The organism is Rhizobium sp. Root483D2 (assembly GCF_001426685.1).
In the GTDB taxonomy this organism is placed as follows: Bacteria; Pseudomonadota; Alphaproteobacteria; order Rhizobiales; family Rhizobiaceae; genus Pararhizobium; species Pararhizobium qamdonense.
In genome coordinates, this window is record NZ_LMFB01000019.1 from 344,956 (window position 1) to 454,133 (window position 109,178).

Consider the following 109,178-nt stretch of genomic DNA (forward strand, 5'->3'; position numbering starts at 1 on the left):
TGACGGCCTATGACTGGCCGGGCAATATCCGCCAGCTGGAAAATGCCATCTTCCGGGCGGTCGTTCTGGCAGAGGGGAGCGAACTGACGGTCAAGGACTTCCCGCAGATCGCCACACAGATCCCCGGCTATGTCGTTGCCGAAAAGTCGGGCTTCACCTGGGAGGAGACGGGGCCTGCCAAGGGCACGGTTGCGGACGCCAATTATCTGCCGCCGGTCTATCCGCATTTCAGCGCTGCCGAGAAGGCCGATCCGCGCAGTGCTGCGCCGGATCAGCACTCTGAAAACGCGATTGCCAGCGTCGATGACGGCGGAAATGTGCGAAAGCTTGCCGATGTGGAAGAGGAACTGATTCGGTTTGCGCTGAAATTCTACCGGGGTCAGATGAGCCAGGTGGCGCGCAAGCTTGGCATCGGGCGCTCGACATTGTATCGTAAACTAAAGGATTACGGCATCAACCCGGACGATCCGTTCAGCGAGGCCGCGTAAAACGAGGGATAACAATCCCTAACGTTCCGTCGCATTTGGATGTTGTCGTTTAGACCTTGTTAGTGAACCATTCACTATATTATAAGGATAAGCGATGACTGTGGCATATTTGCCATGCTGTCACCGCAATTGACAGTCATCTGATCAGCCACGGGACGTATTGTCCTTCGGACGGGGATTGAGTTTGCAAAATTTGTTCGGATTCAAGAAGCCTAACGGCTCCGTGATAGCCCGCTTTTGCGCCGCGGTTGCCCGTAAGGTGCCGCGTGTTCTCGCATCGCTTCTGATCACAGCGTCCATGGTCACGCCTGGCTTTGCGCCGCCCGTTGAGGCAGCAGGCCAGACGCGCACGCTCAAGCTCTATTTCATCCACACCCAGGAAAAAGCGTCGATCACCTTCAAGCGCAATGGCCGCTACGATGCCAAGGGCCTGCAGGAGATCAACCGCTTCCTGCGCGACTGGCGCCGCAATGAGCCGACGAAGATGGATCCCCATCTTCTCGACCTCGTCTGGGAAGTCTACCAGAAGAGCGGATCGCGCGATTATATCCACGTCGTCTCCGCCTACCGTTCGCCGGCCACCAACGGCATGCTGCGGTCGCGCTCCAAGGGCGTTGCCAAGAAAAGCCAGCATATGCTCGGCAAGGCGATGGATTTCTACCTGCCCGACGTCAAGCTGAAGACCCTTCGCGAAATCGGCATGAAGTTCCAGGTCGGCGGCGTCGGCTTTTATCCGACATCCGGCTCGCCGTTCGTGCACATGGATGTCGGCGGCGTTCGCGCCTGGCCGCGCATGACCCGCAACGAACTGGTCCGGCTGTTCCCGGACGGCAAGACCCTGCACGTGCCGGCCGACGGCAAGCCGTTGCCGGGCTATGAACTGGCCGTTGCGGACTACAAGCGCCGTGTGGGTGCCAGCGCGTTCGAAGTGGCCGGTGGCGGCACCAAGGGTGCGGGCGACAAGGACACCACCAAGCGCAAAGGCACTCTGTTTGCCATGCTCTTCGGTGCTGGCGGCGACGAGGATGAAGAACCCAATGCAATCGCCAGCGCTGCTGACGCGGAAGGCTCTGACGAGCAGCCGGCTGCCAAGGCGAAGGTCACGCAGGTTGCTGCCGCAGAACAGCCCCTGCCTGGCGTCGATAATTCCGTTGCTGCGGCCGCCGAGCAGCAGCAGAAGATTGCAGCTCCCGTTCCCGGCGTAAGGCCAGCCTTTAGGGATGCCGATGCCGGCATTCAGACGGCGCTGGTTGCGCCCGCCAAGGAAACAGCGCAGGAGGCCTGGGCTGCCGCCCTGCCGGCGCCGGCCGAGACGCCACAAAGCGAATATGCCGACCTGACCACCTACAAGATTCCGGTGCCGCAGATGCTGGGCAAACGTGGATCAAACGGCGACGCCGGAACCGACACGCTGATGGCTTCGACCGATCCGAATGCGGCGGTTCTGCCTGAAGATGTTGCAGCGCTCGGTTTTGTCCCGGTTCCCGGTTCGCGTCCTGCCGGCGAAGAAGCGCTGATGGCCGTGGCTGACGCCAATGTCGCCGTTCCCTCCTTTGCCGAGCGGGTACAGCCGCAGGCCGTTGCTTTGGCGCAAAAGCCCGTGGAAGCCGTAGCCGAGGCGCAGACGCGGGTTGCCCAGACACCGGTTGCCCAAACACCGGTTGTTCAGACACGGGTTGCCTTGGCGACGCCGACGCAGAAGGAACAGCCGGTCGAGATGGCCGCGTTTGTGCCGCAACCGTCTGCTGCCGCGCGCGGCGCCGTGTTTGACAATGCATTCGACCCCAATGCCGAAGCGCCAGCCAAGGGCAAGCGCCCGAAGAAGCAGGAAGCCGACGCTGCGACCCGCTCTTCCGTGCGCACCGAGCCGAAGCTGACCCAGCAGATCATTTCCTCCTGGGCGCTGAGCAATGGCCGCATGGCAACGCTTTCCAAGCCGGTCAAGGCACCGCGCTTTGTCAGCAAGTCGTTGCGCGCATCCCCGACGACGGTCTATTCGGCCGGCTTCTCGAACGAAGCCGTGACGGCTGACACGGCCCGTTTTAGCGGCTCGGCCGTCAACTTCCTGGAAGTGAAGAAGTTCAGCACCAACTGAGATGGTGGTTGAAAACAGAGCGAGCCCGCTGGCGATGGCGGGCTTTTTTGTATTCTGATACGCACCGTATCGACATGCCGCATCACGCAAATGTGCGACTGCGGCGCGGATTGCCGGCTGTTTCCCTGACCTTGAGGCGTGGCAAAAGCGCTTTCGCCTCCCTATATTCCCGTCATCTCTTTCGTTTGCCCGCGCGTTTATTGATCGCTGTTGTTTTCTGCGTTGCGTGCTGCGCATGCGTTGTACGGCTGGAAAGAGATGATCCCGTTTGAAGCGGATAAGGAGTATGCGAATGCCGAACTACAGCAAGACCCCGGAAGCGATTGCGAAATTGACTGCGGAACAGTACCGCGTCACGCAGGAAAACGGCACGGAACGGCCAGGTACGGGGCAATATAACGACAATAAAAAGCCGGGCGTCTATGTCGATATCGTTTCGGGAGAGCCGCTGTTTGCGTCCTCCGACAAGTACGAATCCGGCTGCGGCTGGCCGAGCTTTACCAAGCCGATCGAGCCGGCCCATGTTGCCGAGTTACACGATGCATCGCATGGCATGACCAGGATCGAGGTTCGATCGGCCCATGGCGACAGTCATCTCGGGCACGTCTTCAATGATGGCCCGCGCGATCGCGGTGGTTTGCGCTATTGCATCAATTCGGCTTCGCTGCGTTTTGTCCCGCGCGACAAGATGGAAGCGGAAGGTTATGGTGATTATCTCGCACAGGTGGAGGATATCCGATGACGACCGAACACGCAGTATTGGCTGGTGGCTGCTTCTGGGGCATGCAGGACCTCATCCGCCGTTATGACGGCGTCCTGTCGACGCGGGTCGGTTATACCGGCGGCGACGTCGAAAATGCGACCTATCGCAACCATGGCAACCATGCCGAGGCGATCGAAATTGCCTTCGATCCCGCAAAGATCAGCTATCGCGAGCTCCTGGAATTCTTCTTCCAGATCCATGATCCGTCGACAGCCAACCGCCAAGGCAATGACAGAGGCCCAAGCTACCGCTCAGCCATCTACCATACCAGCGACGCGCAAAAGCAGGTTGCGCTGGAAACCATCGCCGATGTCGATGCCTCCGGTCTCTGGCCGGGAAAGGTGGTGACGGAAGTCGAACCTGCGGGCGCTTTCTGGGAAGCCGAGCCTGAGCATCAGGATTATCTGGAGCGGATTCCCAACGGCTATACCTGCCATTTCATTCGTCCAGGCTGGAAGCTGCCGCGCCGCGGCAAGGGCAGCGAAGCGGCTGCCTGAGGCAGGTCGCATGTCTTGAATTGAAAAAGGCCGGTCTTGTGACCGGCCTTTTTTGATGGCGAACAGATACCGGCCAATTGCTCGCCCGGCCTCATCCGTCATGCAGGGCGTTATTCTGCGTCCGGGGCTTCGATCATGCCGAGGGCTGCGAGATAGGTGTCGAGGATGGCTTCCTGTTCCATGCGCTCGTCCTTGTCCTGCTTGCGGATCGCGATGACCTTTTTCAGAATCTTCGTGTCGAAGCCGGTGCCCTTTGCTTCGCCATACACATCCTTGATGTCGTCGGCGATGGTCTTCTTTTCTTCTTCCAGCCGCTCGATGCGCTCGATGAACGAACGAAGCTGGTCGCGTGCGACGCCGTGGGCATCCGACATGGTGTTCTCCTTGTTGGGGGATATCAATGAGGGTGGGACTGAATTTGTGAGGGTGTGACCTGCCGCGAAGTGCGGTCGAGGTCAAGTGACATTGCGCAACATCGCGCTGATTTTCGGACGGGCCACGCGTACCAGGCGTTACTCCTTGGGCTTGCTGGCCTCAAAGGCGGCCGTCTGTTCGCCGGTCGCTTCCTTCTGGTTCAGCGCCCGCCACGCCTCGTAAGGCATGCCATAGACGATCTCGCGGGAGGCTTCCTTGTCCATCTCGACGCCTGCGGCATTGGCGGCGTCGCGGTACCAGTTGGACAGGCAGTTGCGGCAAAAGCCGGCGAGGTTCATCAGGTCGATATTCTGCACGTCGCCGCGTTCGCGCAGGTGTGACACCAGGCGGCGGAAAGCGGCGGCTTCGAATTCAAGCTGTTGTTGCGGTGTCAGGTCGCTCATGGTCGGTCTCTTTCCACTGTCAGAACGCATAGGGTCCGGTCCGCGACGGATAGCGCCTGATTTCGTGCAATTCGGGGCGGGCATTCAAATTTGCAAGGATTGGTCCGAGCCGGGCATCCCATTCGGCAACGCCGCTATCGTCACCGATCAGGTCCTGGCGCACTTCGATCAGGGCGTGGGCAAGGCCGGTTTCCATGCAATGGCGAAACATCGTATCGCCGCGCAGCGCGCCGTCATAGGGCTCGTTGTCGCCGACAAGGATATCGCCGGAAACCTCCAGCGCCTCGATCAGCGGCGTGACCGCGCGCGGGTCGCTGTCCCAGAGAACGGCTGTATGCCAAGGGCGGGGCACGCCCTTCCAGGCCGGTGTATAGGAATGAAGCGAGATCACCAGCGGCGCCTTGCCGCTGGCTGCGCCGACATCGGCGATGGTTTGCGAGACGGCGCGATGATAGGGGCGGTGGAACCGGTTGAGGCGGGTTTCCCATTCCTGCGCTGTGATCGGGTGGTTTCCGGGAATGATGGCGCCATCGGAAATCTTCATAATCAGCGTCGGATCGTCTTCGCCCCGGTTCGGATCAATCAGCAGCCTTGAAAAACAGCTGAGCACGGCGGGAACGCCAAGCCGCATGGCGAGCCTGCGCACCAGCGGCTCGACGCCGATATCATAGGCGATGTGACGGGCAAAGGCATTTTCAGGAAGTCCGAGCCCGCCATATTCTGCGGGCAGGCGGTTGGTCGCATGATCGGCGAGCAGAACCAGCCCGGCTTGATTGTTTCCTGGAATGACCTCGAAAGACGATGTTTCCGGCATACAGTATCAACTCATTTCACTCTTGACGGAATTTGATGGCATGCTGTGGCAGCAATCGCAAGGTAATGGCTATTTTACGATCTTTCCGACAATAAAAACCCGAATGTAATCGATTAGACCCGCGTTGACATTCGGGCCCCACCGTCGCAAGAAAGTCCCTCGACAAATCGCAACGGAGACCCATTGGAAACCGTGTCCAGATATCCTTTCTCCAGGCTGAATCTGCGGAGCTGGTCTTTAAGCGCTGTTCTCCTCTTCGTTCTGACCGCGTTTTCGCCGGCCCTGATCGCAAGTGAAGCGCACGCCGAATTCCGTGTCTGCAATGGTACCCAGAATCTGGTCGGCGTGGCCATCGGCTATCGCGCCAAGGAGGGCTGGATCACCGAAGGGTGGTGGCAGGTTCCGGCGACGACATGCGCGACCCTGATCGAGGGCGAACTCCAATCACGATATTATTACCTCTATGCTGAAGATGCGGCGCGCGGTGGACGCTGGACCGGTGACGTCAACATGTGCGTCGCCGAAAACGAGTTCAAGGTGACCGGCGTGCAGGACTGTTTCGCACGCGGTTTTCAGCGGATGGGCTTCAAGGAATACGACACGGGGCGTCAGGGAAGCTGGATGGTTCAGTTGTCCGATACCCCAGGGACTCAAGAAAGCCACAACTGATGAAGCGGAATAGAAAAGTCAAAATCCTCGCAACGCTCGGACCGGCATCGGGCGAAGAAGAGATGATCCAGAAGCTGCACGAGGCGGGGGCTGATCTTTTCCGGATCAACATGAGCCATGCCAGCCACGACATGATGCGCACGCTGATCAAGCGCATCCGCAATGTCGAGGCGCGCTGCGGCCGCCCGATCGGCATTCTCGCCGACCTTCAGGGCCCGAAGCTGCGCGTCGGCAAATTCGCCGCCGGCAAGGTCGATCTGGTTCCCGGCCAGACCTTCACCCTCGACAACAAGGACGAGCCCGGCGATGCGACGCGCGTCTTCCTGCCGCACCCGGAAATCCTTGAATCGGTCAAGGCCGGTCACCGCCTGCTGATTGACGACGGCAAGCTGCATCTGCGCGCCGATGCGTCCGATGGCAAGAGCATCGTCTGCACGGTGATCGCCGGCACCAAGATTTCCGACCGCAAGGGCGTAAGCCTTCCCGATACGCTGCTGAGCGTCGGTGCGTTGACCGAAAAGGACCGTGCCGATCTTGATGCGGTTCTCGAAACGGAAGATGTCGATTGGGTCGCGCTGTCGTTCATTCAGCGTCCGGAAGACCTGTCCGAAGTGCGCAAGATCTCGCGCGGCCGTGTCGGCCTGATGTCGAAGATCGAAAAGCCGCAGGCGATCGAGCGTATCGACGAGATCATCGAGCTTTCCGATGCGCTGATGGTTGCCCGTGGCGACCTGGGCGTGGAAATGCCGCTCGAGGCCGTTCCTGGCTTGCAGAAGCAGTTGATCCGCGCCTCCCGCCGCGCCGGCAAGCCGGTCGTGGTCGCCACGCAGATGCTGGAATCGATGATTTCGGCGCCGGTGCCGACCCGCGCCGAAGTGTCCGACGTTGCGACCGCCGTGTTCGAAGGCGCTGACGCGATCATGCTGTCAGCCGAATCCGCTTCGGGTGACTATCCGGTGGAAGCGGTTGCGACGATGGCGTCGATTGCCAGCAAGATCGAAACCGATCCGCATTATCCCGGCATCATCTACGCGCAGCGCACGCCGCCTGAGGCTACCGGTGCCGACGCGATTTCGCTGGCTGCCCACCAGATCGCCGAGACGCTCAAGCTTTCGGCCATCGTCTGTTACACGTCGTCGGGCACCACGGGCCTGCGCACCGCGCGTGAGCGTCCGCAGGTTCCGATCCTGGCGCTTTCCCCGGTCATCCAGACGGCCCGCCGTCTCTCCGTCGTCTGGGGCCTGCATTGCGTGGTCACCTCCGATGCGACCGATCTCGACGACATGGTCAACCGCGCGTGCCGAATCGTTGCTTCCGAAGGCTTCGGCAAACCCGGCGACCGGGTCATCATCTCGGCCGGCGTGCCGCTGGGAACACCGGGCGCCACCAACATGCTGCGGATCGCCTATATCGGCTCGGATGGCCTGAGCGGCGTCTGACGTTTGTCCCGTATTCATGAAAAAAACCGCCGGAGCGATCCGGCGGTTTTTTGTTTCGCGGCCTATCCGGTCAGATGGTGATGCTGATGGGGATCGCGGCCGTGACCCCGGCGGGAGAGCCGCTGCCGAGCGCGCTCTTCACGCCCTGGATTGCCTGGGTCAGGCTTTCGCCGGATGTCTGTGCGTCTGTAATGGTATTCTGGTCGGCATTCTTTTGCGCGCGCAGACGGCGCAGCGCCTCTTCGAGCAGCGCCTTGATCTCCTGCGCCACGGCCTTGAATTCCTCAAGCGTCCTGCGGTCATCGGCGGAGAGGGTCTTTTGATCGGTGCCGTCCGCCATCATGTCCTGATAGGCCTTCTGGGCAAAAGACGTTTCATCTTCGCCGCTGCCGGCCGTATCGGCTATTTGCGCATCGGTTTGCCCGGCAAGCGTTGTTTGCGCCTCTGTGGGGCCGGACGCTGCTGCACCGGTGTTTGATCCGGCGTGCACTGCCGCAGCAAAATCCTTGGCTGCCGCGCCCACTTCGCGGGCCAGGTGGCCAGCCTGCCGGGCCAGCACTTCCGGATCGAAATTCCAGCGGCGCAGATAGTCCAGCCGGGTCTTGGCGTCCTCAAGTCTTTGCTTGGCGCGTGCCTTGATGCTGTCTGCATCCGCTTCGGCGGTGGTTTTCAAGAAGTCGAGTGCGCGGTCCCGCAGGCTTTGTGGATCGCTAGCCACTCCACCCGGCGCAGTTCCCGCCGCTGTCGTGGTGCGGAAGGGATAGGTGGTGGCAATGCTGCCAACTTGCATGAATGGCCTCCGGATTGAGGCCGCAACGTGCAATCGCCAGCTTGCATGGGGCTGGCGGCAAGGTGTTCCATTGCGCTAGTCGACGACGGTGATACGGGCCTGCGCCTTGGCCGCCAGCGCATTGAGGTCACGCTTCTTGCCCGCCAGCGATTCGATGGCTGAAATTGCCAGGTCGGTGACGATGTAATCCGGCTTGTGGCCGAGATTGTGAATACGCAGCAAGGTCGATCCCGTGATGGCCTCGTGCAGTTGGCGCGAGTGGATCTCCGGCAGGACGACGCGGTCGGCATCGCCGGTGATGATCACGGTCGGGGCCTTGATTTCCTTGTAACGCGGCGCGACCCGCTTCACGTATTCCAGCAGATTGGCGATATCGATGGCGTTGTTGCGAAAGGCGGCCGGTCTGATCGCCAGATAGGCGGCGGTGTTTTCGATATAGCTGTCGGGGCGCGGATTGGGCGCAAAGACGTATTTGGTTGCCTTGTCGATCGAGACAAGGCCGATCGGCGGCGCCACCAGAGTGGCAAACAGCCAGCCGAGCACCGGCGTTTTGGTGATGCCGTAATACCATTCGATGCCGCCCGGCCAGGGATGCGTGGCGGGGGATAAAAACAGGAGGCCTGCCACCATGTCCTTGTGGTTCAATGCGAAGGTAGCCGCGATGGCGCCGCCGAAGGAATGGCTGATGATGATGGCTTTCTTGATGCCGCGTTTTTTCATCAGGGCGGCGATCGCATCGGCCTGACCGTCGGGATAGGCATTTTGCGGGCCGCCGCGATCGGAAAAGCCCAATCCGGGACGGTCGAGAAAGAGCATATCGGCGCGGCCTTCGAGCTTGCTCCTGAAGGCGACCATCGGGTCGCGCAGGTTGGCGCTTGCGCCATGGATGAAGACCAGGGTGGGAAGATCGGCGTTCTTCGGGCGGGGCACGTAGACGCTGTTCATCTTGTAGCCGCCGACATCGATCCGCTCGCCGCTATTGGGATTGTCGCGCTCGAAGGCGGATGCCTGGTAGGCGCTGAAACCAAACCCTGTGACGAGGACGGCGAGAAACAGGGATGCAAAGACCAGCATGACTTTCCTGAAAACAAACTTCATCAATCACTCTTCTTCGCGCAGGCCGATCGGCCGGATGGCTCGGTTATCGTCCGATACGAAGATGAGGGCGCTGCGGTTTCGCGTGGAAGGCGGAATTATGTGCGGTTGCCGGCAAGTTTTTCTTCAAGCGTGCCAAGCTGTTCCTGCGCCTTGCGGTCGGCGGGATAGATATCGAGGAACTGTTCCCAGGCGCGCAGCGCCAGTTCATCCTGTCCGGATGATGTGAGGATGGCGGCCATGCCGGCAAGCGCGCCGAAATGGCGAGGCTCGATCGCCAGCACGCGGTTGATGTCGGACATGGACTTGCGGTAGTTGCCCATCTGGTAATGCAGCGTTGCCCGCTGGTTCCAGCCTTCGACATAGCTTGGCGACAGGGCGATGACCTGGTCGAGAATATCGAGCGCTGCGGCCTGCTTGTTTGTTTCGACAGCCTTGGCAGCCCATTGCATCAGGAGATTGGTGGTGGCGCTGCCGGATTCCTGCCACTCCACACGGATCCGGTTGGAAATCTCGCGTGCCTTGTCCTGATCGCGTTCCCGCTTCAGTTCGGTAAAGAGTGTGTCGATCCGCTGCTTGGGCGTCGTCAATTCAGACGTGACCGAGGCCTGAGCCGCGTCAGCGGCGAGGGCGGGCAGGGTGCCGGCGGCAGATGCGGCCAGCAAGCCAGCGAGAATCAAAGATGAAGACATGAGTTTAACCATGGCAGATAAGGTAGCCTGCCATGGCCGAAGATCAAATCAAATTTGAGACATCAAACCGATGAACCGTTTGGGAAGCCTGCTGTGTTGCAAGCAAGCGTCCGCGAGCGCACTCGATCCATGCGTTGCCGTTCCGAAAGCACAGACTTCCGGCGCGCACGATGGATCAGCCCTGACGGGCCTTGAAGCGCGGGTTCAGCTTGTTGATGATGTAGACGCGACCCTTGCGGCGAACCAGACGGTTTTCGCGGTGACGGGCCTTCAGCGACTTAAGCGAATTTTTGATCTTCATTTTTCTGATCCGCAGTTTCGGCGAATTGAATTCGCCGGTCTTTAACAATCAAAAGCGCGCTTGCAGACCGTTAAGGCCGAGCGCGCTCTTAGGGTGGCAGGCAAATAACCCGGCATCGTAAACGTGTCAACCGCAGAGAGCCTGTTTTCGCAGCGTTTGGCGGCTTTTCTGTGGGTTAAACCCTCAGGCAAGCCAGGTGACATGCCCCATTTTGCGCCCCGGCCGCGCTTCCGTCTTGCCATAGAGGTGAACCAGCGTGTTGGGCTTTGCAAGCCATGCCGGCAGGTCGCCGATATCGTCGCCGATCAGGTTCTGCATCACGCAATCGGAATGGCGGGCACCGTCCGACAGGGCCAGTCCAGTGACGGCGCGGATATGCTGCTCGAACTGCGAGACCACGCAGGCCGCCTCCGTCCAGTGGCCGGAATTGTGGACGCGCGGAGCGATCTCGTTGGCGATCAGCGTGCCGTCCGCAAGCACGAAAAACTCGACGCCGATGACGCCGACATAACCAAGCGCCGTCAGCACTGCCGTGGCGGCCAGACGGGCAGCCTCGGCCGTTGCGTCATTGATCCCGGCCGGAACGGTCGAGGTGTGGAGAATGCCCTGGCGATGGATGTTTTCGGCCGGATCGTAGCAGGCGATGGTGCCGTCGGTGCCGCGCGCGGCGATGATGGAGATTTCGCGTTCGAACGGCACGAAGCTTTCGAGAATGGCGGGAACGCCGCCAAGGGCAAGGAATGCACCGGCGGGGTCGTCGGCTGCGCTGCGAAACACGCGCTGGCCCTTGCCGTCATAGCCGAGGCGGCGGGTTTTCAGAACACCCTGGCCCGAGAAGTCGGCGAGTGCCCGTTCCAGATCGTCCTGGCTGCCGATCGGGTGGAAGCGTGCGGTCTCAATGCCGCAGCCGTTGAGAAACTGCTTTTCGCTCACCCGGTCCTGCGACACCTCAAGCGCCCGTGGCGGCGGATAGACGGGGAGGGTTAGCGACAAACGCTCGGCGGCATCGACGGGAACGTTTTCGAACTCGTAGGTGACGACGTCACATTCGCCGGCAAGCCGTTCCAGAGCGGCTGCGTCATCATAGGCGGCGACGATCTGGCTATTGGCGACCTGTGCTGCCGGACAGTCGATCTGCGGCTCCAGAATGACGGTGCGGAAATTCAGCCGGGCTGCCGCCATGGCCAGCATGCGGCCGAGCTGGCCGCCGCCGATGATGCCGATCGTTCTCATGCCTGGTCCACGGGATATTCGGCGACCGCCGCACTTTGCTGTTCGCGCCAGTCGTCCAGCCGGTCGGCAAGGTCGGGGTCACTCAGCGCCAGAACGGCGGCAGCAAGAAGGGCGGCATTGATGGCGCCAGCGCGGCCGATTGCCAATGTGCCGACGGGAATGCCGGCCGGCATCTGGACGATGGAGAGAAGGCTGTCCTGACCGGAAAGGGCCTTGGATTGGACAGGAACGCCGAATACCGGAAGGGCCGTCATCGCAGCCGTCATGCCGGGCAGATGGGCCGCACCGCCTGCACCAGCAATGATCACCTTGAAACCCTCGTCGCGCGCGCCCCTGGCAAAATTGATCAGCCTATCGACCGTGCGATGTGCCGAAACGATACGGGCGTCATAGGCGATATCGAGGGCGTCGAGCGTGTCGGCGGCATTCTTCATGGTTTCCCAGTCGGACTGGCTGCCCATGATGATGGCGACGGGCGGGGTTGCTGCTTTCGTCACGTTGTTCGTTCCGCTTGGTTCAAGGCCGAAGGTCCGGCCGGAGCGTTCTCAGCATGTCCTTATCCGGACACGCACGGGTTCAGGCGATGATATCGGGAATGATCATGTCTTCGATCTTGGTGATCTTGTCCTTGATGACCAGTTTCTTCTTCTTCATCCGCTGGATGCGCAGGGCATCGCAGCCCGTCTGGATCATAGCGTTGATCGCAACATCATAGTCTTCATGTTCCTGCCTCAGCCGCGCTACGCTCAGTCTGAGTTCGGCCTGATCCTGATCTGGCATGCAATGTTCCCCATAAATCGAGCGTCGCTCTAGCACAGAATTGTTGGTAACGGGAAGTTATCCTTCGCCATGAATTCGCCTTCGACAAATGAAAAATAGCATGGCACACTATCTCGGTTAATACGTGGAAACCCGGCATTTACCGATCGGGTGCAAGCAAAAGGAAGGGACTGCCACATGACAATTGAGGCTCATCTTGCAACGCTTGAGAAAAAACATGGTGTTTTGGAGCAGGAGCTCCACTCGGCCCTGACCCAGCCGTCTGTCCAGGATCAGCACATTGCTGACATTAAGCGCCGCAAGCTGCGCTTGAAGGACGAAATCGAGAAGATTCGCTCTTCAACTCACTGATAAGCTAAGACAATCTCATTCATCGGGAGACTTTTGTTCCAGCGCATCTATTGACCACCGGATAGCCAAAGCGAATTTTGAAGGCCGGGTTCAAGGCGTTGTCGATAAGCGGAGTTGGCTGGCGCGGACATGACGTTCGCCAAAACTCCGCAGGTTTTAGTCTCCCGATGTCTGGCCCTCTGAACGTCCTGGGCCTCAAATCCTTCATGACCAAAACTGATCCAGCCAGAGATTGACCCGGTCAAAGCCCGGTTTGTTGATCGCATAAATCCGTTTCGTGCCGCTGGCGGAGACGGAGACCAGATTTGAATCCAGCAAGGCCTTCAGATGCTGCGATACGGCAGGACGGCTGATTGGCAATCCCTCGGCAAGTTCATTGACCGTGCGCGGCGCGCGCCGCAATTCCTCCAGCAGATACCGCCGGTTCGGGTCAGAGATCGCATCGAAAGGATCAGCGTTGGACATGGGCGAAAGCTAGGAGAATTCGCAGCGTCCGGCAAGCGGAATTGTGCAGTGCAGTATGGAATTTTACATCATTTGTGCAATTTTAGCGCGCATTTTTGATCATTTTGAGGAGCGATCCGGCGCCGGATAATCATGATCCTGCAGCCAGCGCGATAATTCCGTCATAGACAAGCTTCGACCCGGCCAGGAACGCCATCGTATACATGAACGGATAAAACACCTGCGGCTGCATGCGCCGGACCACCCAGGCCCCGGCCAGGGTTGCCAGCATTGCAAGCGGAAACAGCGTCAGGGATGTGGTCAGATTGCTGAGATCGAGCTGTCCGAGCGCGAAATAGGGAATGAGCTTGACGGCGTTGAGGATGGCGAAGAACCGCACGATCGTGCCGGTATATTCGCGCGGCGGCAGTTTTAGCGGCAATGTGTAGATCTGGAAGGGCGGGCCGCCGGCATGGGCGACGAAGCTGCCGTAGCCGGCAAGGCCGCCGAAGAATGTTGCCTGAACCGGCCGCTGCGGCTTGGCGGGTGTGACGACGCCCTGGCGCGCACGCCAGAGATTATAGACGTAGCGCAGCACGAAGAGAACGGTGATCGCGCCGATGATCAATCTCAGCGCATCGCGCGGGACGTAAGCCGCCGTGGCCCAGCCGATGGCAATGCCGATGAGGGCGCCGGGCAACAGGATCTTCAGCGTCGTCATGTCGCCATGCTTTCGCCATGTCCAGAGCGCCACCAGATCCATGGCGATCAGGATTGGCAAAAGCAGGGCTGCCGCCTGCACCGGCGAGACCGCGAGCGATAGAAGCGGCACGCCCATCAGAGAAAGCGCTTCGCCCATGCCGCCTTTGGCAAAGCCGACGAGCAGGACCGCCGGAATGGCGATGGCATAGAATTCAAAATCGGGAAGCATGGGTATCGGTTGATCCTTTTGCCGCTAGGGTCTATCGCTTTTGCAGATCGAAATCGAGTAGGTGTGATGCGCGGCCGCGCATTTCACCGGAACAAGAGACATTATGAGCAATACAGACAATCGCTGCCGCCTGGTCCTGATCGTGCCGGATATCGCCGATGTGGACAGCCGCGCGAAAATTCTAAGCGGTGCGCTGCGCGGCGGCGATGTGGCCTCGGTGATCGTGCCGCAATACGGGCTGGACGATCAGACCTTCCAGAAACATGCCGAAATCCTGGTGCCGCTGATCCAGGGCGCGGGGGCTGCGGCCCTGGTTGCGGGCGATACGCGGGTTGCGGGCCGGGCCAAGGCCGATGGCCTGCATGTAACCGGCAACGCGGCCGACCTTTCGGAGGCGATGGAAAAATTTTCCCCCAAGCTGATCGTCGGCGGCGGCAATGCCACCGATCGTCATCATGCGCTGGAGATGGGTGAAATCCGCCCGGATTATGTGTTTTTTGGCAAGGTCGATGGCGATATCAAGCCGGAAGCGCATCCGAAGAACGTGGCGCTGGCCGAGTGGTGGGCCTCGATGATCGAAATTCCCTGCATCGTCATGGGTGGTACCGATCCGGAATCGGTGCTGACCGTTGCCGAGAGCGGAGCCGAGTTCGTCGCCCTGCGTCTCGCGGTGTTTGCGGAGCCGGAACAGGCGCCTGCGATCGTTGCGAGCGTCAATGCGCTTCTGGACGAAAAAGCGCCACGGTTTGAAGCTTAAGACATTTACATGTTGATCCGTCCTTTCCCATCGCTGCGCCGCATTCATCTCCTTTTGCTAGGGGCGGCGTTTCTGGTTGTGCCATCCGGCCTTCATGCCGACGATGCGCTGCCGGGCGTCAGCGATGCCGCACCGGGTGTCAACGGTGGCGCACCGGCTGTCGTCCAGGACGATGAAGGCGTGGTTGAGAAGCGCGGCCGCATCACGCCGTTCAACGGTGCGGCACTTCCGGAGGGCGAAATTCCGGCCTTCCAATCTCCCGAAGCGGCAAAGAAGGCTGATGACGAGGCGAAAAAGGCCGATGCCAAGAAGCTGGAGCCCTCGACTGGCGTCAATGTTCTGGAGCGGATGGGTGCCGAACTGCCGGCCTTGCCGCAGGAAAAGCCGTTTGCAGGCAAGGCCGACGATGCCTATGGAGCGTTTCAGCGCGGCTATTATCTGACGGCGATGGAACTGGCCTTGCCGCGTGCCCAACTTGGGGATGCGGCAGCGCAGACGCTGGTTGCGGAAATCTTCTCGCAGGGGCTCGGGGTCGCCCGCAACAGAAAAGATGCGGCGTTCTGGTATGGCCAGGCCGCCAATTCCGGTGATCCGGCGGCAATGTTCAAATATGCGCTGCTCCTGATGGAAGGCCGCGATGTCGCGCGTGACAAGAAAAGGTCGGAAGAGCTGATGAAGAAGGCTGCCGATCTCGGCAATTCTTCGGCGCAGTTCAACTACGGTCAATTGCTGGTCGCCGACATGCCGGGCGAAAAGGGCCTGAAGGCTGCACTTCCCTATTATGAAAAGTCGGCAGAGCAGGGGATTGCGGATGCGCAATACGCCCTGTCGCAGATCTATCTGAATGTCGATGGCATCGATGACAGCAAGCGGGCGAAGGCGCGCGACTGGCTGCTGAGAGCCGCAACAGCAGGTTATGATACCGCGCAGCTCGATCTTGCTATCTGGATGGTCGATGGCATTGGCGGCGAGCGCAATCTGGAAGAAGGCTTCAAGTGGATGTCGCGGGCTGCCGCCGGCGGCAATGTCGTGGCGCAGAACAAGCTGTCGCATCTCTATATCAATGCGATCGGCACGCGGCCCGATCCGATCGAGGCTGCGAAATGGTATATCCTGTCGCGCCGGGCCGGGCTGAAGGACCCGTCGCTTGAGGATTTCTATCTGGGTATTACGGATGAAGAGCAGAAAGCGGCGATCAGCGCTGCCAACAAATACCGCTCTTCGTAAGCAGAGTTTCTGCGGCAAGACTTGAACTTTCGGGGGTTTTGTGGTCTTGAAGCGCCGGATTGGCTGGCCGTAGGGGCGGCTCTCGGTTCTTTAGGGAATGCTCCCCATGAAAATCAACGGCAACGAAATTCGCCCCGGCAGCGTGGTCGAGCACAATGGCGGTCTATGGGCTGCTGTGAAGTGCAACACCGTCAAGCCCGGCAAGGGTGGGGCTTTCAATCAGGTTGAACTGAAGAACCTGATCGATGGCACCAAGCTCAACGAGCGTTTTCGCTCGTCGGAAACCGTTGAACTGGTCAGCCTGGAACTGAAAGACTTCCAGTTTCTCTATGAACAGGGCGACGCGCTGGTGTTCATGGACAATGAGAGCTATGAACAGCTGGAATTGCAGAAGGATTTCGTCGGCGATCGCGCCACCTTCCTGCAGGACGGCATGATGGTGACGGTCAAGCTCTACGACGAGAAGCCGATCGGGATCTCGCTGCCCGACCAGGTGGTTCTGACGATCGCGGAAGCGGATCCGGTGGTGAAGGGGCAGACGGCTGCGTCCTCCTACAAGCCGGCGATCATGGAAAATGGCGTTCGCGTCATGGTTCCGCCGTTCGTCGAGACTGGAGAGCGCATTCTGGTCGATACCAATGAAATTACCTATCTCCGCCGCGCGGACTGATCCGCAGCGGCATATCTGAATTTCTCCGGCCGTTCCTGCGGCCGGTTTTCTGTTTCGAAGGAAAGCCAAAATGGCACGCTCAGCTCTTCTCAATGTCATGGTTCAGGCCGCATTCAAGGCCGGCAAGTCCCTGGCGCGCGATTTCGGCGAAGTGCAGAACCTGCAGGTTTCGCTGAAGGGACCGGGCGACTATGTTTCGCAGGCCGACCGCAAGGCGGAAAAGGTGCTGCGCGAGGAGCTTTTGAAGGCCCGCCCGACCTATGGCTTCCTTGGCGAGGAAAGCGAAGAGATCGCCGGCACCGATGGTGCGCATCGCTGGATCGTCGATCCCCTCGATGGTACGACCAATTTCCTGCACGGCATTCCGCATTTTGCGATTTCGGTGGCGCTTGAGCGTCAGGGTGAAGTCGTTGCTGCCGTCATTCTCAATCCGGCGACCGATGAGCTCTATACGGCCGAGCGTGGCGGTGGAGCCTTCCTCAACGACCGCCGTCTGCGCGTTGCTGCCCGCAAGAACCTGTCCGATGCCGTCATCGGCACCGGAACACCGCATCTGGGCGTTGCCAATCATGGCACCTACCTGGTCGAACTGCGCCATGTGATGGGCGAAGTCGCCGGTGTCCGGCGCATGGGCGCGGCGTCGCTTGATCTCGCCTATGTGGCTGCCGGCCGGTTTGATGGCTTCTGGGAACGCGGCCTGATGCCGTGGGATCTGGCAGCCGGAATTCTTCTCATTCGTGAAGCCGGCGGCTGGGTCGCCGATATTGACGGCGGCAACAAGCCGATGGACGATGGTTCCATCGTTGCGGGCAACGAATATATCCGCAAGGCGCTGCATGATGTGCTGCATCGCCCCATTCCGGGCAAGTAAGCCCGCGGCGGTGTGAACGGGCGGCTGTTTCATCCTGTTGAAGTTGCCCGTTGTTTCCCCTTCAATTTGGCGCAAAGTTCCTCTAGTCTCCGCCCAGCGTCGCCCTACCTGTTTGGCAGGCACGGCCGCAGCACTGGCAAACCGGAGAGTAGAACCCCATGGCGAAATTGGAACTGTCGGGATGGGATGCCGGCGGAGGTTTGAACGAGGGGTATAATCCCAACAAGCTGTCGAGCCCGATGGTCTTTTTCTGGACCATGGTGATCTTCCTGATCATCGTCGGCTTTGTGGCTGCCATCCTGTTTCGCCAGGCACAGGCGGCATTTCTAAGCAATCCGGGCCTGAACGGGCTGATTTTCGGCGTTCTGCTGATTGGCGTCCTCCTGGTTTTCAACCATGTGTTCAGCCTGCGGCCGGAAGTCCGCTGGTTCAATTCCTTCCGCGCTGCCGGCAGCGCCGAGAAGGTCGGGCGCGATCCGGTGCTGCTGGCGCCGATGCGGGCGCTGATCGGCCAGCGTCATTCCATGTCGATCTCGACGACGGCGCTGCGGTCCATTCTTGATTCGATTGCCACCCGTCTCGACGAATCACGCGACACCTCGCGATACCTGATCGGCCTTCTGGTCTTTCTTGGCCTGCTTGGCACGTTCTGGGGCCTTCTCGGCACGATCGGCTCGATCAATACCGTCATCCAGTCGCTGGATGCCGGAACGGGAAGCACAGAGGATGTCCTTGCCGCTTTGAAGACCGGCCTGTCCGCACCGCTGACGGGCATGGGTACGGCGTTTTCCACATCGCTGTTCGGTCTCTCGGGTTCGCTGATCCTCGGCTTCCTCGACCTGCAGGCCGGCCGCGCGCAGAACCGTTTCTACACCGAACTTGAAAACTGGCTGTCATCGGTGACCGATGTTAGTTCCGATCAGATTGCCGTCACCGGCAAGCCCGGTGCGGCCGCGCCCGAGGAATTGCGTCAGCTGACGGAACAGCTGGCCCGGCTCAACCAGGACGGCGGCATGAACCAGCGCACGACGGCTGCGATGGCAAGCCTCGCGGAAGGCATTCAGGGCCTGGTGAAAAACATGCGCGGCGAGCAGCAGATGCTGCGCGACTGGATCGAGGCCCAGCAGGAAGAGGCAAAGTCGATGCGCAAGACGCTCGACAAGCTTTCGGCACGGATCGGCCAGGACAAGGTCCCGGCACATCCGGACAAAACGCCAGCAAGGCTTGCCCGCGTCGAAGACACCGGAGGGAATGACTGATGGCGCTGGCGCGCAAGGGCCGCAGCCAGAGGACGGTCGATTACTGGCCGGGCTTTGTCGATGCCCTGTCGACATTGTTGCTCTCGATCATGTTCCTGCTCTGCGTCTTCGTGCTCGGGCAGTTTCTGCTCAGCCGCGAAATCAGCGGCAAGGATGATGTGCTCAACCGGCTGAACAGCCAGATCAACGAACTGACCCAGCTTCTGGCGCTGGAAACAGGCGGCAAGCAGGATCTTGAGGATTCGCTGGCCAATCTGCAGGCTTCGCTTGCGACCTCCGAGGGAGAGCGCTCGCGGCTGCAGGCCCTGCTTGAGCAGGGGGCGGGTAGCTCCGACAGCGCCAACCAGCAGATCGGCGACCTCACGGGCAAGCTTGATGCGGAAAGGCAGGTCAGCACGCGGGCCATGAGCCAGATCGATCTGCTCAACCAGCAGATCGCCGCATTGCGCAGCCAGATCGCCGCCATCGAGGGCGCGCTTCAGGCGTCCGAGGCCAAGGACAACGCGTCGCAGACGAAGATTGCCGATCTCGGCCGCCGCCTGAACGTGGCCCTGGCGCAGCGCGTGCAGGAACTCAACCGCTATCGCTCCGACTTTTTCGGCCGTCTGCGTGAAATCCTCTCCGACCGCGAGAATATCCGCATTGTCGGCGACCGTTTCGTGTTCCAGTCGGAAGTGCTGTTTCCGTCCGGTGGCAATGAGCTGAACCCGGCGGGGCAGGAGGAGATGGACAAGCTCGCCTCGGCGGTGCTTGATCTGGCCAAGGAAATTCCCTCCGAGATCAACTGGGTGCTGCGCGTCGATGGCCATACCGACAATGTGCCGCTCTCGGGCACGGGCCGCTATGTCGATAACTGGGAGCTTTCGTCGGCCCGCGCCACGTCGGTGGTGAAATTCCTGATTTCCAGGGGCGTTCCGGCCAACCGTCTGGTTGCCGCCGGCTTTGGCGAGTTTCAGCCGATTGCCGAGGGCGATACGCCGGAGGCGCGCTCGCAGAACCGCCGCATCGAGCTGAAGCTCACCGAGAAATAACGGGCGCCGCCGCCGTTTGGTGCGGCGGCCGCCGCCCTTGCGATTTTCCAGTCCTGCCGCCGTTGCTCTGACGTTTACGTGTGCGTAATATCTGCGCAGGTGGAATTGCGGAGGATGCCGATGGATTGTGATGTTCTGGTGATCGGCGCGGGGCTTGCGGGTCTGGTAACAGCCGTCGAAGCGGCCGATCGCGGCCTGCGGGTCATCGTGCTTGACCAGGAAGGCGAGCAAAATCTTGGGGGCCAGGCCTTCTGGTCGCTTGGCGGTCTTCTGTTCATCGACAGCCCCGAGCAGCGGCGCATGCGGATCCGCGACACGCTTGATCTTGCCCGCCAGGACTGGATGGGTTCTGCGCAGTTCGATCGCCCCGAGGATTTCTGGCCGCGCCGCTGGGCGGAAGCCTATCTCGATTTTGCCGCAGGCGAAAAACGCGCCTGGCTGCACAGCCAGGGCATGCGCTGGTTTCCGGTGGTTGGCTGGGCGGAACGTGGCGGCGGCCTGGCCGACGGTCATGGAAATTCCGTGCCGCGCTTTCATGTAACCTGGGGGACAGGGCCGGGTGTGCTGGCGCCGTTTATCGCCCGGGCGCGGGCGCTGGAGGCCAGGGGCCGCATCCGCTTCCGGTTCCGCCATCAGGTCGATGAATTGATCATGACCAATGGCGCGGTAACCGGTGCACGCGGCTCGGTTCTTAAAAATGACGGCGTGCCGCGCGGTCAGCGCAGTTCGCGCGAGGTGGTCGATGAGTTCTGGTTTGAGGCCGGCGCGGTTGTCGTTTCCTCCGGCGGTATCGGCGGCAATCACGATATGGTGCGCCGCCAATGGCCGGCCGATCGTCTGGGACCACCGCCGAAGTTCATGGTCAGCGGCGTGCCTGATTATGTCGATGGGCGGATGATCGAGATCGCAGAGCATGCGCGCGGCTCGGTGATCAACAAGGACCGCATGTGGCACTATACCGAGGGGTTGAGGAATTTCGATCCGGTCTGGACCAACCATGGTATCCGCATCCTGCCGGGGCCATCCTCGTTCTGGTGCGATGCCGACGGCAACCGCTTTGCGGCACCGGCCATGCCAGGCTTTGATACGCTTGGCACGTTGACGGCGATCCGCAAAAGCGGGGCAGACTATAGCTGGTTCATCCTCACCAAGGCGATCATCAAGAAGGAATTCGCGCTATCCGGCTCCGAACAGAACCCGGATCTGACCAACAAGGATATTCCGCTGCTGCTGAAGCGCCTGGGTAAAAATCCGCCCGGTCCCGTGCAGGCGTTCATGGACAAGGGCGAGGATTTCATCGTGCGCGACCGGCTGGACGATCTGGTCGAGGCGATGAATGCCTTGAGCGGTGAGGGACGCCTGTCGCTGGACCATCTGCGCGGGCAGATCGAGGCGCGCGACCGGGAGATCGGCAATGCCTTTTCCAAGGACGCGCAGGTGACCGCCATCCGGGGTGCGCGCAATTATCTTGGCGACCGGCTGATGCGGACGGCCAAGCCGCACCGGCTGCTCGATCCGAAGGCCGGGCCGCTGATTGCGGTCAGGTTGAATATCCTGACGCGCAAGACGCTGGGCGGCTTGCAGACCGATTTGAACGGCCGGGTGCTGGAATTGTCGGGAGCGCCGGTGCCGGGGCTTTATGCGGCCGGCGAAGTCGCCGGTTTCGGCGGCGGCGGCATGCATGGTTACAATGCGCTGGAAGGCACGTTTCTGGGGGGATGCCTGTTTTCAGGACGGGTTGCCGGGCGCAGCGCCGGAGCGTGAACACAGAGAAAATGCTCCCCGGATTGACCGGGGAGCTGCTTATGATCAATCGAGCTGGACGTTGGCGTCCTTGACGATCGGGCCCCATTTGGCCAGTTCCGCCGTCACATGGGTGCCGAGTTCCTCCGGCGTCGAGGCGACGATGGTGGCGCTGAATTCTTTCATTCGCTCGGCGACAGCCGGGTCGGCAAGCGCCTTCTTGGCTGCAGCATTGAGACGGTCGACAACCTCTTTCGGCGTGCCTGCCGGGGCAAAGAGCGCATTCCAGGTATAGGTCTCATAGCCAGGAATGGTTTCCGCGATGGTCGGCACATCCGGGAAGGATGCCGCGCGCTCCTTGGTGGTCACGCCCAGCGCCCGCAAGGTTCCGGACTTGATATGGCCGGAAGACGAGGGAAGGTTGTCGAACATGATCGGCACCTGATTGCCGATGACATCGTTCAGCGCCGGGCCGGATCCCTTGTAGGGCACGTGCTGCATGCTGACGCCGGCCAGTTTCTTGAAGAGTTCGCCGGAAAGATGCAGCGGCGTGCCGTTGCCGGAAGATGCGTAGGAATATTGATCCGGCGCCGCCTTCAGCAGGGCCACCAGTTCCGCGACATTCTTTGCCGGTAGTTCCGGGTTGACGACGAGCACGTTGGGGACCAGCACCAGCAGCGAAACCGGGGAGAAATCCTTTTCCGGATCATAGGGCTTGGTCTTCAGGATCAAAGGGTTGAGTGCGTGCGTCGCAACTGTTCCCATCAGGATGGTGTAGCCATCCGGATCTGCCCGTGCGACACGGTCGGCGCCGAGATTGCCACCGGCACCGGCGATGTTTTCCACGACGATCTGCTGGCCGAGATCCTCCGACATCTTCTGGCCGATGATACGGGAGACGACGTCGGTCGAGCCACCGGCCGCAAACGGTACCACGAGGGTGATCGTGCGGTCGGGAAATTCCTGCGCCTGGGCTGCCGTGCCCAGCGCAAGCGCCGATGCCGCCACCATCGCAAGAGCCAGGGCAGTGCGCCGTTTCAACAGTGATAATGCCATTCAAATCTCCTCCCAGGGGGCGTTGGTTGTCCAAAACGGCTCACGCCGTTTCTGCCTCCAACCATAACGCGATGCACCAGAAGAGCAACCCTGAGTAAAAGATTAACCGTTAAGCGCGTTAGCCGAGCGTCACGATCTTGCCTGCCTCTGGAGCGTCATAGTCGAACTGCAGCCGGGCGAGTTTGGCATAAAGTCCGCCCTGACGCACGAGGGAAGCGTGCGTGCCTTCCTCGACGATCCGGCCCTGATCCATGACCAGGATGCGGTCGGCCTTAAGCACGGTCGCGAGACGGTGCGCGATGACCAGCGTGGTGCGCTCGCGCATCAGGCCATCCAGCGCCTTCTGCACCAGCGTTTCGCTCTCTGCGTCGAGCGCGGAGGTGGCTTCATCGAGGAGCAGGACAGGTGCGTCCTTGAGGATGGCGCGGGCAATGGCGATGCGTTGCCGCTGGCCGCCGGACAGGGTGATGCCGCGTTCGCCGACCTCTGTATCATAGCCATGATCGAGCCTGGCGATGAATTCATCGGCCTGGGCGGCAATGGCGGCTGCCTTGACCATTTCGCGGGACGCCGATGGCAGGCCGAAGGCGATATTGTCATGGATGGAGGCGGCAAAGATCGTCACGTCCTGCGGGACGATGGCGATGCGGCGGCGCAGCATGTCCGGATCGACAGCGCGGATATCGGCGCCATCGACGCTGATTGCGCCCTTGACCGGATCATAAAAGCGCAAAAGCAGCGAAAAGACCGTGCTCTTGCCGGCACCCGAGGGGCCGACGATCGCAACCGTTTCGCCCGGCTTGACGGCAAAGCTCAGGCCCTTGACGCTCTTGTAGCCCGGCCGTGACGGATAGGCGAAATGCACGTCCTCGAAGGCCACAGCCCCTTCCGCCGGTTCCGGCATTGGAAGCGGATGGGCAGGCGCGGTGATCTCGGGCTGTTCTGCCAGGAGTTCGCTCAGGCGCTCGGCGGCACCTGCGGCCTGGGACAGTTCGCCCCAGACTTCCGAGAGCGCACCGAGGCTGCCTGCGGCAAAGACCGAATAGAGCAGGAACTGGCCGAGCGTGCCGGCCGAAAGCGTGCCCGACAGGACGTCCTGTGCGCCGAACCACAGGACGGCAACGACGCTGCCGAAAATCATGGTGATGGCAAAGGCTGTGAGGATCGAGCGGGCCTTGATGGCGGCGCGGGCGGCTTCATAGGCGCTTTCGACAGCGCGGCCATACCGCGCTTGCGCGGCGGCTTCGCCATTGAAGGCCTGGACCGTGCGGGCGGACGAAATCGCCTCGCCGGCATAGGCCGAGGCGGCGGCCAGCGTATCCTGCGCCTCGCGCGACCGGCGGCGCACCGAGCGGCCGAACCCGACCAGCGGGAAGACGATGACCGGGATGGCCGCGATCACAAGGCTCGACAGTTTGGGGCTGGTATAGACCATCATGCCGATGGCCCCGAGACACAGGATGATGTTGCGCAACGCCACGGACGCCGTTGCACCGACGGCGGACTTGATCTGCGTCGTATCGGCCGTCAGCCGCGAGACGATCTCGCCGGACTGGTTGACGTCGAAGAAGGAGGGGGAAAGCCGGGTAATATGGTCGAACACATCGCGGCGCAAATCCGAGACGATCCGCTCGCCGAGCGTGATGACGAAATAGTAGCGGGCCGCACTGGCCAGCGCCAGAATGACCGCCAGGATCATCAGCATCGAGAAGTAGGTATTGATGAAGCCGGAATCGGAATTGGAGAAGCCGTGGTCGATCATCCGGCGCACCGCCATCGGCAGCGTCAGCGTGGTTACGGCGGCGGCGACCAGCGAAATGCCGGCGCCTATGACGAGATTGCGATAGCGCTGGATATAGGGCAGCAGCTTGACCAGCGGGCGGACGGACTTTCGTCCCGCCGGTTGAACGACCTCATTCGACACATGACCTCCAATACCGGAAGAAGCTGCAAAACTCGCACGAGTCTGCTCCGGCGGTACTTGTTATCCTCATGACCATCATGTATAGGCACGGCATCAAATTGGGAAGCCGTGGTTCCTCTCGTGGTCTGCGGCTTCATTTACGTGTTCGGTCCCCATGCCGCAATGGCCCGCAAAGGGCTTGCGACAATTGGACCCTGGAACTTGCAGGAAGATTGTTATGAAGGCTGATATCCATCCCGCTTACCACATGATCAAAGTCGTCATGACAGACGGCACGTCCTACGAAACCCGCTCGACCTGGGGTTCGGAAGGCCAGACCATGAACCTCGAAATCGACCCGAAGTCGCATCCGGCATGGACCGGCGGCAACCAGCAGATGCTGGACCGCGGCGGCCGCGTTTCCAAGTTCAAGAAGCGCTTCGAAGGCCTCGGCCTCTAAGACTTTCCTGCTGGAAGACGATCTCGAGAGAGCCCGGTTTGTCCGGGCTTTTTTGCGTTGTGGATTTCGAGGTCTTTCGCGCTTACTGCGCCTTGCCGAACGTCTCCTTGTAAGCGGCGGGTGTCGTGGACAGGTGCTTGCGGAAGTGATGGCGCAATGTTGCAGTCGTTCCAAAGCCGGCAATCTCGGCCACTTTCTCGATAGATGCTTGCGAAGTCTCCAGCAGGTCACGGGCGCGCGACAGGCGCTCGGCGAGCAGCCACCGCGCCGGCGTCAGGCCTGTGGCGGCTTCAAAGCGCCGCAGAAAGGTGCGCGTGCTCATGCCGGCCCGCATGGCCAGGGCTTCGAGCGAGTGGTCGCCGCCCAGATGCGCACGCATATGATCCAGCAGCGGTCCGAGCCGGCTGCTCTCATGGGGCTTTGGAACTGCCTGCGCAATGAACTGGGCCTGTCCGCCGTCGCGGTGGGGCGGCACGCCGAGCCGGCGCGCGACTGTGTTGGCGGCTGCCGTGCCGAAGTCGCGGCGTATCAGATGCAGGCAGAGATCCAGACCAGCGGCACTGCCTGCTGATGTCAGGACGTTGCCTTCATCGACATACAGCACATCGGGTGTGACCAGAATTTCCGGATATCGCTGCTTCAAGATTTCCGTGTAGCGCCAATGCGTCGTTGCCCGTTTTCCGGAGAGAAGCCCCGCAGCGGCGAGAACGAAGACGCCCGAGCATATTGAAAGAATCCGGGCGCCGCGATCGTGTGCTTTATTCAGCGCGTCGCACAGAGCAGCGGGCACCGCCGTTTCGACGCCCCGCCAACCCGGCACGATGATCGTATCGGCTTTTGATAGAAGCTCCAGCCCGCCATCGACCATAAACCGGACGCCGCCTGTCGCGCGCATTTCGCCGTCGTCGATCCCGGCAACGGCAAAGCGGTACCAGTCTGGGCCCATCTCCGGCCGCGAAAGGCCGAAAACCTCGACTGCAACGCCGAACTCGAACGTGCACAGGCCATCATAGGCGATGGCGACAACGAGGGGATTGCAGGTGGGGGAGGCCTGAAGCGTATTTGGCATGATATTGATCATATATGGCGATAATGCCATCTGCAACTGTGTGCGGATGTGGTCTAGGAATTCCACGTCATCACAACGGAGGCCGAAATGAGTTATGTCACTGACTATCCCGCCGCATCGTCCGATGCCGTTATTGATCATTTCTTGAAGCGTCTTTCGGTGGAGACCGATTGCGCCGATGTCGCATCTGCTCTGGCCTCTGGCGATGAGGACTTTGTTCTTCTGCACGTCGTCGGTTCGCCTGATGCTTACGCACGCCGCCATGTTCCGGGCGCGCTTCACCTGCCACACCGCGAAATGACGCGTGAGCGCATGTCGGAATGGCCGGAAGATACGCTGTTCGTTGCCTATTGTGCCGGCCCGCATTGCAACGGGGCGGACCAGGCTGCGCTAAAGCTCGCGCGGCTTGGACGGCCGGTGAAGATCATGATCGGCGGCATCACCGGATGGGCTGATGAAGGGTTACCCTTTGCTGCTGGTTCCGAGCCGGGCGTCTTTCGCAAGGCGGCGTGAGCGCCAGCTGGTCAGGGAGGTTACAGGTGACAGAGGCGGCATCAAGCGGCATGCCTTTTGCCTCAGCTGCGGCGCGCCGGTTTATCTGACCTTTGCGGCCATGCCTGATCTTTTCACCATTCATGCCGCCAGCCTCGACGATCCCAGCCGGTATGAATCGCAAGCGGTGACTTACCATAAGAGCGGTTATGCCTGGGATCATCTTGATCCGGATCTGCCGAAATTCGACAGACTGCCGCCAGCATAGGATAACGCGCCAGAAGCTTTCATGGCGGCTTCCCTCGCGCTTCAGCCGCCGCTAAGGTTCCAACCGGCGTCACAGAGTTGACGGGGGTGGGATAAGCATGAAGATCATGATTGCGGAGTTCGCTGCGGCGGCCTTCGTTCTGTTTGCCCGCGCGATCACTGCGGTCCGGGCCATCTGGCCGGAGCATGGATTGCCGTCGCGGCCTAGCGTCTATTTTGCCAATCACTCCAGCCATGGCGATTTTGTGCTGGTCTGGGCGGTCTTGCCGCCGCGCTTGCGAAAACAGGCGAGACCCGTGGCTGGCGCTGAGTATTGGCTGAAATCGAAGGTCAGCACCTTCATCGGCCGCGATGTCTTCAACGCCGTGCTGATCGAGCGCGAGCAGGAGAAGCGGACGCAGGACCCGATTGCCCTGATGACCACGGCGATCGATGACGGTTCGTCGCTCATCCTCTTTCCGGAGGGCACGCGCAACCAGACAGATGCGCGGCTCCTGCCATTCAAGAGCGGCCTTTTTCATCTGGTTTCAGCACGCCCGGATGTCGATCTGGTGCCGGTCTGGATCAACAATCTCAACCGGGTCATGCCGAAGGGCGAGATCGTGCCGATACCGCTGATTTGCACCGTCACGTTCGGCGACGCGCTGCGCATCGCGCCCAATGAGGGCAAGGATGCCTTTCTCGAGCGCATGCAGGCGGCCCTTCTGGCCCTGGCTCCAAAACCATTGGGAAGCGGCGAATGAATACGGCGGCAAGCTCCGACCTTCTCACCCTGGTTTTCGGTATTTTCGGCGTGCTGATCTTTGCGTCCGTAATCGGCTATGTCCTGCAGCGGCGCTTTGCCGCCAACGGGCCGAATGCTGCGGTCGAAAACCTCAACGCCCGCATCAAGGCTTGGTGGGTGATGGTCATCCTGATCGGCATTGCCTTCATCGCAGGCCGGGCCGGCGTCCTTATTCTCTTTGCCTTCTGCTCTTTTGCTGCCTTGCGGGAATTCGTCACGCTGATCAATACAAGGCGCGCTGATCACTGGGCGCTCGCTTCGGCTTTCTTCATCGTGCTGCCGATCCAGTATTACCTGCTCTGGGCGGAGGAATACGGCATCTTCGCCATCTTCATTCCGGTCTATGCCTTCCTGCTGATGCCGATCATTTCGGTGCTGCGGGGCGATACCGAGCGGTTCCTGATCCGCATCGCCGAAGTCCAATGGGCGTTGATGATCTGCGTTTTCTGCGCCTCGCATGTGCCGGCGCTGCTGACCTTGACCATCCCCGGTTATGAGGGGCGCAATGTGCTTCTGATCGCCTTTCTGGTAATCGTCGTGCAGTTGAGCGATGTGCTGCAATATGTCTGGGGAAAGCTGTTCGGCCGCACCAAGATCGCCCCGAACCTGTCGCCGTCAAAGACCGTCGAGGGGTTTGTGGGCGGCGTCATCAGCGCCACGCTGATCGGCGCCTCGCTCTGGTGGATCACACCGTTTACGCCATTCCAGGCAGGGGTGCTTGCCTTCATCATCACCATCATGGGCTTTTTCGGCGGGCTGGTCCTGTCGGCGGTCAAGCGCGATCGCGGCGTGAAAGACTGGGGCAATCTGATCGAGGGCCATGGCGGGCTGATCGACCGGCTGGACTCCGTCGTCTTTTCCGCGCCGATCTTCTTTCACATCGTGCGCTACTGGTGGTCGCTGTCGTGAGGGCAACGCTCAAGCGATGGGCAGGCAGCGGCTTGGTGCATATGCTGTTCGCCTTCCTGGCGATGGGCGGCTGGGCGATGTTTGCCAATCGCGACCATGCCATGCCGCAGCCGCTCTATTCGGGGCTTCTGCAGGGCGCGCTGTCGGCTTGCCTGACGCTGTTCTTGAAATCCGTGATCGACGCGCTGTCCAGACGGTTTACCGGCGCGGCGGGATTGTGGGCGCCGCCGGTGATCGCATGCCTTGGGTCTGCAAGCCTGCTGACGGCGCTGCATGCGCTGATCGGCACGCCTGAAATCGCCAGCACCATCGCCGTGCCGCTTCTGGTCTCCACCAGCTACGCATCGATCTACAATTATTCACTGTCGAGACGAAAAGGGAGCGATCATGACGGATAAAGGCGACCGGCGGCCGCTGGCAAGCCGCAATACCCGATGGGCCGGCGCCATCGCGCGGTGGCTGGCGGCACGCGCGATCACGCCCAACCAGATTTCGCAGGCAAGCATGGCGGCGGCGGCGCTTGCCGGAGGCGCGTTCGTGCTGGCGGGTCAAGGTACGGGCGGGTCCCGTATCGTCTTCCTCATCGTGGCGATCCTGTGTTGCCAGCTCCGGCTGCTGTGCAACCTGTTTGACGGCATGGTCGCGGTGGAAGGCGGCAAGGGTGCGCCGGATGGGCCGTTCTGGAACGAGTTCCCGGACCGCGTTGCCGATCTCCTGATCTTTGCCGGCGCCGGCTATGGCATCGGCATGCCGGGTCTTGGCTGGGCCGCAGGGGGCTTTGCAGTTCTTACAGCCTATGTGCGCGAACTTGGCCGTGCCACGGGACAGCCAAGTGATTTCTCAGGCCCGATGGCCAAGCAGCATCGCATGGCCACCATCACGGCGGCTGCGGCCATCTCAATTCTAGAGCCGCTCTGGGATGGGCACAATGCGATGCTGATAGTGGCGCTCTGGATCGTGGCGATCGGCGCAGCACTCACGGCCCTCCGCCGTAGCCGCACATTGATCCGCCGTTTGAAAGGGACTGTCTAACTCAATATCGATCGCAACGATCGGCAGACACAAAAAACCCGGCGCAGGGGCCGGGTTTGACGTTCTGGATGCGTTGGCACTCTTGGATCAGTTGGTGCCGAAAGCCGTCTGCAGCAGATTGAGCTGGGCCTTGACGCCGTTCTGGTTGTCGGGAAGGAAATTCTGGGCTTCCGCCGGGCGATAGATTTCGCGGTCGAGCAGGGCAACGCGGTTCTGCAGGCGCAGCGAGCGGTCGATCAGATCGCGGAAACCCTCCGGCAGGTCATTCCAGCCCGGCGCGGTGCGATCGACGTTGAAGCTATCGAGGCGAACCTTGTTCTTTTCCGAAAGAACCTGTTCGCGGTTCATCTCGCCATTGTTGACTGCGCGCTGCAGCAACAGCCAGGATGCCATCTGCATCAGGCGGGTAGTGAGGCGCATCGATTCTGCCGCATACAGGACCGATGCCATGCGTGGCAGAACCTTTGATGCGCTACGGCCGGGGCCGTCGAGATAGCTTGCCGTTTCTTCAACCAGGCCCATGCCTTCTGCGTAGAGCACCTTGAACTGCGCCGACGACGCAGCGTGCCCCGCGAAGCTCACAGTATTCAATCCCCGTTCGGACATGGTTTGATTCCCTGGTTAAACGCATCGACTTGTTCAGGTAACGGACGGGTTAACAAAAAGTTTCCTGCCATCCATTTGATAGTTTGAACATGATCCCATAGCGCATTCCGCGCAAGCCTATTCTTAAGAAAGGGTTAATCTCCACAATTCTCTGCCAATTGTGGAAAAAAAGACAAAAAAAGAGCCGCAAAAGCGGCTCTCAAGGTAAAACAGGGAGAAAAATCAGACCATTCGCCGAGGGTGAAATGTCTGAGTCCAGAGCGATCCGGATATCCCAGTAATACCTCATAATGCTTAATGAAGTCTTTCAACGGACGGAATCAGGGCAAAATACGGCCGCGTTCTGAGGCCCGTCCGTTCTTTCCCAAAATGGAAAACTATTAACGGAAAAAGCTTTCGGCCGCCGATTTGCTGGCAGACTTTCTGTCCCGCTCGGCTTCCAGCCGCGCGATCTCCTGTTGCAGCAGGCCGATGCGTTGCGAAAGCTCGTCGGCTGAAATCAATGTCAGGTCCGCGCCGATTTCGTGGGCCGGCTGTTTCTTCGGGCGGTCGTCATCAAACAGGCTCATTGGGTCTTCCTTTCCGGCTCCTGGCCATCCAGTTCTTCCTCGAAGGGGGCGGCCCGCGGCGAAAGCTGCAGGCTCTCCGGCGTTGTCAACGTGCCGGGATTGATCGTCGAATAGGCATCACGTTCGGACGCCGGCACGGCAGCGCGCATGCGGCTGCGGAAGATCGCGTAAGCGGTGATCAGCACATGGGCGCAAGCCGTGATCATGAACAGGCCGTAGGGGCCGGTCACGGTCATGATCGGGCCGCCGATGGTCGGGCCGATGATCGTGCCGATGCCGTAGAGCAAAAGCAGTCCGCCGGAAATCTTGACGAAATCCTCCGGCGTCGCAAAGTCGTTGGCATGCGAAACGGCGATCGGATAGAGCGCATTGGCGGTTGCGCCGTAGATGCCGACAAGGGTGATCAGCATGATCACATGGGTCGGCTCGATCAGGAAGATCAGCATGCCGGCGACGGCGGCGACGGCAGCGAGCGCCGCCAGAACATAGCGGCGGTCGATCATGTCTGAAAGCCGGCCGGCCGGGAACTGCATGACCGCGCCGGCAAAGATCGTCGTACTCATCATCAGCGCGACATTGCTGTCGGTCAGTCCCACCTGGCGGCCGAAGACGGCGCCGAGCGTGCCATAGGCACCATTGGCGATGCCCACAAGCAGGATGCCGAGGAAGGAGATCGGCGAATTGCGGTAGAGGCCGCGCAGGTCCAGGCTCACCTGTTTCAACGGCTGCGGTGAGGCTGCGGTCGAAAGCAGCGTCGGCAGCATGGCCAGGCAATAGACGATGCCGCAGATCATGAAGAATGTCGTCGTGCCGGTATCGCCGAACGGGATCATCAGCTGGCCACCGACGACGCCCATCAGCGTGATGGCGATATAGAGCGAGAAGATCGCGCCACGGCTTTCATTGGTGGCGCGCTCGTTCAGCCAGCTTTCGATGATCATCGATGTGCCCGCCGTGGAAAAGCCGGTGAAGGCGCGCAGCACCACCCACCAGATCGGATCCACTAGCAGCCCGGTCAGAAGAGCGATGATGGCGAGAAGGGCTGCAAAGCCGCTGAAGGCGCGCACATGGCCGGCGCGCTTGACGATCGTCGGGGCAAGCAGGCAGCCGAGAACGAAGCCGCTGGCCCAGGAGGTGCCGAGCAGGCCGAGCAGCGTCGTCGAATAGCCTTCGGTCGTGCCGCGCACCGGCAAAAGCAGACTGTGCAGGCCGTTTCCAAGGAAGAGAAACAGCGTTCCAAGCAGGAGTGCGGCGACAGGAAGAAGGTTTTTTCGCATGTGAAATCCGCTGGTTCCGGGCTGCGGCTAAGGGTAGGGCGATGCCGCCACAATTGCCAGCCGGAATTTTTCATTGAGTGAGACCGCAAAAGACGCTCTAACCCAGATCGCGCGCAAAAGTGACGCGGGTGTGACGGGCCGTAAACGTGCCTAAGCTCTTTTCAACAAATGAGAAAACAATGTCGAAAGCGTTAACGGTTCTTCTGCTTTTGGCGATGCTCATCCAGGTGTTGAAGCCACTCAACCTGCCTGGCCTGCGCCAGCGCCGTGATTTCTGGAAGATCGCCGTGTTTGCAATCGCGGTGATGATGATCACGGTGCTGATCCGGCCCTGAAAAACTTTGCGCCAAACCCGCCGCCATCAGCCTTGCCGTTTTAAAATAGTGCATTAAATCCCGTTCCTTGTGGAAACAATTGATAATTTGAACTGCGTTGCAGTTGCCGTGAAAGGGCTTGGGCCATGAGCCTCGGACTGAATGAAACTCGAAATGATAAAGACGAATTCGAGTTTCTGGGAGATGGGGGCGAGATGGGTGGCCTCATCCGCGCGCTGGACTGGGGTGCAACGCCGCTTGGTCCGGCTGCAGAATGGCCCGGCTGTCTGAAGACGGCAACGTCGCTCCTGTTGCAGTCGCCTGTACCGATCGTCATGCTCTGGGGACAGGAAGGCGTGATGATCTATAATGACGCCTATTCCATCTTTGCCGGCGGCCGCCATCCGCAACTGCTCGGTTCGAATGTCCGCGAGGGCTGGGCGGAGGTCGCCGATTTCAACGATAATGTCATGAAGGTCGGCCTGGCCGGTGGCACGCTTGCCTATCGCGATCAGGAACTGACGCTGCATCGCAAGGGCGTTCCGGAGCAGGTCTGGATGGACCTGGATTATTCGCCGGTTCTCGACGAACACGGCCGCCCGGCGGGTGTCATCGCCATTGTGGTCGAGACCACCGAACGCGTGCTGGCCGACCGGCGAAATGCCGCCGAACATGAGCGGCTGCAGCAATTGTTCGAGCAGGCGCCCTCCTTCATGGCAATGCTGCAAGGGTCCGAACACCGGTTCGAACTGGTCAATCCCGAATACCGGCGGCTGATCGGCAATCGTGAAGTGCTTGGAAAGGCAGTCGATGACGCCCTGCCGGAAATCATGGGCCAGGGTTTTATAGAATTGCTGGACACGGTGTTTGAGACAGGTCAGGCGATAAGCCGATTTTCCGAAAGGGTCTTTCTGCAAAGGTCAGGCGAAGCGGTCGAGGAGCGCTATCTCGACTTCGTCTATCAGCCGATCAAGGATGATGATGGCAAGGTGACAAACATCTTCGTCCAGGGATCGGATGTGACGCAGCGGGTGCGGGCGGAAAACCATCAGAAATTGCTGGTCAACGAGCTCAATCACCGGGTGAAGAACACGCTGGCATCCGTGCAGTCGATCGTCATGCAGACCCTGCGCGGAACGCATACGATGGAAGAGGCCAGCAGTGCGATCAGTGCCCGCATCCTGGCATTGTCCGCCGCGCATAATATTCTCACGGACGAGAACTGGGACGGTGCGGACCTTTTGGTGATGGTGACCTCATCGATCGAAGCGTTTGAAGGGCCGGCACGGGATCGCTTCCGGATCAACGGCCCGCATGTCCGGCTTGGACCGAGAGCAGCGCTGTCGATCGCGCTTGCGCTGCACGAACTGGCGACGAACGCCTTCAAATATGGCTCGCTTTCGACCGACACAGGAATTGTCGCGATCGACTGGTCGGTGAGCAGAGGGCACGGCGACGGTGCGTTCACGCTCACCTGGCGCGAGATCGGCGGACCGTCTGCGCCGGTATCGGACCGCAAGGGGTTCGGCTCGCGCCTGATCCTGCGGGTGCTGCCGATGGAGCTTGGGGGCGCGGCGCGTATCGATTACGGCGCCGAGGGTTTGATCTTCACGCTGGACACCACGCTGAAATCTATCGAGGAGAATGCTGCGGGTGGCTAGCCAGGCGAAAAAACGCGTTCTCCTGGTCGAGGATGAAGCCCTCGTCGCCATGCTTGTGGAAGATTATCTGACGGAACTCGGGTTTGATGTGGTCGGCCCCGCCATGCGGCTGGAGCCGGGGCTGCAGATGGCGCAGACGGCGGATATCGATTTTGCGGTTCTTGATATTAATCTCGCCGGAAAGCACTCCTTCCCGATCGCCGAAATCCTGCGTCAGCGCGGAATAGGCTTCCTCTTTGCCAGCGGCTATGGCGCGGCAGGGCTTGCGGAAGGGTTCGAAAAGGTCCGGGTGCTGCAAAAGCCCTTCGATCGCAGCGATCTCGAAAAGGCGATGCAGCAAGCCGCACCGCAGGCGCTCTGACACCGCTTGTAATTTTGCGCGATGCTCTAAAGCAGGATGGTTCCTGTCATGACGGCGGCACATTGTCCGGCAATCCGTATGCTTCGCACCTGACCCTCCGATTTTTCCGTCGTCACGCCGATTACGCTGCGGCGTCCCATCTCGACGCCCTGCTCGATGGTGATTTCGAGATGGGCGCCGCTCTCCGGCAACAGCGAAGTCAATAATGCACCGAGCGCACCAGACGCGCTACCGGTTGCCGGGTCTTCGATGACATTGTCGAGCGGCGCGAACATCCGGGCACGCAGAGCCCATGGATTATCCGGCTGGCGCACATAGACGAACAGGGCAAACTGATCATCGTCCGGCGCGTACCGCCTTCCAGCCTCGGCAAACGCCGCCGTGTTCGGGCAGGCCTTGCCGAGCGTGCCGAGATCGGCCAGTTCGGCAATGGCGAAAGGCAGGCCAACGGAGGCGATCATGGGGGCGTGGGTGGTCAGCACTATCTGCTTAGCCTCGATCGAGGCACAGCGCGCAATGGTTTCCACATCGATCTGCGGTCCGAGCGACAGTGGCTCCGGAGCAGAGATGGCCGCGCCAATCACCTGACCATGTGTGTCCTGTTTCAATTCAGCCTCGACGATGCCCGCTTTTTCCTCGAACCGAAGCACGTCGCCTGCAGCCTTGCCAAATATTTCGCGCTGGCGGCCGAGGACAAACGCCGTGCCGACATTGGGATGACCGGCAAACGGGATCTCCATCGTCGGCGTGAAGATGCGCACCTGCGCCGTGTTCACGGGATCTTGCGGCGGCAGAACGAAGGTCACTTCGGAATAGCGGAATTCTGCGGCGATATCCTGCATCTGCGCGCTTGTCAGCCCGCGTGCATCGGGGATGACGGCCAGCTGATTGCCGGAAAACCGTTGCCTGGTGAAGACATCGACGGTGACATAGGCAACGCTGTTCATGATGAACTCCCTTCGAAAGGCTGATCCGTCTGTCAGAAATAGCGCCTGGTTCTGGCCAAGCGAACAGAGTTCTTGTCACCCTGACAATCGAAAACCGGTGAGGCTTCGGCGCAATGAAAAAAGCCCGGCCTGCTTGCGCGGGCCGGGCTTGTTCCCCTCCGTAACGTTCTGAGGTTACGCGGCTTTTTCGAGTTCTTTCTTCCAGCCACCCTTGGCGGCAAGGCTGCACATTTCGGCGCGGTGGCCAAAGGCGCGCTGGCCGGCGGCGACATTTTCCGGCTTGCCGCCCCAGGCATTGAGCGCCTCGGTCTGCAGCGCACGGCCATAGGAGAAGGTCAGGCCCCAGGGCAGGTCGTATCCGGCATTCATGGCGGAGAGATGCGCCGTTGCCTCTTCGGTGGACTGGCCGCCGGAAAGGAAGGCGATGCCCGGAACGGCCGACGGCACGGTGCGCTTCAGGACCCGGACCGTGCGCTCGGCAACTTCGGCGACGGAAGCATTGCGCGCCTTCTTGCCGTCGATGACCATGCTCGGCTTCAGGATCATGCCTTCAAGGCTGACGCGGGCGTCGTTCAGTTCCTCGAACACGATGCGCAGCGTCTCTTCCATGACCTCCTGCGAGCGTTCGATCGAGTGGGTGCCCGGTGCGCCATCCATCAGCACTTCCGGCTCGACGATCGGCACGATGCCGGCTTCCTGGCAAAGGGCGGCGTAGCGGGCGAGCGCCTGGGCATTGGCCTTGATGGCGCCAAAGCTTGGCAGCACGTCGGAGACCGAGATCACGCCGCGCCACTTGGCAAAGCGGGCACCGGCGTCATAATAGGTCTTCAGGCGGGCAGCGAGGCCATCAAGGCCTTCGGTGATCGTCTCGCCCGGAAATTTTGCCATCGGCTTGGCACCGGTATCGACCTTGATGCCGGGTACGGCACCGGCTGCGCGGATGATATCGACGAGCGGCGTGCCGTCGGCTGCCTTTTGAAACAGGGTTTCCTCATAGAGGATGACGCCGGAAATATAGGCCTTCATCGCGTCGTCGGCGCGAAACAGCATCTCGCGGTAGTCGCGGCGCGACGTTTCGGTCGAGGTCAGGCCGATCGTCTCGAAGCGCTTGCCGATCGTTGCCGTGGATTCGTCGGCTGCCAGCAGACCCTTGCCGGTGGCGACCATGGCTGCTGCAATATCTTCCAGTCTTTCGCTCATATGCGTTCTCCTGATTATCCTGATGGATCGCGGATAGCAGAAGAATACTGCAAGGAAAACGGAAGTTAAATTGTTTAAAACGATTAAAATAAATTTAATCGTTTGAAAGATTGGGATTATTTTTGCAGTGCATCCAAATTCGCGTGCGTTGCAACGAAAAAACCCCCAGCGTGCAGCCGGGGGCTTGATCTACATTTGGCGTGCGGTGAGCGCTTGCGCCTACTTCTGCTGGTGCAGGATATCGACGCCCGGAAGGGGCTTGCCTTCCATCCATTCGAGGAACGCGCCGCCGGCGGTCGAGACATAGGTCAGGTCATCGGCCACACCGGCATGGTTCATCGCCGAAACCGTATCGCCGCCACCGGCAACGGAAACGAGCGCGCCGCTCTTGGTGCGGGACGCCGCGTGTTTGGCAACGGCAACGGTGGCCTTGTCGAAGGGGGCGATCTCAAACGCGCCGAGCGGGCCGTTCCAGACCAGCGTTTCGGCCTTGCTCACCCATTCGTTGACGGCGGCGATCGATTTCGGGCCGACATCGAGCACCATGGCATCGGCCGGGATTGCTTCGATATCAACCACTTCGTTGTCGGCGCCCGCCTTGAATTCGCGGGCAACGACGCCGTCCACCGGCAGAACGATGGCGCAACCGGCCGTCGCCGCTTCGATCATGATCTGCTTGGCGGTATCGGCGAGATCGTGCTCGCACAGCGACTTGCCGACATTGGTGCCGCGGGCGGCGATGAACGTATTGGCCATGCCACCGCCAATGACGAGGGCATCGACTTTTTTCACCAGGTTCATCAGCAGGTCGATCTTGGTGGAGACCTTGGCACCGCCTACGATGGCAACGACCGGGCGCTTCGGATTGCCGAGGCCCTTTTCCAGCGCTTCCAGTTCGGCCTGCATGGTGCGGCCGGCATAGGCGGGCAGCAGCCGGGCCAGACCCTCGGTCGAGGAATGGGCACGATGGGCGGCGGAAAAGGCATCATTGACATAGATGTCGCCATTGGCGGCCAGCGCCTTGGTGAACTCGGTGTCGTTCTTTTCCTCGCCCTTGTGGAAGCGGGTGTTTTCAAGAAGCAGGACGTCGCCGTCGTTCATGCCGGCAATGGCCGATGAGGCCTTCTCGCCGATGCTATCGGCAGCGAAATGGACGCGCTGGTCGAGGATGTCTTCGACGGCAGGCGCGATCAGCGACAGCGACATGTCGGAGACCGGCTCGCCCTTTGGGCGGCCGAAATGGGCGAGAAGAATGACCTTGGCGCCTTTTTCGGAGAGTTCGCGGATGGTCGGGATGATGCGTTCGATGCGGGTCGCATCGGTGACCTGGCCGTCCTTGACCGGAACATTGAGATCGACGCGCACAAGCACGCGCTTTCCGGCGATATCGGTGAGGTCGTCGAGGGTCTTGAAAGTCATGGAGGGTCTCCGGTCAAAGTCTTTTGAAAAGGGTGGGATAATCCATCACCAGCCCGTCTTCGTCCACCGGCAGTTCGGCGGTGAAGGAACGGTCCTCGGCCTCGTATCGATACAGGCGGCCGTCTTCGAGGCATGTATAGTTCTGGCCATCGGGAAAGGGCTCGAACGTATCGAAGGGCACAAAGAGCATGGTGAGTTTAGCGGTGCCGTCCTCAGGCTTCAGGCCAAGGCGGCGGATCGGCAAAGTATTGGTAAAGGGCGTTCCGGCCAGATCGATATCGATACATCCGTCAAAGGCTGGGAGAGGGGTGCCCCCAGCATCACGCCAGTGTCCCTTGCCGTCGGATGTCATGGCGAGCTGCCGGCCATCGGTCGTCTCGATGCTGAAGGACATCACGGTCCAGGCCGCATCGCAGTCGATAGTGTAGCGGACGCCATAGGGGCGGCCGCCACGTTCGCCGATCAGGACGCTGGAGGCGCGGATACCCGCATGAAGAGGCCCGATCGTCAGATGTTCGAGCCCTTCCCCTTCGAGCGGACGCCAGCGTACCGTCTTGAGGGAAGGGTGCCGAAACATGGAAGTCTCCATCTCTGCGCGGCAGTTTTACCCGGCCTTTGCCAAGCATGGCTGGCCATGCAGGCACGGCCGGGTACGCCGCTTTAGATCAGCTTTGCCATTGCAACGGCCGTGTCGGCCATGCGGTTGGAGAAGCCCCATTCATTGTCGTACCAGGACAGGATGCGGACGAACTTGCCTTCCAGAACCTTGGTCTGGTCGTTGGCGAAGATCGAGGAATGGCTGTCATGGTTGAAGTCGCGCGAGACCAGCGGCTCGTCGGTATAGCCGAGGATGCCCTTCAGCGCGCCGTCGGAGGCTGCCTTGATCGCACCGTTGATTTCGGCAACTGTCGTGTCGCGCTTGGCGACGAATTTGAAGTCGACGACGGAAACGTTCGGGGTCGGAACGCGGATCGAGGTGCCGTCAAGCTTGCCCTTGAGGTGCGGCAGCACGAGGCCGACGGCCTTGGCAGCGCCGGTCGAGGTCGGGATCATCGACAAAGCGGCAGCGCGGGCGCGGTACAGGTCCTTGTGCATCGTGTCGAGCGTCGGCTGGTCGCCGGTGTAGGAATGGATCGTGGTCATGAAGCCATGATCGATGCCGACGACGTCGTCCAGGGTCTTGACGACCGGAACCAGGCAGTTGGTCGTGCAGGATGCGTTGGAGATGACTAGGTGTTCCTTGGTCAGCTCGGTGTGGTTGACGCCGAAGACGACGGTGAGATCGGCACCGTCAGCAGGCGCCGAAACGATGACGCGCTTGGCACCGGCCTGCAGGTGCAGGGCAGCCTTGTCGCGCGACGTGAAGATGCCGGTGCATTCCAGAGCGATATCAACGCCCATGGCGGCATGCGGCAGGGTTGCCGGATCCTTGATCGCGGTCACCTTGATCGGCTTGCCGCCGGCGACGATGATCGTGTCGCCTTCGACCTGAACCGTGGCCGGGAACTTGCCGTGGATCGAATCGTAGCGCAGCAGATGGGCATTGGTCTCGACAGGGCCGAGATCGTTGATGGCAACGACTTCAATGTCGGTGCGGCCGGATTCGACGATGGCGCGAAGGACGTTGCGGCCGATGCGGCCAAAGCCGTTGATGGCAACTTTTACAGTCATTTCAGGTCTCTCCCTGTCTTAAGGTGTCGATGTGGAAAAACGGAGCGCGTTGGGAACGCGCTCCGAAGGGGAAAATCAGGCCAGCTTCTTTTCGGCCGCCGCAACGATGGCGTCCGATGTGATGCCGAAATGCTTGAACAGGTCCTTGGCCGGGCCGGAAGCGCCGAACGAGTGCATGCCGACGAAATCGCCATCATTGCCGATGAAGTAATCCCAGCCCTGGCGGACTGCGGCTTCTGCGGCGATCTTGACCGGCGCATCGCCGATGACGGCCTTGCGGTAATCGTCCGGCTGTTCCTGGAACAGTTCGAAGCAGGGAACCGAAACGACGCGGGTCGCAATGCCCTTGCCGTTGAGTTCGCCAGCCGCCTTGACGGCCAGTTCGACTTCCGAGCCGGATGCAAAGATCGAGACCTTGGCATTGTCAGCGGCGATCAGCTCATAGGCACCCTTGGCCGAGAGGTTTTCGGCCGAGTATGTGAGGCGCGACGGCGCGAGATTCTGGCGGGTCAGCGCCAGCCCGGACGGACGGTGCTGTTCCTTCAGCGCCTGCTGCCAGCATTCGGCTGTTTCGACAGCGTCTGCCGGGCGGAACATCAGGAGATTGGGGATAGCACGCAAGGCTGCCATGTGCTCGACCGGCTCATGCGTCGGGCCATCTTCGCCGACGCCGATGGAATCATGCGTCAGAACGTGGATGACGCGGATGCCCATAAGAGCAGCCAGACGGATCGACGGACGGCAATAGTCCGAGAAGATCATGAAGCCGCCGGAATAGGGGATCAGGCCGCCGTGCAGCGAAATCCCGTTCATGGCGGCGGCCATGCCGTGTTCGCGGATGCCCCAGTGCATGTAACGGCCGGAGAAATCGGTCGGGGTGATCGACTTCATCTGGCTGGTCTTGGTGTTGTTGGACGGCGTCAGGTCGGCCGAGCCGCCGAGCATTTCCGGCACGATGCCGTTGATGACTTCGAGCGCGTCTTCGGACGCCTTGCGGGTGGCAACCGTCGGCGGAGTATCGGCCAGCTTCTTCTTGTAGCTGTCGATGGCGGCATCGAGATCGCCCGGAAGGGTTCCGGCAAAGCGGCGGGTGAACTCGGACTTCTTCGTCGCTTCAGTCGCAGCCAGGCGGCCGTCCCAGGCCTTGTGTGCGTCAGCCGAGCGGCCACCGGCGGTGCGCCAGGCGTCGAGAACGTCTGCCGGGACGGTGAAGGCTTCTGATTCCCAGTTCAGGGCCTTGCGGGTGGCTGCAATTTCCTCAGCGCCCAGCGGCGAGCCATGGACCTTGTGGGTGCCTTGCTTGTTGGGAGCGCCGAAACCGATCACCGTCTTGCAGGCGATGAAGGTCGGGCGGTCGGACTTGTGGGCTTCCTCGATCGCGGCGGCGATCTGGTCAGGGTCATGGCCATCAACGCGGATCGTGTTCCAGTGCACGGCCTGGAAGCGGGCGATCTGGTCGGTCGAGTCCGACAGGGAGACGGCACCGTCGATGGTGATGTTGTTATCGTCCCAGAACAGTACCAGCTTGCTCAGCTTGAGATGGCCGGCGAGCGCGATGGCTTCGTGGCTGATGCCCTCCATCAGGCAGCCGTCGCCGCACAATACATAGGTGTGGTGGTTCTGCAGGTCGCTGCCGAACTCCTCTTCCAGCTTGCGCTCGGCGATCGCCATGCCGACGGCATTGGCAATGCCCTGGCCGAGCGGGCCGGTGGTGGTTTCGATGCCCGAGGCATGACCGAATTCCGGATGGCCGGCGGTCTTGGAGCCGAGCTGGCGGAACTGCTTGATGTCCTCGATGGTCATGTCCTCGTAGCCCGTCAGATAGAGCAGCGAGTAGAGCAGCATCGAGCCATGGCCGGCCGACAGGACGAAACGATCGCGGTCTGCCCAGAGCGGCGCCTTCGGATCGAATTTCAGGTAACGGGAGAATAGCACCGTTGCCACGTCGGCAGCGCCCATGGGCAGGCCGGGATGGCCGGAATTGGCCTTTTCGACGGCATCCATGGAGAGGAATCGGATTGCATTTGCCATCCGGTCGTGATTTTCGCGAGAGATCATTGTCTGTTCCGCTTGAGTTCGGTGGACAGGGGACGGTCTCTATCCTCCAAAGACCGTATGAGAAGCGGGTGACACATAGCACCTGCTTCGACGGAGTCAACAAATACGGGCTTTTTGGCCGGGCTTGAAGGCACTTTTTGCGCGTGTTTCCCGTTCGCTCCGCGCAAACGGGGTTCACTGATACTAATCGATTTAAAATTCGTGATCCACAGGTTACGCAGTCCTTGCAAGCCGTTGGCGTTGTGGAGACTTGCCGAATGGGTTTATTAGTGTGATTGGCTTGAAATACAGGCTCCGGGCGGCGATTCGACGCGGCCTGGTGCGTATCAGGAAAGCGTGATGGCGGCAGGAAAGACAGTCAAGGCGGCGATCGACGAGCTGCGCAGCGCAGTGAGCAGCCTCGAGAATGCCATTGATGGACGGTTCGACCGGGAGCGCGACCTTGGCGAGATTGAAGGCGAGGTGCGGCGTGTCAACACCGACCGCTCACGGCTCGCCCAGGAACTCGACCAGTCGCAATTCCGGGCCAACCGGCTTGAGGAAGTCAACCGCGAAGTCTCGCGCCGTCTGGTGACGGCCATGGAAACGATAAGGGCAGTGCTGGACCGCTAAGGCGTGGTCCGCCTGCGGGTCAGGTGACGTATGGCGCAAGTAACGGTGATGATCGACGGCAAGGCCTATCGCATGGCATGCGAGGAGGGCCAGGAAGATCATCTGACCGAACTGGCCACCCGCTTCGATCAATATGTCAGCCACCTGAAGACCCAGTTCGGCGAGATCGGCGATCTGCGCCTGACTGTGATGGCCGGCATCATGGTGATGGATGAACTCAGCGAAGTGAACCGCAAGCTGAAAAATATCCAAGCGGAGACCGACGCGCTGAAACAGGGCCGCGTCGCCACGCTCTCGGACCAGCAGAAGAACGAGGATGTGCTCGCCACGGCGCTTGCGGAAGTGACAACCCAGATCCACGAGATCGCCGCCAAGCTCAGCGGCAAGGCCACGCCTGCGCCGCACTGAATTTCAACAAGTTCAGCGCGTGCCACTGGCGCAAGCCTCGAATGCACTCTATATTGACGTTGCGGTCTGCGCCTCCCGACAGGACACCACAATCCCTGGGGCCATACTCGATCCAAAGGGAGCTGTCCCTGACCTGGCCCGTGGGCTAGGTCACATGGCGCCCACCTACGTTTGTAGGCACCCAGGATCGTAAAAAGTCCATCGGTCGTGTGGATCGCACCTTTTTTCTTCTCAGAAATTTTATCCCTGCGCTGCCGGCCGGAAGGCCTCGCGGATGGCGTGGGACATGCTTTCGACGATCCGTTTGTTGCCGCGCGGTCTGGTCTTCATCACGACGTTTGAAAAGTCGATGACATCGTAGCCATCGGCGGCCGTCAGTTCGCGGCAGCCGGCGGGGATGCTGGAGCGGGTGAGGGGGGCGATGGAAAGGCCCGAGGTGACGGCGGCGATCAGGCCGCTGCTGGTGCGGCTGATATAGGCGACGCGGCTTTCGATGCCGCGTTTTGTCAGGCTGCGAAGCGCCAGTTCGTCGCACCATCCGTTTTTCAGATAGGTATAGGTGGCGATCGGCAGAGGTTGGCGCATATGCGCGCCATGGTGGTCTGAGGTCACCCAGACGGTCGGATCGACCATCAGCACCTCATTGCGCGTCGGGCCGCCCGGCTCGAAGACCACAGCGATATCGATTTCACCGGCATCAAGCGCTGCAAGATTGGACATCGAGACGCCCTGCTGCACGGTCACCTCGACGCCCGGATGAACGGCGGCGAAGGCGCCCAGCGCTTTCGGCAAGGTCGAGTTGATATATTCCTCCGAAATGCCGATCCTGACGGAGCCATCGAGTGCCGGAAGCCGGATCGAAGCGGCCGTGTCGTCCAGCATCGTGACGATGCGCCGGGCATTGTCCAGCAGCCTGATGCCGTGGCCTGTCATGTTCACGCCGCGCGACCCGCGCTCGAACAGGCTCTCGCCCAGAATATCCTCAAGCTTCTTGATCTGCATGCTGACAGCCGATTGCGTCCGGCCGACCGTCTCCCCCGCTTTGGTGAAATTGCCGCTTTCGGCCACGGCAACGAAGGTGCGCAGGAGATCGCTTTCGAGAGGAGGAAACATCGCACCCGCCATCATATTTTCTAATGGCAGGCATGTTCGCAATTCGTTGGATTGATGTCAATCGACGTCCGATACTCCATGGGAGCACGCGGGAGCGTCTGGTCATGAAGCACGATTACAGAAGACGGCGGTGGTCCGCCAGATTGAGCAGAGGGATTTGGAACATGCTTGCACGATGGCGGCAAAGGCGCTTGGCTCGGCAGGCCTTCATCGAGATATCGGCACGCAAAAACGCGCATCTGTTCGATGATATCGGCTTGGATGGAGCGGATGCGGGCCGTGATGCGGCTGATGGTGCCGGGCGGCACCGCTTCTGGATGTTATGAGATCAGATCCATCCGGGCTGCGCGGAAAATCGCCTCTGCGACATTGCCTGCCTGCAGTTTCTCCATCGCAGACGCGAAGGCCTGTTCGATTTTCTTGCGGCAGATATCGGTTTCCCGGCTGATATCGTCCCGGGTGCGCCCGCGCGCGGCCAGAGACAGGCAGCGCAATTCCAAGGGATCGAGTTCCTGCAGCATCTTGTCCTTCATGGACATATCCGGCTCCGTCTAAAAGCTGAACAGTTCCCCGCATCGCCGGAAGCGGGCACCGAACTGTCTGTCTGATGTTGATTGCCGCCCTCTCTTGCACGTCGAAAACGGGAGGCGAAAGTGGAACCGGCTTGCATGATGAACAGACCTCTAACATCGTGCCAGTTTGGGAAAACTGCGCGGTTGTGGGGCAAAATGCGGCAGTAAATGCCGGTTGCGCAGTTTCCCTGGCACCTGTTGATGGACTAGATAGGAACATTGGCAGACCGGGAGAGCACGGCGATGACACCGAGGGAACTGAAAGCTGCGCTGCGTCTGGAACGCCTGGCGGTGCGCGATTCGATGGCGCCTAAGGCGCGCATCGCGGCAAGCCTGAAAATGCTCGACCATGCCGGTGATGCGATCGAATTTTTGCCGGGTCAGGTGATTTCCGGCTTCTGGCCGATCCGCTCCGAGGTTGATATCCGGCCGCTGATGGCGCGGCTGGAAGAACGCGGCGCCCGGCTTTGCCTTCCTGCCATCATCGACAGGCAGACGATCGTCTTTCGCGAACTGGTGCCGGACGCGCCTATCGTCGAGACGGGGTTCGGCACCACCGGGCCGGCTGAGGATGCGCCGGTTCTCGATCCGGATATCATGCTGGTACCCCTGTCTGCCTTCGACAGGACGGGCCACAGGATCGGCTATGGAGCGGGATATTACGACCGCGCCATCGAGCGTTTGCGCCTGAAAGGCCGTACGCCAAGGTTGATCGGGATTGCATTTGACTGCCAGGAAGTGGCATCAGTGCCGGCAGAGCCGCATGATGTGGCGCTGGATGCCCTGCTGACCGAAAGCGGGCTCCGGAACTTCGGGCTAGGAATAAGCGAATATGAGACTTCTGTTTCTGGGTGACATGGTTGGCAAGACTGGCCGGACGGCGGTCTGGGAGAAACTTCCCGGCCTGATCAGCGACCTGAAACTCGATTTCGTCGTTGTCAACGGCGAGAATGCCGCCGGCGGTTTCGGCATCACCGAAGATATATTTCTGGAGACCATCAATGCCGGTGCCGATGTGGTGACCACCGGCAACCATGTCTGGGACCAGAAAGAAGCCGTGTCCTTTTGCCAGCGGCACGACCAGTTTCTGCGGCCCGCCAATTATCCGGCCGGCACGCCGGGGCGCGGCTCCAATCTCTTTTTCGCCCGCAACGGCGCCCGCGTGCTTGTCGCCAATGTCATGGGCCGCGTCTTCATGCATCCGGAACTCGACGACCCCTTCAAGGCGGCGGAAAGCATTCTGGCCGCCTGCCCGCTGAAGGAACAGGCTGACGCGATCATCTTCGACTTCCATGCGGAAGCGACGAGCGAAAAACAGTGTTTCGGCCATTTCGTCGATGGCCGCGCCAGCTTCGTCGTCGGAACGCACACGCATGTACCGACCGCCGACGCGCAGATCCTCAATGGCGGCACGGCCTATATGTCGGACGCCGGCATGTGCGGCGATTACGATTCGTCGCTCGGCATGGAAAAGGAAGAGCCGCTGAACCGCTTCATCTCCAAGATGCCGAAGGGCCGTTTCGAGGCCGCCTCCGGTCCGGCCACCCTTTGCGGCGTCGGCGTCGAAATTTCCGACCGCACCGGTCTGGCCGAGAATATCGCGCCGCTGAGAATTGGACCCCGGCTTGCCGAAACGATCCCGGCATTCTGGGGGTAGCGTTTTCCAAGCCGCTTTCATAATGTCACGGTCAATAAATGTGATACAAAAATTATGAAAATCGTCTATGATGAGAATAAGAGAAGACTGAATTTAGAGAAGCATGGGTTTGATTTTGTAGACCTGACGCCAGATTTTTTTGCAAGTGCCACGATCGTTCCGGTCAAGAAGGGGAGATTGATGGCCATCGGCGTCATGCGGTCCGGCGTTATCGCCGTTGTTTTTATAACACTTGGTACGCAGGGCATTTCGATCATCTCGCATCGGCTGGCAAGCCGAAAGGAAAGGTTGGCTCATGAACGTTCACAAGCCGCACATCCCGCCGCTGACGGATGAAGAAGAGGCAGAAATTCAAAGACAGATCGCCAGCGATCCGGATAATCCGGAAGCGACCGAGGAAGAACTGTTGCGTGCGCGCCCTTTCGCAGAGGTTTTCCCCGAATTTGCCGAAAGCATCCGCCGTTCGCGCGGCCGCCCTGTCGTTGAAGCGCGCAAGCAGCAGGTGTCGCTGCGGCTCGATCCGGATGTCATTGCCAAGTTCAAGGCGACGGGCAAGGGCTGGCAGGCGCGCGTCAATGAGATCTTGAAACAGGCAAAAATCTGATCAAAACTTTCGGCTGCGATGACGCAATCGTGAGTGGCGGTCCGGCGATCCGGGCTGGACGTTGCGTCTTGCCTGTTTATCCTCTCAAGCCATGCCAACCTTGGCTTGAAGAGGTGCATGATGCCGCGACTGATCCTGCTTGCCTTTGCAGCCATCGTTCTTCTGCACGCCCTATGGCCGATGCCTGCGCATGCGCAGAGCGCCCGCCCGCCGGTCAGCCAATGCCAGGCGATCGCCCAGTCTCTTCCCGATGTCACTTTTGCCAGTTTTAAGCCGCCAGCCGCTTTTGGCGTCCAGGCGGCCGCCAATGAACAGGTGACGATTACCTATGTCGGGCATTCGACGTTTCTCATCGATACGCCAGGGGGAGTGTCGATCGCCACCGATTATAGCGGCTGGTTGGCAACGCCGAAGCTGCCCGATGTCGTCACCATGAACAAGGCTAATCCCAACCACTATACGCTGACGCCGGATCCGGCGATCAAGCAGGTGTTGCATGGCTGGGGCGATAACGGGCAACCGGCAGATCACGACGCCATTGCCGGTGATGCCTATATCCGCAATGTGACGACGGATATCCGCTCGGGCGGCACGGTGATGGAGCCGGACGGCAATTCGATCTTCATCTTCGAGGTCGCAGGTCTGTGCATCGGTCATCTCGGCCATCTGCATCATGAACTTGACGACACGGATTATGCCGAGATCGGCCGTCTCGATGTGCTGATGGTGCCGGTGGATGGCGGGCTGACGATGGGTGCCGACAGCATGAGCCGGGTCGTGTCGCGGCTGCGGTCCTCGCTGATCCTGCCCATGCACCAGCGTGGGCCTCCGGTCACCCGTTTCCTGCAGATGTTCGGCGATGGTTTCGACAAAAGCTTTGCCACGCAGGCGAGCGTCACCGTGTCGATGCGTTCCTTGCCAAAGAAGCCGCTGATTTATATCCTGCAAGGCTTATAGTCTTTGGGATTCCTGGAATGAAATGTCTCGTTGCCTGCCTTCTTGCCGTTTTCTCGATGATATCTACGGTTCTGGCACAAGGTGCTCCGCCGCCGCGGCTTCCTGCTGCAGAAGGCGGCAAGACGCCGGTCACCGTACCAGAGACGAAAACAGTCGGCCGCCAGGAAGAATTCGTGCTGCCGTCCGGCAATATTGGCTGCATCTATACGCCCGAAGGCGGCACTGATGTCTATCAGCCTGCGGATGGCGGGCCGGAGCTTGCCTGCGACCGCGTCGAGCCGCGTTATGTCCGTGCCAGTTTATCCCGCAAGGGCGCTGCCCGTCTTGCCCATGATGTCGGGGACCCGAGCTGCTGTTCAGCGGGCCAGGTGCTCGACTATGGTCAGACCTGGTCCGCCGGACCTTTTTCGTGTCTTTCGACGCGGACCGGCCTGTCCTGCGAACGAAACGATGGCCATTCGTTCTTTCTCAGCCGCAAGCGGCTGGCCGCCAACTGAAAAAAAGCCGGCCCTTCTGGACGCAAAGCGCCAATGAAACTATAAGGCGCCCAATTCCAAACATGACTAGCATGAGAAGAGGGCGCCATGGCCGGCCATTCACAGTTTAAAAACATCATGCACCGCAAGGGCCGTCAGGATGCCGTGCGGTCGAAAATGTTCTCCAAGCTTGCACGTGAAATCACCGTTGCGGTCAAGGGCGGCCTGCCCGACCCGACCATGAACGCGCGCCTGCGCCTGGCGATCCAGAACGCCAAGGCACAGTCGATGCCGAAGGACAATATCGAGCGCGCCATCAAGAAGGGCTCTGGTGCCGACGGCGAGAACTATGAAGAAGTCCGCTATGAAGGGTATGGCCCGGGCGGCGTCGCCGTCATTGTCGAGGCCCTGACCGACAACCGCAACCGCACGGCGTCGAATGTCCGCTCGACCTTTACCAAGGCCGGCGGCGCGCTGGGTGAAACCGGCTCTGTCTCTTTCTCGTTCGATCGCGTCGGCGAAATTTCCTACAAGCTGTCGGCCGGCGATGCCGACACGGTGATGGAAGCGGCAATCGAAGCCGGTGCCGAGGACGTGACGACTGACGAGGATGGTCACTTCATCATCTGCGGCTTTGAGGATATCGGCGATGTCTCCAAGGCGCTGGAAGCAACGCTTGGCGAAGCCGATACCGTCAAGGCGATCTGGAAGGCCCAGAATACTGTGCCTGTCGATGAAGAGCGCGCCCAGTCGCTGATGAAACTGATCGACACGCTTGAAGATGATGACGACGTGCAGAACGTCTACACCAACTTCGAAGTGTCCGACGAAGTGATGGCCAAGCTTTCGGCTTAAATTGCCCCGGTCAGCGTCATCGCCTGTCGGAATTGGCCAGCCAGTTCCGGCAGAAGCGCTCTAAGCTCGCCTCTTTTCGAGAGGATGTTGATATGCAGACAGTGACGAAACTTGCGGCACCCGCGCCCGCCGACGGCGATCCGGCAACATTGGATGGCTGGGTTGTCGTGTCCGGCACGCCGTCGATGAAGACCTGGGCGCTGCACACGTCTTCGGATGGCTCGATGGTCTCAGGTTATTGGGAAGCAACGCCCGGCACCTATCACGCCACCTACACGGCCTATGAATTCGTGCACATGATCGCCGGCAAGATCATCATCACGCCGGATGGCGGCACGCCCGTTACGGTTTCTGCGGGCGATGCCTTTGTCGTCGAGGCGGATTTCAAGGGCACCTGGGAAATCCTTGAAACGGTGCGCAAGCATTTCGATTTCAAGGTTTCGGCCTGATCTCAGACTAAGGTGATAGCGACCCCGGAATGTCTTCCGGGGTTATTTTTTATGCCGCATTGGCCAGCCGTTGCTGGGCATCCGCAAACAAACGCACTGATTTCAGCCGGGCATCCATGTCGAAAATAGGCATGGAAACGATCACCTCGTCGGCATCCGTCTGGTCGATAAACCGGTCGAGCTTCGTCTTGATGGTCTCCGGCCCGCCGACGACCGCATAGGTCATGGCGTGATCCACGAAGATCTGTTCGTTGTCACTCCACAGGCCATCCATCGTTTCCACCGGCGGCGGAAACTGGCCGCGGGCATTGCGCCGTAGAGCGACGAAGGATTGCTGCATCGAGGTGAAGAGGTGACTGGCCTCTTTATCCGTATCGGCAGCGACGCCCATGATGCCGACCATGGCATAGGGTTGATCGAGATATTGCGACGGCTCGAAACGCTCGCGGTAGATTTCCAGTGCCGACAACAGCATGTCCGGGGCGAAATGCGAGGCAAAGGCGAAGGGCAGTCCGAGCATGCCGGCGAGATGGGCGCTGAAATGGCTGGAGCCGAGCAGCCAGATCGGCACATTGCTGTCGGCGCCGGGCACTGCAATCAGGTCCTGTCCGTCCTTGATGGGGCCGAGCAAGGCCTGCAACTCAACGACATCATTGGGGAAATTGTTGGCGCTCGCCTCCATGTTGCGGCGAAGTGCAGATGCTGTGCGCATATCGGTTCCCGGCGCGCGGCCAAGGCCGAGATCGACGCGGCCGGGATAGAGCGCTGCAAGCGTTCCGAACTGTTCGGCGATCACCAGCGGCGAATGGTTGGGCAGCATGATGCCGCCGGAGCCGACACGAATTGTCTTGGTGCCGGCCGCCACATGCGAAATGACGATCGCGGTCGCAGCGCTGGCGATCCCCTTCATGCCGTGATGCTCAGCCAGCCAGAAACGCTTGTAGCCGCAGGCTTCGGCTTCCTGCGCCAGGCGGCGGGAATTCTGCAGGGCTTGGGAGGTGGTCGACCCTTGCGTGATTGGGGAAAGGTCGAGGATCGAAAAGGGCACCATGGGAAAAGCCTTCGATGAATGGAACTGATAGAAGCCTATGTAAGATCGAATTCCGTAAATCCAAGCCTGGCAATGAAACGTGATTGAACCGGCGACGTCAAATCATAACGGATGTTTTTGGTTTGTTCACATTTTGCTGGCAGCGTCCCCGCATGAGTATTAAGCTTCCGACCATGCACAACACGATTCGTATCATCGGCATCGATCCAGGCCTGCGCCGCACCGGCTGGGGCATCATCGATACGCTCGGCAACTCCCTGCGCTTCGTCGCGTCCGGCACCGTCACTTCGGATGGCGATATGGACCTGGCCTCGCGGCTTTGTCAGTTGCACGACGGTCTGGTCGATGTCATCCACACGCACAAGCCTGACGAGGCCGCCGTCGAGCAGACCTTTGTCAACAAGGACGCGGTGGCAACGCTAAAGCTCGGTCAGGCACGCGGCATCGCCATGCTGGTTCCCTCCCGAGCCGGTCTGCAAGTGGCCGAATATGCACCGAATGCGGTGAAAAAAGCGGTGATCGGCGTTGGCCATGGCGAAAAGCAGCAGATTCATATGATGCTGAAGATCCTGATGCCAAAGGCCGAATTCAAAGGCAATGACGCCGCCGACGCCTTGGCGATCGCGATCTGCCACGCGCATAATCGCGGCGGTGCCCGGATGCGCATGGCGGCACTGGCGGGGTAGTTTGTTCTTGACTTGTTCTTTTGGTAAGGATATTTCTTACTTAAAGGAGATTGGACAATGCGTGTCACATCAAAAGGGCAGGTAACCATACCGCGTGATTTGAGGGAACTGGCTGGTATCGCGCCCAACAGCGAGGTCATTTTCGCAATGGAGGGCGGCAAGCTTACAATCGTTCCGAAAGACGGAAAGCAGGAGCTTGAAGAACGGTTACGCTTGGAGCGGTTCCTAAAGTCCTTGCAAGTTCTCGAGGGGACGGGAGATCAGGAAATCGATGCGGCCGAGCTCATGAAAATGACGCGGGACCGGTAATCTGATGGCGACCATTGTCGATACGAATGTCCTGGTTGACATTGCTGTTCGGGATCCGAACTGGCACATCTGGTCTAAGACGCAGGTTTTTGCAGCTGCAAAACGGGGATCCGTCGTGATCAACCCGGTGATTTATTCGGAATTCTCCGTCCGCTACGAGCGCATGGAGGATGTAGATTATCTCTTGCCCGAGGCGGATTATATTCGCGAAAACCTGCCGTGGAGTGCCGCTTTTGCAGCAGGCGTAGCGTTTCGCCGTTACAGGTCAGCCGGCGGCGGGCGTGAGCGTGTGCTGCCGGATTTTCTCATCGGCGCGCATGCGGCTATTCGCGGGCATAGCATTTTGACACGGGATCCAAAAGGCTATCGGGCTTATTTCCCCTCCGTCGAACTGATCACGCCGGAAACTCACCCATGACGGCCAGACCTATGAAGGCCAGACCTATGAAAGATTTCGCGCCATGATCGGCAAGCTCAAGGGAACGATCGACGAGATCGGTGACGACCATGTCGTGGTGGATGTGCACGGGGTCGGCTATGTCGCCCATTGCTCGTCAAGGACACTGTCGAAGATCGGGTCGTCCGGTGAGGCCGTCGTGCTGTTCATCGAAACCTATGTCCGCGAAGACCAGTTGCGGCTGTTCGGCTTTCTGTCGGCGCTGGAGCGGGAATGGTTCCGGTTGCTGCAGAGCGTGCAGGGTGTTGGCTCCAAGGTGGCGCTTGCCGTTCTCTCCGTGTTGACGCCGGGCGAACTGGCCAATGCCATCGCATTGCAGGACAAGACAGCCGTCTCGCGCGCACCGGGAGTTGGCCCCAAGGTTGCCGTGCGCATCGTCACCGAACTCAAAAACAAGGCACCGGCCTTTGCAGGTGAGGCGGGCGCCAATATCGGATTGAAACAGGAATTGGGTGAAGGCGTCGCCTCTGCGCCGGTGTCGGATGCGGTGTCGGCGCTCAGCAATCTCGGCTACTCGCGCGACCAGGCTGCCAATGCGGTCGTGGCGGCGTTGAAGAATGGCGGCGAGGGGCTGGATAGTGCGAAGCTGATACGCTTGGGGTTGAAGGAACTGGCGCGGTAACGCGGAGGAATTTTGAAAATTCCGACAAATCTGTTAGTGTCGGCTAAATTCCAGTTCTTCCGAAGGATGTGTCGATGCAGTGGGAATTGATTATTTCTGCCAAGGGCCAAGTGACTATCCCAAAGGAAATGCGGGAGGTCCTGGATCTGCGGCCTGGGGATCAGTTGATTTACAGCTTGATCGATGGGCAGATTGTCGTCACGCCGAAGAATGTCAATTTCAATGATTTGGCAGGGCTTCTGGGCAAGGCGCCAAACGGGCACGCCACGCTGGACGAAATCGACCAGGCAGTCCTTAAGGCTGCGGGCGCAAGTGTAACGGACTTGAAGGGTGACGCGGCGCCGGATGTTGCAGCATGAAGACCTATGGTCTTGATACGAATGTCGTTCTGCGCCTCATTTTGGATGATGATCCAGCCCAGCGACGTGCCGCTTTGATCTTCGGCGCCGGGCTTGGCCGTGAACACTCGGCGTTCTTATCTTTGATCAGTTTGCTGGAGCTGGATTGGGCTCTAAGATCGCAATACGGCTTTCAGAAAGCGGATGTTGCAACTGCGATTGGCAAGCTTTTACACACACGTGGTTTGGCTGTAGAGCATCACAGCATGGTCGTTCAGGCTCTGAGGCTGGTAGAGAGTAGCAATGCGGATTTTGCAGATGCTTTGATTGCCTGCCGATCGCTCGACGTGGGCTGTGTGTCTATCAAGACCTTTGACAAAAAGGCCGCAGGGAAAATACCCGGAATGGAACTTCTCGCATGACCGATGCCGCACGTTTGATCACACCGGAAAAGCGCGGCGAGGACCTCGATACGACATTGCGGCCGCAATCGCTGGACGAGTTTACTGGTCAGGCGGAGGCGCGTGCCAATCTGAAAGTGTTCATCGAGGCGGCAAAGAACCGGGGCGAGGCGCTGGATCATGTGCTGTTCGTTGGTCCGCCCGGCCTGGGCAAGACCACGCTTGCGCAGATCATGGCCAAGGAACTCGGTGTCAATTTCCGGTCGACATCCGGCCCGGTGATCGCCAAGGCCGGGGATCTTGCGGCACTTTTGACCAATCTCGAAGACCGCGACGTGCTGTTCATCGATGAAATCCACCGGTTGAACCCGGCCGTGGAAGAAATTCTCTATCCGGCTATGGAGGATTTCCAGCTGGATCTGATCATCGGCGAAGGACCGGCAGCGCGGTCCGTAAAGATTGACCTGTCGAAATTCACGCTGGTTGCGGCCACCACACGGCTCGGGCTTTTGACGACGCCGTTGCGTGATCGCTTCGGCATTCCGGTGCGGCTGAATTTTTATACGGTGGAGGAACTGGAATCGATCGTTCGCCGTGGCGCCCGGTTGATGGGGCTTGGCATCACCGATGACGGCGCGCGCGAAATTGCCCGCCGTGCGCGCGGCACGCCGCGGATTGCCGGGCGGCTTTTACGCCGGGTGCGGGATTTCGCGGAGGTGGCAAAGGCCGAAGCCGTCACCAAGCAGATTGCCGATGAGGCGCTGACGCGGCTTCTGGTGGATAATATGGGCCTTGATCAGCTCGACAAGCGCTACCTCACGATGATCGCGCTCAATTTCGGCGGCGGCCCGGTCGGGATCGAGACGATTGCCGCAGGGCTATCGGAGCCGCGCGATGCGATCGAGGATATTATCGAGCCCTATATGATCCAGCAGGGTTTCATCCAGCGCACGCCGCGCGGGCGCATTTTAACTGCAAACGCCTGGAAACACCTTGGACTGCAGGTGCCGAAGGATCTGGAAGCCACCCAGTTCCGTCTGTTCCAAGAGGGTGATTGAGTGTTGACGCGGCGCGGCTTTGTCCGAACGCTCGGCGCGCTGTTGTTGTCGGGCGTGGCGTCCGGTGCCTATGCCGTGGGGATAGAACCTGTGGGCCGGCCGCGCATCGTTCGCTACCATCTGATGCCGGAGAATTGGCCGGCCGGGCTGAAGCTGCGGCTGGTGATCCTGGCTGATATCCATGCCTGCAGACCGTTTATGTCTCCCCGCCGGATCGGCGATATCTGTGCGCAGGCGAATGCGCTGAATGGCGACATGATCCTCCTGTTGGGCGATTTTCTGTCGGGAATGCGGATGGGAGGTCACCGGGTCACGTCGAACGAATGGGCGGACGAGCTTGCCCGCCTTGCAGCGCCTCTTGGCGTTCACGCGGTGATGGGCAACCATGATTGGATCGACGACCCCGATGCGATGATCGCGGGCGCGGGGCCGACGATCGTGCATAAGGCGCTGGCCTCGATCAACGTGCCTGTCTACGAGAACCGGGCGACCCGTTTTGAAAAGGATGGCCAAGGGTTTTGGCTGGCGGGCCTTGCCGATCAGATCGGACCGCGCATCGGCCTTGACGATCTGCCGGGAACCTTGGCGCAGGTCACAGACGAGGCGCCGGTTATCCTGATGGCGCATGAGCCGGATGTTTTTCCAGAGGTGCCGGACAGGGTGGCCGTGACTCTGTCGGGGCACACGCATGGCGGGCAGATCCGTCTGTTCGGCTATTCGCCTGTCGTACCATCGCGCTTCCGCAACCGTTACGCCTACGGCCATGTGGTGGAAGACGGCCGCAATCTGATCGTTTCGGGCGGGCTCGGCTGCTCGATCATGCCAGTCCGCTTCGGCTCCCCGCCGGAAATCGTTATTGTCGAACTCGGATAGTCCATGCCCAAACGCAAGATGATCCGGATGGATGGGCCGCAGGGAAAGCGGTTCAATTTCCGCATCGCCGAGCTTGGGTTTCGCGATGGTCATGTTCTGGTGCATCGGGCAGTGCACGAGGATTTCTGGACGTTCCCGGGTGGGCGGGCGGAGATCGGCGAGACATCGGTGGAAACGCTGAAGCGCGAGATGATCGAGGAACTGGGCGTCGAGGTCCGCGTTGGCCGCATGCTCTGGACGGTAGAAAACTTCTTCCGCTACGAGGACCGGGACTATCATGAGATCGGTTTCTACTACGAAATGGAAATCCCGGAACATTTTCCCTTTCATCGAAGCGAGATCGTTCATCGCCTGCGGGATGGCACGAGCGATCTTGAATTCAAGTGGGTTAAGGCGACCAGAGCAGCGCTGACGGCGCTCGATATTCCGCCCTATTTCATCGCCGACCAGATCGGGGACCTGCCGCCGTCGCCGGTCCATATCATCTGGGATGACGGTCATCCTGACCGGTAGATCACGGCGTGGGCTGGGATCTGTTGGGCTAGACCAGAGCTAAACCAACTGCCCTATCGTTTCCCGAAGCAGCTCCAGGCCGCCCGGCTTCCAGCCCAGTGCCTCAATCTTGCGGGTGCCCATCGGATTTAACGCCGCCTTGTCGCCGGTGGGCGGCAGAGGATGCGGACAGTGCGTGAGGTGCTGGAGGATGGACAGGATTTCATGGGTGTCGGTCGAGAGATCGGAGACGTTGAAGGTTTCGCCGTTGATCTGCACGGTGTCTGTTTCCAGCATCAGCCGCACGGCGCGGGCGACGTCGTCGCCGTGGACTTCGGTGCTGGCCCGGACCGGAACAGGCTTGCCGGCAAGATAGTCCTCGAAAAGTCCCGCCCATTTCTGCCGCTGTCCGGCGCCTGCGGGGCCATAGATGCCGGTTGCGCGCAGGCTTGCGGTAACGAAGCCGTGGCCGCAAAGGGACAGGAGGCTGCGCTCGGCCTGCAGCTTGAGCTCGCCATAAAGCGTGTCTGGCTTGCCGTGCATATCCTCTTTCAGAACCGTTCCGGGTGGTTGCGGTCCGTAGGCGGCGCGGCTGGAGAGGAAAACGCAGCGGCGCACGCCGGCATCGCGGGCAGTCTCAAAAAGCCGCACCGTGCCGTCGAGATTGGCGCGGCGGAACTCTTGCGGATCGTCGCCTTCACCGCCCCGGTAGTGTCCGGGAAGGTGATCGAAGGCGGCATGGACGAAATAATAGACGTGATCGAACGCCTCGATCTGGTCAGCATCGGGATCGAGCCGCAGGGGCACGAAGGCGACATCCTTTGAGAAGAAACCAGGCTCCGGCGCGGTGCGGCCGCCGACGGTGACTTTATAGCCATTGGCCAGCAGGTGCTCGACAATGAAGCGGCCGGCATAGCCGGTGCCGCCGGAAACGAGAACGCGTGTCATGAGCTTCCTGATGTCACTTCGGGCCTAATATGTCCGGATTGGGCGCGTCCGGGTTTGGCAATGCGGCAATCTCCGGGATAGCGTCGCCGGTCAGGAAAGCATGCCAGAGATTGATCAGCGGTCGCAGTCTTTCGGCTTTGGAATGATCCTTTTCCCAGGGTTTTTCATATTGGTAATGCAGCACGCCGATCGATGGCCAATCCCAGAGCGCCGGCATGTTGAACCAGACATATTGCAGCATGTTCATCGTGACAGGCAGGCCATGCCAATCTGTGAAAAAATTCTGTAAAAATGTCTGGTCGGTGCGTGGCCAGAAGGCATCGCGTGTGTCGAGCTTTGCCAGCATGTTTTCGAATGTTTGAAGGCTGGGTGTTGCGACGAAAACCCCGGAATTCAGCCGGTGAAAATCAGCAAGGCTTTCATAGACGTTGGGTGCCGCTGAAAATTCCGGATAGCCGAAATAGCGGTCGATGTTTTTCAAGACCAGCGCATCGGCATCGATGAAGATGCAGCGCTCGTATTCGGTCAGCTGCCACAGTCTCAGCTTGCAGAAATTGTCGAGTGGCGAATGAAAGTCAGGTTTGCGACCCTTGGTAAAAGGGGCTGCGCTGTGCAGCGCCCTGCGGGCATGCCGCGCGTTGAAGGCGTCAGAGAGTGGCAGCAACTCGGTTGCGGCGAAACGGCACCCGAATTGCGCGAGCGGCGCCAGCGCATGCTCTGGAACGCCGCCCGTGTGCAGAACGACGATGTCGGCTTGCGTCCCGGTTCGTCTGATCGAACGGGCAAGTGCGGTTGCGCCCATCGCATAATCCGCATTCGTCACCAGCGTCACGAAGGCGTACCGCGATCCGGCGGAGCCGGAAGGCGCGATGCCGTTGGAAGCAGTTCCTGGCTGCGTCATGAAACCGATTTCAGCCTTCTTCCTTCCGGATCATGATTGATCTTGGCGGCGATGTCCTTGGTCCAGGCGGATACGGCCGGCACACGGCTGCGATCGACGCGGTAGGCGTATTTCTTGCCGACATCGACGATTTCCGCAAGCAGGCCGTCCTGCAGCGTGATCGGGTTGTGGCCAAGCTGGCGGAATTTTTCGTTGCGCACGACCAGATCGTTTTCAGCCGCTTCCTTGCGCGGATTGGGCAGCCAGGCAATCTCGGAACCGGTAAGGCCGGCAATCATTTCGGCGAGATCGCGGACCCGGTGTGTTTCGGTCATCTGGTTAAAGATCTCGACGCGGGCGCCGCGCTGCGGCGGGTTTTTCAGCGCCAGCTCGATGCAACGGACCGAATCCTGGATGTGAATGAAAGCGCGCGTCTGGCCGCCGGTACCGTGCACGGTCAGCGGATATCCGATCGCCGCCTGAATGAGGAAGCGATTGAGCACGGTGCCATAGTCGCCGTCATAATCGAAGCGGTTGATCAGCTGTTCATGGCGGCGGGTCTGTTCGGTATGGGTGCCCCAGACGATGCCCTGGTGCAGGTCGGTGATCCGCAACGCGTCATTTTTGGCGTAGAACTGGAACAGCAGCTGATCGAGACATTTGGTCATGTGGTAGATCGAGCCGGGATTGGCGGGGTAGAGGATATCCTGCTTAGCCGTTTCCCCGCTTTCGGTCTCGATGCCCACCGGAAGATAGCCTTCCGGGATCGCCGCGCCAACGGTGGAATATCCATAGACGCCCATGGTACCAAGATGGACCAGATGCGCATCGAGGCCGATCTCGACCATGGCGTTCAACAGGTTATGGGTGGCATTGACGTTGTTGTTGACAGTGTAATTCTTGTGACGGTCGCTCTTCATCGAATAGGGTGCGGCCCGCTGCTCGGCGAAATGGATGACGGCATCCGGGCGGTTTTCCGCAAGCCAGTTTTTCAAGAGCTCATAGTCGCGGGCGAGATCGATCAGGTGAAAATGAATACGCCTTCCGGTCTGCGCATGCCAGATGCGAGTGCGTTCCTGAATGCTGTCCATGGGGGTTAACGACTGGACCCCAAGCTCGGTATCGATCCAGCGGCGGGACAGGTTGTCGAGAATGTGGATGTCATGTCCGGCATCGGACAAATGCAGGGCTGTCGGCCAACCGACAAAGCCGTCACCGCCAAGGACTGCAATTTTCATGCGCCAATCTCCTGTGGGATCGAAATCATGCGCCGGTGATAGGAGAACATTGTGACAAACCTGCAATGCTTGCAAAACCCGTTTGGTTCCTGCACAGAAAAAAGAATAATTTTGCGAGGCTGCGGATGACTTTGATTGCACTTTCCGGCGAGCTGACGGATGCCGGACACCGGTTGCTGCAGCGTGTCTATTACGAGGACACCGACTTTTCCGGCGTCGTCTATCACGCCCGGTACCTGCATTTCATGGAGCGGTCGCGCACGGATTACCTTAGGCTTCTGGGTGTCGAGCAGGCGACTCTGGCAATCGAGGGAGACAGCGAAGGCTTGGTCTTCGTCGTCCACCGGATGGAGATCGATTTCAAGCAGCCCGCGCGCATGGACGATATCCTGACGATCACCACGGCAACAGAAAAGGCGGGAGGCGCCAAAATGGTGCTCGCCCAGGAAATCCGCCGGGAGGGCACGCTGTTGATCGCAGCCAAGGTGATCATCGCCGTCATCAACGGGCAGGGCCGTCCGCGCCGGTTGCCGGAGGCGCTCGGCAAGAGGTTTCTTGGGGAAAGCTGACGTCAGCCGTCGGCGTCAACAGCCTTCAGCATGGCCTTGGTTAGGCTCTGTTTCCAGTCCTTGGCTTCTGTCCAGGGGTCTTTGCCGCTTTCCAGTCGCTCCAGAATATCGGGGATGTGAAAGCCGTTCGCAGCTTCAAGTTCGTCCAGTTCGTCCCAGCTGACGGGCGTGGCGACCGGGCCGTTGGCGCGGGCGCGCACCGAATAGGGGGCAACCGCAGTGGAACCGCGCTCGTTACGCAGCCAGTCGATGAAGATGCGGCCCTTGCGCTTGGCCTTCGACATGGTGGCAATGTAGTGATCGGGATCATTATCGGCGATCTTGGCTGAAAGGCCCTTGGCGAAGGCTTTGGCATCAGCCCACGGGGCGCGGCGGGATAGCGGCACGATGACATGGATGCCCTTGCCGCCGGAAACCATGGCCACCGACTTCAAGCGAATCTCTTCCAGCGCGCTTTTAAGCGACACCGCCGCCTGCTTCACGGTTTCGAACGTGACGCTCGGATCGGGGTCGAGGTCGAAGACGAGCCGGTCGGCGGCGTCGAGCTTGTCGATGGTCGATCCCCAGATATGCAGCTCGATCGTGCCCATCTGCACGGCGGCGACCAGGCCTTTGGCGTCATTGACGTAGAGATAATTGGCCATATCCCCGTCCGACTCCTCGATCGGGACCTGATGGATCTCGTCGGGAAAGCCGTCGCCGGCATGTTTCTGGTAGAAACACTGATGATCCGGCCCCTGCGGGCAGCGCAGGATCGAGGCGGGATGATTGGCGGCGAAGGGCAACATGCGATCGGCAATCACGCCGTAGTACCGCGCAAGGTCGATCTTGGTGATATCCGGATCGGAAAACAGCAGCCGGTCGGCATGGGTGATGCGGATGCCGAGCACATCGCCGTCGGCATCCTTTTGCCTGCGCGTGGGGCGCTTCTTCTCCGCTGCCGGCTCGGTCTTCGCCTCGGTTTGGGTCTGCACAGGCTTGGACGGGGGTGCTGGTTTCTTCGTCTCTGGCGTCACGGCAGAAGCCTCCTTGTCCTCGCGCAGGCCCTGAAAGGCCCCATGACGGATATGACCGTCATCGGTAAATTCGGCGAAATCCACCTCGGCGACAAGATCCGGCGTCAGCCAGACCGCATCACGGGCGATTTCGTTCGGCACTGTACCAAAGGGCGACGTCTTGCGCTTGAGCTTGGAGAAACGGCTGGCGAGATCCGCCATGGTATCTTCATCGAAGCCGGTGCCGACGCGGCCCTGATAGACGAACTTATCGCCTTCATAGGCGCCAACCAGAAGCGAGGCGAAGGCGCGGCCGCGTTTGTCGGACGGCGAATAGCCACCGATGACGAATTCCTGCCGTTTCGTGCATTTGATCTTCAGCCAGCTGCCCACGCGTCCTTCGCGGTAGGGAGCATCGGCCCTCTTGGCGATGATGCCTTCCTGGCCCGCCTTGCACATGGCCTGAAAAACCTTTTCGCCATTGCCGCGCACATGCTCGCTATACTGGATCGCCCGGCTTGTACCCAGAGTATCAAGAAGCGCTTTCAGTGCCTCTTTGCGTTCGATCAGCGGCGCCTTGCGCAAATCCTCGCCATTCAGGTGCAGCAGGTCAAAACCATAAAACCGGGTTTCGCCTCCTATCTTGATCGCCTTCTGCAGGGCGGAGAATTTCGAGCCTTCCTGCGAGGCGGCGACTGCTTCTCCATCGATCAAGGCCGTGTCGCAATCCAGTTGCGCAAAACCGTTGGCAATGTCCGGAAATTTTTCGGTCCAGTCGAGGCCCGTGCGCGTGAAGCAGGTGACGCCTTGTTTGCCGATGGAGACCAGCAGACGGTAGCCGTCGAACTTGGCTTCATTCAGCCAGTCGTCTCCGGCCGGTGCGTCGGCGGTGAGGGTTGCAAGTTGCGGCTTGACGAAGGCGGGCGCTTTGCCGGAGCGTTTCCGCTCGCCTTGAGGCTCGGGTTTTTCCTCGGCAATCGCGCCTGCCTTGACGTTTGCGGCGGCACTTTTGTCCGATTCCCAGATATGGGCCTTCTTTTCGCCCTCACCGGAGGCGATCTCCTCCATCGAACGTCCGGTTTTCACGCTGGTCAGGTTTTCGGTCAGAATGCTTTCGCCGTCCTCGCCGGTGTCCTCGTCATGCTCCTTTATCAGCAGCCAGTTTTCGCGCTTTTCGCCATTGCGCGGCTTCATCCGCACCAGCGTCCAGCCACCATGCATGCGCTGACCGTGGATGTGGAATTTCAGTTTGCCTTCCTTCAGGCCCTCGTCGGGATCATTGTCCGGCTCCCACCAGCCGGTATCCCACAGCATCACCGTTCCGCCGCCATATTGCTTTTTCGGGATCGTCCCCTCGAAATCGCCATAAGCCATGGGATGATCTTCGGTGCGCACGGCAAGCCGCTTGTCTTCGGGGTTGATGCTTGGCCCCCGCGTCACCGCCCAGCTTTTCAAAACACCTTTCCATTCCAGCCGGAAATCATAGTGCAACCGGGTGGCATCGTGCTTCTGCACCAGGAAAAGCTTGCCAGCCTTGGCCGTTTTTGCCGCGCCTTTCGGCTCCGCAGTTTTTGAGAAGTCGCGCTTGCGGTTATATTCGGACAGCTGATCGTGATGCTCGGCCATGGCGGTGCCTCAGGCGGATTTTTTCTTAGGGGTAGCGGCTTTCTTAGAGGGCGCTTTCTTGGGTGCGGCCTTGGTGCCCGAAGCCTTCTCGCCGCCGCCCTCAAGGCTCTTCTTCAATGCCGACATCAGATCGACGACGTTATCGCCGCGTTTGCCGGTGTCTTCCTCGTCATCGACCTCGATCTTCGCCTTCTTGCCCTTGAGCTTCCGTTGAACAAGATCCTTCAGCGCGGTCGAATAGTTGTCCTTGAAGGTCGTGGCATCGAAGGGAGCCGTCTTCTTGTTGATCAATGCGGTTGCGACCTCAAGCAGGTCGTCGTCGGAGGTCTTGCCGGACAGGCCGTGAAACATCGGATCGGCCTTGCGCAGTTCGTCGGCATAGTGCAGCGTCTCCAGGAGAAGGCCGTCGCCGCAGGGCTTGATGGCGGCGATATATTCGCGCCCGCGCAGCGTCAGCTGTCCAAGCCCCACCTTGCCGGATTTACGCAGCGCATCGCGCACCACCCGATAGGCGTCCTCGGCCAGATCGTCGGAGGGAACGACGTAATAGGGCTTGTCATAGTAGATCGGTGAAATTTCGGAGGCATCGACGAACTGTACGAGTTCTAGCGTCTTCTTGGTCTCGAGTTTGACAGCATCGATTTCCTCGGGTTCAAGCAGCACATATTTGCCGCTCTCATATTCATAGCCCTTGACGATCTCGTCGGTGTCGACCGGTCCGATGCCATCGACCACTTTGTCATAGTGAACAGGCTTGCCAGAGGGCTCATGGATTTGGCGGAAGGCGAAGCGTGCGCCGGTCTTGGTGGCGCTGAAGACTTCGACGGGGATGGAAACCAGGGAAAGGCGAAGCTGCCCTTTCCACAATGCACGCGATACCATGTGTCCACCTTTTCACTTAGACGGGTCAGTCCGTACTCTGTTCAGTGCGGAATATTCTTTGCATCCGTGTCGCGCGCCAAAAGGCGTTCAAGGGCTGCTACATCTTCGCTGGTAATCACCGGAACGGGGTCGGAGACCATGGCCTGCAAGACTTCCGGCGAGATCGCACTGTTCTCGATCGCCCATTCCAAAGCCTCGCGCGTCTCGCGCTCCGCCTTTAGCTGCGCATACAGCGCAAGGATGAGACGATCGCGATGATCGAAATGCGCCGGCGGGGAGCGCTTGGACGGTTTTTTGGGCGTGATGGTGCTCATGGCCATCTAACGCGGCAGGGTAGGGAATGTTCCGGCTGCGCGTGCCCCGGAGCCAAGTCTTCGCCAAGATGTCACCGCAGTGCAGTATAGTAAGACTCTCTTAACCATAATGATGTCTTAATGCCGATATTAGGGTTTTGTGCAGTGCACGTCATCCTTTCACCAAGATTGAACGCAAGAAGGCAGACAGGAAGCTTAAAGATCGGCATGACGCTGGTTATCGGCGGCTGCCGGGTCAATTTTGCAACAATGACGTTTGAGCACCCTGGCTGTGAGCATGAGACTGCTCTTGCCGGGCGTTTGGATTCGGGGATTTGAGACTATGGAACAGGTTGGATTGGCTGCGGCAACGACAGACGTAACGCTGTGGTCGCTATTCATGGAGGCGGGCTTCGTGGTGAAGCTCGTCATGCTGGGACTGATTGGCGCCTCGATCTGGACCTGGGCGATCGTTGTCGACAAGTCGCTGAAATTCGGCAAGGTGCGCCGCCAGCTGGATGCCTTTGAACAGGTGTTCTGGTCCGGTCAGTCGCTGGAAGAGCTTTACCGGACATTGTCCGACCGCACGACCTCGGGCATGGGAGCGATCTTCGTCTCGGCCATGCGCGAATGGAAGAAGTCCTTCGAGCGCGGCGCCCGCTCGCCGATCGGCCTGCAGATGCGTATCGACCGCGCCATGGACGTGACGCTGTCGCGTGAGGCAGAAGCGCTGGAATCGCGGCTTGGGTCGCTCGCTACAATTGGTTCGGCCGGCCCGTTCGTCGGCCTGTTCGGGACCGTTGTCGGTATCATGACGTCGTTTCAGGCGATCGCGGGTTCTAAATCGACCAACCTTGCGGTCGTGGCTCCCGGTATTGCCGAGGCGCTTTTGGCCACCGCAATCGGACTTCTTGCCGCTATCCCGGCGGTTATCGCCTACAACAAATTCTCCGCCGATGCCGGCAAGCTGACCGCTCGCATGGAAGGGTTCGCCGACGAATTCTCGGCCATTCTTTCGCGCCAGATCGATGAAAAGCTGCAGCCGCGTCAAGCGGCGCAGTGACGGCCGCAGTGTCAAAAGCCTGAGCGGCACGAAGACGGAGATAGACCATGGGTATGTCAGCAGCAGGTGGATCGAAGGGTGGCGGCCGACGCCGTGGCGGCCGGAGTGGCCGCGGCGGCAAGGGCGTCATGAGCGAGATCAACGTGACGCCGTTCGTCGACGTCATGCTGGTTCTCCTGATCATCTTCATGGTTGCCGCCCCGATGATGACGGTCGGCGTGCCGATCGACCTGCCGGAAACGCAGGCAAAGGCCCTGAATGCCGAAACCCAGCCGATCACGATTTCGGTGAAGACCGACGGCCAGGTCTTCCTGCAGGAAACGCCGATCCCCGTCGAAGAGGTCGCGGCCAAGCTCGAGGCGATTGCCACGACGGGCTATAGCGAGCGCATCTTCGTGCGTGGCGATGCGACCGCACCTTACGGCGTGATCGCCGACGTGATGGCGCGTATCCAGGAAGCCGGTTTCAAGAATATCGGTCTCGTCACCCAGCCGCAGAAGGGCCAGTAGAGCGCTAACGATGAAGAGCAGTCTCATCACATCCGCTGTGCTGCATGGCCTGGTTCTGACCTGGGCGCTGGTGTCGCTTGGCAGCCCCAAATCGTTCGAGGTCTCCAGCATGGAGTCCATTCCGGTCGATATGGTGTCTGTCGAAGAGCTGACCCAGCTGCAGATGGGAGACAAAACGGCTCCGAAATCCGAAAAGCCTTCTCCCATTCCGACGAAAAAGCCGGCCGAAATCAACGATGGTGAAAATGTCGGCGATAACAGCGTCGATCTGAAAACACCGCCCAAACCGGAATCCAAGCCGATCGAGAAGGAATCGACCGGCGCGATCAAGGCTGAGGAAAAGCCGCTGCCGACACCGGAACCGGTGAAGGAAGACACGCCGGAGGTGACGGAAGAAAAGCCGGCATCCGAGCCTGCGACCGAAGTGGCCGCCTTGCCGGAGCCAAAGCAGGAGGTTCAGCCGGACCCTAAGCCGGCCGAGACGCCCGCTGAGGAAAAGCCTGCGGAAAATCCGGATGCGGAAGCGCTGCCGGATAAGGTTCCGACGCCGATGACCAAGCCGAAGGTGGAACAGCCGGCGCAGACGGCCAAGACGCCCGATCGCAAGAACGAAGAAAACAAGACCGAAAAGAAGAAGACATCGACGGCCATGAAGTCGGACTTCGACGCCGATCAGGTGGCAGCGCTTCTCAACAAGCAGGATTCGTCCGGCGGCGGCAAGAAACGCTCTACCGAAACGGCTTCGCTCGGCACCACGAAAACCACCGGCAATACGCTGTCCGCCAGCGAAATGGACGCGCTGCGGGGCCGGATCGAAAACAACTGGTCCGTCGTTGCAGGTATTTCCGGCGCCGAAGGTCTGACGATCACGGTGACGATGCAGCTCGACAAGAATGGCGGCATCGTCGGGCGGCCTGAAGTGGTTGCATCCGGCGGCACGGATGCGGCGCGGCGCACCTTCGAGGGCAGCGTGCGGCGGGCGATCATGAAGTCTGCGCCGTTCGATAACCTGCCTGCCGACAAATACGATTCCTGGAGCGAAGTGGTCGTTAATTTCGATCCTAGCGCCATGCTTTAGAACATCACACGAATGAATGGCTGAAAGGCTCCGTTACAATGTTGAAACGCAACCCCTTCCGTTTTCTAATCGCGCTGGCGACGATGGTCACCCTTGTGGTCGCACCCGCTCATGCGCGCGTGGAAATCAATATCAACAAGGGCAATGTCGAGCCTTTGCCAATCGCCGTCACTGACTTTCTGCAGGGTGAACTGGGCCAGAAGATTTCCGACGTGGTGGCCGCCGACCTGAAGCGCTCCGGCCTGTTTGCGCCGATCGCCAAGACGGCCTTCATCGAAAAGATCACCAATCCGGATGCGGCTCCGCGTTTTGAGGACTGGAAGGTGATCAACGCGCAGGCTCTGGTCACCGGCCGCGTCACCCAGGAAGGTGATGGCCGCCTGAAGGCCGAGTTCCGCCTGTGGGACAGCTTTGCCGGCCAGCAGATGGCAGGCCAGCAGTTCTTCACCCAGCCGGAAAACTGGCGCCGTGTCGCTCATATCATCGCCGATGCGATCTATGAGCAGATCACCGGTGAAAAGGGCTATTTCGATACACGTATCGTCTATGTCGCCGAAAGCGGTCCGAAGACGGCACGCAAGCGGCAGCTGGCCATTATGGACCAGGATGGCGCAAATGCGCGCGGCATCACCAATTCCAATGACATCGTGCTGACGCCGCGTTTTTCGCCGAACAAGCAGGAAATCACCTACATGTCGTTTGAAGGCAACGAGCCGCGCGTCTATCTGCTGCAGCTTGAAACCGGACAGCGCGAAGTGGTCGGCAATTTCCCCGGCATGACCTTTGCGCCGCGCTTCTCGCCGGATGGCCAGCGGGTCATCATGAGCCTGCAGCAGGACGGCAACGCCAACATTTACACGATGGACCTGCGCTCGCGCACCACGACGCGGCTGACCTCGACGGCAGCGATCGATACCTCGCCGTCCTATTCGCCGGATGGCAGCCAGATCGTGTTCGAAAGCGACCGGGGCGGCCGTCAGCAGCTTTATGTCATGAGCGCCGGTGGCGGCGGACAGAACCGCATCTCGTTTGGCGACGGCTCCTATTCCACGCCAGTGTGGTCGCCACGTGGGGATCTGATCGCTTTCACCAAGCAGTCGGGCGGCAAGTTCTCGATCGGCGTGATGAAGCCGGATGGTTCGGGCGAACGCATCCTGACGACCGGCTTCCACAATGAAGGTCCGACCTGGGCCCCGAATGGCCGCGTCCTGATGTTCTTCCGCCAGAATGCCGGTGCCGGTGGCCCGCAGCTCTATTCGATCGATCTGACCGGCTATAACGAGCAGCTGGTTCAGACCAAGGGCTTCGCCTCCGACCCGGCCTGGTCGCCGCTTCTGGAATAGCCTTCTCAATGCATTGTGACGGTGCGGCGGGGAATATGGCAAATTTGCCGCTTTCTCGCCGCAAAGGACTGATCTAGCAAGCCCACAAGCCTATTTTGACAAACTGTTAACCATATTCGTTGAAATGGGATTAACCGCTTCCGGTTACAGTCTGGCAACCCTGAATTCCGACCATCCAAGGAGACCGGCCCATGAGCCGCATTCACGCCCAGGCCGCAGGCCGCATGCAATCCCTCGCCCGCAACCCGATCATGATCGCTCTCTTTGCCAGCCTGGCTCTCGCCGCCTGCGCCAAGAAGCCGATGAACAGCGCCGGCGATCTTGGCCTTGGTGCCAACTCCGCAGCGACCCCGGGCTCGGCCCAGGACTTCACCGTCAATGTCGGCGACCGCATCTTCTTCGATACGGACTCCACCTCGATCCGTGCAGATGCCCAGGCAACGCTCGATCGCCAGGCTCAGTGGCTAGCCAAGTACCCGAACTACGCCATCACGGTCGAAGGTCATGCCGACGAACGCGGCACCCGCGAATACAACCTGGCGCTCGGCGCACGCCGTGCGGCTTCGACCAAGGAATATCTCTCCTCGCGTGGTATCTCGGCCTCGAAGATCCGCACGATCTCCTACGGCAAGGAAAAGCCGGTCGCTGTCTGCGACGACATTTCCTGCTGGTCGCAGAACCGCCGCGCCGTCACGGTTCTCGGTGGCGCCGGCATGTAATTGCCGACAGCCGGACGATCTCAATTGCAAAGGGCCGCGTGTTTTTCACGCGGCCCTTTTTTCGTTATGCGGCTGCGCCATGCGCCGCGATGGCGCCGATGATCTGCGGCCAGTCGTTCCTGTGTAGCTCGTGCCCGCCACCCTCGATCCGCTCCAGTTTCGCGCCCGCGACGGCGTTTGCCAAAGCCTCGCCATGGGCGAGCGGAAAGATCGGGTCCGAGGTTCCATGAATGACGAGGAGGGGAACATGCAGGTCTGCTGCGGCCAGTTGCTTTTCATCGTCGCCGCCTTCCACCAGGAAGTGGTTGGTCGCGTTAACAAACGAAGGGGCCCGGTCCATGTCGTGCTCGATCAGCTGAAGTGCTGCCGCTTCGTCATGCGGATGGGCGGTGCTTGCTATCATGCGGACATCGCGCATCATGAAACCGGTGACGCTTTCGCGGTCGGTCCAGTCAAGCGTCTCGGCCGTGGCCGCGTGTGCGCTATACGCATCGGTGAAACCTGGCAAGCCGTCAATGCCAAGCGGGCTCGAACTTATGATTGTGAGCGTCCGGACGCGGGCGGGATAGGACAGTGCAACGCGTTGCGCGATGAAGCCGCCCATCGACATGCCGATGATATCTGCGGTTTTGATCCTGTAACCGTCGAGAATTGCAACGGCATCCTGCGCCATGTCTGAAAGCGTATAACCGGGCTCTCCAAGCGGATAGGTCGTGGACAGGCCCGTATCGCGATTATCATAGCGGATGACGAAATGTCCGCGTGCGGCAAGTTGCTCGCAGAACTCCTCCGGCCACCACAGCATCGAGGCCATCGCCCCCATGATCAAAAGCAGGGCGGGGTCGGTGGGATGGCCGAATGCTTCGGTGGCAATCTCCACCTCGCCGCGCCTGATCGTCAAAACTGCCATATCCTGCCTCCAGATTGCGAAATGAAACTGGTTGCATATTGAATTCAGTTTTTGGATTTGGCAAGAGGACTTTCGTCAGCGTGGTGGTTTCAATCGACGCGCGGCAGAAAGCTTGGACATTCGGGCTGCTCTTTCTTTTTTGTCACACTTTGACCGAACTCCGTTGCTTTTTGAGGCCAATTGGAAAACTGTGCGGAAATCATCCATCGACCGATTTGAACCGGTTCGGGTGAGAGTGGATAGATAAACAGGACACATGACATGAAACATTTTGTCGTGGCGGGATTGATCGGCCTGACTGCCTTTGCGGGCTTTGGACAGACAGTCACCGCCATGCCGCTTTCCGCGCTGTTTAACCGCGCAATTCACGGCGAAACCCAGTTGCCGGGGAACGCGCCGCTGCTCAAGGTCCAGTCGAGTGAGGTTGGACGCATCGGGCAGCTCGAGGAACAGATCCGCTCGCTCAACGGGCGTATCGAAGAGATGAGTTACCAGCTTCTGCAGATGCAGGAGCAGATCCGCAAATTCCAGGAGGATAACGAATTTCGTTTCCAGGAACTGGAAGGCGGCAAGTCGGGCTCCACCAAGAAGAGCCAGCTGGAAACACCACGCACCACCGATCAGGCTGCCGCGACTGCGCCGGCAGCCACCGATCAGGCAACAGCAACCGATCCCAACACAGGTTTGGGATCGGGTACCGTTGCCGGTGGCAATGCGGGCGCGCCGTCGGCGACGCTTGGCCAGATCATCTTTGACGAAAACGGCAATCCCGTTGCGGCAAACCAGGATACGTCGAGCCTTGAATCCTCGCTTCCCGGCACGGATCAGGGGCTCAACCAGACGCCGGACACCCAGCAGCAGACGGCAGCACTCGACAATCCCGGCGATCTCTATCAGTCGGCCTATGGCCATGTGCTGACCGGCGATTACAGCCAGGCCGAAAACGAATTCCGCAGCTATCTCGAAGCGTTCCCGAAGGGCGAAAAAGCCGCGGATGCGAGCTTCTGGATGGGCGAAGCACAATATTCCCAAGGCAAGTTCAACGATTCCGCCAAGACATTCCTGAATGCGCACCAAGCCTACAGCAAATCGCCCAAGGCTCCGGAGATGCTCTTGAAGCTCGGCATGTCGCTGGCGGCCCTCGACAACAAGGACACAGCCTGCGCCACGCTGCGCGAGGTCAACAAACGCTACCCGAAAGCGTCACAGGCCGTGAAGGCCAAGGTGACCAGGGAACAGGGCCGTCTTGCCTGCTGAGGCGGACCGCGCCGCGCCGCACGCCGCTTTTAAGGCGGCACAACAATTTCTCTCCAGCTTCAAGACCCCCGGCATGATCCTCGCTGCCGTTTCCGGCGGCAGCGATTCAAAAGGCCTGCTGCTTGCGTTGCATGAAGCAATCACGCTCGGTGGCTTCTCCGCCTTTTCCCTGTCGGCCTGCACTGTCGATCATGCGCTGCGGCCCGAATCCGCTGCGGAAGCAAACGCGGTGGCAGCATTTTGCGCGCAAAGAGGGATCGCGCACAGCGTTCGCCGCTGGCACGGCGACAAGCCTGTGACCGGTATTCAGGCGGCAGCGCGGGCAGCGCGCTATTGCTTGCTTGCCGATGCCGCGCAGGAGATTGGCGCGATTTGCATCGTCACAGCCCACACCGCCGACGATCAGGTCGAAACGATTGCCATGCGGCAGACACGGTCGGAGCCCGGCGCGCCTGGTCTCGCCGGAATGGCGGCCAGCGTTCTTGTCGAACGCCGGGCCTGGGTTTTGCGGCCTTTTCTTGATCTGCACCGGACGGAGATCCGCGCCTTTCTGACCGCGAAAGGCGAGGGGTGGTTCGATGACCCGAGCAACGACAACCGGCAGTTCGAGCGTGTGCGCATGCGCCATGCCTTAGCCGGGAGCGGCTCGTCGCCTGCGGATATCCTTGCGGCCGGTCGAGCCCGGCTTGCCTCAAGCGAGCGTGCGGCGAAGCTGTTGTCCCGGCATGTCCAAGGGTTCGAAGGGCTGGTGGCACGCGTAGATCCGGCACTCTCGGCCAGGATGGACGACCCAGACTGCGCGCGTGCGCTTCTGTCGCTCGCGTCCGTGGTCGGTGGCCGTGCGCATCTTCCCGGCCGGGAAACGGCTGGGCGGCTGGCTGCCTTTTTGAAATCGCCTGGGGGCGGACGGATGACGGCGGGGCGGGTGGTGTTCGATAATCGCAAATCGGGGCTCTATCTCTATCGCGAGGCAAGGGGGCTGCCGCATCTCGAGCTTCACCCCGGCGAACGCGCGCTGTGGGATGGCCGCTTTTTCGTCGAAAATACCGGTCGCGACCGGGTTGCCGTCCATGCTGGCGGCGAAACGGGTGCGTTGTGCGCGAGACTGATTGCCGCAGGCCTGCCCGAACCGGTGACCAAGCGCGCCGTCAAATCCGCGATCAGCTTCGGTGCGGTTGCGGCGTTCGCCGATCTCACCGATGTGCAGGCCGTAGTGCCGCCAACGCCCTTGGTGCAAGCCCATCTCGGCCTCTACGACACCTTTTTGCCGTGTTTCGACCTGATGATGGCCAATAGTATCGCCGCCCTCTTTGGCCGTGATGGCTATCCTGCTCCTCCCGTTCATGATGTTTGACGGAAAAGTTGGGGTTTTGACGGAAAAGTCAGGTTCGTCTTGAGTTTGCCTTGGCAAGGCGGTTACGCAACCCTATGTTAGGCGCAAGAATGCAGCCACAAATCATTGCGGGTTGCGACAGAGGTTCCGGGGAGTTCGATGAACCCTAATTTCAGAAATTTTGCATTGTGGGCAATCATTGCCCTGCTTTTGATCGCGCTGTTCAGCATGTTCCAGCAGCCGACCGAGCGGACGGGTTCGAAGGATGTGCCCTTTTCCCAGTTCCTGAAAGATGTTGACGGAAGTCGCGTCAAGGAAGTGGTGATCACCGGCAACAAGGTCATCGGCTCCTATGCCGAGAGCGGCGCCACCTTCCAGACCTATGCGCCTGCGATCGATACGGCTTTGACCGAGCGCATGGAAGCCAAGAATGTCACCGTGACGGTTCGCCCCGAAACCGACGGCTCTTCCGGCTTCCTCAGCTATGTCGGCACCTTGCTGCCGATGCTCCTCATCCTCGGTGTCTGGCTGTTCTTCATGCGCCAGATGCAGGGTGGTTCGCGCGGTGCGATGGGTTTCGGCAAGTCCAAGGCCAAGCTTTTGACCGAAGCGCACGGCCGCGTGACGTTTGACGACGTTGCAGGCGTAGATGAGGCCAAGCAGGATCTGGAAGAAATCGTTGAATTCCTGCGCGACCCGCAGAAGTTCCAGCGCCTTGGTGGCCGTATCCCGCGCGGCGTGCTGCTCGTCGGCCCTCCCGGCACCGGTAAGACCCTGCTTGCCCGCTCGGTTGCCGGCGAAGCCAACGTGCCGTTCTTCACGATTTCCGGTTCGGACTTCGTTGAAATGTTCGTCGGCGTCGGCGCAAGCCGTGTCCGCGACATGTTCGAGCAGGCCAAGAAGAATGCCCCTTGCATCATCTTCATCGACGAGATCGACGCCGTCGGCCGCCATCGTGGCGCCGGTCTTGGCGGCGGTAACGACGAACGCGAGCAGACGCTCAACCAGTTGCTGGTCGAGATGGACGGCTTTGAGGCCAATGAAGGCATCATCCTGATCGCTGCGACCAACCGTCCCGACGTTCTCGACCCGGCCCTTCTGCGTCCGGGCCGTTTCGACCGCCAGGTCGTGGTGCCGAACCCGGATATCAACGGCCGCGAACGCATCCTCAAGGTGCACGTTCGCAACGTTCCGCTGGCCCCGAATGTCGATCTCAAGGTTCTGGCCCGTGGTACCCCCGGTTTCTCCGGTGCCGACCTGATGAACCTGGTCAACGAAAGCGCCCTGATGGCCGCGCGCCGCAACAAGCGCGTCGTCACCATGCAGGAATTCGAGGACGCCAAGGACAAGATCATGATGGGCGCGGAGCGCCGCTCGTCCGCCATGACCGAGGCTGAGAAGAAGCTGACCGCCTATCACGAGGCCGGCCATGCGATCATGGCGCTGAAGGTTCCGGTGGCCGATCCGCTGCACAAGGCGACGATCATTCCGCGCGGCCGTGCGCTCGGCATGGTCATGCAGCTTCCCGAAGGCGACCGCTATTCGATGAGCTACAAGTGGATGGTATCGCGCCTAGCCATCATGATGGGCGGCCGCGTTGCCGAGGAAATCACCTTCGGCAAGGAAAACATCACGTCCGGCGCGTCCTCCGATATCGAGCAGGCAACCAAGCTTGCCCGGGCGATGGTGACGCAGTGGGGCTTTTCCGATCAGCTCGGCCAGGTTGCCTATGGCGAAAACCAGCAGGAAGTCTTCCTTGGCCATTCCGTGTCGCAGTCGAAGAACGTGTCCGAGGCAACGTCCCAGAAGATCGACAACGAGATCCGCCGCCTGATCGACGAAGCCTATCTCGAAGCCAAGCGCATCATTACCGACATGCACAGCGAGTTCGTTGCGATCGCTGAAGGCCTGCTCGAATATGAAACGCTGACCGGCGACGAGATCAAGGCGTTGATCCGCGGCGAAAAGCCGGCGCGTGATCTCGGCGACGATTCGACACCGCATCGCGGCTCGGCCGTCCCGTCTGCCGGAACCAAAAAAGACGGTTCTGTTGGCAAGGGTGACGAGGCCGAAGGCGGGTTCGAACCGCAGCCGCAATAATCGGCACCTAGCCAAAAAACGAAATTGGACCGCCGCGCCGTCATGCGCGGCGGTTTTTCTTTGTCCCTGATGGCTCCGTGTTGGTAACGCGCTGTAATGAATTCTGATGATAGAACGGGATGCTGCCGCAGAAGATTTATGGCATGACGTAGCAAGGTCGCCCAAAAGGATGCGTCGGATTCTGGCGCAACTGCAGGCATAACTGAAAACCTGGGCGCTGTGGGAAAGCGGTCTCTTGCGAGGCCCCCGGCGACGGTTTTGTTGCAATGACCTTTTGGGCTTGAGGTTAAATCAAAGGCGATGTCGCCGGAAGCGCGCTCTGGGTGGGCGCCGGCACCCCTGATGAAAATTGGAGTTCTTATGAAGCGCAGATATTTCGGCACGGATGGCATCCGCGGGCAGTCCAATGTCTTTCCGATGACGCCTGATCTCGCCATGCGGGTCGGTATCGCCGTCGGCACCATTTTCCGCAATGGCGCCCATCGTCACCGGGTGGTGATCGGCAAGGACACGCGCCTGTCCGGTTATATGCTGGAAAACGCGATGGTGGCCGGCTTTACTGCGGCCGGGCTCGATGTCTTCCTGCTCGGACCGATCCCGACCCCCGGCGTTGCGATGCTGACGCGGTCGCTGCGCGCCGATGTCGGCGTGATGATCTCGGCTTCGCACAATCCGTTCGAGGACAATGGCATCAAGCTGTTCGGCCCGGATGGCTACAAACTCTCCGACGAGATCGAGGGGCAGATCGAAGACCTGCTCGACAAGGATATGACGGCACAGCTTGCCAAGTCGCAGGAAATCGGCCGGGCCAAGCGCGTCGAGGGCGACATCTACCGCTATATCGAACACGCCAAGCGCACCTTGCCGCGCGATGTGACGCTGCAGGGCTTGCGGGTTGCCATCGACTGCGCCAATGGTGCCGCCTACAAGGTCGCCCCTCTCGCTCTTTGGGAACTGGGCGCCGATGTCGTGACCATCGGCAACGAGCCGAACGGCATGAATATCAATCTCGACTGTGGCTCCACACATCCAGCAGCCTTGTCGCGCAAGGTGCATGAGGTCCGGGCCGATATTGGCATTGCGCTGGATGGCGATGCCGACCGGGTGCTGATCGTCGATGAAAACGGCACTGTGATCGATGGCGATCAGCTGATGGCGGTGATCGCCAATAGCTGGGCCGACGACGGCGTGCTCAAGGGCAACGGTATCGTTGCGACCGTCATGTCCAATCTCGGGCTCGAGCGTTATCTTAACGGCCGTGGGCTGGATCTGCATCGCACCAAGGTTGGTGACCGGTATGTGGTCGAACACATGCGCCAGCACGGCTTCAATGTCGGCGGCGAGCAGTCCGGTCATCTGGTGCTTTCCGATTTCGGCACGACCGGTGACGGTCTGGTTGCTGCGCTTCAGATCCTTGCCTGCGTCAAGCGCCAGGGCAAGACGGTCAGCGAGGTCTGCAACCGCTTCGATCCCGTGCCGCAGGTCTTGAAGAATGTCCGGGTATCGGCCGGCATGCCGCTTGAAAACGCCACCGTTCGCAAGGCCATTGCCGATGCGGAATCCGAACTGGCCAAAAACGGCCGCCTGCTGATCCGTCCGTCCGGCACCGAACCGCTGATCCGCGTCATGGCCGAGGGCGACGACCGGGCGCAGGTCGAGCGCATTGTCGATGAACTGGTCAGCGTCATCGGCGGCGCGCGCGACGTCGCCTGAGCGCACTTCTCTAATAAGACTTGAAGAGACCGGGTTTTGCCCGGTCTTTTTTGTGCGTTGTTTAAAAAGCCGATGATGTTGCTTTCTGCAGCATGCAATTTCTTAACAGTTACGGTAAATTTTTGTAGTTAATCAGACCTTAACCTTTCCTATTCATGATCAACATCAACACAATTTGTTGGAAGCCGGTCTTTCGGCTGACCAGGCAGCAAGAAGTATTGGAGTGTGGCCATGAAGACTATTTTGATTGGCGTTGTTGCAGCTATGCTCGGCAGCACCGCAACCTTCGCCGCGGATTTTTATGAGCCGCCGATCGAGCAGCCCGTTTCCGAGCCGGTACAGCTGGCGGAAGCCAGCGGATGGTATCTGCGCGGTGATGTCGGTTATGCCTTCACCAAGCTTCGCGGCGCCAATTTCTACCAGGGTCCCGGCCGCTTTGTTCGCGATTTCGACGATGCCGATCTCGATGACAGCTGGACCGCAGGCGTCGGTGTCGGTTACCAGATCAACCATTATCTGCGCACCGACCTCACGCTCGACTATCTCGGCAAGGCCGATTTCGATGGCTCGACGTCCGGCAGCTGCGGTGTTGCCGTGTCCTGCACCTCGCGCGATGTTTCGGCAATCGCAGCCTGGAGCCTGATGGCCAACGCCTATGTCGATATCGGCACCTATGGCTCATTCACGCCCTACGTCGGCGCCGGCATCGGCGGTACGCAGGTCAGGTGGGACAAGCTGCGCAATACCAGCTGCGAAACCGGCAACCCGGGCAATTGCGATCCGAGCTTCGAACATGACGGCCGCAGCAAGTGGCGCTTCACCTACGGCCTGATGGCCGGTACAGCGATCGATCTGACCTGCAACCTGAAGGCCGATGTCGGCTACCGTTTCCGCCATGTCCTCGCCGGCGATATGTTCGGCTATAACGCCAATAGCGGTCCAGGTCGCGACGAGGGCATCTATCTGCATGAAGCCCGCGCCGGTCTGCGCTATTCCTTCGGCGGTTGCGCGGAGGCCTATGTGCCGCCGGCCGAGCCGATCGTCTACAAGTAAGCGCATCGCGCGATCCGTCACCAAAGGCCGTCCGGTTTCCGGGTGGCCTTTTCGTTTTTTGATGGATCCGTTTGGTTAAGAAGCATGCTTAACCTGAGGTTAACCGCTGGATGCGATGATCAGAGCATATGAACGCGGGCGGCGGGTTCTGCCGCTGTTACCAATTTCCAAGGACGGTACAATGAAGTTGCGGCACACTCTCCTCAATGCATCTGCACTGATCCTGCTGTTTGCCGGCGGGCAGGTGATGGCTGCCGATTTTCTGGACGCGCCCGAGGTTAGCATTTCGACCACAGATACAGTCGGCCAGGGTTTTTACCTGCGCGGCGATCTGGGTTACGCCGGATGGACGCGCGGTGGCGACCCATCGCTGCGACTGTTCGATGCCGGAACCGGCACGACCAATACCGCATCTTTCGACAATGATTTCGACCAGCCCTTTTCCGGCACTGTCGGCGTCGGATATCAGTTCAACGACATGTTCCGGGCCGATTTGACCGGAGAATATTTCGAGGGCGATGTCAGTGGACGTGGCCGGGCAAACATCCCTTGCGCCGGCGAGGCGCTCGGCACATCCTGCGGCGGCGGCCTTAATGCTGACTACAAGGCGATTGGTCTGATGGCCAATGGCTATGTCGATCTGGCGACGGTCGCTGGCCTGACGCCCTATGTCGGCGCCGGTCTCGGTGTCACGCAACTGCGCTGGAACGACGTTGCCCTGCGCACAAGCTGCGTCCCGGGAGCTGCAGCCTGCTCCGGTGCTGCCGCCGTCAACCAGACCTTCGACGGCGAAAGCAGCTGGCGCCTGACCTATGCGCTGATGGCCGGCGTGTCCTACAACATGACCGAGCGGCTGAAACTCGATGTCGGCTACCGCTACTCGCAGATCACCGATGGCGACCTGTTCAACGGCAGCGATATTGACGGCCTCGACGACGGCCTCGGCCGCCACGAAATCCGCGCCGGTCTGCGCATGTCTCTTTGGTAGCCAAAATAGCCGTTGCTCCGGCAATGCTTGCAGCGTCAAAAATCTTTCCGGAAACGACACATCATTCTTGACTTCCGGGCCTGTCCGCAATATCCACGGCGGCAGGCCACGCCTCCCTAACGAGGTGCTTTCTATCTGGAAGGATAGCTTTGATGACGACCCCTGCGACACCGGAATTGCGTCCGGCAAACACCCATTTTTCTTCTGGTCCCTGCTCCAAGCGCCCCGGTTGGTCGCTTGATGCGCTCTCTGATGCGGCCCTCGGGCGCTCGCACCGTGCCAAGGTTGGCAAGAGCAAGCTGAAGCAGGCGATCGATCTCACCCGTGAAATTCTGCAGGTTCCGGCGGATTACCGTATCGGTATCGTGCCTGCCTCCGACACCGGCGCCGTCGAAATGGCGCTCTGGTCGCTGCTCGGCCCGCGTGGCGTCGATATGGTCGCCTGGGAAAGCTTCGGCTCCGGCTGGGTCTCCGACGTCGTCAAGGAACTGAAGCTCCCCGATACCCGCAAGTTTGTTGCCGATTACGGCAAGCTTGTCGATTTCTCTCAGGTCGATTTCGACCGCGATGTCGTCTTCACCTGGAACGGTACAACATCCGGCGTGCGGGTTGCCAATGCCGATTTCATTCCGGCTGACCGCAAGGGCCTGACCATCTGCGATGCGACGTCTGCTGCATTTGCACAGGACATCGATTTCGCCAAGCTCGATGTCGTCACCTTCTCCTGGCAGAAGGTTCTGGGCGGCGAGGGCGCGCATGGCATCCTCATCCTGTCGCCGCGTGCCGTCGAACGGCTGGAAAGCTATGAGCCTGCCTGGCCGCTGCCGAAGATCTTCCGCATGACCAAGGGCGGCAAGATCATCGAAGGCATTTTCCAGGGCGAGACGATCAACACGCCGTCGATGCTTTGCGTCGAGGATTATATCGATGCGCTCACCTGGGCAAAGTCGCTCGGGGGCCTGAACGCCCTGATCGCGCGTGCCGATGCCAACGCGCAGGCCATTCATGACTTTGTCGAGAAGACGGACTGGATCGCCAATCTGGCGGTCGATCCGGCAACGCAGTCCAATACGTCGGTCTGCCTGAAGATCGTCGACAAGGACATTGCGGCTCTTGACGCTGCCGGCCAGGATGCCTTTGCCAAGGGCATGGTCGCGCTGCTGGAAAAGCAGGGTGTCGCCCATGATATCGGCGCCTATCGCGATGCGCCCTCCGGTTTCCGGATCTGGGCCGGTGCGACGATCGAGACCTCGGATATCAAGGCGCTGATGCCCTGGTTCGACTGGGCGTTTGCGACCCAGAAGGCGACGCTGTCTCAGGCAGCGGCCTAACCGGCTTTAGGCCGCGCCAACAGGGCGCGGCCGTCCATCCCCATTCCCTTTTGACGAAACCAATGGAGGCCTCCCATGGCACCTCGCGTACTCGTATCCGATGAACTGTCGGAAACTGCCGTCCAGATCTTCCGCGATCGCGGCGTCGATGTCGATTTCCAGCCGCAGCTCGGCAAGGACAAGGAAAAGCTTGCCGCAATCATCGGCAATTATGATGGCCTTGCCATCCGCTCCGCCACCAAGGCGACGGAAAAGCTGATCGCTGCCGCGACCAACCTCAAGGTCATCGGCCGCGCCGGTATCGGCGTCGACAATGTCGATATCCCGGCCGCCTCGCGCCGCGGTATTATCGTCATGAACACGCCGTTCGGCAATTCGATCACCACGGCAGAACATGCGATCGCGCTGATGTTTGCCGTGGCCCGCCAGCTGCCGCAGGCCGATACATCGACCCAGGCCGGCAAGTGGGAAAAGTCCAAGTTCATGGGCGTCGAAATCACCGGCAAGACGCTCGGCGTCATCGGTGCCGGCAATATCGGCGGCATCGTCTGCGCCCGCGCCATCGGCTTGAAGATGCATGTTCTGGCCTACGATCCCTTCCTGTCGAAGGAACGCGCCGAGGAAATGGGCGTGACCAAGGTCGAGCTGGACGAGCTGCTCGCCCAGGCCGATTTCATCACCCTGCATGTGCCGATGACCGACAAGACGCGCGGCATCCTCAACCGCGAAGCGCTGGCAAAGACCAAGCCCGGCGTTCGCATCATCAATTGCGCACGCGGCGGTCTGGTCGATGAGCAGGCGCTTGCCGATGCCATCAAGTCTGGTCATGTCGCCGGCGCCGGTTTTGACGTGTTTGAAGTCGAGCCCGCAACGGAAAGCCCGCTGTTTGGCCTGCCGAACGTCGTCTGCACGCCGCATCTGGGCGCTTCCACCACGGAAGCCCAGGAGAATGTCGCGCTGCAGGTGGCCGAGCAGATGTCGGATTACCTGGTCAAGGGTGCCGTTTCCAATGCCATCAACATGCCCTCGATCACGGCTGAGGAAGCGCCGCTTCTGAAGCCCTTCATCCGGCTCGCAGACGTGCTCGGCGCCTTTGTCGGCCAGGTGACGGAAAGCGCCATCAAGGAAATCGAGATCCTTTATGATGGATCGACCGCCGGAATGAACACCAAGGCGCTGACGAGTGCGGCGCTTGCCGGTCTCATCCGCAGTCAGGTGTCCGACGTCAACATGGTTTCGGCGCCTGTTATGATCAAGGAAAAGGGCATCATCCTGTCCGAGGTCAAGCGTGACAAGTCGGGGGTTTTCGACGGTTATATCAAGCTGACGGTCACGACCGACAACCAGACGCGCTCGGTGGCCGGTACGGTGTTTTCGGATGGCAAGCCGCGCTTCATCCAGATCAAGGATATCAATCTGGACGCCGATGTCGGCAACCACATGGTCTACATCACCAATACCGACGTTCCCGGCATGATCGGCTTCATCGGCATGACGCTGGGTGATGCCGGCGTCAATATCGCCAACTTCCAGCTCGGCCGCCACAATGCCGGCGCCGATGCCATCGCGCTGCTTTATGTCGATGGTGCCGTGTCGGAAGACGTTCTCGACAAGCTGCGCGCCAACCCGGCCATCCGGGCCGCCAAGCCGCTGGTCTTCAACGTCGATTAAGCCGCTTATGCGGAATGGCCTTTAAGGGCCGACATTTGAACGCGCCGGATACCCTCCGGCGCGTTTGCCGTTTGATGAAAGTGAATGCCATGAACGCAACAGACCGCTCCGCCCATTGGCGCCCGGCCAGCCCTGCCGATATCGAGGCGATCGACGCGATCCAGCGCATCGTGCATGCCGATTTCCCCGAGGCCCGCGCGGTTCTGTTCGAGCGCCTGGACTTGTGCCCGGCCGGATGTTTCGTCCTGGAAAAACGCGGCGAGATTTGCGGATATGTGCTCAGCCACCCTTGGCGCCGCCTCTCGCCACCGCCGATCGATACAAGGCTTGAGGCGATCCCGGCAGATGCGGATATCTGGTATCTTCACGATCTGGCTTTATTGCCGGGTACGCGTGGCTCAGGTGCGGGCGCAAGGGTGGCAAAATTGCTGGCGGTGGCGGCGCGCCGGGATGGCTATGGAACCATGGCACTTGTCTCCGTCAATGGATCACAAGGTTTCTGGGAGCGGCAGGGTTTTGGCGTGCGGATGGAAGAGGCGCTCGGCGCAAAACTTTCCAGCTATGGTGGCGAGGCGGTCTATATGGAGCGAACGCTTGCCGGTGAGAATTTTCGCTAGGGTGTTTGCGCAGGCCGCGGACGGCCGCGCTCGGCCACGGCGATCCCGACGAGAACGAGTGCCATGGCGGCAATATGAAATGTCTGCAGCGCCTCGCCGATCAGGGTGATCGATAGCAGCGTGCCGAAGATCGGGATCGTGTTGATGAACAGGCCGGCCCGGTTGGGACCGATCAGTTCGACGCCGCGCACGTATAGGATTTGCGAGACGAGCGAGGGAAGGAGGCCGGCATAGGCGACGATGACCCACCCCTGCATATCCGGCCAGATCATCCGGCCGGTGGAAAACTCCCAGATCACCAGCGGAATGGAGCTGATCAGCGCCCCCAGGGCGGAGATCGCAATCAGGCTTTTCCAGTGGATTTCCGGCTTGAAGCGCAGCGCCACGGTATAGCCGGCATAGACGAGCACCGCCGCCATCATCATGGCGTCGCCCTGGTTGAGATCGAGCGAGAGCAGCGTGGTGAGATCGCCATGCGATGCGGTCAGCGCCACGCCGCCCAGTGTCAGCGTGAAACCGGCGATCTGCGCCAGCGAAAATGCGGTGCGAAACAGCACATAGTTCATCACGAAGATCACCATCGGAATGCCGGCCTGTTCGATGACGGCATTGATCGCGCTGGTATATTGCAGGGCGGAATAGAGAAAGGCATTGAAGGCGGTGAAGCCAACGGTGCCGTAGCCGAGCAGGAGCAGCCAGTTCCTGCGGATGACCGGGAAGTCGCGGCGCACCTGCGGGGCTGCGAAAATCAGGAGCACGGTGCAGGCGATCACCCAGCGCAGGCCTGTCAGCATCATCGGGCTGACATGGCCGACGGCCATTTTCCCTGCCACCGTATTCCCGCCCCAGATCAGGGTGGTGATGCACAAAATGATATAGGCTTGCAGATTGACGGGCACGGTATTCCCTAAGCAAAGCATGACGGCGGTCGTGATGACGGTAGACGTCCGGTGCTCCAGGACCGGCCTTTGCCGGCGCAGAGTTTCCCTTTGCATTGAATCCATACGGGCGAGGAAGGCAAGTCCACATTATGGACCATGGGCGGGCGGGCGGCCATTGCGCGTGGTATTGCGGACAAGCAATGGGGTGCGCAAGCCCTGTGATAACCGGACCGGTCCGGTGCGTTTTCCCCCTATGCGGGGACAATCCTGTTTTGTGAAACAGTGCACAGACGCAGAATCTCAGGGTCAAATGCGGTCTTTACCATGCAAAAACCCCGAATCCCCGGTTAAACAGGGTCGCTTTCCAAAAAACAAAACAGTATAGATGCGCGGGTTTGAAGACAGCGCATGACTGGCGCCAAGGAAACAGGAAATCTGAAATGACGAATGTCGTGGTGGTCGGATCGCAATGGGGTGATGAAGGCAAGGGCAAGATTGTCGATTGGCTCTCCGAGCGTGCCGACATCGTTGTGCGCTTTCAGGGCGGGCACAATGCCGGCCATACCCTTGTGATCGATGGCACCAGCTACAAGCTGTCGCTCTTGCCCTCCGGCGTCGTGCGTCCGGGTAAGCTCGCCGTCATTGGCAATGGCGTGGTCATCGACCCGCATGCGCTCTTGGCCGAAATCGAAAAGCTGGACAAGCAGGGCGTGTCCATCACGCCAGAAAACCTGCGCATCGCCGATAATGCCACGCTGATCCTGTCGCTGCACCGCGAGCTCGACGGCATCCGCGAGGATGCCGCGTCCAACAGCGGCACCAAGATCGGCACGACGCGCCGCGGCATCGGCCCGGCCTATGAAGACAAGGTCGGCCGTCGCGCCATCCGCGTCATGGATCTTGCCGATCTCGATACGTTGCCGGCCAAGGTCGACCGCTTGCTCACCCACCACAATGCGCTGCGCCGTGGTCTTGGCGAAGCCGAAGTGAGCCATGAGGCCATCATGAGCGAGCTTTCCTCGATCGCTGCCCGCGTGCTGCCGTTCATGGAAACCGTCTGGCTGTTGCTCGACCGCCAGCGCCGCAAGGGTGCGCGCATCCTGTTCGAAGGCGCGCAGGGCACGCTGCTCGATATCGATCACGGCACCTATCCCTTCGTCACCTCGTCCAACACGGTCGCCGGTCAGGCCGCTGCGGGCTCGGGCATGGGTCCTGGTGCGCTCGGCTATATCCTCGGCATCACCAAGGCCTACACGACCCGCGTCGGCGAAGGCCCGTTCCCGACGGAGCTGCATGACGAAATCGGCCAGTTCCTTGGCGAAAAAGGCCATGAGTTCGGCACGGTCACCGGGCGCAAGCGCCGTTGTGGCTGGTTCGATGCGGCCCTGGTGCGCCAGTCGGTTGCCACCAACGGCATTACCGGCATCGCGCTTACCAAGCTCGATGTGCTCGACGGCCTTGATGAATTGAAGATCTGCGTCGGCTATACGCTGGACGGTGCCGAGATCGATCACCTGCCGGCAAGCCAGGCGCAGCAGGCCCAGGCGAAGCCCGTTTACATCACGCTGGAAGGCTGGAAAGAATCGACCGTCGGTGCCCGCAGCTGGGCCCAGCTTCCCGCCCAGGCCATCAAATATGTGCGTCAGGTCGAGGAGTTGATCGGTGCGCCGGTCGCTCTTCTGTCCACCAGTCCGGAGCGTGACGACACCATACTTGTGACGGACCCGTTTGAGGACTAGTCTGACGTTGACGACCAGGGAAGAATTTGGCGTAAACACGCCGATGGTATGAGAAAGTTCTGATGGCGGATTTTGTTGCAGTTATTCGAAGGACCGTCGATGGTCTGTCGGACAATGTTCCCGAAATGCGGGCCAAGGTCTATGACAAGGCCCGTGGCGCCGTCCGCCGTCAGCTCGAAAGCATGAAGCCTCGTCCTTCCGACGAGATGATCGAACGCCAGATGGTCAAGCTCGAGGCGGCGATCAGCGAGGTCGAGGACGATCACGCCGAAGCGCTTGCGCCCCTTGAAGAGGCGTACGATGATTCGGTCGTTGAAGAAGCTGCCGAGGCCGGGGATCATGCCGCCGCACCTGCGGAAGAGCCATATGAGCAGGAAGCCCCGCCCGTCGAGGACGAACGCCCGGCCTTCGCCGCCGAGCCGCCGCCGGCCATTGAACCCGTCGAAGAGCCCGTTGCGGCCGCTGAGCCGGTGGATGCCGTCGAGCCGCCGGTGGAAGATGCTTATGTGGCGCCTGAACCGGTTGTGGAACCCGTTTATGACCCGGCTCCCGTAGAAGACCATATTCCCGAGCCCGAGCGGGAGCCCGAGTTCCAGCGCGAGCATGCGGTTGAGGCCGAAGAGCCCCGCCCGGTTACGCCGTATGAGCCGGACCATCCGGTTGCGGCCGAATATGCGCCGGAGGAGCACGATGGCGCGGTCGAGGAAACGGTTTACGTTCCCGACAATGCGGCAGAGCCGGAGCCGCAAGACGTTGCCGAGCCAGCGGCCGAACCGCTTGCAGAGCCGGTCGAAGAAAAACCCATGCCTGCGGCGTCCACCGAGTGGGAATTGCCGGAATGGAACGATCCTGTCCCGGCGACCGCCCATAGCGAACCGGTCTGGACGGAGGCTGCCGAAGCTGCCCCTGCTGCCGATGACATTCCCGATCTTACAACATACGAGCCGGTTGAAACCGTAACGCTGCTGAACGAGGAAATCGGCGCTAAAGAGCAGGCTCCGGGCGAGCCTGATGCTTGGGCCTGGGACGACAAGGATCCCTTCACGCAAGCGCCCGCAGCGGCCCCTGCAGAGACGTCGGAACCGGCCATTGCCGATTGGTCCTGGCCGGTCGAAAAGACGCCTGCTGCTGAGCCCGAGCAACGCGCCGCTGCCAATGACAGCTGGAACGATCTTGACGAGCTCCTAACCCATGGCGGCACGGCGGCAGCGGCTGGTGCGGCAGCTTCGTCGCAGACGGGCAGGGCGCCGGCTGCCACAGACGAAAATGTCGAAGTGCCGTCACGGCCTGTTTCCTACCGCGTCGAGCCGAAACGCTCGCGTTTGAACGGCAAGGCCATCGGGCTTGCCGCCGTGCTCCTTTTGATCCTGGGCGGTGGCGGTTATGCCTATTGGCAAAACCAGACCACGGTGAATTCCTGGGTCTCGAGCACGCTGGCATCGATCACCGCCAATATTCCGGGCCAGAGCACGCCGGAAACCACAGCACCCGAAGAGGGCGCCAGGGATCTGAGCACGCCGGAAACCAACAACCAGACGCAGACGCCGGCCAATACCGAGGTCGCAGCTGTTGAAGGCAGCGGCAAGTTCACGCAGCGCCTGCAGCAGGATGGCACCGAGATCGATCCGGGCCCGGCTGTGGTTGCCACTGGCGCCAGCGCCACTGAGGAAGGCAAATCGGTCGCGGCGCAGACAGAGGCGGGCAAGCCCGTCGACACAGCGCAGGCGGCGCAAACGACCCCTGCCGCCCAGACGACGGACGGGACGCAGCCTGCCCAGCCGGTGCCGGGCCAGCAGCCGGCCGCCAATCCTGCGACGCAGCAGGTTCCGGCCGGTGCCCAGAAAATGTTCCTCTATGAGGAGCGGCTCGGCCAGTCGGCCCCGACTGCGATCGAGGGCAATGTTGCCTGGTCGGTCAAGGAAGAGTCCCCGGGGGGCGATGCCAAGCCGGAGCCGGTCGTTCAGGCGCAGATCAATGTGCCCGAGCGCGGCCTGACGGCCCTGATGACAATCAAGCGCAATGCCGACTCCTCGCTGCCGGCCAGCCATGTGATCGAATTCGTCTTCTCGCTGCCGGAAAATTTCGAAGGCGGCAGCATCGATAGCGTGCAGCGTGTTTCGATGAAGCGCAACGAGCAGGATCGTGGCGATGCGCTGATTGCGGTTCCGGCCAAGATCACCGAGGATTTCCACATGATCGCGCTCAACGACTTCCCGGAAGCCGTTGCGACGAATACCGAGCTTTTGCGCACACGCGGCTGGATGGATATTCCGCTGACCTACCGCAACGGCCGCCGTGCGCTGCTGACCCTGGAAAAGGGAGCCGCCGGCACAGAGGCGTTTACGAAGGCGATGCAGGCCTGGAGCCTGGCTGCGACGCCTAACCCGGCGGGTCAGTAATCTTTGGTTTAGCTCTGTCAAAAGCACAAAAAGAAACCCGGCTGGAGCGATCCAGCCGGGTTTTTTATCGGTTCAGGTAATGCCGCGATCAGGCGTCTTCTACGACCCGAAGCGCATTCTGACGATCCTGCGCCGCCTTGCGGACGGCGTCCTGGACCTTTTCGAAGGCGCGGACCTCGATCTGGCGGACACGCTCGCGGCTGATGTCGAACTCGGTCGACAGGTCCTCAAGCGTGACCGGATCTTCAGTCAGGCGGCGGGCCTCGAAGATGCGGCGTTCGCGGTCGTTCAGCACGTTCATGGCGCTCGACAGAAGGCTGCGGCGGTTTTCCAGTTCGTCCTGTTCGATCAGGATGTCTTCCTGATTGTCGTGGTCATCGACCAGCCAATCCTGCCACTGGCCGGATTCGCCTTCGCCAGCCTTGATCGGCGCGTTCAGCGATGCGTCGCCGGAGAGCCGCTGGTTCATCGAAATGACCTCGGCTTCCGAGACCTTCAGGGTCGTGGCAATGTGCGCGACCTGGTCGGGTTTCAGATCACCCTCGTCAAGAGCCTGGATCTTGCCCTTCAGGCGGCGCAGGTTGAAGAACAGCCGCTTCTGGTTGGCGGTCGTGCCCATCTTCACCAGCGACCACGAGCGCAGGATATATTCCTGGATCGAAGCCTTGATCCACCACATCGCGTAGGTGGCCAGACGGAAGCCGCGTTCCGGATCGAATTTCTTGACCGCCTGCATGAGGCCGACATTGCCTTCGGAAACGACTTCACCGATCGGCAGGCCATAGCCACGGTAACCCATGGCAATCTTCGCCACGAGGCGCAGATGGCTGGTGACGAGCTGATGGGCGGCCTTGCGGTCGTCATGCTCCTGGTACCGCTTGGCGAGCATGTACTCTTCCTGCGGTTCAAGCATGGGAAATTTGCGGATTTCATCGAGATAACGGTTGAGACCGCCTTCTCCGGCGGTAATCGACGGTAACGTACTGCGGGCCATGATGCACCCCCTTTCGCGTTCCGGCCTCCTCTTGGCAGGCCGGGCATGTGGGTCTATCCGACCCCACATCCTCATAGATAAGCGCGGCGAAAGCATGATTCAAGAACTCCGGTTTCACAGAGATGTGAAGCCAGAGAAGCGCATGCTCCAGTCGGGTTACGACACGTAAATCGTGTCCGTCCCTGAAATATCAAGCCTGAAACTGGCACTTTTCCTGCAAAAATCCTCCATGCCGCGACATCTGCTGAAAGGCTGAACGCGGCGGCGTGGTCCCTGATTTTGCGTGTATTTTTTACGTGATCAATTTTAGATTGCATTTGATCTAATTTGTGCTGAAATACCTCTGGCGATCGTCACGGCGAGGGTCGGCAAAGAGAGGATGGACAATGCTCAAGATCCTAGCGGTTGCTGGTATAGCCGTTTCATCTGCGGCAACAGCGTCAGCGCAGGACCAGACCGTAAAAGCCGTCTATATCCATGATCAACGGCCTTTCCTGTGTGGTGCGCTGTTCCAACTGCTGAGCGATGCGCATGCGGAGGATAAGGACAGGCAGGTCTATGATCACTATTCAGCAAAGTTCAATCTGTCGTTCGAGCGTGCGAAAGCCAGCATCCGGAATGCTGGGGGCGATAGTGACGACGCTCATTTGAAAATGCAGGAAGCGGTCAATTCCATGGGGAAACTGCTGGCCCGGGAAAAGGCCATGACCGGACATCTGCTTTCGTCCTGCGAACGGTCCTGAAAAAAGACGAGAGCCCCGCCGGGAACGGGGCTCCGATATCCTTTGCGCAATGCATGGGGCACTCAATGGATGGGGGAGTTGTCCTGTTCTTCCTCAAACATGACGGCCACATCGCCATTCGCACTGAGGCGGACGCGGTTTTCATCGACGCTTGCGACGAGTTCCAGCGCGATGAAATGGTGGTGGCCTTCATGGCCGGAGCCGCTGTCTTTCTTGGTCAGCTTGATGCGATCGCCTTCGACGCGATCGACCGTTCCGACATGAAGACCGTCGGCGCTGATTACTTCGGCATGCTCTCTGATCTGTGTGACATCAACCATCGGGGCTCTCCTTTTATGGTCCTGCCAAAACGCGTGAGAGCCGGAAAGGATGCATGCCGGTGTGAGAAAACCGTCCGTCATCAAATCCGGGCAGGATGACTGTCAAGCCTTCACTCCATCATCGCCGGTTTCGGTTCGCCGTGGGGGCAGACCATCGCGGTATTGCAAATCGTCGTGGCCGCAAACGGCTCATGGGCGCACCGGTTTCCAGAGTGTTCATGCCTCGAAGGGGCGTACCGCCAAGATGTCCAGTCAGCTTCTCAGTCTCTCAGCCGCGCAGCGCGTCCACCAGTTCCTTCATGTCGTCCGGCACCGGCGACTCGAAATGCATGGTTTCGCCGCTCGTTGGATGTTCAAAGGCCAGCATGAAAGCGTGCAGCGCCTGGCGCGGGAAACGGTTGACGATCGCCTTCGCCTCATCCGGCAACAGATTGGCCTTGGTCTTGAAGGCCGCGCCATAATCGGGATCGCCGATCAGCGGATGGCCGATATGGGCCATGTGCACGCGGATCTGGTGGGTGCGGCCAGTTTCGAGATTGCACTTGATCATCGCCGCAAGCGCCGTCGCGTCGGGTTTCTCGTGGTAGCGCTCCATCACCTCGTAATGGGTGATCGCCTCGCGGGCGTCGTCTGAGCCTTCCTGCTTGACCGCACGCTTGACGCGGTCGCCGGCGCGGCCGAGCGGTGCGTCGATCGTGCCCTTCAGGCCGCGCGGGCGGCCCCAGACGATGGCCATATAGGCGCGCTCCAGCGGTCCGGTGCGGCCATGGTCGGCAAACTGGTCGGAGAGGTGGCGGTGGGCGATATCGTTCTTGGCGACGACCATGACGCCGCTTGTGTCCTTGTCCAGCCGGTGGACGATGCCGGGGCGCTTGACGCCGCCGATGCCCGACAGGCTGGCGCCGCAATGATGGATCAGCGCGTTGACCAGCGTGCCGGTCCAATTGCCAGCGCCGGGATGAACGACGAGGCCGGGCGGCTTGACGAGCACGATCAGATCGTCGTCCTCATAGAGCACATCCAGCGGGATATCCTCGCCCTTCGGTTCCGGGTCTTCCGCTTCGGGCAATCCGATCTCGAAGACGTCGCCGGGCGCAACCTTCTTCTTGGCTTCCTTCACCGTCTTGCCGTTGACGGAGACTTCGCCCTGTTCGATCAGGCTCTTGATACGGTTGCGCGAAAACTCGCCGCCGAGTGCTTCGGTCAGATAGGCATCCATGCGGCCGGCTGCGTCCTCATTTGACGTGAGGACTTTCCTAATCGCCGGGGCTTGTTTAAAGGGGTCGTTCATTCTCGTTCCATTCCGCAAGGTAGGCCACCCATGTCCAATCAGAAACCCGTCGAACAGGAAGACAAGCCGCTCGATCCGGTGATGGAGAACGTGCGCCGCAAGATGGTCAAGCTGCAGCTGGTCTCAGGTGGTATCATGTTGGTGATGCTTATGGTCGTGCTGGCAGCGATTGTCTATAAGCTTACGCGTCCGGGCAAGGCCGATGTGACGCAAAGTGCCGCCGTTTCCGTGCCGGGCGAGGCGCCGGTCACCGCAATCGCCGCGCTGCCTGCCGGGTTCGAAGTGTCCGATGTCGCCCTGTCGGGTGGCCAGATCCTGTTTTATGGCGCTGTTGCCGGGGGAGAACGCAAGGCAATCGTCTTTGATATCGCCGCCGGCCGCATCGTTGCGGATGTCTCCGTCAAGACCAATTGAGAAGGCCTAATCTTGATCCCGCTGCGCATCGATGATCCGGCCGATCCCCGCATTGCAGGCTTCGTTTCGATCAAGGAGCGCGACTTGACAGGCAGGCATGGCCGTTTCATCGCCGAGGGCACGGTTGTCCTGCGCATGCTGGCGGCCGCACATCGCGCCGGGCGCGGCATCGAGGCTGAAGCGATCCTGCTCCTGGAAAACCGTATCGCCGGCCTCGGTTCTATCCTTGCCGAATTCCCGGCGGATATTCCGGTCTATGTCGCCAATGCTGCGGTATTCGATGCGATTGCCGGGTTCAACATGCATAGGGGCGTGCTGGCGCTTGGCAGGCGTCAAACGGCCCCTGGTCTCGATGCGCTCGTCGCTGACCTTGCGCCCAGGAGCCTCGTTCTTGCGGCCTGCGGAATTTCCAATCATGACAATATGGGTTCGATGTTCCGCAACGCGGCCGCTTTCGGTGCCGATGCCATCCTGATGGATGAAACCAGCTGCGATCCGATGTACCGCAAGGCGATCCGGGTCTCGGTCGGCTCGGTCTTGAGCGTTCCTTTTGTCCGAGAGGGGCCGGTGAGTGCGCTGATCGGGCGCCTGCAGGCGCAAGGCTTTGCGATCTGGGGCCTGTCGCCGCGTGGAAAAACCGATCTGCACGACATTCCACCATCGCCGCGCACCGTGCTGCTGGTTGGTACAGAAGGCGAGGGGCTGCCCGAAAGTGTCATGGCGTCGATCCAGACCGCCCGTATCCGCCAGCGCCCAGGCCTCGATAGCCTCAACGTCGCCACCGCCACAGGCATCGCGTTGCATCAGGTGGCGATGATCAACGGTTTTATCTGATATCTACGGCTGCTCCGGCGGCAGCATGCTGCGGGCGCGGGCAGCAAGGCTTTTATCCGGACCGTCAGGCCCGGTGGCTGCTGTAGACAAGAGGCCCGGTATCGGCGAGTCCTCGCCTTCCTTGGCCGCCGTCAAAGCCACCATGGTGGCAGCGATATCGGCGATGTCCTCGCGCAGGGCGTCGTCATGGGCAGCCGACGTCGAGCTGATCAGCTGTTCGGCGAGGGCTGCGGCGCGGTTGCGGGCATATTCGGCCGGCACGGTCAGATCGATCGGGGCTGTCTGAGACAGAGCTGTTGGTTCATCGGCGGTGTCCTGGGTTGCGGCAGTCAGACTGCCCTCTGGTGCCGCATTGATGTCTGCCGGTTTCTTGTCCCGGCGCACGGGCATGGTCAGGCCTGCAGCGCGCAGCGCCTTTGAGGCTTCGCGCAGATCGGTGCCGGCATCCTTGACCTTCAATTTCAGGCGTTCGATTTCGCTACCACGGCGTTCCAGAAAACTGTCCTTGTCTGCATTGGCGGCTATTTCCCGGGTGAGTTTCGCCTCGAACTGCTTCAGGCGGGTCACGTCGCGCGCCAGCCGGACTTCCAGTTCCCGCGCCTTGGTGCTTTCCGCTTTCAGATCGTTGCGCATGATCTCGCGCTCGTCCTTTAGGCCGGCAATGCGGCTTTTCAGGTTTTCGGCCTCCGCATCATGGGCGGCAACATCGATCTTCAGGCTGTCCATATCGCCTGTGAGGTGTTCCACCTGCCGGGTCAGGGTCGTGATGTCGATGTTCTTTTTGACATTATCGCGCTCGACATCGGCAAGTGTGCCCTTCAGCCGCTCGATATTCTGCTCAAGCTGACGGGCCGCTGAGCGCAGGTCGGCGGCCTCCACGTTCATGTCGGCCAGTTGTGCATGAAGGTCGGCATTTTCACCGGCAAGGCGCTGGGTTTCCTTCAGTGTAGAGCCGTTTTGCAGCAGAAGCACGACGTTCTTGTCGCGCTCGCGTTTCAGCATCTGGCTGGTCCTGGCATTTTCGGCCGCGTAGCCGGCACGGGCCGCGTCCTTCTGGGCGCGCACCTCCTGCGGTGACAGCGGCATGGTTGCCGTCATCCGTTCCTCGGCAAAGCGGACGATGCGCCGGTGAACGACCGGTGCCGCCAAAAGGCCAAGAATGGCTGCGGTGAGAAAACCCAGGGCAAACAGGAGTGCGAATTCAATCACGGGCTGGCCATTTCAGTTCAGAACACGCGGCGACACGCTATCATCCATGGTTTTCGTTTCATTCGCACTAAAGACGAAGGTGGATATCACTTCAAGTGTTCGCGAACGCGCATTTGTCCCCAGTCACCGCAGCGACTGGCAAGACGGTTTGAAAAATTATGGCTCTTTTGACCTTAGAAAGGGTTCCAGGTCGGCTGCGAGGTGAGCTTCAGATAGCCAACATTGATGCCGAGGCGGGCGCCGAGGCCGGTGCGGATAGGAACCAGGACGATATTCTCATCGCTAAGCACCGTCATGCCGACGCCGGCGACCACATAGGCCGAGCCGGAAACACCGCCGAAGCGCTTGTAGAGCGAGGGAACGGCCGGCAGATTGTAGACCAGCATCATCGTGCGGCTGCCCTGGCCACCCCAGTCGAGACCAAGCGATGGGCCCTGCCAGAAGACGTTATGCTGGCCGGCATTCTTGGTGTAGAGGTCGCCTTCGCCATAGGTCAGGCCAGCCACGAATGCGCCGGAGCCTTCCTGGCCGAGAATATAGCCGTTCGGCAGGCCGTATTTGGAAAATGCGTTCTCGACCACCTTGGCAAGCCCGCCGGAGGTGGAGCCGAAGAAGCCATGGCCGGCATCGACGATTTCCTGCATCGTGTATTGCTCGCCATTGCTTTGCTGCGCAAGCGCCGCCGGCGTCAGGCTGAGGACAGCCATCATTGCGGCCAACAAGTGCAAGAGTGGGAATTTCACGGCATTGACGATCCGCTGCATGGCTTTCTCCGTAAGCTCAGGAGGACCCGCGGCGTCATGCGCGGGCTGCTGTCCCGCCCAGGACGGGTCTGTCATGGGGATCGGGCTGATTGTCAGCAATTTGAACCGATGATCTTAACAATCGGTTTACCAAATGTGGTGTCTTTATGATCTTCGCCTTCAGACTATGCCCGCGCAATCTTCGCGGGCTAGATAGGGGGTAAAGGGATCGCGGAGGGCCGCCTGATCCCGTTGTCAGCCGCTCGAAGGCTAGTGAGGATACGACCATGGGAAAGAACCCGAACCTGACCTTGACCGGTCCCGATCTCGCAGCGCTTCTGTGCAGCCGTGTCTGCCACGACATCATCTCGCCAGTCGGCGCCATCAACAACGGCCTGGAACTGCTCGACGAGGGCGGGGCGGATGCCGATGCCATGGACCTGATCCGCACCAGCGCGCTGAATGCTTCGGTCCGGCTGAAATTCGCCCGGCTGGCCTTTGGCGCGTCCGGCTCGGTCGGCGCCTCCATCGATACGGGTGAAGCGGAAAAGGCTGCCAAGGATTTTGCCTCGGTTGAGAAGAAGACGGAGGTCACCTGGACGGGCCCGCGCGTCATCATCGCCAAGAACCGGGTCAAGCTGCTGCTCAATCTCTTTCTGATCGCTTACGGCGCCATTCCGCGCGGCGGTTCGATCGATGTCATCCTGGACAATCCGGAATATGACGCGGCCTTCAAGCTGATCTGCAAGGGCCGGATGATGCGGGTGCCGCCGAAGCTGGTCGAGCTTCTTTCGGGAACGCTCGAGGAAGCCGTCGATGCCCATACGATCCAGCCCTATTACACGGTGCTGCTTGCCGACGAGGCCGGCATGGAGATCGAGGTCAATTCGACGCCTGAGGAAATCGTATTTTCCGCAAAGATGGCTGCAGCCTGAAGCTGAAAGATAATTGGCCTTTTCGTTCCTGCGGTAACTGATTCTTTGCCAAAGCGGCATACGGTTGTTGATAGGGGTTAAAATCCCGCCGTAGCGCAAAGAGGAGCTTGAGATGCAACGCTTGATGATTGCCGATGATTCGGACGTCGTACGCAAGGTCGGGAAGCGCATCCTCTCCGGCCTGAACTTCCTCGTTTCCGAAGCCGCCAACGGTCTGGAAGCGCTGGTGCGCTGCGAAGCGGAGCTGCCCAACATCATCATCGTCGATGCGGGTCTCGATGGCGCGCTGGAACTGATCGCCAATATCCGCACTCTGCCCGAGGGCAAGACCGTGCGCATCTACTATTGCGTGGTCGAGGCGGATCTGAAGAAGATGATGGCGGGCAAGCGCGCCGGTGCTGACGATTTTCTGCTCAAGCCCTTCGACCGCAAGATCCTGACCAGTGTGTTCGGCAGCCTGTCGGTCGCCGCCTGATCGTCGATCCCTTCATCCAGTTTGGTTTCACATGAGCCGTTGCCTCCCAGGCAGCGGCTTTTTCATGCGGCTGCCGTAAAGACACAGTGCGGCGGGATGGAAACCCCTTAAACGAAAAAGCCCGCCATCATCGGCGGGCTTTTTCGAAAATTCCGGCACTATCAGCCGTGGCGTCCCTGCATTATGCGGGATGCAAAACACCGCCGGCGAAAATGGCCGGTGATATCAGGCGCTTTCTGCGAATTCGCCTTCCGGCTCGCGCAGCACATAGCCACGGCCCCAGACGGTTTCGATATAGTTTGCTCCACCGGCGGCATTTGCGAGCTTCTTGCGCAGCTTGCAGATGAAGACGTCGATGATCTTCAGTTCCGGCTCGTCCATACCGCCATAAAGGTGGTTGAGGAACATTTCCTTGGTGAGGGTGGTGCCCTTGCGGAGCGAAAGCAGCTCCAGCATCTGGTATTCCTTGCCCGTCAGGTGAACGCGCTGGCCGCCAACTTCGACAGTCTTTGCATCCAGGTTGACGATCAGTTCGCCGGTCGAGATGACCGACTGTGCATGACCCTTGGAACGGCGCACGATCGCATGGATGCGAGCGACCAGTTCATCCTTGTGGAAAGGCTTGGTCATGTAGTCGTCTGCACCGAAGCCGAGGCCCCGGACCTTGTCCTCGATGCCGGCCATGCCGGAGAGGATCAGAATAGGTGTCTTAACCTTGGACAGACGCAATGTTCTCAAAACCTCGTAACCGGACATGTCCGGCAGGTTCAGATCAAGCAGAATGATGTCGTAATCATACAGCTTGCCGAGATCGACACCCTCTTCACCAAGATCGGTGGTGTAAACGTTAAAACTTTCCGACTTGAGCATCAGTTCGATGCTCTGCGCTGTCGCGCTGTCGTCTTCGATGAGTAGAACCCGCATAATTGTCCCCTTTTCCGCCGCCGAAAGGTCGTTGTGGCCCCCTTACGCGATACGGATCCAGTCGTTGCCTGATTTGGAGGCTGCCAGTAAATGGTTAACAAATTCTGATTCACTCTGGCAAGGTGTATCGAAAATGTTAAATATTTTTTGCAGTCCTCTGATTTTGCATGTGAATCTAGAATAATATCCTTAACGCACAACATTAAGGAAATCGGCTATCTGACTCATCTGACTCAATCTATGCCGAACCTCAAATTTCGTGTCCGGCATTTACTGACCCTTAAATGATCGTCCCTATGATTAACGATGCCCGTAAACGAAAGGTTACCAGCGGTAGGATTTTGTTAAGATCGCTGTAATTTTTTTTGTTTCCGACACCGTAAGGTCGGTTGAACGGGTCAAATCCAGTAACCGGGGTCTCGCATCACGGGAGTATTGCGTATGAAGTCACGTGAGAGCCTTGTTCGCCTGAAGGAATTTCAGGTGAAGGAGAAGCAGCGTCAGTTGAGCCAGTTGCAGCTGATGATGTCCGAATTTGAGCGGATGACCAAGGAATTGGAAAACCAGATCACGTTCGAGGAAAAGAAGTCCGGGATCACCGATCCCACCCACTTCGCCTATCCGACGTTTGCCAAGGCTGCCAGACAGCGGGCAGACAACCTCCAGGTCTCCGTTCGGGAACTGAAGGTGCAGCAGGATGCGGCCGAGCTGGCGCTGGAAGAGGTTCAGGCGGAGTTCGCCAAGGCCGCGGCGCTTGAAGAACGCGACAGCGGCGCTCGCATGCGCGCCTAAGGCGCGCTTGAGATTTTTGCTTGAGGCCTAGAGGCCCTTCTCACGGACTTATCTTAAGTCCGTGAGAAGGGCCTTTTGCTTTTTGGCACATGGATCCCGGCCCCTATGCCTGGATCACATCTTGCCAATCGGCGTGGCGTTGCGCCTGGGCGCGCATGAAGGGGCAGAGCGGAATGATCTTCCATCCGCCATTTCGCGCCTCATCGATGGCGTGGGCTGCGAGCGCCTGGCCGACACCTTTGCCGCGCAACGCATCGGGAACGGCGGTATGATCGATGATGATCAGATGCGGCGATGACCGGGAATAGGTCATTTCAGCCGTATGACCATCGACCTGCGTGCTGTAACGGCCATGCGAGCCGGTTTCTTCGTTGACAATATCCATCACATCTCTCCTGTTTTTCGGCCGCGCCCGGACTGATTTTGTTTCAAGCCTGGTTCATTGCTGCACATGCAAAGGCCGGGTATTCCAGCATTCCATGTCCGCTGGCCGCGCTGTTCAGCATCCCTAAAGGTGTTATGTAATCCTGCCGGTTCAACAGAAGATAGGAAACATGCGCCTGATCACACCGCTTTTGCTTGTTCTATCAGCGTTTTTTCTCGCTCTGGGGCTCGTTCTGCCGCTTGTCCGGTTCGAAAAGCTGGTCTTTTTCAACGAAACGCCGTCGCTTCTTGGCATCGTGTCTTCGCTCTTCGACGATGGCAATGTCATGCTGGCCATTGTCGTGACGCTGTTTTCCGTCGTTTTCCCGCTGGCAAAGCTTGTCGGGATCGCGTTCGAGGCAACGGCGGCTGCGGACGGCAGGGCTGCGGGCGGACTGGTTGCCCGGCTTTTGCCGATCCTTAGCAAATGGTAGATGATGGATGTGATGCTGGTGGCGATCGTGATCTTTGCGGCCAAGACCAGCGGAATGGCCGAGGCTTTCACCCAGCCGGGCCTGTGGTTCTATGCCGGATCCGCTGTCATGACGGGGTTGCTGCAAATGTGGCTGCGGCCGCACTGAATGCGGCCGCTTAACGTTTTGAAATGAAGGGTCTGGCTAGTGGCGATATTGCTGGATGCGGGTCGTTCGCAGGCCGGCAAGGCCATGGTCGCTGATCGAGGACTGCCAGGACAGGAATTCTTCAACGGTCAAGGTATAGCGTTCACAGGCTTCTTCCAGGCTCAGCAGTCCGCCACGCACGGCGGCGACGACTTCTGCCTTTCTGCGGATAACCCAACGGCGCGTGTTGGCCGGAGGAAGATCAGCAATCGTCAAGGGGCTGCCATCGGGTCCGATGACATATTTCACGCGGGGTCGTATCATTTCGGTCATTGGACTCTCTACACATACTCAAGACCATATAGGCTCAACTTACCCTGCCACATTTAACATTTGCCTAAGCGGGTGGTAACAATTTGCTAATAATTTTAGAGACTTCCAGAGCGCTCTTCGACCAATTGCGGATCGTAAAAGCAAACGTCTGATCCTGTTGGCTCTACTTGCCCCTGCTTCTTTAGTATCCTCTTTCAAATATTTTGATCGAATTTCCAAAGTCCGCATAGGAGCTATGCAAATATAACTGTTCAATTTGCCTAAAATTTTTGCTAGTTGAGGCCAGTAATTGAGCATAAGCAATATATTATTGCTTTCGAATGCTCGCGATACGCCACTTATTTCAAAATGCTGGTCTTTTCGCTTCGATTGTGTCCCTCAGGGCCTCTCGGGGCTTTTGTCGGTGTTTCGACTAATCGTGCTGCTGCTTGAAAAATTCCGGAATGGGATTTTTGGAGAGCCGGCACCGGTGGCCGGCAGGTTGGTGATTAAAAATATGAGAGACCCTGACAAGCTGACCTTGCGAAGCGAGGCTTATGCTGATTTCCTTTCGGGCATGAACAGTTCTGCAGTCCAGACGGAGTATGAAGTGCTCCAGCTGATGCGCCAGTGCACGGTGCAATTCGGTTTCAGCCATTTCATGATCGCGCGTGTGCCCTTTGGCGAGCAGCAGCGCTTTGCCGAACGTCTCGTCTTGAGCAACTGGCCGTCGGAACTAGTGCGCGACTATGACAGTGCTGCCGTTTTCCAGGTCAGCGTGCTGATCGAGCGGCTGCGGCACACGAAATTGCCGGTGTTCGGCGCCACACGATCGTTGCTCAACGCTCAAGGGACGGCGGCGCGCGACACGGTCGATGCGCTGTTTTGCGCGCAGGCGATGGGCAATACCTTTGCCGTGACGCTGCACTCCACCCATGGCGAGGCCTTTGCCGCTCTTCTCAGCGGCGCGCGCGGCGAGCCGGACAGAGCCGAGACCGCCGATCTCTATCTCACATTGCTGCAACTGTTCGAGACCCTCGAGCGCACCTTCGAAGTCGGCGCGTCGGCGCGTGACAAGCTGTCTATGCGTGAAATCGAATGTCTGCGCTGGGCAGCCGCCGGCAAGAGCAGTGACGAGATCGCCATCATCCTTGGCATTTCCGCCTATACGGTCTCCAGCTATTTCAAGACGGCGACCCGCAAGCTCGATTCCGTCAACCGCATGCAGGCGATCGCCCGCGCCATGCGCATGAAGCTGATCTGAGCGGCGGCACGCCGCCGCCCTTGTTCAATTCCGCAGGACTTTCTATATAGCGGCTTGCGCGACGGCCGGTCTTTGCCGGCAATCGCATTGCTGCGGCGTTGGCCGCGTGCAGGAAACAGGGTATGGTCGCGCGAAAATGCCGAAAACCCGCCGATGGACCGGAATGCCGGATTGGATGCCGTGAACAGTCTCGATTTTGATCGCAAGCCCGAAGATACACGTGTCGTCGTTGCCATGTCCGGCGGCGTTGATAGTTCCGTTGTGGCCGGCATCCTGAAACGGCAAGGCTATGACGTTCTGGGCATCACGCTGCAGCTCTACGATCACGGCGCTGCCGTCCACCGCGCCGGCTCCTGCTGTGCCGGCCAGGATATCGATGACGCCCGCCGCGTCTGCGATGTTCTGGGCATTCCGCATTATGTGCTGGATTACGAACAGCGGTTTCGCGAAACGGTGATCAATCCTTTTGCCGAGAGCTATGTGGCCGGCGAAACGCCGATCCCTTGCGTTGCCTGTAACCAGACCGTCAAGTTTGCCGATCTCCTGGCAACGGCGCGCGATCTCGGCGCTGATGCGCTGGCGACCGGCCATTATATCCGCTCCAAGGCCAATCCGCAGCTAGATGCGCCCGGCCGCCGCGCGCTGTTTCGCCCGACGGATGCCGACCGCGACCAGAGCTATTTCCTGTTTGCCACCACGCAGGAACAGATCGACTATCTGCGTTTTCCGCTCGGCAATCTCACCAAGGCGGAAACGAGGCAGCTCGCCGAGGACATGGGCCTCGTCGTCGCCAAGAAGGCGGACAGTCAGGACATCTGTTTCGTGCCGCAGGGCAAATATGCCGATATTATCAACAAGCTGAAGCCGAACGCGTCGCTGGCGGGCGATATCGTCCATTTGGACGGCCGCGTGCTCGGCAGCCATGATGGCATCCTGCACTACACGATCGGTCAGCGCCGCGGCATCGGCGTCGCCACCGGCGAGCCGCTCTACGTGGTGCATCTCGACGCCCGCTCGCGCCGCGTCATCGTCGGCCCGAAGGAAGCGCTGGAAACCCGTAAGGTTTATCTGCGCGATATCAACTGGCTGGGCGACGGCGATATTTTCGATGTGGCGGCCGATGGTTTCGCCTGTTTTGCCAAGGTCCGCTCCACCCGCCAGCCGGCACCGGCCATCCTGCGTGCCGATGCAGGCGGGATCTCGGTCGAGCTTCTCGAAGGCGAGGCGGGCGTTGCCCCCGGCCAGGCCTGCGCGCTCTATTCCGGCATCGGCGAAGACGCCCGTGTCTATGGCGGTGGCTTCATCCTGCGTTCCGAGCGCGAAGCGGCCGCTGAAGCCGCGCTGAAAGATCTGCTGCAAAGCGTGGTTGCAGCCTGATTAAGGGCAGGGGATGGCCGATCACGTCTGTCATCCGCCGCTTGTTCCCCATCCGTTGAAAAACTTCCGGTTTTTTGAAACCGCTCGGCTTGACACCGGCATGAACCGCACCTTATAAGCCGCCCACTGACGGCGACGACAGCGGCCAAGCGCCCAAGTCACAGTCTGATGGCGGGGTAGCTCAGGTGGTTAGAGCAGCGGAATCATAATCCGCGTGTCGGGGGTTCGAGTCCCTCTCCCGCTACCAACGACTTATAAAATCAGTTATTTTTGAAATGTCCTGATTTTGATTGCCTGGAAACGGGCGAAGCCTGCCTTCATGATTACGGCACAAAATATGATTGCAGTCTAACGTCATTCTGGCCGCGAATGTGAGTGCTTGCGCTCTTGCCTTGGTTCTTTTTAGCTGAGTGTTGAAGTCGGTCTGTGCCGATTGCCGGGTTGACAGCCGATAAGGACGCTTGTGCACATTCTACAATATTAAGTTGACTAGAGATCGCTCTTTTAGCAGAACTACCGAAGGGAGATGGCTAAGCCTTTACCATGCGCACAAAATAAACCCCAGCCAAGATTACTTGGCTCGGCAGTAAGGCGGGATAAACCGACTTTACTTTGCAAATTTTGTAGTTTTCATGCCGATATAGATGAAGATCGTGGCAGGTTTTAAATGGGGACTATTTTATTCGATAATGAGATCACCGTCATTGAAGCGGGGAATATTTCTCATTCTGCCCAGAGCTTGGTCGTCACATTTTCCTCTTTCGGTGACAATGATCCATCTCTGCCTGGTTTTGGCCAAGCGTTTCTGGAAAAGAACGGCTGTTTTGTTATCGCCGTCAAGAAACGCGCTGACAATTGGTATCGGGATCTGAGCCTTCAGGATTTTGCCGATGTCGTCATGCCGTTTTGCGGCAGGGCGAAACATTGCTTTACATATGGCGCCAGCATGGGGGGGTATGCGGCGTTGTATTTTGCCTCCATCATCCATGCGCAACCAATCGCCATTTCGCCGCGCAATTCCATCGATCCGCGGTTTTTTCTGCCCGAATACGCGCGCTTTAGAAATTCCTGGCCCAACCATGACCTGGCTTTATCGGCTGTTTCGAACCCCGGCATCCGCCCTTACGTAGTTTTTGATCCACGGGTGAAGGCTGATCTCACCTATATCGACAAGGAGGTGCGTCCGGCCTTCCCGGACGGCCTCTATACGGAATTTGCCTTTTCCGGCCATCCCTCCGCGCGGGCCATGTCGGAAGCCGGGCATCTCAAATCCTTTGTTGCGGGCGCGCTGCAGGGCCATGCCATGCCAGGCCGGCTGGTATCGAGGGCCGTCAAGCGCCGCTCCGCGACCATTCTGAACGAGATGTCGAAATGGAACCTGACGCGCAAACGGCTGGACCGGGCCTTGCGCCTGTCGCAGGCCGCGCTGCAGATCGGAGGAGAGCAGTCGGATTTTCTCTATCACAAGGGCGCCCTGATGATTGCCTCTGGCAATCTGGACGGTGCTCTCAAGCTGACCGAAACGATGATCGGTACCCGGGGCGGGTCGGCATCCCTGTTTCATCGGATGGCCAGCCTTCTGGTGCGGCTTGGCAGGCTGGAAGAGGCGGTTGCGGCTGCCGATGCCGGGCTTGAGCTATCTCCGCAGAGTATCGGTTTATTAAGAACGCGGCGCAATGCACTGGAGAAAATGGAGCGCTTCGAGCAGGCCTATGCCGACGGCCTGTTCATTCTGAACTCGGGTTTCGGCTCTGCATCCGACCATCTGCATGTTTCCGGTCACCTGATATCGATGCGGAACTATGCCGGGGCCCTTGATCATCTCGATTCCTCGATCGATGAAAATGCGAGCCTGCTTGCGCTGCGGCGCCGCCGGGACTGCCTGGATGCTCTGTCGCGCCATTACGATGCGGTCGAGGCTGCCGGCCGCGTGGTCTCGCTTGCGCCTCGCAACGTTGCCGATATTCTTCATCTCGCACATCTCAATAAGCGGGTTCGTAATATACCCGGAGCGATTGCGGCTTTAGACGATGGCATTGCCTTGCTTCCCAAGAGCCTCGAACTTCACCGGGTGAAACGGGATTATCTCATGGCTGCCAACCGGCTGACGGAAGCGGTGGATGCCGCGATCGCCGTGGTCAAGATTGCGGCGCACAGTTCCAACGATGTCGCTGTGTTGCGGTGGTTGCGGGTCAGGCAGATGCATCAGCAGGTCACAGTCGCAGGCCGGGATAACCTCATCAGATGGCAGGATTACGCGATCAGAATCCCAAGATTTTTCATGAGTTCGGAGCCGATTGCCATTCTCGATACCTTGGTATCGACGTTCTAGCGCTTGCCCGAGCCGGCCTCCTCTCAAACGACAATCATGCGCGGGGACCTCACCCCTCGCTCATGACTTCCATGCCGCCGGTCAGGCGGTCCATCAGGCTGCGGCGGACGCGGCCGACGTCGCGCAGCGGCGGTTCGCCGAACTGGCGGGCATATTCGCGGCTGAACTGCGATTGGCTCTCATAACCGACCTGGTGGCCGGCGGAGCCAGCGTCCAACATATCCTCCAGCATCAGCCGTCGGGCTTCCTGCAGCCGCAGCTGTTTTTGATATTGCATCGGGCTCATGGCCGTGATCGCCTTGAAATGGTGGTGCAGGGAAGAGACGCTCATGCTGACGCGGCTGGCCAGGTCTTCGATCTTCAGCGGCAGCGCATAGTGTTCCTTCAGCCAGACGCAGGCGCGGCCGATCTGGTGAGACTGGCTTTCTGTGACGGCCATCTGTCGCAGTCTGGCGCTGTGCGGACCGGTCAGGAGGCGGTAGATAATCTCCTGTTCGATCAGCGGCAAAAGAACGGGAATGTCGTCCGGCCGGTCCAAAAGCCGCAGCAGGCGGATGGCGGCGTCTTCAAGATCCGGCGTTACCGAACTTACGGTCATGCCGCGTGCTGCCGGCGCCGGCGCGCCGGTTTGCACGCCCGCCCGGTCCAGCAATCCGGCAATGCGTGTGGTGTCGATGCCGAATGTCACGCTCAGATAGGGTTTTTGCTGAGATGCCTCGACGATCTGCGTGGTGACCGGCAGGTCGATGGAGGTCAGGAGATAGTCGGCGCCGTTATAGCGGTAGGTGTCGTCGCCAAGCATGACCTGTTTTGCGCCCTGGGCGATCAGCGCCAGGCTGGGCCGATAGGCGCCGCAGGCTTTCGTGCCGGTGTCTGAGCGCCGGTGCACGCTGACGCCGGGAATGGCCGTTGCATGATCGCCATCTTCCTTGGCGAAACGGGCAATAAGATCAATCAGTTCCTGACTGCGCGGGGTTCGTGAAGCTGTCATAATCGAACGTCTTTCCAGCTATTTAGATTTCGTCTCGCAAACCGTAAGTTAGTGGTTTTCCAATTATCCGCAAAACCCCGGAGGCATGTTTTGCAGGATCGTACAATAATCTTGCAGGATTGCTCTATCGTTCGTCGCGCATGATCTGCAACTATGCTTCCGGGGAGAGGCAATCTATGCTTCGATCACGATCCCCGCTTTCATCAGATATAAGGAGTGACCCATGGCCCTGGCACGAGGATATGCTGCGACGGATGCGTCGAAGCCGCTGCAGCCCTTCACATTCGAACGGCGCGAACCCCGCGAGGACGACGTCGTCATCAGCATCAAATATTCTGGCATCTGCCATTCGGATATTCACCAAGCCCGTAACGAGTGGGGCAATTCGGCATTTCCGATGGTTCCCGGCCACGAGATCGCCGGTATCGTCACAGCGGTCGGCTCCAAGGTCTCCAAGTTCAAGGTCGGCGACCGGGTCGGCGTTGGCTGCTTCGTCGATAGCTGCACCACATGCGCCAGCCGCGATCTCGATCTGGAACAGTATATGCCCGGTCTCGTCGTCACCTATAACGGCGTGGAAGCCGACGGCAAGACGCCAACCCAGGGCGGCTATTCCGATCATATCGTCGTCAAGGAGGGCTATGTCCTTTCGATCCCGGAAAACCTGCCCTTCGAAGCAACGGCACCGCTGCTCTGCGCCGGCATCACGCTTTATTCGCCGCTGCGCAATTGGGGTGCTGGCCCCGGCAAGAAGATCGCAGTCGTCGGCATGGGCGGTCTTGGCCATATGGGCGTCAAGCTTGCGCATGCGATGGGGGCCGATGTCACCGTTCTCAGCCAGTCCCTGTCGAAGCAGGAGGACGGCCTGAAGCTGGGTGCCGACCACTATTATGCAACCTCCGACGCAAAAACCTTCGAGACGCTGGCGGGAACGTTCGACCTCATCCTGTGCACGGTCTCGGCCGAGATCGACTGGAATGCCTATCTTGGCCTGCTCAAGGTCGATGGTACGCTGGTGCTCTTGGGGATTCCGGAAAAGCCGGTGCCGGTCCATGCCTTCTCGCTCGTTCCCTCGCGCCGCAGCATTGCCGGCTCGATGATCGGTTCGATCAAGGAAACCCAGGAAATGCTCGATTTCTGCGGCGAGCACAATATCGTCTCGGAAATCGAACTGATCCGCATGGATCAGGTCAACGAGGCCTATGAGCGCGTTCTGAAGAGCGACGTGCGCTACCGCTTCGTCATCGACATGGCGACGCTGTAAAGCTTTGACAAGAAAAGGCCGGCGGGTTCTCCTTGCCGGCCTTTTTAGTATCGATTGAGCATCAAAGGGCTATTTGACTTCGGTCAGGACTTCGGTGCCGGAGCCATCCTTGCCGGTAATCGTCCAGGCGCCGTTCAGTATGCCATCGCCCTTTACCTGGTAGACGATCAGCCCCATGGCATCGTCCAGAACGTAAGCGGCCGCGAACGCATCGCCGTTCAGCATGCATACGCCGGTCGATTTGACGCCGGCGGTCTCCCATTCGATGACGCAGGTGGTTTCGCTGGCCAGCGTGATTTCAGCCGTGCCGGAATAGCTGGATCCGTCGAGATTGGTGCCTTCGACGGTATATTTGCCGGCATTGACGGTTTGCGCATGCGCGGTGGAAGCAGCCGCAAGCAAAAGTGCTGCGGCGAAAATGATCTTTTTCATGGGTCCCCTCAAAAAAATGGCTCGATGATCGAGCGCATTTTAGCCTATGCGCAATTGGTGCCGTTTGAAAAGAACCAAAATTGTGGTGATCGGGGGTTCAGGCGAGCGGCAGCGGCCCGTCGTTCTTGATCTCTTCCATGACCGCATAGGTGCGCGTCTCCTTGACGCCCGGGAGCGTCCAGAGCACCTGGCCGAGGAAGTTGCGATAGGCGTTCATGTCCTCAAAGCGGGTCTTGACGAGATAGTCGAAACCGCCGGCCACCATATGGCATTCGAGCACCGACGGCGCCTGTTTGACCGCAACCGCAAACTTGTCGAAGACTTCGGGCGTCGTCTTGTCGAGCATGACCTCGATGAAGACGAGAAGGCCAAAGCCCAGCTTGTGCGGATCGAGCCGCGCACCGAAGCCCGAGACATAGCCTTCCTTCAGCAAGCGGCGCAGCCGCTCGCTGGTGGCCGTCGGCGAAAGGCCGATGCGGTCGGCCAGTTCCAGATTGGTGATCCGGCCGTCCGCCTGCAGGATGTTGAGAATCCGCCGGTCGATTTTGTCTATCTCATGCATCGGATGTCCCACCCGTTCAGTGACGGCTTACGCCGCCAGCCGCATTTCGGCGAGTTTCACCCAATAGGAGATGCCATGCGGGATCGCCTCGTCGTTGAAGTCGTAGCCCGGATTGTGCAGGCCGGCCGTGTCGCCATTGCCGATGAAGATGAAGGCGCCGGGACGGGCGAGCAGCATGTAGGAAAAATCCTCGCCGCCCATCATCGGATCGAGATCGCCAAAGACCTGGCTTTCGCCGGCAATATTTTGCGCTGCCGAAAGGGCATGGGCGGTTTCCTGGCGATGGTTGACCGTGACGGGATAGTTGCGGGCGTAGGAGACCTGGATCTTGGCGCCATAGGCGGTGCCGAGGCTTTCGGAAATCTGCTTGATGCGCTGTTCGGCGAGATCGCGCACTTCCGGCATCAGCGTGCGGACCGTGCCGCCGAGCTTGGCCTGTTCGGGAATGATATTGTGGGCGAACCCGGCATTGAACTTCGTCACCGAAACGACCACGGAGGACAGGGGATCGACCGAGCGCGAGGCAATCGTCTGCAGTGCGTTCACGATCTGCGAACCGATGACGATCGGGTCGATCGTGCGGTGCGGCTGGGCGGCATGGCCGCCGCGGCCATCGATGGTGATGGTGAATTCGTCGGTGGAGGCCATAATCGGGCCGACGCGGCTGCCGAACTGGCCGACCGGCATGCCCGGCATATTGTGCATGCCGTAGACTTCCTCGATGGCGAAACGCTCCATCATGCCGTCCTTGACCATTTCATGGCCGCCGGCGCCGCCTTCTTCGGCCGGCTGGAAGATTACGGCGACCGCGCCTTTGAAATTGCGGGTTTCGGCCAGATATTTTGCAGCGCCGAGAAGCATGGCGGTGTGGCCGTCATGGCCGCAGGCGTGCATCTTGCCGGATGTTGTCGAAGCCCAGGGCTTGCCGCTGGTTTCGGTCATCGGCAGGGCATCCATGTCGGCGCGCATGCCGATGGTGCGGCCTTCGCCGAGATTGCCCTTGATCAAGCCGACGACGCCGGTGCGGCCGATCCCGGTCACGATTTCGTCAACGCCGAATTCTTTCAATTTGTTTTCAACAAAAGCTGCCGTATTTTCGACGGCAAACAGCAGTTCCGGCTTCGTGTGGAGGTGGCGGCGCCATTCCGTGACTTCGGTCTGGAGTTCTGCTGCGCGGTTGAGAATAGGCATTTTGGTTTCCTGTGGGTCCATTGCGGGCATGGGATACGGGATATTTGGCATCGGCGCAAAAGAATGGTCTTTGCCATCTCCTCGCCATATAGGTTAAATAGCCGGACGATACGAGGCAATTCCCGAAATTTCGAGGTTTGATGTGCAGACAACTGGAATTCGCAAGAGTGGCGCGTTGAAGCTATTCGCAGTCCTGACAGGCGCCTGCGCCTCGCTGCTGTCGGCCACACTGCCGAGCGTGGCCAATCCGCAGCTGGTTGTCGATGTCAGTTCGCTGAAGGTTTACGAGCAACGGGAAATCTACCAGAAATGGTATCCGGCCTCGCTGACCAAGCTGATGACGGCGTATACCACCTTTCGGGCGCTGAAATCCGGGCAGCTGACGCTGGAAACACCGGTTATCATGAGCAAGAACGCCGCCGGCGAGCCGCCGAGCAAGATGTTCTACAAGCCCGGCCAGGCCGTGACGCTCGACAGCGCGCTGAAGATGATGCTGATCAAATCGGCCAACGACATTGCCGTTGCGATTGGCGAGACCGTTGCCGGGTCCGAGCCCGCTTTTGTCAACCAGATGAATGCCGAAGCCAAGCGTATCGGCATGACCTCGTCGCATTTTGTCAATCCGAACGGATTGCCCGGTGCCGGTCAGTACACCACGGCCCGCGATCTCGCCGTTCTGGCGATCACGATCAAGCGCGAGTTTCCGCAATATGCGCCGTACTTTGCCTATGAAGGCTTCACCACGGGCAAGAAAAACTATCCCAACTTCAACATGCTGATCGGCCGTTTCGATGGTGCCGACGGCATGAAGACCGGTTTCATCTGCGCCTCGGGCTTCAATCAGGTTTCCTCCGCCACGCGCAATGGCCGTGCCGTCGTGTCCGTCGTTCTGGGCGCTGACAGCCTTGGCGGCCGGGCGGATGAATCCGCGCGGTTGCTGCAGCTGGGGCTTACCTCAAGCAATGCCGGCAAGCCCGGCCTTGGCCAGATTGCGCCCTATGGCGAGACGCGTGACATGGTTGCCGATGTCAGCAAGGAAATCTGCAACCCGAAGGCTGCCAAGGTGCGTTCGGAAAACCGGGATGAAGGTGGACGACAGAAGCTGCTGTCGCCCTATATTCACGAGATCAACCGCCCGCTGAACCTTGTCGCCGCCGGGCTGATCCCGGGCCTCGAGAAGGTGGACGATGTCAAGACCAAGGGGCAGATGGAGGCAGGCCAGGGCGATGTCGCCAATGTGCCGGTCCCGGTTCCCCGCCCCGTTTTCTAAAGCTTTCGCCTGCTGATCGGATAAGCCATGAGCCTTGTTTCAAACGCCGTGCCGGTGTCGATCCTCACCGGTTTTCTCGGTGCGGGAAAGACGTCCCTTCTCAACCGGCTCCTCAAGGATCCCGACCTCACCGATACCGCCGTCATCATCAACGAGTTCGGCGATGTGTCTCTCGATCACCTTCTGGTCGAGGCATCGAGCGACGGGATCATCGAACTGTCGGATGGCTGCCTCTGCTGCACGGTGCGCGGCGAACTGGTCGATACGCTGGCTGATCTGATGGACCGGATGCAGACCGGCAAGATCAAGCCGCTGAAGCGCGTGGTCATCGAAACCACCGGACTTGCCGATCCGGCGCCGGTCTTGCAGTCGGTGATGGGCAATCCTGTCATCGCCCAGAGCTACCGGCTCGATGGCGTCGTTACCGTCGTCGATGCCGCCAACGGCCTTTCCACGCTTGATCATCACGAAGAGGCGGTCAAGCAGGTGGCGATGGCGGACCGGCTGGTGATCAGCAAGATATCGCTGGCGACGCCGGATGTGGTGAATGCGCTAAAGGCGCGGCTGCGGGCCCTCAATCCGCGCGCACCGATGATCGATGGCGATCTGCCGGAAGCGGGCAAGGCTGAACTCTTCCATTGCGGGCTCTACGATCCCGCCACCAAGATCGCCGATGTCGGCCGCTGGCTGCAGGACGAGGCGGCGGCGGACCACGATCATCATCACGACCACGAACACGACCACGAACACGATCATGAACATGGTCATTGCGGCCACGACAATTGTGGTCATGACCACCACCATCATCATCATGATGAGAACCGGCATGGGGCGGATATCCGGTCTTTCAGTCTTGTCCACGACCGGCCGATCGAGCCGATGGCGCTCGAAATGTTCGTCGATCTCCTGCGCTCGGCCCATGGCGAAAAGCTGCTGCGGATGAAGGCGATCGTCTCGATGACCGACAATCCCGACCGGCCGCTGATCCTGCATGGCGTGCAGACCGTGTTCCATGCGCCGCAGCGCATGGCCGCATGGCCCGATCCGGCCGACCGGCGCACCCGCATGGTGCTGATCACCAAGGACCTGCCGGAAGCCTTCGTGCGCGATCTCTTCGATGCCTTTACCGGCAAGCCGCGCATCGACCGGCCCGACCGGCAGGCGCTCGAGGACAATCCGCTGGCGGTTCCAGGGCTCAGACTGTAACGCAACGGCGAGGGCCTTGCATGTTTCCGGAGCTGGGCGACGGTATCGGCAACATGCGGGCGCCAGCCCATCCTGCCAGCCGTCCCGGCGGCTGGAGTGTCAGCGCTTCCCTCGGCTTCCATCTCCTGATCGGGCTCGCCCTGCTTTTCGCCGTGACGCCGCGCCGCCAGGCACCGTCATCGCAAGAGAGCGTCAGCGTCGATGTGCTGACGCAGCAGCAGTTCGAGGCAGCGAGCAGCCCGGCGGCTGCCGAGGTGCAATCCCAGCCGGCGCCGCAATCCCAATCCCAACCGCGACCCACGAGTGATGCGGTCAATGCGCCACAAAGAGAAACTCCGGTTCCGGCATTTGAGAAACTGTCGACAGACCAGCCGCGCCCGCA

General features: G+C 60.0%; 120 protein-coding genes, 1 tRNA gene, 1 other RNA gene and 2 pseudogenes (2 of these 124 only partly in view). 76 read left to right on the forward strand and 48 right to left on the reverse strand.

Annotated features, from left to right (window positions below; translation table 11 throughout):
- The 4 genes from ASD32_RS17790 to msrA form a co-directional block, all read left to right on the forward strand.
- Positions 1–488: the 3' portion of a sigma-54 dependent transcriptional regulator gene (locus tag ASD32_RS17790; RefSeq protein ID WP_060639360.1), read on the forward strand. 1,063 nt of this gene lie to the left of the window's left edge; 488 of the gene's 1,551 nt are visible here — the last part of the coding sequence; its start codon lies beyond the left edge, outside the window; its stop codon occupies positions 486–488.
- A gap of 184 nt (positions 489–672) precedes the next feature.
- Positions 673–2,583, forward strand: a complete 1,911-nt coding sequence (locus tag ASD32_RS17795) for a DUF882 domain-containing protein (RefSeq protein WP_060639361.1) — start codon at positions 673–675, stop codon at positions 2,581–2,583.
- Positions 2,584–2,875: 292 nt separating this feature from the next.
- Positions 2,876–3,325 (forward strand): peptide-methionine (R)-S-oxide reductase MsrB, encoded by a 450-nt coding sequence (gene msrB / locus ASD32_RS17800; RefSeq protein ID WP_060639362.1) that lies wholly within the window; start codon positions 2,876–2,878, stop codon positions 3,323–3,325.
- Positions 3,322–3,843 (forward strand): peptide-methionine (S)-S-oxide reductase MsrA, encoded by a 522-nt coding sequence (gene msrA, locus ASD32_RS17805; RefSeq protein ID WP_060639363.1) that lies wholly within the window; start codon positions 3,322–3,324, stop codon positions 3,841–3,843. Before msrB ends, msrA begins: the two co-directional genes overlap by 4 nt.
- A gap of 110 nt (positions 3,844–3,953) precedes the next feature.
- On the opposite strand, the gene ASD32_RS17810 is transcribed toward msrA, so the two are convergent.
- The 3 genes from ASD32_RS17810 to ASD32_RS17820 all read right to left on the reverse strand — a co-directional run bounded on the left by ASD32_RS17810 (position 3,954) and on the right by ASD32_RS17820 (position 5,475).
- Positions 3,954–4,217 (reverse strand): DUF2312 domain-containing protein, encoded by a 264-nt coding sequence (locus ASD32_RS17810; RefSeq protein ID WP_060639364.1) that lies wholly within the window; start codon positions 4,215–4,217, stop codon positions 3,954–3,956.
- Positions 4,218–4,355: 138 nt separating this feature from the next.
- Positions 4,356–4,661 (reverse strand): DUF1244 domain-containing protein, encoded by a 306-nt coding sequence (locus tag ASD32_RS17815; RefSeq protein ID WP_060639365.1) that lies wholly within the window; start codon positions 4,659–4,661, stop codon positions 4,356–4,358.
- Between the two features lie 19 nt (positions 4,662–4,680).
- Entirely contained in the window at positions 4,681–5,475 is a 795-nt protein-coding gene (locus tag ASD32_RS17820; RefSeq protein WP_060639366.1) for an N-formylglutamate amidohydrolase, read from the reverse strand.
- Positions 5,476–5,736: 261 nt separating this feature from the next.
- Between ASD32_RS17820 and ASD32_RS17825 the strand changes: the two genes are divergently transcribed.
- Positions 5,737–6,144, forward strand: a complete 408-nt coding sequence (locus tag ASD32_RS17825) for a DUF1036 domain-containing protein (RefSeq protein WP_244490200.1) — start codon at positions 5,737–5,739, stop codon at positions 6,142–6,144.
- Positions 6,144–7,583, forward strand: coding sequence for a pyruvate kinase (pyk, locus tag ASD32_RS17830; protein WP_060639367.1), 1,440 nt, complete (start codon positions 6,144–6,146; stop codon positions 7,581–7,583). The genes ASD32_RS17825 and pyk overlap by 1 nt, the downstream gene beginning before the upstream one ends.
- Before the next feature lie 70 nt (positions 7,584–7,653).
- On the opposite strand, the gene ASD32_RS17835 is transcribed toward pyk, so the two are convergent.
- From ASD32_RS17835 to ASD32_RS17865, 7 genes are all read right to left on the reverse strand, one after another.
- On the reverse strand, positions 7,654–8,373 hold the full coding sequence (locus ASD32_RS17835) for a hypothetical protein (protein WP_060639368.1): 720 nt from the start codon (positions 8,371–8,373) through the stop codon (positions 7,654–7,656).
- A 75-nt stretch (positions 8,374–8,448) separates the two neighbouring features.
- The gene (locus ASD32_RS17840) at positions 8,449–9,471 is read right to left on the reverse strand and encodes an alpha/beta hydrolase (protein ID WP_244490192.1); all 1,023 of its coding nucleotides are present in this window, start codon (positions 9,469–9,471) and stop codon (positions 8,449–8,451) included.
- A 95-nt stretch (positions 9,472–9,566) separates the two neighbouring features.
- Complete coding sequence (locus tag ASD32_RS17845; protein WP_156383218.1) at positions 9,567–10,160, reverse strand: hypothetical protein; 594 nt, start codon at positions 10,158–10,160, stop codon at positions 9,567–9,569.
- A gap of 175 nt (positions 10,161–10,335) precedes the next feature.
- The gene (gene ykgO / locus ASD32_RS17850; RefSeq protein ID WP_034855034.1) at positions 10,336–10,461 is read right to left on the reverse strand and encodes a type B 50S ribosomal protein L36; all 126 of its coding nucleotides are present in this window, start codon (positions 10,459–10,461) and stop codon (positions 10,336–10,338) included.
- Between the two features lie 183 nt (positions 10,462–10,644).
- Positions 10,645–11,694: a 5-(carboxyamino)imidazole ribonucleotide synthase gene (locus tag ASD32_RS17855; RefSeq protein ID WP_060639371.1), complete on the reverse strand. Its 1,050-nt coding sequence runs from the start codon at positions 11,692–11,694 to the stop codon at positions 10,645–10,647.
- Positions 11,691–12,155: a 5-(carboxyamino)imidazole ribonucleotide mutase gene (purE, locus tag ASD32_RS17860; RefSeq protein WP_060639577.1), complete on the reverse strand. Its 465-nt coding sequence runs from the start codon at positions 12,153–12,155 to the stop codon at positions 11,691–11,693. The genes ASD32_RS17855 and purE overlap by 4 nt, the downstream gene beginning before the upstream one ends.
- A 115-nt stretch (positions 12,156–12,270) precedes the next feature.
- A complete protein-coding gene (locus tag ASD32_RS17865; protein WP_060639372.1) occupies positions 12,271–12,474 on the reverse strand; it encodes a DUF465 domain-containing protein in 204 nt (67 codons plus the stop codon).
- A 177-nt stretch (positions 12,475–12,651) separates the two neighbouring features.
- Between ASD32_RS17865 and ASD32_RS29035 the strand changes: the two genes are divergently transcribed.
- Positions 12,652–12,825, forward strand: a complete 174-nt coding sequence (locus ASD32_RS29035; protein WP_037099985.1) for a DUF465 domain-containing protein — start codon at positions 12,652–12,654, stop codon at positions 12,823–12,825.
- 204 nt (positions 12,826–13,029) lie between these two features.
- Here the strand turns inward: ASD32_RS29035 and ASD32_RS17870 are convergent, their stop codons facing one another.
- Positions 13,030–13,290 carry a metalloregulator ArsR/SmtB family transcription factor gene (locus ASD32_RS17870; protein WP_060639373.1) on the reverse strand — a complete coding sequence of 87 codons (261 nt, stop codon included), beginning with the start codon at positions 13,288–13,290 and terminating at the stop codon, positions 13,030–13,032.
- Between the two features lie 130 nt (positions 13,291–13,420).
- Positions 13,421–14,200, reverse strand: a complete 780-nt coding sequence (locus ASD32_RS17875) for a sulfite exporter TauE/SafE family protein (protein WP_060639374.1) — start codon at positions 14,198–14,200, stop codon at positions 13,421–13,423.
- Between the two features lie 103 nt (positions 14,201–14,303).
- On the opposite strand from ASD32_RS17875, the gene ASD32_RS17880 reads away from it, so the two are divergent.
- From ASD32_RS17880 to ASD32_RS17910, 7 genes are all read left to right on the forward strand, one after another.
- On the forward strand, positions 14,304–14,957 hold the full coding sequence (locus ASD32_RS17880) for a thiamine phosphate synthase (RefSeq protein ID WP_060639375.1): 654 nt from the start codon (positions 14,304–14,306) through the stop codon (positions 14,955–14,957).
- A 9-nt stretch (positions 14,958–14,966) separates the two neighbouring features.
- Positions 14,967–16,184 (forward strand): tetratricopeptide repeat protein, encoded by a 1,218-nt coding sequence (locus ASD32_RS17885; protein WP_082546807.1) that lies wholly within the window; start codon positions 14,967–14,969, stop codon positions 16,182–16,184.
- A 106-nt stretch (positions 16,185–16,290) separates the two neighbouring features.
- Positions 16,291–16,854 (forward strand): elongation factor P, encoded by a 564-nt coding sequence (gene efp, locus ASD32_RS17890; RefSeq protein WP_060639376.1) that lies wholly within the window; start codon positions 16,291–16,293, stop codon positions 16,852–16,854.
- Positions 16,855–16,924: 70 nt separating this feature from the next.
- The gene (locus ASD32_RS17895; protein WP_060639377.1) at positions 16,925–17,725 is read left to right on the forward strand and encodes an inositol monophosphatase family protein; all 801 of its coding nucleotides are present in this window, start codon (positions 16,925–16,927) and stop codon (positions 17,723–17,725) included.
- A gap of 158 nt (positions 17,726–17,883) precedes the next feature.
- Positions 17,884–18,984 (forward strand): MotA/TolQ/ExbB proton channel family protein, encoded by a 1,101-nt coding sequence (locus tag ASD32_RS17900; RefSeq protein WP_060639378.1) that lies wholly within the window; start codon positions 17,884–17,886, stop codon positions 18,982–18,984.
- A complete protein-coding gene (locus ASD32_RS17905; protein WP_060639379.1) occupies positions 18,984–20,015 on the forward strand; it encodes a peptidoglycan -binding protein in 1,032 nt (343 codons plus the stop codon). Before ASD32_RS17900 ends, ASD32_RS17905 begins: the two co-directional genes overlap by 1 nt.
- Positions 20,016–20,135: 120 nt before the next feature.
- The gene (locus tag ASD32_RS17910; protein ID WP_060639380.1) at positions 20,136–21,779 is read left to right on the forward strand and encodes an FAD-binding dehydrogenase; all 1,644 of its coding nucleotides are present in this window, start codon (positions 20,136–20,138) and stop codon (positions 21,777–21,779) included.
- 45 nt (positions 21,780–21,824) lie between these two features.
- Here ASD32_RS17910 and ASD32_RS17915 read toward each other — a convergent pair whose 3' ends face one another.
- Entirely contained in the window at positions 21,825–22,814 is a 990-nt protein-coding gene (locus tag ASD32_RS17915; RefSeq protein WP_060639381.1) for a tripartite tricarboxylate transporter substrate binding protein, read from the reverse strand.
- A gap of 118 nt (positions 22,815–22,932) precedes the next feature.
- Positions 22,933–24,738: an ABC transporter transmembrane domain-containing protein gene (locus tag ASD32_RS17920; protein ID WP_082546808.1), complete on the reverse strand. Its 1,806-nt coding sequence runs from the start codon at positions 24,736–24,738 to the stop codon at positions 22,933–22,935.
- 217 nt (positions 24,739–24,955) lie between these two features.
- Between ASD32_RS17920 and rpmE the strand changes: the two genes are divergently transcribed.
- Positions 24,956–25,177, forward strand: coding sequence for a 50S ribosomal protein L31 (gene rpmE, locus ASD32_RS17925; protein WP_037099961.1), 222 nt, complete (start codon positions 24,956–24,958; stop codon positions 25,175–25,177).
- An 82-nt stretch (positions 25,178–25,259) separates the two neighbouring features.
- Here the strand turns inward: rpmE and ftrA are convergent, their stop codons facing one another.
- The gene (gene ftrA / locus ASD32_RS17930; RefSeq protein WP_060639580.1) at positions 25,260–26,246 is read right to left on the reverse strand and encodes a transcriptional regulator FtrA; all 987 of its coding nucleotides are present in this window, start codon (positions 26,244–26,246) and stop codon (positions 25,260–25,262) included.
- An 87-nt stretch (positions 26,247–26,333) separates the two neighbouring features.
- Here ftrA and ASD32_RS17935 point away from each other — a divergent pair, with 87 nt between their 5' ends.
- The 6 genes and pseudogenes from ASD32_RS17935 to ASD32_RS17960 all read left to right on the forward strand — a co-directional run bounded on the left by ASD32_RS17935 (position 26,334) and on the right by ASD32_RS17960 (position 29,730).
- A complete protein-coding gene (locus ASD32_RS17935) occupies positions 26,334–26,759 on the forward strand; it encodes a rhodanese-like domain-containing protein (protein ID WP_060639382.1) in 426 nt (141 codons plus the stop codon).
- A gap of 19 nt (positions 26,760–26,778) precedes the next feature.
- Positions 26,779–27,006 (forward strand): annotated as a pseudogene (locus ASD32_RS17940) (GFA family protein); the annotation flags it as partial.
- A 97-nt stretch (positions 27,007–27,103) separates the two neighbouring features.
- The gene (locus tag ASD32_RS17945) at positions 27,104–27,748 is read left to right on the forward strand and encodes a lysophospholipid acyltransferase family protein (RefSeq protein ID WP_060639383.1); all 645 of its coding nucleotides are present in this window, start codon (positions 27,104–27,106) and stop codon (positions 27,746–27,748) included.
- Positions 27,745–28,698: a phosphatidate cytidylyltransferase gene (locus ASD32_RS17950; protein ID WP_060639384.1), complete on the forward strand. Its 954-nt coding sequence runs from the start codon at positions 27,745–27,747 to the stop codon at positions 28,696–28,698. Before ASD32_RS17945 ends, ASD32_RS17950 begins: the two co-directional genes overlap by 4 nt.
- Positions 28,699–28,739: 41 nt before the next feature.
- Positions 28,740–29,096, forward strand: a complete 357-nt coding sequence (locus ASD32_RS17955) for a hypothetical protein (RefSeq protein ID WP_060639385.1) — start codon at positions 28,740–28,742, stop codon at positions 29,094–29,096.
- Positions 29,086–29,730, forward strand: coding sequence for a CDP-alcohol phosphatidyltransferase family protein (locus tag ASD32_RS17960; protein WP_060639386.1), 645 nt, complete (start codon positions 29,086–29,088; stop codon positions 29,728–29,730). The genes ASD32_RS17955 and ASD32_RS17960 overlap by 11 nt, the downstream gene beginning before the upstream one ends.
- An 87-nt stretch (positions 29,731–29,817) precedes the next feature.
- On the opposite strand, the gene ASD32_RS17965 is transcribed toward ASD32_RS17960, so the two are convergent.
- The 3 genes from ASD32_RS17965 to ASD32_RS17975 all read right to left on the reverse strand — a co-directional run bounded on the left by ASD32_RS17965 (position 29,818) and on the right by ASD32_RS17975 (position 32,182).
- Positions 29,818–30,336 (reverse strand): DUF1465 family protein, encoded by a 519-nt coding sequence (locus tag ASD32_RS17965; RefSeq protein WP_060639387.1) that lies wholly within the window; start codon positions 30,334–30,336, stop codon positions 29,818–29,820.
- A gap of 380 nt (positions 30,337–30,716) precedes the next feature.
- Entirely contained in the window at positions 30,717–30,905 is a 189-nt protein-coding gene (locus ASD32_RS17970; protein WP_060639388.1) for a DUF1192 domain-containing protein, read from the reverse strand.
- On the reverse strand, positions 30,902–32,182 hold the full coding sequence (locus ASD32_RS17975; protein ID WP_060639389.1) for an MFS transporter: 1,281 nt from the start codon (positions 32,180–32,182) through the stop codon (positions 30,902–30,904). The genes ASD32_RS17970 and ASD32_RS17975 overlap by 4 nt, the downstream gene beginning before the upstream one ends.
- Positions 32,183–32,361: 179 nt before the next feature.
- Here ASD32_RS17975 and ASD32_RS30320 point away from each other — a divergent pair, with 179 nt between their 5' ends.
- The 3 genes from ASD32_RS30320 (at position 32,362) to ASD32_RS17985 (ending at position 34,518) form a co-directional block, all read left to right on the forward strand.
- Entirely contained in the window at positions 32,362–32,517 is a 156-nt protein-coding gene (locus tag ASD32_RS30320; protein WP_156383220.1) for a hypothetical protein, read from the forward strand.
- 194 nt (positions 32,518–32,711) lie between these two features.
- On the forward strand, positions 32,712–34,157 hold the full coding sequence (locus tag ASD32_RS30040; RefSeq protein ID WP_244490193.1) for an HWE histidine kinase domain-containing protein: 1,446 nt from the start codon (positions 32,712–32,714) through the stop codon (positions 34,155–34,157).
- A complete protein-coding gene (locus tag ASD32_RS17985) occupies positions 34,150–34,518 on the forward strand; it encodes a response regulator (RefSeq protein WP_060639581.1) in 369 nt (122 codons plus the stop codon). The genes ASD32_RS30040 and ASD32_RS17985 overlap by 8 nt, the downstream gene beginning before the upstream one ends.
- 26 nt (positions 34,519–34,544) lie before the next feature.
- Here ASD32_RS17985 and ASD32_RS17990 read toward each other — a convergent pair whose 3' ends face one another.
- The 6 genes from ASD32_RS17990 to tkt all read right to left on the reverse strand — a co-directional run bounded on the left by ASD32_RS17990 (position 34,545) and on the right by tkt (position 41,813).
- On the reverse strand, positions 34,545–35,465 hold the full coding sequence (locus ASD32_RS17990; RefSeq protein WP_060639391.1) for a PhzF family phenazine biosynthesis protein: 921 nt from the start codon (positions 35,463–35,465) through the stop codon (positions 34,545–34,547).
- Between the two features lie 174 nt (positions 35,466–35,639).
- Positions 35,640–36,665, reverse strand: a complete 1,026-nt coding sequence (locus ASD32_RS17995; protein WP_060639392.1) for a class I fructose-bisphosphate aldolase — start codon at positions 36,663–36,665, stop codon at positions 35,640–35,642.
- 219 nt (positions 36,666–36,884) lie between these two features.
- Positions 36,885–38,084: a phosphoglycerate kinase gene (locus ASD32_RS18000; protein WP_060639393.1), complete on the reverse strand. Its 1,200-nt coding sequence runs from the start codon at positions 38,082–38,084 to the stop codon at positions 36,885–36,887.
- A 13-nt stretch (positions 38,085–38,097) separates the two neighbouring features.
- Positions 38,098–38,661 carry a putative glycolipid-binding domain-containing protein gene (locus ASD32_RS18005; protein ID WP_060639394.1) on the reverse strand — a complete coding sequence of 188 codons (564 nt, stop codon included), beginning with the start codon at positions 38,659–38,661 and terminating at the stop codon, positions 38,098–38,100.
- Between the two features lie 83 nt (positions 38,662–38,744).
- On the reverse strand, positions 38,745–39,755 hold the full coding sequence (gene gap, locus ASD32_RS18010; RefSeq protein WP_060639395.1) for a type I glyceraldehyde-3-phosphate dehydrogenase: 1,011 nt from the start codon (positions 39,753–39,755) through the stop codon (positions 38,745–38,747).
- Between the two features lie 75 nt (positions 39,756–39,830).
- Entirely contained in the window at positions 39,831–41,813 is a 1,983-nt protein-coding gene (tkt, locus tag ASD32_RS18015) for a transketolase (protein WP_060639396.1), read from the reverse strand.
- Between the two features lie 339 nt (positions 41,814–42,152).
- On the opposite strand from tkt, the gene ASD32_RS18020 reads away from it, so the two are divergent.
- The 3 genes from ASD32_RS18020 to ssrS all read left to right on the forward strand — a co-directional run bounded on the left by ASD32_RS18020 (position 42,153) and on the right by ssrS (position 43,053).
- The gene (locus ASD32_RS18020; RefSeq protein WP_060639397.1) at positions 42,153–42,425 is read left to right on the forward strand and encodes a DUF4164 domain-containing protein; all 273 of its coding nucleotides are present in this window, start codon (positions 42,153–42,155) and stop codon (positions 42,423–42,425) included.
- Between the two features lie 30 nt (positions 42,426–42,455).
- Positions 42,456–42,833: a cell division protein ZapA gene (locus tag ASD32_RS18025; RefSeq protein ID WP_060639398.1), complete on the forward strand. Its 378-nt coding sequence runs from the start codon at positions 42,456–42,458 to the stop codon at positions 42,831–42,833.
- 60 nt (positions 42,834–42,893) lie between these two features.
- A non-coding RNA gene (ssrS, locus tag ASD32_RS18030) (6S RNA) lies at positions 42,894–43,053 on the forward strand.
- Between the two features lie 20 nt (positions 43,054–43,073).
- On the opposite strand, the gene ASD32_RS18035 is transcribed toward ssrS, so the two are convergent.
- Together ASD32_RS18035 and ASD32_RS18040 are read right to left on the reverse strand one after the other, a co-directional pair.
- Positions 43,074–43,946: a LysR family transcriptional regulator gene (locus ASD32_RS18035; RefSeq protein ID WP_082546826.1), complete on the reverse strand. Its 873-nt coding sequence runs from the start codon at positions 43,944–43,946 to the stop codon at positions 43,074–43,076.
- Positions 43,947–44,266: 320 nt separating this feature from the next.
- On the reverse strand, positions 44,267–44,479 hold the full coding sequence (locus tag ASD32_RS18040) for a LuxR C-terminal-related transcriptional regulator (protein WP_060639582.1): 213 nt from the start codon (positions 44,477–44,479) through the stop codon (positions 44,267–44,269).
- A gap of 282 nt (positions 44,480–44,761) precedes the next feature.
- Between ASD32_RS18040 and ASD32_RS18045 the strand changes: the two genes are divergently transcribed.
- The 8 genes from ASD32_RS18045 to ASD32_RS18075 all read left to right on the forward strand — a co-directional run bounded on the left by ASD32_RS18045 (position 44,762) and on the right by ASD32_RS18075 (position 49,516).
- Positions 44,762–45,373: a 5-formyltetrahydrofolate cyclo-ligase gene (locus tag ASD32_RS18045; protein ID WP_060639400.1), complete on the forward strand. Its 612-nt coding sequence runs from the start codon at positions 44,762–44,764 to the stop codon at positions 45,371–45,373.
- Positions 45,351–46,175 (forward strand): TIGR00282 family metallophosphoesterase, encoded by an 825-nt coding sequence (locus ASD32_RS18050; RefSeq protein WP_060639401.1) that lies wholly within the window; start codon positions 45,351–45,353, stop codon positions 46,173–46,175. The genes ASD32_RS18045 and ASD32_RS18050 overlap by 23 nt, the downstream gene beginning before the upstream one ends.
- A gap of 54 nt (positions 46,176–46,229) precedes the next feature.
- Positions 46,230–46,511, forward strand: coding sequence for a BrnT family toxin (locus tag ASD32_RS29040; RefSeq protein ID WP_082546810.1), 282 nt, complete (start codon positions 46,230–46,232; stop codon positions 46,509–46,511).
- Positions 46,471–46,779, forward strand: coding sequence for a BrnA antitoxin family protein (locus ASD32_RS18055; protein ID WP_060639402.1), 309 nt, complete (start codon positions 46,471–46,473; stop codon positions 46,777–46,779). Before ASD32_RS29040 ends, ASD32_RS18055 begins: the two co-directional genes overlap by 41 nt.
- Before the next feature lie 117 nt (positions 46,780–46,896).
- A complete protein-coding gene (locus ASD32_RS18060; protein WP_060639403.1) occupies positions 46,897–47,736 on the forward strand; it encodes an MBL fold metallo-hydrolase in 840 nt (279 codons plus the stop codon).
- Positions 47,737–47,753: 17 nt separating this feature from the next.
- Positions 47,754–48,233 carry a hypothetical protein gene (locus ASD32_RS18065; protein WP_156383223.1) on the forward strand — a complete coding sequence of 160 codons (480 nt, stop codon included), beginning with the start codon at positions 47,754–47,756 and terminating at the stop codon, positions 48,231–48,233.
- Between the two features lie 87 nt (positions 48,234–48,320).
- A complete protein-coding gene (locus tag ASD32_RS18070) occupies positions 48,321–49,067 on the forward strand; it encodes a YebC/PmpR family DNA-binding transcriptional regulator (protein WP_037099910.1) in 747 nt (248 codons plus the stop codon).
- 92 nt (positions 49,068–49,159) lie between these two features.
- Positions 49,160–49,516 carry a cupin domain-containing protein gene (locus ASD32_RS18075; protein WP_060639404.1) on the forward strand — a complete coding sequence of 119 codons (357 nt, stop codon included), beginning with the start codon at positions 49,160–49,162 and terminating at the stop codon, positions 49,514–49,516.
- 49 nt (positions 49,517–49,565) lie between these two features.
- Here ASD32_RS18075 and ASD32_RS18080 read toward each other — a convergent pair whose 3' ends face one another.
- Entirely contained in the window at positions 49,566–50,567 is a 1,002-nt protein-coding gene (locus ASD32_RS18080; protein ID WP_060639405.1) for an LLM class flavin-dependent oxidoreductase, read from the reverse strand.
- 173 nt (positions 50,568–50,740) lie between these two features.
- On the opposite strand from ASD32_RS18080, the gene ruvC reads away from it, so the two are divergent.
- The 9 genes from ruvC (at position 50,741) to ASD32_RS18125 (ending at position 55,824) form a co-directional block, all read left to right on the forward strand.
- A complete protein-coding gene (ruvC, locus tag ASD32_RS18085) occupies positions 50,741–51,253 on the forward strand; it encodes a crossover junction endodeoxyribonuclease RuvC (protein ID WP_060639584.1) in 513 nt (170 codons plus the stop codon).
- Positions 51,254–51,310: 57 nt separating this feature from the next.
- A complete protein-coding gene (locus ASD32_RS18090) occupies positions 51,311–51,562 on the forward strand; it encodes an AbrB/MazE/SpoVT family DNA-binding domain-containing protein (RefSeq protein ID WP_060639406.1) in 252 nt (83 codons plus the stop codon).
- A gap of 4 nt (positions 51,563–51,566) precedes the next feature.
- Entirely contained in the window at positions 51,567–51,980 is a 414-nt protein-coding gene (locus tag ASD32_RS18095; protein ID WP_060639407.1) for a type II toxin-antitoxin system VapC family toxin, read from the forward strand.
- A 43-nt stretch (positions 51,981–52,023) separates the two neighbouring features.
- The gene (gene ruvA, locus ASD32_RS18100) at positions 52,024–52,641 is read left to right on the forward strand and encodes a Holliday junction branch migration protein RuvA (RefSeq protein ID WP_060639408.1); all 618 of its coding nucleotides are present in this window, start codon (positions 52,024–52,026) and stop codon (positions 52,639–52,641) included.
- Positions 52,642–52,715: 74 nt separating this feature from the next.
- Positions 52,716–53,000 carry an AbrB/MazE/SpoVT family DNA-binding domain-containing protein gene (locus tag ASD32_RS18105; RefSeq protein WP_060639409.1) on the forward strand — a complete coding sequence of 95 codons (285 nt, stop codon included), beginning with the start codon at positions 52,716–52,718 and terminating at the stop codon, positions 52,998–53,000.
- Positions 52,997–53,401, forward strand: a complete 405-nt coding sequence (locus tag ASD32_RS18110; protein WP_060639410.1) for a type II toxin-antitoxin system VapC family toxin — start codon at positions 52,997–52,999, stop codon at positions 53,399–53,401. Before ASD32_RS18105 ends, ASD32_RS18110 begins: the two co-directional genes overlap by 4 nt.
- Entirely contained in the window at positions 53,398–54,438 is a 1,041-nt protein-coding gene (ruvB, locus tag ASD32_RS18115) for a Holliday junction branch migration DNA helicase RuvB (RefSeq protein ID WP_060639411.1), read from the forward strand. Before ASD32_RS18110 ends, ruvB begins: the two co-directional genes overlap by 4 nt.
- Positions 54,439–55,311, forward strand: coding sequence for a metallophosphoesterase (locus tag ASD32_RS18120; RefSeq protein ID WP_060639412.1), 873 nt, complete (start codon positions 54,439–54,441; stop codon positions 55,309–55,311).
- Between the two features lie 3 nt (positions 55,312–55,314).
- A complete protein-coding gene (locus tag ASD32_RS18125) occupies positions 55,315–55,824 on the forward strand; it encodes an NUDIX hydrolase (RefSeq protein WP_060639413.1) in 510 nt (169 codons plus the stop codon).
- A gap of 39 nt (positions 55,825–55,863) precedes the next feature.
- Here ASD32_RS18125 and ASD32_RS18130 read toward each other — a convergent pair whose 3' ends face one another.
- From ASD32_RS18130 to ASD32_RS18140, 3 genes are read right to left on the reverse strand one after another with little or no spacing between them, the layout of a single operon-like run.
- Positions 55,864–56,751, reverse strand: a complete 888-nt coding sequence (locus ASD32_RS18130; RefSeq protein WP_060639414.1) for an NAD(P)-dependent oxidoreductase — start codon at positions 56,749–56,751, stop codon at positions 55,864–55,866.
- A gap of 13 nt (positions 56,752–56,764) precedes the next feature.
- Positions 56,765–57,652 carry a glycosyltransferase gene (locus ASD32_RS18135; RefSeq protein WP_060639415.1) on the reverse strand — a complete coding sequence of 296 codons (888 nt, stop codon included), beginning with the start codon at positions 57,650–57,652 and terminating at the stop codon, positions 56,765–56,767.
- Positions 57,649–58,869: an NAD-dependent epimerase/dehydratase family protein gene (locus tag ASD32_RS18140; protein ID WP_060639416.1), complete on the reverse strand. Its 1,221-nt coding sequence runs from the start codon at positions 58,867–58,869 to the stop codon at positions 57,649–57,651. The genes ASD32_RS18135 and ASD32_RS18140 overlap by 4 nt, the downstream gene beginning before the upstream one ends.
- 125 nt (positions 58,870–58,994) lie before the next feature.
- Here ASD32_RS18140 and ybgC point away from each other — a divergent pair, with 125 nt between their 5' ends.
- Positions 58,995–59,438, forward strand: a complete 444-nt coding sequence (ybgC, locus tag ASD32_RS18145) for a tol-pal system-associated acyl-CoA thioesterase (RefSeq protein ID WP_060639585.1) — start codon at positions 58,995–58,997, stop codon at positions 59,436–59,438.
- Between the two features lie 2 nt (positions 59,439–59,440).
- Here ybgC and ligD read toward each other — a convergent pair whose 3' ends face one another.
- Genes ligD through ASD32_RS18160 form a run of 3 tightly spaced genes read right to left on the reverse strand, consistent with a single transcriptional unit; the run spans position 59,441 to position 63,255 of the window.
- The gene (gene ligD / locus ASD32_RS18150) at positions 59,441–62,059 is read right to left on the reverse strand and encodes a DNA ligase D (RefSeq protein WP_060639417.1); all 2,619 of its coding nucleotides are present in this window, start codon (positions 62,057–62,059) and stop codon (positions 59,441–59,443) included.
- 9 nt (positions 62,060–62,068) lie between these two features.
- On the reverse strand, positions 62,069–62,941 hold the full coding sequence (locus ASD32_RS18155; protein WP_060639418.1) for a Ku protein: 873 nt from the start codon (positions 62,939–62,941) through the stop codon (positions 62,069–62,071).
- A gap of 41 nt (positions 62,942–62,982) precedes the next feature.
- Positions 62,983–63,255: a hypothetical protein gene (locus ASD32_RS18160; RefSeq protein ID WP_060639586.1), complete on the reverse strand. Its 273-nt coding sequence runs from the start codon at positions 63,253–63,255 to the stop codon at positions 62,983–62,985.
- A gap of 322 nt (positions 63,256–63,577) precedes the next feature.
- Here ASD32_RS18160 and tolQ point away from each other — a divergent pair, with 322 nt between their 5' ends.
- The 5 genes from tolQ to pal all read left to right on the forward strand — a co-directional run bounded on the left by tolQ (position 63,578) and on the right by pal (position 67,946).
- Positions 63,578–64,297 carry a protein TolQ gene (gene tolQ, locus ASD32_RS18165; RefSeq protein WP_060639419.1) on the forward strand — a complete coding sequence of 240 codons (720 nt, stop codon included), beginning with the start codon at positions 63,578–63,580 and terminating at the stop codon, positions 64,295–64,297.
- Positions 64,298–64,344: 47 nt separating this feature from the next.
- A complete protein-coding gene (gene tolR / locus ASD32_RS18170) occupies positions 64,345–64,806 on the forward strand; it encodes a protein TolR (RefSeq protein ID WP_060639420.1) in 462 nt (153 codons plus the stop codon).
- Positions 64,807–64,816: 10 nt separating this feature from the next.
- On the forward strand, positions 64,817–65,884 hold the full coding sequence (locus ASD32_RS18175) for a cell envelope integrity protein TolA (RefSeq protein ID WP_060639421.1): 1,068 nt from the start codon (positions 64,817–64,819) through the stop codon (positions 65,882–65,884).
- Positions 65,885–65,922: 38 nt separating this feature from the next.
- Positions 65,923–67,227, forward strand: a complete 1,305-nt coding sequence (tolB, locus tag ASD32_RS18180) for a Tol-Pal system beta propeller repeat protein TolB (RefSeq protein ID WP_060639422.1) — start codon at positions 65,923–65,925, stop codon at positions 67,225–67,227.
- A 191-nt stretch (positions 67,228–67,418) separates the two neighbouring features.
- A complete protein-coding gene (gene pal, locus ASD32_RS18185; RefSeq protein WP_060639423.1) occupies positions 67,419–67,946 on the forward strand; it encodes a peptidoglycan-associated lipoprotein Pal in 528 nt (175 codons plus the stop codon).
- Positions 67,947–68,010: 64 nt separating this feature from the next.
- Here the strand turns inward: pal and ASD32_RS18190 are convergent, their stop codons facing one another.
- Positions 68,011–68,856, reverse strand: a complete 846-nt coding sequence (locus ASD32_RS18190; RefSeq protein ID WP_060639424.1) for an alpha/beta hydrolase — start codon at positions 68,854–68,856, stop codon at positions 68,011–68,013.
- A 261-nt stretch (positions 68,857–69,117) separates the two neighbouring features.
- On the opposite strand from ASD32_RS18190, the gene ybgF reads away from it, so the two are divergent.
- The 9 genes from ybgF to ASD32_RS18235 all read left to right on the forward strand — a co-directional run bounded on the left by ybgF (position 69,118) and on the right by ASD32_RS18235 (position 80,919).
- Entirely contained in the window at positions 69,118–70,113 is a 996-nt protein-coding gene (ybgF, locus tag ASD32_RS18195) for a tol-pal system protein YbgF (protein ID WP_060639425.1), read from the forward strand.
- A gap of 73 nt (positions 70,114–70,186) precedes the next feature.
- Complete coding sequence (gene tilS, locus ASD32_RS18200) at positions 70,187–71,467, forward strand: tRNA lysidine(34) synthetase TilS (protein ID WP_060639587.1); 1,281 nt, start codon at positions 70,187–70,189, stop codon at positions 71,465–71,467.
- Between the two features lie 138 nt (positions 71,468–71,605).
- Positions 71,606–73,546, forward strand: a complete 1,941-nt coding sequence (ftsH, locus tag ASD32_RS18205) for an ATP-dependent zinc metalloprotease FtsH (protein WP_060639426.1) — start codon at positions 71,606–71,608, stop codon at positions 73,544–73,546.
- A gap of 360 nt (positions 73,547–73,906) precedes the next feature.
- On the forward strand, positions 73,907–75,259 hold the full coding sequence (gene glmM / locus ASD32_RS18210) for a phosphoglucosamine mutase (protein ID WP_060639427.1): 1,353 nt from the start codon (positions 73,907–73,909) through the stop codon (positions 75,257–75,259).
- 231 nt (positions 75,260–75,490) lie between these two features.
- On the forward strand, positions 75,491–76,312 hold the full coding sequence (locus ASD32_RS18215) for an outer membrane protein (RefSeq protein ID WP_060639428.1): 822 nt from the start codon (positions 75,491–75,493) through the stop codon (positions 76,310–76,312).
- 181 nt (positions 76,313–76,493) lie between these two features.
- Positions 76,494–77,300 carry an outer membrane protein gene (locus ASD32_RS18220; protein ID WP_060639588.1) on the forward strand — a complete coding sequence of 269 codons (807 nt, stop codon included), beginning with the start codon at positions 76,494–76,496 and terminating at the stop codon, positions 77,298–77,300.
- Between the two features lie 152 nt (positions 77,301–77,452).
- Positions 77,453–78,631 carry a phosphoserine transaminase gene (locus ASD32_RS18225; RefSeq protein WP_060639429.1) on the forward strand — a complete coding sequence of 393 codons (1,179 nt, stop codon included), beginning with the start codon at positions 77,453–77,455 and terminating at the stop codon, positions 78,629–78,631.
- A gap of 75 nt (positions 78,632–78,706) precedes the next feature.
- Positions 78,707–80,302 (forward strand): phosphoglycerate dehydrogenase, encoded by a 1,596-nt coding sequence (serA, locus tag ASD32_RS18230; protein ID WP_060639430.1) that lies wholly within the window; start codon positions 78,707–78,709, stop codon positions 80,300–80,302.
- An 89-nt stretch (positions 80,303–80,391) separates the two neighbouring features.
- Positions 80,392–80,919 carry a GNAT family N-acetyltransferase gene (locus tag ASD32_RS18235; RefSeq protein WP_060639431.1) on the forward strand — a complete coding sequence of 176 codons (528 nt, stop codon included), beginning with the start codon at positions 80,392–80,394 and terminating at the stop codon, positions 80,917–80,919.
- On the opposite strand, the gene ASD32_RS18240 is transcribed toward ASD32_RS18235, so the two are convergent.
- Positions 80,916–81,839, reverse strand: a complete 924-nt coding sequence (locus ASD32_RS18240) for a DMT family transporter (RefSeq protein WP_060639432.1) — start codon at positions 81,837–81,839, stop codon at positions 80,916–80,918. The genes ASD32_RS18235 and ASD32_RS18240 overlap by 4 nt on opposite strands.
- A 401-nt stretch (positions 81,840–82,240) precedes the next feature.
- Here ASD32_RS18240 and ASD32_RS18245 point away from each other — a divergent pair, with 401 nt between their 5' ends.
- Both ASD32_RS18245 and ASD32_RS18250 read left to right on the forward strand, forming a co-directional pair.
- The gene (locus tag ASD32_RS18245; RefSeq protein ID WP_060639433.1) at positions 82,241–83,539 is read left to right on the forward strand and encodes an adenylosuccinate synthase; all 1,299 of its coding nucleotides are present in this window, start codon (positions 82,241–82,243) and stop codon (positions 83,537–83,539) included.
- A gap of 62 nt (positions 83,540–83,601) precedes the next feature.
- Positions 83,602–85,938 (forward strand): hypothetical protein, encoded by a 2,337-nt coding sequence (locus ASD32_RS18250; protein WP_060639434.1) that lies wholly within the window; start codon positions 83,602–83,604, stop codon positions 85,936–85,938.
- 88 nt (positions 85,939–86,026) lie between these two features.
- Here ASD32_RS18250 and rpoH read toward each other — a convergent pair whose 3' ends face one another.
- On the reverse strand, positions 86,027–86,932 hold the full coding sequence (gene rpoH / locus ASD32_RS18255; RefSeq protein ID WP_060639435.1) for an RNA polymerase sigma factor RpoH: 906 nt from the start codon (positions 86,930–86,932) through the stop codon (positions 86,027–86,029).
- 386 nt (positions 86,933–87,318) lie between these two features.
- Here rpoH and ASD32_RS18260 point away from each other — a divergent pair, with 386 nt between their 5' ends.
- Complete coding sequence (locus ASD32_RS18260; RefSeq protein WP_060639436.1) at positions 87,319–87,675, forward strand: hypothetical protein; 357 nt, start codon at positions 87,319–87,321, stop codon at positions 87,673–87,675.
- Positions 87,676–87,737: 62 nt separating this feature from the next.
- Here ASD32_RS18260 and ASD32_RS18265 read toward each other — a convergent pair whose 3' ends face one another.
- Positions 87,738–87,995: a DUF2171 domain-containing protein gene (locus ASD32_RS18265; RefSeq protein ID WP_060639437.1), complete on the reverse strand. Its 258-nt coding sequence runs from the start codon at positions 87,993–87,995 to the stop codon at positions 87,738–87,740.
- A 268-nt stretch (positions 87,996–88,263) separates the two neighbouring features.
- Positions 88,264–89,286: an RluA family pseudouridine synthase gene (locus tag ASD32_RS18270; protein WP_060639438.1), complete on the reverse strand. Its 1,023-nt coding sequence runs from the start codon at positions 89,284–89,286 to the stop codon at positions 88,264–88,266.
- Positions 89,287–89,316: 30 nt separating this feature from the next.
- On the opposite strand from ASD32_RS18270, the gene ASD32_RS18275 reads away from it, so the two are divergent.
- Together ASD32_RS18275 and ASD32_RS18280 are read left to right on the forward strand one after the other, a co-directional pair.
- Positions 89,317–89,700, forward strand: a complete 384-nt coding sequence (locus tag ASD32_RS18275; RefSeq protein ID WP_060639439.1) for a hypothetical protein — start codon at positions 89,317–89,319, stop codon at positions 89,698–89,700.
- 12 nt (positions 89,701–89,712) lie between these two features.
- Positions 89,713–90,534, forward strand: coding sequence for an RNA methyltransferase (locus ASD32_RS18280; protein WP_060639440.1), 822 nt, complete (start codon positions 89,713–89,715; stop codon positions 90,532–90,534).
- A gap of 3 nt (positions 90,535–90,537) precedes the next feature.
- On the opposite strand, the gene ASD32_RS18285 is transcribed toward ASD32_RS18280, so the two are convergent.
- A complete protein-coding gene (locus tag ASD32_RS18285) occupies positions 90,538–91,743 on the reverse strand; it encodes a hypothetical protein (RefSeq protein WP_060639441.1) in 1,206 nt (401 codons plus the stop codon).
- 173 nt (positions 91,744–91,916) lie between these two features.
- Positions 91,917–92,507 carry an EipA family protein gene (locus ASD32_RS18290; RefSeq protein WP_060639442.1) on the reverse strand — a complete coding sequence of 197 codons (591 nt, stop codon included), beginning with the start codon at positions 92,505–92,507 and terminating at the stop codon, positions 91,917–91,919.
- Between the two features lie 266 nt (positions 92,508–92,773).
- Between ASD32_RS18290 and ASD32_RS18295 the strand changes: the two genes are divergently transcribed.
- Both ASD32_RS18295 and ASD32_RS18300 read left to right on the forward strand, forming a co-directional pair.
- Positions 92,774–93,421, forward strand: coding sequence for a histidine phosphotransferase family protein (locus ASD32_RS18295; protein ID WP_060639443.1), 648 nt, complete (start codon positions 92,774–92,776; stop codon positions 93,419–93,421).
- Positions 93,422–93,533: 112 nt separating this feature from the next.
- The gene (locus ASD32_RS18300) at positions 93,534–93,896 is read left to right on the forward strand and encodes a response regulator (RefSeq protein WP_060639444.1); all 363 of its coding nucleotides are present in this window, start codon (positions 93,534–93,536) and stop codon (positions 93,894–93,896) included.
- 225 nt (positions 93,897–94,121) lie between these two features.
- Here the strand turns inward: ASD32_RS18300 and ctrA are convergent, their stop codons facing one another.
- Complete coding sequence (gene ctrA, locus ASD32_RS18305; RefSeq protein WP_060639445.1) at positions 94,122–94,820, reverse strand: cell cycle two-component system response regulator CtrA; 699 nt, start codon at positions 94,818–94,820, stop codon at positions 94,122–94,124.
- 441 nt (positions 94,821–95,261) lie between these two features.
- On the opposite strand from ctrA, the gene ASD32_RS18310 reads away from it, so the two are divergent.
- Positions 95,262–95,612, forward strand: a complete 351-nt coding sequence (locus ASD32_RS18310; protein WP_037099811.1) for a hypothetical protein — start codon at positions 95,262–95,264, stop codon at positions 95,610–95,612.
- Positions 95,613–95,715: 103 nt separating this feature from the next.
- Here the strand turns inward: ASD32_RS18310 and ASD32_RS18315 are convergent, their stop codons facing one another.
- Positions 95,716–95,997, reverse strand: a complete 282-nt coding sequence (locus tag ASD32_RS18315) for a GNAT family N-acetyltransferase (protein ID WP_060639446.1) — start codon at positions 95,995–95,997, stop codon at positions 95,716–95,718.
- A gap of 169 nt (positions 95,998–96,166) precedes the next feature.
- On the opposite strand from ASD32_RS18315, the pseudogene ASD32_RS18320 reads away from it, so the two are divergent.
- A pseudogene (locus tag ASD32_RS18320) lies at positions 96,167–96,616 on the forward strand (paraquat-inducible protein A).
- 36 nt (positions 96,617–96,652) lie between these two features.
- On the opposite strand, the gene ASD32_RS18325 reads toward ASD32_RS18320, so the two are convergent.
- Positions 96,653–96,928 (reverse strand): DUF1153 domain-containing protein, encoded by a 276-nt coding sequence (locus ASD32_RS18325; protein ID WP_004430042.1) that lies wholly within the window; start codon positions 96,926–96,928, stop codon positions 96,653–96,655.
- A 496-nt stretch (positions 96,929–97,424) separates the two neighbouring features.
- Between ASD32_RS18325 and ASD32_RS18330 the strand changes: the two genes are divergently transcribed.
- From ASD32_RS18330 to ASD32_RS18340, 3 genes are all read left to right on the forward strand, one after another.
- Positions 97,425–98,171: a LuxR C-terminal-related transcriptional regulator gene (locus ASD32_RS18330; protein ID WP_060639589.1), complete on the forward strand. Its 747-nt coding sequence runs from the start codon at positions 97,425–97,427 to the stop codon at positions 98,169–98,171.
- Between the two features lie 153 nt (positions 98,172–98,324).
- Entirely contained in the window at positions 98,325–99,548 is a 1,224-nt protein-coding gene (gene mnmA, locus ASD32_RS18335) for a tRNA 2-thiouridine(34) synthase MnmA (RefSeq protein ID WP_060639590.1), read from the forward strand.
- 170 nt (positions 99,549–99,718) lie between these two features.
- A tRNA-Met gene (locus tag ASD32_RS18340) sits at positions 99,719–99,795 on the forward strand.
- A 432-nt stretch (positions 99,796–100,227) separates the two neighbouring features.
- Here ASD32_RS18340 and ASD32_RS29650 read toward each other — a convergent pair.
- A complete protein-coding gene (locus ASD32_RS29650; RefSeq protein ID WP_156383226.1) occupies positions 100,228–100,629 on the reverse strand; it encodes a hypothetical protein in 402 nt (133 codons plus the stop codon).
- A gap of 63 nt (positions 100,630–100,692) precedes the next feature.
- Here ASD32_RS29650 and ASD32_RS18345 point away from each other — a divergent pair, with 63 nt between their 5' ends.
- Positions 100,693–101,880, forward strand: coding sequence for a tetratricopeptide repeat protein (locus tag ASD32_RS18345; RefSeq protein ID WP_156383227.1), 1,188 nt, complete (start codon positions 100,693–100,695; stop codon positions 101,878–101,880).
- Positions 101,881–101,929: 49 nt separating this feature from the next.
- Here the strand turns inward: ASD32_RS18345 and ASD32_RS18350 are convergent, their stop codons facing one another.
- Complete coding sequence (locus tag ASD32_RS18350; protein ID WP_060639448.1) at positions 101,930–102,871, reverse strand: AraC family transcriptional regulator; 942 nt, start codon at positions 102,869–102,871, stop codon at positions 101,930–101,932.
- Positions 102,872–103,094: 223 nt separating this feature from the next.
- On the opposite strand from ASD32_RS18350, the gene ASD32_RS18355 reads away from it, so the two are divergent.
- Positions 103,095–104,135 (forward strand): NAD(P)-dependent alcohol dehydrogenase, encoded by a 1,041-nt coding sequence (locus ASD32_RS18355; protein ID WP_060639449.1) that lies wholly within the window; start codon positions 103,095–103,097, stop codon positions 104,133–104,135.
- Between the two features lie 69 nt (positions 104,136–104,204).
- Here ASD32_RS18355 and ASD32_RS18360 read toward each other — a convergent pair whose 3' ends face one another.
- The 3 genes from ASD32_RS18360 to ASD32_RS18370 all read right to left on the reverse strand — a co-directional run bounded on the left by ASD32_RS18360 (position 104,205) and on the right by ASD32_RS18370 (position 106,320).
- Positions 104,205–104,567 (reverse strand): hypothetical protein, encoded by a 363-nt coding sequence (locus tag ASD32_RS18360; protein ID WP_060639450.1) that lies wholly within the window; start codon positions 104,565–104,567, stop codon positions 104,205–104,207.
- 97 nt (positions 104,568–104,664) lie between these two features.
- The gene (locus ASD32_RS18365) at positions 104,665–105,129 is read right to left on the reverse strand and encodes an Lrp/AsnC ligand binding domain-containing protein (RefSeq protein WP_060639451.1); all 465 of its coding nucleotides are present in this window, start codon (positions 105,127–105,129) and stop codon (positions 104,665–104,667) included.
- Between the two features lie 27 nt (positions 105,130–105,156).
- Entirely contained in the window at positions 105,157–106,320 is a 1,164-nt protein-coding gene (locus ASD32_RS18370) for a M20 aminoacylase family protein (protein ID WP_060639452.1), read from the reverse strand.
- Positions 106,321–106,495: 175 nt separating this feature from the next.
- Here ASD32_RS18370 and ASD32_RS18375 point away from each other — a divergent pair, with 175 nt between their 5' ends.
- The 3 genes in view from ASD32_RS18375 to ASD32_RS18385 are tightly spaced (at most 27 nt apart) and all read left to right on the forward strand, a layout consistent with a single transcriptional unit that may run on beyond the window.
- A complete protein-coding gene (locus ASD32_RS18375; protein WP_060639453.1) occupies positions 106,496–107,590 on the forward strand; it encodes a D-alanyl-D-alanine carboxypeptidase family protein in 1,095 nt (364 codons plus the stop codon).
- Positions 107,591–107,617: 27 nt separating this feature from the next.
- Entirely contained in the window at positions 107,618–108,796 is a 1,179-nt protein-coding gene (locus ASD32_RS18380; RefSeq protein WP_060639454.1) for a GTP-binding protein, read from the forward strand.
- A gap of 20 nt (positions 108,797–108,816) precedes the next feature.
- A protein-coding gene (locus tag ASD32_RS18385) for a DUF930 domain-containing protein (RefSeq protein ID WP_060639455.1) crosses the window boundary here: on the forward strand, positions 108,817–109,178 show its beginning. Its footprint extends 406 nt past the window's final position; only the first 362 of its 768 coding nucleotides appear in the window; its start codon is at positions 108,817–108,819; its stop codon lies off the right edge, out of view.

Excerpts from the sequence above, each read along its gene's own strand:
- msrB (WP_060639362.1), top strand. The coding sequence starts at position 2,876 with ATGCCGAACTACAGCAAGACCCCGGAAGCGATTGCGAAATTGACTGCG.
- msrA (WP_060639363.1), top strand. The coding sequence starts at position 3,322 with ATGACGACCGAACACGCAGTATTGGCTGGTGGCTGCTTCTGGGGCATG.
- ASD32_RS17810 (WP_060639364.1), bottom strand. The coding sequence starts at position 4,217 with ATGTCGGATGCCCACGGCGTCGCACGCGACCAGCTTCGTTCGTTCATC.
- ASD32_RS17815 (WP_060639365.1), bottom strand. The coding sequence starts at position 4,661 with ATGAGCGACCTGACACCGCAACAACAGCTTGAATTCGAAGCCGCCGCT.
- ASD32_RS17820 (WP_060639366.1), bottom strand. The coding sequence starts at position 5,475 with ATGCCGGAAACATCGTCTTTCGAGGTCATTCCAGGAAACAATCAAGCC.
- pyk (WP_060639367.1), top strand. The coding sequence starts at position 6,144 with ATGAAGCGGAATAGAAAAGTCAAAATCCTCGCAACGCTCGGACCGGCA.
- ASD32_RS17835 (WP_060639368.1), bottom strand. The coding sequence starts at position 8,373 with ATGCAAGTTGGCAGCATTGCCACCACCTATCCCTTCCGCACCACGACA.
- ASD32_RS17840 (WP_244490192.1), bottom strand. The coding sequence starts at position 9,471 with ATGAAGTTTGTTTTCAGGAAAGTCATGCTGGTCTTTGCATCCCTGTTT.
- ASD32_RS17845 (WP_156383218.1), bottom strand. The coding sequence starts at position 10,160 with ATGTCTTCATCTTTGATTCTCGCTGGCTTGCTGGCCGCATCTGCCGCC.
- ykgO (WP_034855034.1), bottom strand. The coding sequence starts at position 10,461 with ATGAAGATCAAAAATTCGCTTAAGTCGCTGAAGGCCCGTCACCGCGAA.
- ASD32_RS17855 (WP_060639371.1), bottom strand. The coding sequence starts at position 11,694 with ATGAGAACGATCGGCATCATCGGCGGCGGCCAGCTCGGCCGCATGCTG.
- purE (WP_060639577.1), bottom strand. The coding sequence starts at position 12,155 with ATGGGCAGCCAGTCCGACTGGGAAACCATGAAGAATGCCGCCGACACG.
- ASD32_RS17865 (WP_060639372.1), bottom strand. The coding sequence starts at position 12,474 with ATGCCAGATCAGGATCAGGCCGAACTCAGACTGAGCGTAGCGCGGCTG.
- ASD32_RS29035 (WP_037099985.1), top strand. The coding sequence starts at position 12,652 with ATGACAATTGAGGCTCATCTTGCAACGCTTGAGAAAAAACATGGTGTT.
- ASD32_RS17870 (WP_060639373.1), bottom strand. The coding sequence starts at position 13,290 with ATGTCCAACGCTGATCCTTTCGATGCGATCTCTGACCCGAACCGGCGG.
- ASD32_RS17875 (WP_060639374.1), bottom strand. The coding sequence starts at position 14,200 with ATGCTTCCCGATTTTGAATTCTATGCCATCGCCATTCCGGCGGTCCTG.
- ASD32_RS17880 (WP_060639375.1), top strand. The coding sequence starts at position 14,304 with ATGAGCAATACAGACAATCGCTGCCGCCTGGTCCTGATCGTGCCGGAT.
- ASD32_RS17885 (WP_082546807.1), top strand. The coding sequence starts at position 14,967 with ATGTTGATCCGTCCTTTCCCATCGCTGCGCCGCATTCATCTCCTTTTG.
- efp (WP_060639376.1), top strand. The coding sequence starts at position 16,291 with ATGAAAATCAACGGCAACGAAATTCGCCCCGGCAGCGTGGTCGAGCAC.
- ASD32_RS17895 (WP_060639377.1), top strand. The coding sequence starts at position 16,925 with ATGGCACGCTCAGCTCTTCTCAATGTCATGGTTCAGGCCGCATTCAAG.
- ASD32_RS17900 (WP_060639378.1), top strand. The coding sequence starts at position 17,884 with ATGGCGAAATTGGAACTGTCGGGATGGGATGCCGGCGGAGGTTTGAAC.
- ASD32_RS17905 (WP_060639379.1), top strand. The coding sequence starts at position 18,984 with ATGGCGCTGGCGCGCAAGGGCCGCAGCCAGAGGACGGTCGATTACTGG.
- ASD32_RS17910 (WP_060639380.1), top strand. The coding sequence starts at position 20,136 with ATGGATTGTGATGTTCTGGTGATCGGCGCGGGGCTTGCGGGTCTGGTA.
- ASD32_RS17915 (WP_060639381.1), bottom strand. The coding sequence starts at position 22,814 with ATGGCATTATCACTGTTGAAACGGCGCACTGCCCTGGCTCTTGCGATG.
- rpmE (WP_037099961.1), top strand. The coding sequence starts at position 24,956 with ATGAAGGCTGATATCCATCCCGCTTACCACATGATCAAAGTCGTCATG.
- ftrA (WP_060639580.1), bottom strand. The coding sequence starts at position 26,246 with ATGCCAAATACGCTTCAGGCCTCCCCCACCTGCAATCCCCTCGTTGTC.
- ASD32_RS17935 (WP_060639382.1), top strand. The coding sequence starts at position 26,334 with ATGAGTTATGTCACTGACTATCCCGCCGCATCGTCCGATGCCGTTATT.
- ASD32_RS17945 (WP_060639383.1), top strand. The coding sequence starts at position 27,104 with ATGAAGATCATGATTGCGGAGTTCGCTGCGGCGGCCTTCGTTCTGTTT.
- ASD32_RS17950 (WP_060639384.1), top strand. The coding sequence starts at position 27,745 with ATGAATACGGCGGCAAGCTCCGACCTTCTCACCCTGGTTTTCGGTATT.
- ASD32_RS17955 (WP_060639385.1), top strand. The coding sequence starts at position 28,740 with ATGCTGTTCGCCTTCCTGGCGATGGGCGGCTGGGCGATGTTTGCCAAT.
- ASD32_RS17960 (WP_060639386.1), top strand. The coding sequence starts at position 29,086 with ATGACGGATAAAGGCGACCGGCGGCCGCTGGCAAGCCGCAATACCCGA.
- ASD32_RS17965 (WP_060639387.1), bottom strand. The coding sequence starts at position 30,336 with ATGTCCGAACGGGGATTGAATACTGTGAGCTTCGCGGGGCACGCTGCG.
- ASD32_RS17970 (WP_060639388.1), bottom strand. The coding sequence starts at position 30,905 with ATGAGCCTGTTTGATGACGACCGCCCGAAGAAACAGCCGGCCCACGAA.
- ASD32_RS17975 (WP_060639389.1), bottom strand. The coding sequence starts at position 32,182 with ATGCGAAAAAACCTTCTTCCTGTCGCCGCACTCCTGCTTGGAACGCTG.
- ASD32_RS30320 (WP_156383220.1), top strand. The coding sequence starts at position 32,362 with ATGTCGAAAGCGTTAACGGTTCTTCTGCTTTTGGCGATGCTCATCCAG.
- ASD32_RS30040 (WP_244490193.1), top strand. The coding sequence starts at position 32,712 with ATGGGTGGCCTCATCCGCGCGCTGGACTGGGGTGCAACGCCGCTTGGT.
- ASD32_RS17990 (WP_060639391.1), bottom strand. The coding sequence starts at position 35,465 with ATGAACAGCGTTGCCTATGTCACCGTCGATGTCTTCACCAGGCAACGG.
- ASD32_RS17995 (WP_060639392.1), bottom strand. The coding sequence starts at position 36,665 with ATGAGCGAAAGACTGGAAGATATTGCAGCAGCCATGGTCGCCACCGGC.
- ASD32_RS18000 (WP_060639393.1), bottom strand. The coding sequence starts at position 38,084 with ATGACTTTCAAGACCCTCGACGACCTCACCGATATCGCCGGAAAGCGC.
- ASD32_RS18005 (WP_060639394.1), bottom strand. The coding sequence starts at position 38,661 with ATGTTTCGGCACCCTTCCCTCAAGACGGTACGCTGGCGTCCGCTCGAA.
- gap (WP_060639395.1), bottom strand. The coding sequence starts at position 39,755 with ATGACTGTAAAAGTTGCCATCAACGGCTTTGGCCGCATCGGCCGCAAC.
- tkt (WP_060639396.1), bottom strand. The coding sequence starts at position 41,813 with ATGATCTCTCGCGAAAATCACGACCGGATGGCAAATGCAATCCGATTC.
- ASD32_RS18020 (WP_060639397.1), top strand. The coding sequence starts at position 42,153 with ATGGCGGCAGGAAAGACAGTCAAGGCGGCGATCGACGAGCTGCGCAGC.
- ASD32_RS18025 (WP_060639398.1), top strand. The coding sequence starts at position 42,456 with ATGGCGCAAGTAACGGTGATGATCGACGGCAAGGCCTATCGCATGGCA.
- ASD32_RS18035 (WP_082546826.1), bottom strand. The coding sequence starts at position 43,946 with ATGTTTCCTCCTCTCGAAAGCGATCTCCTGCGCACCTTCGTTGCCGTG.
- ASD32_RS18040 (WP_060639582.1), bottom strand. The coding sequence starts at position 44,479 with ATGAAGGACAAGATGCTGCAGGAACTCGATCCCTTGGAATTGCGCTGC.
- ASD32_RS18045 (WP_060639400.1), top strand. The coding sequence starts at position 44,762 with ATGACACCGAGGGAACTGAAAGCTGCGCTGCGTCTGGAACGCCTGGCG.
- ASD32_RS18050 (WP_060639401.1), top strand. The coding sequence starts at position 45,351 with ATGAGACTTCTGTTTCTGGGTGACATGGTTGGCAAGACTGGCCGGACG.
- ASD32_RS29040 (WP_082546810.1), top strand. The coding sequence starts at position 46,230 with ATGAAAATCGTCTATGATGAGAATAAGAGAAGACTGAATTTAGAGAAG.
- ASD32_RS18055 (WP_060639402.1), top strand. The coding sequence starts at position 46,471 with ATGAACGTTCACAAGCCGCACATCCCGCCGCTGACGGATGAAGAAGAG.
- ASD32_RS18060 (WP_060639403.1), top strand. The coding sequence starts at position 46,897 with ATGATGCCGCGACTGATCCTGCTTGCCTTTGCAGCCATCGTTCTTCTG.
- ASD32_RS18065 (WP_156383223.1), top strand. The coding sequence starts at position 47,754 with ATGAAATGTCTCGTTGCCTGCCTTCTTGCCGTTTTCTCGATGATATCT.
- ASD32_RS18070 (WP_037099910.1), top strand. The coding sequence starts at position 48,321 with ATGGCCGGCCATTCACAGTTTAAAAACATCATGCACCGCAAGGGCCGT.
- ASD32_RS18075 (WP_060639404.1), top strand. The coding sequence starts at position 49,160 with ATGCAGACAGTGACGAAACTTGCGGCACCCGCGCCCGCCGACGGCGAT.
- ASD32_RS18080 (WP_060639405.1), bottom strand. The coding sequence starts at position 50,567 with ATGGTGCCCTTTTCGATCCTCGACCTTTCCCCAATCACGCAAGGGTCG.
- ruvC (WP_060639584.1), top strand. The coding sequence starts at position 50,741 with ATGCACAACACGATTCGTATCATCGGCATCGATCCAGGCCTGCGCCGC.
- ASD32_RS18090 (WP_060639406.1), top strand. The coding sequence starts at position 51,311 with ATGCGTGTCACATCAAAAGGGCAGGTAACCATACCGCGTGATTTGAGG.
- ASD32_RS18095 (WP_060639407.1), top strand. The coding sequence starts at position 51,567 with ATGGCGACCATTGTCGATACGAATGTCCTGGTTGACATTGCTGTTCGG.
- ruvA (WP_060639408.1), top strand. The coding sequence starts at position 52,024 with ATGATCGGCAAGCTCAAGGGAACGATCGACGAGATCGGTGACGACCAT.
- ASD32_RS18105 (WP_060639409.1), top strand. The coding sequence starts at position 52,716 with ATGCAGTGGGAATTGATTATTTCTGCCAAGGGCCAAGTGACTATCCCA.
- ASD32_RS18110 (WP_060639410.1), top strand. The coding sequence starts at position 52,997 with ATGAAGACCTATGGTCTTGATACGAATGTCGTTCTGCGCCTCATTTTG.
- ruvB (WP_060639411.1), top strand. The coding sequence starts at position 53,398 with ATGACCGATGCCGCACGTTTGATCACACCGGAAAAGCGCGGCGAGGAC.
- ASD32_RS18125 (WP_060639413.1), top strand. The coding sequence starts at position 55,315 with ATGCCCAAACGCAAGATGATCCGGATGGATGGGCCGCAGGGAAAGCGG.
- ASD32_RS18130 (WP_060639414.1), bottom strand. The coding sequence starts at position 56,751 with ATGACACGCGTTCTCGTTTCCGGCGGCACCGGCTATGCCGGCCGCTTC.
- ASD32_RS18135 (WP_060639415.1), bottom strand. The coding sequence starts at position 57,652 with ATGACGCAGCCAGGAACTGCTTCCAACGGCATCGCGCCTTCCGGCTCC.
- ASD32_RS18140 (WP_060639416.1), bottom strand. The coding sequence starts at position 58,869 with ATGAAAATTGCAGTCCTTGGCGGTGACGGCTTTGTCGGTTGGCCGACA.
- ybgC (WP_060639585.1), top strand. The coding sequence starts at position 58,995 with ATGACTTTGATTGCACTTTCCGGCGAGCTGACGGATGCCGGACACCGG.
- ligD (WP_060639417.1), bottom strand. The coding sequence starts at position 62,059 with ATGGCCGAGCATCACGATCAGCTGTCCGAATATAACCGCAAGCGCGAC.
- ASD32_RS18155 (WP_060639418.1), bottom strand. The coding sequence starts at position 62,941 with ATGGTATCGCGTGCATTGTGGAAAGGGCAGCTTCGCCTTTCCCTGGTT.
- ASD32_RS18160 (WP_060639586.1), bottom strand. The coding sequence starts at position 63,255 with ATGAGCACCATCACGCCCAAAAAACCGTCCAAGCGCTCCCCGCCGGCG.
- tolQ (WP_060639419.1), top strand. The coding sequence starts at position 63,578 with ATGGAACAGGTTGGATTGGCTGCGGCAACGACAGACGTAACGCTGTGG.
- tolR (WP_060639420.1), top strand. The coding sequence starts at position 64,345 with ATGGGTATGTCAGCAGCAGGTGGATCGAAGGGTGGCGGCCGACGCCGT.
- ASD32_RS18175 (WP_060639421.1), top strand. The coding sequence starts at position 64,817 with ATGAAGAGCAGTCTCATCACATCCGCTGTGCTGCATGGCCTGGTTCTG.
- tolB (WP_060639422.1), top strand. The coding sequence starts at position 65,923 with ATGTTGAAACGCAACCCCTTCCGTTTTCTAATCGCGCTGGCGACGATG.
- pal (WP_060639423.1), top strand. The coding sequence starts at position 67,419 with ATGAGCCGCATTCACGCCCAGGCCGCAGGCCGCATGCAATCCCTCGCC.
- ASD32_RS18190 (WP_060639424.1), bottom strand. The coding sequence starts at position 68,856 with ATGGCAGTTTTGACGATCAGGCGCGGCGAGGTGGAGATTGCCACCGAA.
- ybgF (WP_060639425.1), top strand. The coding sequence starts at position 69,118 with ATGAAACATTTTGTCGTGGCGGGATTGATCGGCCTGACTGCCTTTGCG.
- tilS (WP_060639587.1), top strand. The coding sequence starts at position 70,187 with ATGATCCTCGCTGCCGTTTCCGGCGGCAGCGATTCAAAAGGCCTGCTG.
- ftsH (WP_060639426.1), top strand. The coding sequence starts at position 71,606 with ATGAACCCTAATTTCAGAAATTTTGCATTGTGGGCAATCATTGCCCTG.
- glmM (WP_060639427.1), top strand. The coding sequence starts at position 73,907 with ATGAAGCGCAGATATTTCGGCACGGATGGCATCCGCGGGCAGTCCAAT.
- ASD32_RS18215 (WP_060639428.1), top strand. The coding sequence starts at position 75,491 with ATGAAGACTATTTTGATTGGCGTTGTTGCAGCTATGCTCGGCAGCACC.
- ASD32_RS18220 (WP_060639588.1), top strand. The coding sequence starts at position 76,494 with ATGAAGTTGCGGCACACTCTCCTCAATGCATCTGCACTGATCCTGCTG.
- ASD32_RS18225 (WP_060639429.1), top strand. The coding sequence starts at position 77,453 with ATGACGACCCCTGCGACACCGGAATTGCGTCCGGCAAACACCCATTTT.
- serA (WP_060639430.1), top strand. The coding sequence starts at position 78,707 with ATGGCACCTCGCGTACTCGTATCCGATGAACTGTCGGAAACTGCCGTC.
- ASD32_RS18235 (WP_060639431.1), top strand. The coding sequence starts at position 80,392 with ATGAACGCAACAGACCGCTCCGCCCATTGGCGCCCGGCCAGCCCTGCC.
- ASD32_RS18240 (WP_060639432.1), bottom strand. The coding sequence starts at position 81,839 with ATGCTTTGCTTAGGGAATACCGTGCCCGTCAATCTGCAAGCCTATATC.
- ASD32_RS18245 (WP_060639433.1), top strand. The coding sequence starts at position 82,241 with ATGACGAATGTCGTGGTGGTCGGATCGCAATGGGGTGATGAAGGCAAG.
- ASD32_RS18250 (WP_060639434.1), top strand. The coding sequence starts at position 83,602 with ATGGCGGATTTTGTTGCAGTTATTCGAAGGACCGTCGATGGTCTGTCG.
- rpoH (WP_060639435.1), bottom strand. The coding sequence starts at position 86,932 with ATGGCCCGCAGTACGTTACCGTCGATTACCGCCGGAGAAGGCGGTCTC.
- ASD32_RS18260 (WP_060639436.1), top strand. The coding sequence starts at position 87,319 with ATGCTCAAGATCCTAGCGGTTGCTGGTATAGCCGTTTCATCTGCGGCA.
- ASD32_RS18265 (WP_060639437.1), bottom strand. The coding sequence starts at position 87,995 with ATGGTTGATGTCACACAGATCAGAGAGCATGCCGAAGTAATCAGCGCC.
- ASD32_RS18270 (WP_060639438.1), bottom strand. The coding sequence starts at position 89,286 with ATGAACGACCCCTTTAAACAAGCCCCGGCGATTAGGAAAGTCCTCACG.
- ASD32_RS18275 (WP_060639439.1), top strand. The coding sequence starts at position 89,317 with ATGTCCAATCAGAAACCCGTCGAACAGGAAGACAAGCCGCTCGATCCG.
- ASD32_RS18290 (WP_060639442.1), bottom strand. The coding sequence starts at position 92,507 with ATGCAGCGGATCGTCAATGCCGTGAAATTCCCACTCTTGCACTTGTTG.
- ASD32_RS18295 (WP_060639443.1), top strand. The coding sequence starts at position 92,774 with ATGGGAAAGAACCCGAACCTGACCTTGACCGGTCCCGATCTCGCAGCG.
- ASD32_RS18300 (WP_060639444.1), top strand. The coding sequence starts at position 93,534 with ATGCAACGCTTGATGATTGCCGATGATTCGGACGTCGTACGCAAGGTC.
- ctrA (WP_060639445.1), bottom strand. The coding sequence starts at position 94,820 with ATGCGGGTTCTACTCATCGAAGACGACAGCGCGACAGCGCAGAGCATC.
- ASD32_RS18310 (WP_037099811.1), top strand. The coding sequence starts at position 95,262 with ATGAAGTCACGTGAGAGCCTTGTTCGCCTGAAGGAATTTCAGGTGAAG.
- ASD32_RS18315 (WP_060639446.1), bottom strand. The coding sequence starts at position 95,997 with ATGGATATTGTCAACGAAGAAACCGGCTCGCATGGCCGTTACAGCACG.
- ASD32_RS18325 (WP_004430042.1), bottom strand. The coding sequence starts at position 96,928 with ATGACCGAAATGATACGACCCCGCGTGAAATATGTCATCGGACCCGAT.
- ASD32_RS18330 (WP_060639589.1), top strand. The coding sequence starts at position 97,425 with ATGAGAGACCCTGACAAGCTGACCTTGCGAAGCGAGGCTTATGCTGAT.
- mnmA (WP_060639590.1), top strand. The coding sequence starts at position 98,325 with ATGGACCGGAATGCCGGATTGGATGCCGTGAACAGTCTCGATTTTGAT.
- ASD32_RS29650 (WP_156383226.1), bottom strand. The coding sequence starts at position 100,629 with ATGGTTGGGCCAGGAATTTCTAAAGCGCGCGTATTCGGGCAGAAAAAA.
- ASD32_RS18350 (WP_060639448.1), bottom strand. The coding sequence starts at position 102,871 with ATGACAGCTTCACGAACCCCGCGCAGTCAGGAACTGATTGATCTTATT.
- ASD32_RS18355 (WP_060639449.1), top strand. The coding sequence starts at position 103,095 with ATGGCCCTGGCACGAGGATATGCTGCGACGGATGCGTCGAAGCCGCTG.
- ASD32_RS18360 (WP_060639450.1), bottom strand. The coding sequence starts at position 104,567 with ATGAAAAAGATCATTTTCGCCGCAGCACTTTTGCTTGCGGCTGCTTCC.
- ASD32_RS18365 (WP_060639451.1), bottom strand. The coding sequence starts at position 105,129 with ATGCATGAGATAGACAAAATCGACCGGCGGATTCTCAACATCCTGCAG.
- ASD32_RS18370 (WP_060639452.1), bottom strand. The coding sequence starts at position 106,320 with ATGCCTATTCTCAACCGCGCAGCAGAACTCCAGACCGAAGTCACGGAA.
- ASD32_RS18380 (WP_060639454.1), top strand. The coding sequence starts at position 107,618 with ATGAGCCTTGTTTCAAACGCCGTGCCGGTGTCGATCCTCACCGGTTTT.